Below are 110,376 nucleotides of genomic sequence, written 5' to 3' on the forward strand. Positions count from 1 at the left end.
TCTGCCGAACAGGCCCAGGCCCCAGCCGTAGAAGATGAAGGTCATCAGCACCGTGGTGCCCAGATAGTTGCTGAACGCGGCGCGACCGGCGGCAGCGACCCGGCCGATCAGCGCGTGTTCCTTGTGCCGGACGATGATCCACAGCAGCGCCGCAGCCCATCCGACGGTCAGCGCCACACGGAAGGGGAAGGAAAACGTGAAGAAGGCGCCGAAGGTGATCATCGTGTCATAGCCCGAGGCGATCACCCAGGCGGCCAGCGCGACCATCGGCGGCAGGCCGATGGCGAACGCGCGGATGGCGACCTTGGCATAGATCGCCGGCGCCCACAGTCCCAGGATGAACCCGCTTTTAAGCATCGCCATGCCCAGCAGCATCATGCCCAAGGTGTCGAGCGTGAACAGCAGCAGCGCGTTGGTCAGCGAAGATGGAAAGGTCGACAGATTGTCGGCGAAGATCGTGGGCCATCCGCTCCTGTAGAGCGCAAGATCTTTGGCGATCTCGTCCGACCCCGGTTTGCCGAAGCTGGCCAGCATCTTACGCGTGTTCTCGATCGTCTCGGCATCGGCGCCGGGCGCCAGTCCCGCGATCGATTGCCACCAGCTTCCCCCCAGCACCAGCCCGGTGATCACCAAGTACAACGAGAACAGGATGATCGCCCAGCGCACCAGCTGCTTGATGTCCTTGTGGATGAAGAACAGCGCCAGCGTGCCGCAGATCGCATAGGGCACCAAAATGTCGCCCCACCACAGGACGATATAATGCGCCGCGCCGATAACGAACAGCCACGCCATCCGGTTGAGGTGCACCGATGGCGCGTTCTGCCCCGATGCTTGCGCGCGCTGGATCACCAGCAGCATGCTTGCGCCGAACAATACGCTGAACAGCCCGCGCATCTTGCCGTCGAACAGCACGAAATTGGTCGCCCAGACGCCGATGTTGAGCGGATCGGTGCCGCCCCATGCGGATGGATTGATATACGCCGCGCCGGGCATGGCAAAGCCCGTGATGTTGAGCAGCAATATGCCCATCACGGCAAAGCCGCGCATCGCATCGAGCGAGAGGTGTCTGTCGGTTGTGGTCATCGGTCGGGCCCCCGGCTTGGCTCCTGACCGTTCGGTCGGAGTGCCTGGCCCATCGACAGCACAGACTTTGACGGATTGCCAGAGGGAATGGATCAAGGCAGCGGGGGAGTCTGCCAACCACGCCGCAACAGCGGATTGACAAACGGACCAGTCGGTTTAATCTTTGCACCAGACCGACCGGTCGCGTGGCCGGTGCGCCAATCAGCGGAGCAGAACGATGACCCAGCCTGATTACTCGGATGCCAGGATGGAAAACGGCCTGCGCAGCGCCTCGCAATCGTCCGGATTCAACCGATGGAGTGGCATGCGTCTGATCGCTGCTGGCGGTGGCCAGGTCTGCCTTGAGCTCGATGTCCGCGAGGATCAGACCCAGCACCACGGCTTCGTGCACGGCGGAATCATCGGCGCTTTGGCCGATACCGCGTGCAGCTGGGCCGCAGCGACGGTGGCGGGCGACGTCGTCACCGCGAGCTACACGCTGCAGTTTCACGCGCCTGCGACCACCAAGTTGCTGCGCGTCCACGCGGCGGTGATCAAGCAGGGCAAGCGTAATGTGTCGGTGGAAGCGCAGGTATTGGCCGTCGACGATGCTGGCGGCGAGCGCCGCGTCGCCACTGCGCTGGCGCTGATCGCCGTGGTCGCCGCATCATGAGCGCCCCCAATGCGGCAACAGCCTGCTTGACGCCGCCCCCATGGCCGCTAGACTGAACGGTCTATGATGCTTTTTGTTTCCAATGATGGCGTGGCGCGTGCCGCGACCGCAGGCGCCGCCACACAGGACGCGAGCGTTCACCCGACGCGGCTGCGGCTGCTGCAGGTCGCCACGCGCTTGTTCCAGCAGCGCGGCTATCATGCGGTCGGTCTGGCCGAGATCCTGGCGCTCGCCGAAGCGCCCAAGGGCTCGCTTTACCACCATTTCCCCGGCGGCAAGCCCGAGCTGGCTGAAGCGTGCATCACCCGGATCGCAGCCAGCACGCTGAGCGCGCTCGACGAAGCATCGGGTTCGGGCGCTGATATCATTGGGTTTTTACGCCAACTCGGCGCAGAATCCTGTGCCTGGCTCGAGCGCACCGACTGGCGCGACGGGTCGCTGCTGGCGGTGATCGGGCAGGAGCAGGGCGGCGGCGACACCGCGCTCGCCGATGCGGTGCGCATCGCCTATCAGCGCATCGAAATGCGGCTGGCCAAATGGCTGATGCTCGAAGGCGTGGCGGTCGCCCGCGCGCGCGACATCGCTGCGACCATCATCGCCGCGCACGAAGGCGCGATGCTGCTGGCGCGGTGTAGGCGGGATACCGCGCCGGTTACGCTGACCACCGACATGCTGTGCGCGATGGTGGATCGCGGCTGAGCGCGCCTGGCAAGACCGACCGGTTCAGGCCTAGACCGCCCGGTCCAATCTGCGCCTGCGCGCCCGATGAAACGGCCCGGCGGGAACAAATGGCCGGCGAGACGCTTGCAGCCCTGGGCGATTGATGCACAATGCGGTTCGATCGCCAGCAACCCGAGGATGCCGTCTTGACCCAGTCCCCACCTGAAGCACGGCCTGTCACCCGCGCGATGCGCGCCAGCGATTTCCACCCGCATATCCTCGAGATTTTCGATGGTTACGTGCATGGCAAGCTCAGCAAACGCGAGTTTATCCGGCAAGCGGGGCGGTATGCAGCGGCAGGCGTCACCGGGCTGATGATCTATAACCAATTGCGCCCCGATTACGCGCTGGCGCAGCAGGTGGCGCCCGACGATCCGGCCATCGAGACCATGCGGGTGGAATATCCCAGCCCCGAGGGCCATGGGACCGTGCGCGGCCTGATGGCGCGGCCCAAGGCCGCGAAGGGCAAACTGCCCGCCGTTCTGGTGGTGCACGAAAACCGCGGGCTCAATCCCTACATCGAGGATGTCGTGCGGCGGCTCGCAAAATCGGGCTATCTGGCGCTTGGACCGGACGGTCTAACGTCGCTGGGCGGCTATCCCGGCAGCGATGACGAGGGCCGCACGATGCAGGCCTCGCTCGATCCGGCCAAGCTGATGGAGGATTTCTTCGCCGGCTTCGAATACCTGCGTGATCATGACGGCGCGACCGGCAAGGTCGGCGTCACCGGCTTCTGCTATGGCGGCGGCGTGTGCCACGCGCTGGCAGTGGCCTATCCCGATCTGGCTGCCGCAGCGCCGTTTTACGGGCGCCAGGCGAAGCCCGAGGAGGTGCCATCGATCAAGGCGCCGTTGCTGATCCACTTCGCCGAGAACGATGAGCGGGTCAATGCGACCTGGCCGGCGACCGAGGCTGCGCTCAAGGCGAACAACAAGGAATATCAGGCGCATTTCTATCCCGGCACCAGCCACGGCTTCCACAACGACACCACGCCGCGCTACGACGAGGCGGCGGCAAAGCTGGCATGGGACCGGACCCTGGCGCTGTTCGACAGGACTTTGCGCGCCTAGACCAATCGGTTTAACGGTGCGTTGCGCCGGAATTCGCATGCTGCTGGACATCTGAGCGCAACGCTGGGACAATCTGTCACATTGCCGTGTTAGGTTGGCAGGCCTAAATCCCGGCAATCTTCGCGGGGGCGGGCATTCCGTACTGGAAGCCCGGCCGTCCCCCGCCGCAGCGGTTCGCGAAAGGTCGCATGGCATGTTCGACGGTTTTGATGCGTTGATGCTGGCACGCATCCAGTTTGCCTTCACGGTGAGCTTTCACTTCATCTTCCCCGCATTTTCGATCGGTCTGGCGAGCTATCTCGCCGTGCTGGAAGGGCTGTGGCTCAAGACCAACGACAACACCTATCTCGATCTGTTCAAATACTGGCGCAAGATCTTCGCGATCGCCTTTGCCATGGGCGTCGTCTCGGGGATCGTGATGTCGTATCAGTTCGGCACCAACTGGTCGGTCTATTCGGATCGCACCGGACCGATCCTCGGGCCCCTGATGGCCTATGAAGTGCTGACCGCGTTTTTCCTCGAAGCGGGCTTCCTGGGCGTCATGCTGTTCGGCATGGACAAGGTGGGCCGCAAGCTGCACTTCACCGCCACCTTGATGGTCGCGCTCGGCACCTTCATTTCTGCGTTCTGGATCCTCAGCGTCAACAGCTGGATGCAGACGCCGACCGGCTATGAGATCGCGGCCAATGGCCAGTTCGTCCCCGCCGGCAGCTGGCTCGATATCATCTTCAACCCCAGCTTCCCCTATCGCCTGGTCCACACCGTGATGGCGGCGTATCTGACGACCGCGTTCGTCGTGGGCGCGGTCGGCGCCTATCACCTGCTCAAGAACAAGACCGACATGCGCGCGCGGCGGATGTTCTCGATGGCGATGTGGATGGCGGCGCTGGTCGCACCGTTGCAGATTTTTGCAGGCGACATGCACGGGCTCAACACGCTTGAGCACCAGCCCGCCAAGGTGATGGCGATGGAAGGCCATTACGACAGCCACCCCGATGGCGCGCCTTTGATCCTGTTCGGCATCCCCAATAGCGCGGAAAAGCGCGTGGATTATTCCATCGAAATTCCAAAGGCTTCCTCGCTGATCTTGAAGCATGATCTCAACGCGCCGCTGGCCGGACTTGATACCATTCCTGAAGATCAGCAGCCGCCGGTGGGCGTGGTGTTCTGGTCGTTCCGGATCATGGTCGGGATCGGGTTTGCGATGCTCGGCATCGGGCTGTTCAGCCTGCTGGCGCGGGTGCGCGGACGGCTGTTCGACTGGCCGTGGCTGCACCGCGCAGCGATCGTGATGGGCCCATCGGGCTTCGTCGCGGTGATCGCCGGTTGGGTGACGACCGAGGTCGGCCGCCAGCCTTACACCGTCTATGGCCTGCTCACGACGGCAGAGAGTGTCTCGCCGCTGGCAGCGCCTGCGGTGGGTGCGTCGCTGCTCGCCTTCGTCGTCACCTATTTCATCATGTTCGGCGCTGGTACGCTGTACATCCTCAAGCTGATGAGCAAGCCCGCCACCGGGCACGAGGAAGCCGCCGCCTCCGGACCGCTGCGCACCGCAGGGATCACCCCGGCATCGGCGGACAGTTCGCGGCGCGGACAGAGCGCCACCATGCTGGAGGAGGGCGCATGAGCATCGACCTGACGATCGTCTGGGCGTTCATCATCGCCTTTGCCGTGTTCGCTTATGTTGTGATGGACGGCTTCGACTTAGGGATTGGCATCATCTTCCCGGCGCTGGGGCGCGGGGCCGAGCGTGACAAGGCGATGAACTCGGTCGCGCCGGTGTGGGACGGCAACGAGACCTGGCTGGTGCTGGGCGGGGGCGGGCTGTTCGCCGCTTTCCCGCTGGCCTATGCGATAATCCTTCCTGCGATCTATCCGCCGATCATCGCGATGCTGCTGGGGCTGGTGCTGCGCGGCGTGGCGTTCGAGGGGCGCTGGCGCGATCCCAACCACCAGCCGTTCTGGGATTTCGCGTTCACCGCAGGCTCGCTCGTCGCCGCGTTCGCGCAAGGGGTGACGCTGGGCGCGCTGCTGCAGGGGGTCGAGGTCGATGGCCGCGCCTATGCAGGCGGCTGGCTCGACTGGTTGAGCCTGTATTCGGTGCTCACCGGCATCGGCACCGTCATCGGCTATGGCCTGCTGGGATCGACCTGGCTGATCATGAAGACCGAAGGCCCGGTGCAGGACCATGCCTATCGCATGAGCTGGAAACTGTTTCCCGCAACCCTGCTCGCGCTGGGTGCGGTCAGCCTTTACACACCGTTCCTGGACGCCGGCTATTTCGCGCGCTGGTTCACCTTTCCCAACGTGCTGTTTTCGGCGCAGGTGCCGGTGCTGGTCGCGGTGATCAGCTTCGCGCTGCTGCGCGGGTTGCAGAAGCGCAAGAACTACGCGCCGTTCCTGCTGACGCTGGCGCTGTTCCTGCTCGGCATGATCGGGCTGGGGATCAGCATGTTCCCGTATGTCGTGCCCGACGAGGTGACGATCTGGGATGCGGCCACCCACCCCAGCAGCCAGATGTTCATGCTGGTTGGCACGCTGTTCATCGTGCCGCTGATCATCGGCTATACCGGCTGGGCGTACTGGGTGTTCCGCGGCAAGGTCGGCGATGAGGGCTATCATTGATGGCGCTGGATGACCCCGACCGTGGCGATGCGCGCCCCCTGACGCAGAAGATCGGCTGGATGGTGGCGATCTGGCTGATGTCGGTCGGCGTCATCGGCGTTGTCGCCTATGCCATCCGCTGGTGGATCCACGCCTGACGCGGATCAGCCCTTGGCCATGGCGGGGGCCAGCTCCAGCAGCGCCTTCGCCAGCGCATCGACATCGACCATCGTGTTGCACAACGCAGGCGTGACCCGGACGCAGCTGCCCTGGGCAACCCCGCCGCGCTGGACGGTGAAGATGCCGTGCCGGTCGAGCAGGGCCTGGGCCATGGCGCGATTGTCCGCGTCGCTGAGGCAACCGCGGACCCTGAACGATGTTATGGCGCCGTGCATGCGCGCGTCGTCGGGTGTCAGCACGGAGACATCCGGGTGGCCGCGCAGCTGCCCCACCCACCGGTCGCGCAAGGCCCGCAGCCGGCCTTCCCGCGCTCTACCACCGATCGCCGCCTGAAAATCCAGGGCTGCGGGCAGGGTCAACAGCGCAGCCATATCGACCGTTCCGGTGTGCACCCGCGCGCGGATGCTGCCGGTGTCGGAGACGTCCTCGGCGATGTCCGTATCGATCGCGTCGAGCCGCCCGGCGCGGATGTACATCGCGCCAACGCCCAGCGGCGCGCCGATCCACTTGTGGAGATTGAATCCGATGAAATCCGCGCCGAGATCGCGCAGCCGGTAATCGACCTGGCCCAGGCTGTGCGCGGCATCGAGGATGACGTCGATGCCCCGCGCCCGCGCCATGTCGGCGATGGCGCGAACCGGCAGCATCAGGCCGGTGCGGTGGCTGATATGCGTCAGCAGCACAAACTTCAGGTCGGGATGCGCGCCGAACGCCGCTTCATAGGCCGCCAGCACGGTATCGTGCGTTGCAGGCTCGGGCAGGTCGATCTTCACCACGCGCGCGCCGCGCAGCCGCGCCGCGTTGACCAGGCTGAGCTGCATGCTGTCATAATCGAGATCGGCGTACAGCACGGCGCTGCCGGGTCCGATGCGGTTGTACCCGCCGATCAGCGCCTTGAGCGCTTCGGTGGCGTTGCGCGTGAACACGATCTCGGTCGCGTCCACACCCAGTTGAGCGGCCAGCCGGTGCTGCGCGGCCATCAGGTCGCGGCCCATGCCCCGGCGGGCGTAAAAGCTGGTGTCGCGGTTTACCCGGGCCACCTGCTGCTGATAGTGCTCAAGCACCGGGCGCGCCATCATCCCCCAATTGCCGTTTTCCAGCTGGATGACCGCGTCGGTGACATCGTAGTGCGCGGCGATGCGCGCCCAATAGGCCTCGTCATCGGCAGCGGCGGCGGGGGCAAAGTCGCCCGCCGCATGCGCCACCGACGGGGCAAGGGGCGCAGCAGCGATGGCCGCTGCGCCCGTCATCAAGGTTCTGCGATTGATGGTCATGCCGCTTTATGCGTCAGAACTGCACGCCCAGGCGAACATAATATTGGCCGCCATCGGTATCGTACGGTGCGTTACGCGAATAGATCAGACCGCGCACCGCCTGGTTGGTGGCCTCGTCGGGATAGGTGTTGAAGATGTTCTCCGCGCCGATCTTGACCGAAAGGTTCTCGGTGAACTGATAGCCCGCCGACAGATCGAACAGCACGATCGATCCGAAGCGCTGGAAGATGTCTCCGGTGGCATTGCCGCTCGAGTCGGTCCACGCCCCGTAATAGCGGCCGTTGGCGGTCACGGTGAAGCCTGCGATGGCATAGCCGATCGACCCGGTGGCGTTATGCTGCGGCAGGCGTTCCTCGAACAGGCGGCGCTGGGTGTCATTGCCGATCGTGACGCTGGTGCCGTTGGTCACCTTGGTCTGGTTGTAGTTGTAGGCCAGCCGCGCATTGAGCGTACCGTCGCCCAAAGCCGAAGAGTACGCGAGCACGACATCGACACCGCGCGTGCGGGTATCGAAATCGTTGGTGAAATAGCTGATCGAGGTGAACTGCAACGGGTTGGGCACGCCGGCGGGAACCGCAAAGGCATTCGACTGGCCAAACCGGTCGCGCACATCGATCTGATACGCATCGATGCTCGCCGACAGCCCGAAGTCGGACTGGAAGGTCAGCCCGGCGGTGAAGGTTTCGGACTTTTCGGGCTGCAGGGGCTGGGCACCCAGCGCGATGGCTACCGGATCACTGGTCGACAGCCGGCCGCGGGTGAAGATCTGAAGCGTCTGCGTGTCGAGGCCCTGCGATGTGTTGGAGGTGTTCGACTGGCCCGGGGTCGGCGCGCGGAAACCGGTCGAATAGGCACCGCGGATCGCAAGACCCTGGAGCGGCTCGAAACGTGCCGAGAGCTTGTAGTTCACGGTGTCGCCGAAGTTGGAGAAATCTTCGTACCGCGCCGCCACGCCCAGCGTCAGCGGTTCTGCCGGGCGCCATTCCAGATCGAGATAGCCGGCATAGCTTTCCTGTCCGAACGATCCTGCCTGGTTGGGGGCAAAGCCCGGGAAGCCATTGGAATTGGGGGCGAGCCCCGCCACAGCGCCGGGGCCGACCGCATAGGATGCAGGATCGCCTGCGGTGACGGCATAGGTCTCTTCGCGGCGCTCGCCGCCAAAGGCGATGTTGATCGGTTCGAACGCGCCGACATCCAGCCGGTAGACGAAATCGGCGTTGAGGTTGAATTCGCGCTGTTCGAGCCGCCCGAGATAAAAGCTGGTCGGGCTGTTCGGGCCGAGCGAGGCATTGAGCGATTCGCTCATCAGATAATCGATCCGGCTGCGGCCCGACGATGCGCTGATGTCATAGGTGAACACGGCGCTGCGGTCGGCGCTGCGCAGCCCGGCGACAGCCTGCAGATCCTCGAACTCGGTGCCGAAGCGCGGCGTGAAGCCGGCGGGGTAGACCTGCGAGAAATTGAAGCCGGGGAACACCGCCGTGTTGGCGTAGACATTGGCGGTGCCGACGGGGTTGCGCCAGTTGAAATCGGTGACGCCGTCGCCGCCGCTGGCGGTGCCGAAGGCGTAGATTTCGAGGCCCTCGGTGAGCGCATAGCGCATGTTGATCGCGCCGCGCATGACACGCGATTCGGGCTGGCCCCAGCGTTGCACCGGGTTGGGGATCACCAGATCGGGGCGGGCGGCCTGCAGCGCGATGGCATCGGGGCGCTGGCGGGTGCGCGAGGTCGCCGCGTTCTTGCTGTATTCGCCCGAAAACACGATGCTGCCCCGGTCACCGAGCGCCAGGCCACCCTGCAGGGCGCCCTGATAATTGTCGCCATCGCCTTCATAATATTGCGAGAACTGGGCGGCAGCCTCCATGCCGGGCTGGTCGTCGAGGATGATGTTGATCACGCCTGCGATCGCGTCCGACCCATATTGCGCCGATGCGCCATCGCGCAGCACCTCGATCCGCTTGATCGCGATCGTCGGAATGGTGTTGAGATCGGGCGCCTGCGCGCCGCGGCCGCCGAGCAGCGCCGAACGGTGATAGCGCTTGCCGTTGACCAGCACCAGCGTGTGGTCGGGCGACAGGCTGCGCAGGCTGGCCGGGCGGACGAACGCCTGGCCATCGGCAGCGGGCAGCCGCTGGACGTTGAACGAGGGCAGCAGCCGGGCCAGCGTGTCCGACAGGTCTTCGGAGATGACATTGTCGATCCCCTCGGACGACAGCACATCGACGGGGGCCATCGTGTCGAACTGGGTGCGGGTGGCGTCACGGGTGCCGGTGACAATGATCAGGTCTGACGACGCGGCATCCGCGGCCGGCGCAGCATCGGCGGCCTCGACGGTCTGCACCGCCTCGCTGGCGTGCGCAGCGGCAGGATAAAGCATAGCGAATTGCAGCGCGACCACTGCGCACCCTGGAAATTTCGACATTGAATGAACCCCGTGAAAACTGCCATTGTTTGGCTGCAGCGGCGGTTAGGGTCGGGTGGCGTCGTCCTGATGACCCAATTGTATACTATTGATGACAATTGGATTGCGGTTCTGTCACAGTGCCGACGGCGCTGGATTCGACGCGCAAGGCGGCGCTAACTTTCTGCCCGAGGATATGATAGGATCGGGCATGCCCGACCTTTCCGGATCGCACGACGAGGTATCCGCACCGCCTGTAGCCGCATCACCGGTGCTGGCGCAGGACACCGTGGCCGTCCGCGGCTTTCGCCTGATCGAGCATGTGCTGCTGATCCTGGTGGCGCTGATGACGCTGGGGGCGGCGGGGATCGAGATCGCGAACATCGTCGCGGCGCGGACGATCAGCCTCGCTGATATCCTGTTGATGTTCCTGTACACCGAGGTGATCGGCATGATCGCGGTGTTCTATACCGGGCGCGGATCGCCATTCGTCTATCCGATCTTCATCGCGATCACCGCGCTGGCGCGGCTTATCGTGCTGCAGGGCAAGGACATGGCACCCGACAAGATCCTGTTCGAGGCCGGAGCGATCCTGCTGCTGGCGATCGCGGCGGTGGTGCTGACGCGGGCGGGCAGGGGTTGATGGTGTTGGGCTTGACCCGCAGCGCTGCGCTGGCATGAAGGCCCCAAGCGCTCACCCAACAAGGCAAGCCTCAGCACATGACCACCGACAAGCACTATATCAGCGCCAACAGCCTGCTCGAGGACAGCTATCGGCTGGCGATGCAGGTGATCGACAGCGGCTACAAGCCCACCCACATCGTCGGCATCTGGCGCGGCGGCGCGCCGGTGGGCATTGCGGTGCAGGAACTGATGGAATATCACGGCATCAACGCCGACCACATCGCCATCCGTACCGCGAGCTATTACGGCATCGACCAGCAGAGCAAGGACGTGCGCGTCTATGCTTTGGGCTATCTGATCGACACGCTGAGCCCCGAGGACCGGTTGCTGGTGGTCGATGACGTGTTCGACAGCGGCCGCTCGATCCGCGCGTTCATCCACGAACTTGCCGCCAAGTGCCGCTACAACATGCCGCACGACTGGCGGATCGCCACGGTGTACTACAAGCCCTCGCGCAACCTGACCGACCTGACCCCCGATTATTGCGTCCACGAGACCGAGCAGTGGCTGGTCTTTCCGCACGAGATTTCAGGCCTGACGGTCGAGGAAATCCGCGCGCACAAGCCGGGCGCGAGCATCATCCTGGGGGAGTGAGGGGCTGTTCCTCCTTCGTCATTCCCGCGAACGCGGGAATCCCGCTACTGCGCCAAGGTTGACCAAAAAGCGGGACCCCCGCGTGCGCGGGGGTGACGGTTTAAGTGCTTAGCCAATTGCGCCGAGGCCACCCGCTTGCCATAACGCTGCCATGACACCCGACCAGCGCACCGCGTATATCGACCGCCTGCCCAAGGCAGAGCTTCACCTCCACATCGAAGGGTCGCTCGAGCCCGAAATGCTGTTTGCGCTGGCACAGCGCAACAAGGTCGAAATCCCGTTCGCAAGTGTCGAGGATATTCGGAAAGCCTATAATTTCAGTAATTTGCAGGATTTCCTTGATATTTATTATCAAGGCATGGGCGTGCTGCTCAAGACGCAGGATTTCTACGATCTGACCTGGGCGTACCTAGAGCGCGCGCATGCCGACCATGTCCGCCATGTCGAGATCTTCTTCGATCCGCAGGGCCATACCGAACGCGGGGTGGCGTTTGCGGATGTGATCACGGGGATCAGCGACGCGCTCGCCGATGGCGAAAAGCAGTGGGGAATCACGTCGCGGCTGATCCTGTGCTTCCTGCGGCATCTCGACGAGGCCGCGGCCGCCGCGACGCTCGACGAGGCGCTGCCGTATCTCGATAGGATCGCAGGCGTCGGGCTCGATTCCTCCGAGAACGGTCATCCGCCATCGAAGTTCACCAACGTCTTCGCGCGGGCGAAGTCGCTGGGACTCAAGCTGGTCGCGCATGCGGGCGAGGAGGGGCCGCCCGCATACGTTCACGAGGCGCTCGACGTGCTGCACGTCGACCGGATCGACCATGGCAACCGCGCGCTGGAAGACAGCGCGCTGGTGACGCGGCTGGCGGGTGAGGGGATGACGCTGACCGTCTGTCCGCTCTCCAACCTCAAGCTGTGCGTGATCGGCGACATCGCCGACAGCCCGGTGAAGCAAATGCTCGATTCAGGGCTCAAGGCGACGGTAAACTCGGACGATCCGGCATATTTCGGCGGCTATGTGAACGCCAATTATCATGCGATCGCAGATGCGCTCAACCTCAGCCGCGAGCAATTGCGCACGCTGGCGCGCAACAGCTTCACCGGTTCCTTTCTGCCGCCCGACCAGGTCGCGCATCTGCTGGCCGAAGTCGACCAGTATGACGCGCAGTTCGCCGCCTGATCGGGCCGAACGGCTTTAGCGTTCGCTGAGGTAATAGCGCTCGACTTCGGCGAGCTGGTCGTCGAGTTCGTAGACGATCGGCTGGCCGGTGGGGATTTCAAGGCTCGTGATCGCATCGTCGGCGATGCCCGAGAGGTGCTTGACCAAAGCGCGCAGCGAGTTGCCGTGCGCCGAGATGATCACGCGCTTGCCCGCCTTGAGTTCGGGCGCGATGCGGCTTTCCCAATAAGGCAGCACGCGGTCGATGGTGTCTTTCAGGCTTTCGCTGTTGGGGATGGCGATGCCCTCATAGCGACGGTCCTTCGACAGATCGAATTCGGAACCCGCCTCCATCGGCGGCGGCGGAATGTCGAAGCTGCGGCGCCAGATGTGCACCTGCTCGTCGCCATGCTTGGCCGCGGTCTGCGCCTTGTCGAGTCCGGTCAGGCCGCCATAATGGCGCTCGTTGAGCTGCCAGTTCTTCTCGACCGGCAGCCACAGCCGGGTCATTTCCTCGAGCGCCAGGTTGAGCGTCTTGATCGCCCGGGTCTGAAGCGAGGTGAAGGCGATGTCGAAATCGAGCCCCTTGTCGCGCATCAACCGGCCCGCCGCGCGCGCTTCCTCGGCGCCTTTCTCGGTCACATCGACGTCCCACCAGCCGGTGAACCGGTTTTCCAGATTCCATTGCGACTGGCCGTGGCGGATGAGGACGAGTTGCGGCATCGGGGCGTCTCCTGTGGTGGTCAGGAGCGCCAACTAGCGGTCTTCGACCTTCGAGAAAACCCGTTTTCCTTGTCGTCATTCCCGCGAACGCGGGAATCCCGCTTTTGCGCCGCAGTCCAGAAGGAAGCGGGACCCCCGCTTTCGCGGGGGTGACGGGGGAGATGGGTGGGCTCCTACAGCTTCTCGAAGCGCACCTTCAGCCCGTCCTTGGGCTGCGGGATCGGCCATGCCTGCCAGGCGGGGTTGTAGCCCGGCTCGATAACGATGCGGTGCTGGCTGAGGACATGGTGCAGCAGCACCTTGATCTGCATATAGGCAAAGTGCAGCCCCAGGCACATATGCGCGCCGCCGCCGAACGGCACCCAGGCGTATTTGTGCCGGGCGCGGGTCGCTTCGGGGGTGAAGCGCATGGGATCGAACTTGCTTGGCTCGGGCCAATGCTCTGCCTGCTTGTGGGTATAGGCCGCGCTGATGCTGACCGGGGTGCCGGCAGGGATGCGGTATCCGCCGAATTCGAAATCCTTGAGCGCGCGGCGCGGGGTCGAGGGCACCGGCGGGATCAGCCGCAGCGCTTCCTTGAACGCCATCTCGGTCAGCTCAAGGTTGGGCAGCGCATCATAGGGCATCGGGCTACCTGCGGGCGCATGTTCGAGCAGTTCGGCGCGGATCTTGTCCTGCCATTCGCGGTTCTTGGCGAGCAGCCAGATCAGCGAGCTGGCCGACGAGGTGATCGTGTCGTGCGCTGCCATCATCAGGAAGTTCATGTGATCGACCACCTCATCGGTGGTGAGCAGGCTGCCATCGTCGCGGGTGGCACGGCAGAACTGGCTGAACATGTCGGGCCCCTGCTGCTCGCGCCGCTTCTGCACCTCGGGCGTGAAGTAATCGACCAGGAATTTGCGGCCTGCCACGCCCTTGCCCATTTTGGTGAAGGGAAGCGGGCGGCGGACCACGCCGATCGAGGCCTGCACCATGTCGACGAACGCGGTGTTGATCTTGTCGGCTTCCGGGCCCCAGGGAATGCCGAGAAAAGAAGTTGCCGCAAGATCGAGCGTCAACTTTTTGATTTCACTGTAGAAAGTGATGTCCTTGTTGGACCATTCGAGCACGCGGGCACCGATACCCTCGTTGAGCGCTTCGGCATAATGCCGCATCGGCCCCGGCTTGAACGCAATCGACAGCGCGCGGCGATCGGCGCGGTGATGGTCGAAGTCCATCAGCATCAATCCGCGCGGGAACAGCAGGTTGAGCACCGGCCCCCAGCCTTGCTCGGACGAGAACACCTTGTCGCGGTCGAACAGCACAAGTTCGTTGGCATCGGCGCCGAACAGCGCCACCTGCCGCCGTCCGAAAGCATGGGTGCGATAGACCGGGCCATATTTGGCGCGCATTTCGTTGCCGAACTTTTCGGGATCGGCGAGCATCTTGAGCGTCACCCCCAGCACCGGCAAACCATCCTCACCAGGAATGTGATCGAGCGCGTGATCGCCCGGCAACCGGGTCCAGTGCGGGTTGCCGCTGTCACGCTGAATGGTGTGATCGGGGAACATTTCGCGCTGAGGGGCGTGTGTGTGGGGAGCAAGCACGGTAGCCATGGGGAATCCTCTGCGCTGGTTTGAACAGTGTTTAATCGCTCCATTAAATACCAATTGACATCAATGTTAGCAAGCACTCTCTGTCGTACGATCCTCATTCATCGTTAATTCAACTTGGGGTTTGTATGAACAGATTATCGGGGCTCCGCTCCGCCGGCCCGCCGCGCCAGGACTTGCGGCGAGACAGGAAACCATGGCTTTGACCCGATTTTCATTCCTTCAGAACCACGGCCGCAAGGCTGTCCGCATCGCCGCCATCGCACTGGGCGCCGTGTCCTTGTCCGCCTGCGCTTATGGCGGCGGCAGTTATGGCGGCTATGGCGGTGTCGGCATCGGTGTGGGCGGCGGCGGCTTTGCCGGCGGCTATGACCCTTATTGCGATGGCTATGCGGCGTGGGACAGCTTCTACGGCTGCGACGCAGGCCTCGGCTTTGGCCAGATCGGCTTTGGCGGCGGCTATTACGACAACTTCTATTATCCCGGATACGGCACGTGGATCTATGATCGCCCGGGCGGGCGGCGCTTTGCGATGCAGGACCGCCAGCGGCAGTATTGGGGGCAGCAGCGTTGGCAGTACCAGCAGCAGCGGCGCGCCAACCGTCAGGACTTCGGTCGGGACCGGCGTAATGATCGCCGCGATATCCGGCAGGACCGGCGCGATCCGTCGCAGGATCGTCGCGACTGGCGGCAGGAACGGCGCGACGGCACCAACCCGGTGCCGCGCACCCGCCAGGGCGAACGCGAGCGGATGCGCGGCGCGACCCCCGAGGATCGCCAGCAGCAGATCCAGCGCTGGCAGCAGCGCCAGCAGGGACAGGTCGGCCAGCCCGGCGTCCAGCAGCGCGAGGGACGGCGCAACTGGCAGCGTGGTCAGACCCAGAGCGATGGCGCAGGTGCCGGCAACCCGGGTCTTCAGCGTCCGCAAGCGCGCCCGCCTTCTCCGCAGGCGCAGCCGAACGCTGCTCCGCCGCGCGCCGAGCGTCAGGCGCGGCCTCAGCGGCAGGAGCGCATCGAGCGTGCACCACGGGTGGCACCGGGCGGCACCAATCGCGATGGCTCGCGCCGTCAGGACGTGCGGCCCGACTGATAAGCAGGCGCTGGCCTGACATCGGCCCTGCCCAAGGGCCAAAGATGACGCATCAGGGGCGGTTCACGGGGCGCGGATCCATCAGCGGCCCTTGTGACCCGCCCCAAATGCCCTATCATTAAGGGCATGGTACAATTTTCGCTTCTCGACCAGTCGGTGCGCTTCGCCGATGTCCCTGCCGCTACCGCGCTTGTCGGCACGCTCGAGGCTGCCGAACTGGCCGATCGGCTGGGCTACCACCGGTTGTGGGTGTCCGAGCATCACGCGAGCCGCTTCCTGTGCGGCAGCGCGCCGGAAATCCTGATCGCCGCGATGGGCGCGCGCACCTCGCGCATCCGGCTGGGGTCGGGCGGGGTGATGCTGCCGCACTACAGCGCCTACAAGGTCGCCGAACAGTTTGCGGTGCTGAGCAACCTTTACCCCGACAGGATCGATCTGGGAGTCGGCCGCGCGCCGGGCGGCGAGATGCGCGTCGCAGCGGCGCTGTCTGCCCCGCACCCGCCTTCGTTCCGCGAGTTCCCGCAGCAGGTCGCCGATCTGGTGGGATACATGACCGGCGGTCTCAACGATCCGCGGCTCAGCCCCGAGCCAGCGGGCGAGGTGCCGGTGTGGATCCTGGGCACCAGTCCGGACAGCGCGATCCTGGCCGCGCAACTGGGATTGCCCTATGCGCTGGCGCTGTTCATCAACCCGCAGGCGACACCGGGGCTGACCGAGCTTTACCGCCACAATTTCCGCCCCAGCGCGACGCTCGACAAGCCGTACGTGATGCTGGCGACCACCGCCTTTGCCTGTGACGATGCCGACCAGGCCGAGCTGCTGCGCAAGAACTACTTCCTCAATATCGCCCGGCTGCTCGGCGGCGGGCTGGAGCCTGCGGTGTCGCCTGAAGCGAGCCGGGACATGGGCTTTACCGAGCGTGAGGCGATGATCGTCGGCGCGCAGGCGCGGATCGCCGCGTTCGGCACGCCCGATGTTGTGCGCGACAAGGTCGAGGCTTTGGTCGAGGCGTTCGGCGCCGACGAGGTGATGATCTCGTGCAACGCCTATCACCACCACGATCGGATGCGCGCGATCGAGCTGTTCGCGCGCAGCTTCGACATGGCAAAGGCGGCCTGAACGACATGGGTTTTCACACACCGGCGTTTTGCGTGGCCGAGACGCTGCCGTTCATCGATGGCGAGGCGATCGTCATCGACAAGCCTGCGGGGCTTCCCGTCTCGCAGCCGCGCAAGGGCGGACGCAGCCTCGACGATTACCTCACCCATCTGCGCTTCGGCTTCCAGCGGTTGCCGTTGGCGGTGCACCGGCTCGATCAGGATACATCGGGCTGCCTGCTGCTCGCGCGCCATGCCAAGGCGCACAAGCGCTATGGCGCGGCATTCGAGGCTGGGACGGTAGAGAAGATCTATCTCGGCATCGTCGAGGGCGACATCAAGGACGATCACGGCACCATCGACATAGCGCTGGGCAAGACCAGCACTGCCGAAGCCGGCTGGCGGATCGTCCCCGATGCGGGCGGCAAGCGCGCGGTGACGCACTGGAGGCGGATCGCCACGGTCGCCGGACGGTCGCTGATCGAGTTTCGGCCCGAGACCGGGCGCACCCACCAGATCCGCGTGCACGCGCTGCACGGCCTGGGCCAGCCGCTGCTCGGCGATCCGTTCTATGGCAAAAGCTATTCCTCCGGGCTGATGCTGCATGCCGCAGGGCTGACGCTGCCGCGCGGCGACAAGCCGCCGATCATTGCTACGGCATCGATGCCCAAGCGCTTTGTCGACCTGGGGTTCGGCGTGCAGGAACCCGCTGTAGCCGATGCGCTGGGCGAGGCGCCGGTCGATGAGTGACATCGCGATCCCCGACCATGCCATTGTGTCCGAGCGGTTCATCACCGCCTCCGGCCCCGGCGGGCAGAACGTCAACAAGGTGGCAACCGCGGTCCAGCTGCATGTCAACATCTATGCTCTAGGGTTGCCACCATTGGTCTATAACCGGTTGAAATCCTTAGCCGGAAGCAAGATAAACCAGGAAGGCGAGCTGGTCATCCTGGCGCGCAACCACCGCACCCAGGAGGCAAACCGCAAGCTCGCGCGCGAACGCGTGGTTGCGATGCTGGCCGCGGCCTATGATCTGCCCGCCACGCGCGCGCGCTCGCGGCTCAACCGCGTCGGCAAGACCGAGCGGCTGGCAGGCAAGAAGAACAGGGCGACGGTAAAGAAGAACCGGGGCCGCGTCGCTTTCGACTGATATCACATACTGAGAACATTGCCATGTACAGCTTTGAAATCGATCCAAATACTCCCAAGCCGCAATTGTATGACGACCTGCACGGTGCAGCACTCGCGCTGGTCGATGGCGAGGCTGATGGCATCGCCAATATGGCCAATGTCGCAGCCTTGCTCGGCCAGTTTCTGCCAGGGCTCAACTGGGCGGGCTTCTATCGCATGGTCGATGGCGAGCTGGTGCTCGGCCCGTTCGTCGGCAAGCCGGCCTGCATCCGCATCGCATTGGGCAGCGGGGTGTGCGGTACTGCAGCGGCAAGCGGCGAGACGCAATTGGTCGACGATGTCCACGCCTTTCCCGGCCATATCGCCTGCGATGCCGCCAGCCAGTCCGAACTGGTGGTGCCGGTGATCCATGAGGGGCAGGTGACGCATGTCATCGATCTCGACAGCCCGCATCTTGCCCGGTTCGATGCCGACGATCGCGCCGGGGTCGAGCGGCTGGCAAGCATGCTCGCCGGACGAATCTGAAGCGGCGCATCCCCCACAGGCGCGATGCCCCATATTGAAACACCGGCGCGTGCATGCCCCGGTTTTACATTGCTGCGATGGCGCAATTTCCCCGCCAATGGTAACAATCGCTTAACCAAGCCGGAAGGGCGAAGGGCCGTCTGTATCGCCCAGCCTCAAGGCCTGCCCGATTGCCCAAGGGGAGTTAACCATGAAGAGCCGCGCTTTTGCTTATCTGCGCCACGCCGCCGTTGTCGCCAGCGTGGGTGGCGCGCTGGTGTCGGCCTTGCCGACCCAGGCCGCCGACTCGGGGCTGACCCGTGCCAAGCCGAGCAGGATCGAGCTCAATGCCAGCAGCGCGCTCAATCCCGGTCCTGTGGTGCGCCCGGCCTATGGCGTCCGCTTTCCTGTTGGCGCACCGGCCTATGTCCGCCCGTTCCGCGGCTTCCTGTTGCCGCGGGTGTGGGTGGTGCCGACCTATTACATCGCCAACTGGCAGCGCTTCGGGCTGGCGCGTCCGGCGCAGGGCTTTGGCTGGTCGCGATATTATGACGATGCGGTGCTGACCGACCGCAACGGCCGGGTGTATGACAGCGTGCAGGGGGTGAACTGGTCCGCTGCGCAGGCCGGCCCCGCGATGCAGGCCGGACAGGCGGTCGTCACCCAGGCCTATTCGCCCGATTACGATCCGTACAATTACGATGGCGATCTGCTGCTGGGCAATGACGATGTGGTGCACGGCACGCATTGGGCGCGGACGGCGGCCGATCCCGCACCGACGGTCGAATATGATCACCGCTATGACGACAGCTATGCCTCCGCGCCGCCGCCGCCTGCCGTGTCGGCGCCGTATGACCGCGACTATGACGCTGCCTTCCTCGACGCCTGCCGCCGCGACAGCGGTCTGGGCGGCGCGGCGATCGGCGGCGCGGTGGGCGGGCTTGCCGGCAACCGCATCGCCGGGCGCGGCAACCGCACCGGCGGCACGTTGATCGGCGCGGGCGTCGGCGCGGTCGCAGGCATGGTCATCGACAAGGCCGAGGACCGCGAGCGCTGCAAGCAGCTGCTCGCACGCGAGACGCAGGGCGGTTACGGAACCAGCTATGCCCCGCCGCCTTCGCCTTACGCCCCGTCTTACGCCCAGCCTTCACCTTATGCGCCGCCGGCTCCTGGTTATGCAGGCGATTATGACCCCGCCTTCCTCGAAGCTTGCCGCCGCGACAGCGGTCTGGGCGGCGCGGCGATCGGCGGCGCGGTGGGCGGGCTTGCCGGCAACCGCATCGCCGGGCGCGGCAACCGCACCGGCGGCACGCTGATCGGCGCGGGCGTCGGCGCGGTCGCAGGGATGGTGATCGACAAGGCCGAGGACCGCGAGCGCTGCAACCGGCTGCTCGCCCAGCAAGGGGCCGGCTATCCGCCGCCCGCTGGCCAGCATGGCGGTTATCCGCCCCCGCCGCCGGGCTATTATTATTACTACCCGCCGCCGATCGTGACCACGGTGACGATCACTCCAGGCTGCAATTGCGTCGAGGAAGTGGTGACCAGCCACGCCGCGCCACTGCGGCATCGCCCCAGGGCGCAACACGGCAAGAACGTTCGGGTCTATCGCAACTAGGGGCTGCTAGCGGCTGGCCGGCGTGTCGACATAGCCGGTCAGCCCCCAGGGATCATAAGGTCCGAGCACCAATTGCTCGAACGTCCCCAGACCCTGTTCGCCCGCGCTGGTGGTGACCCGGCAGAGAATCTGCACGTGCAGGTTGTCCATCGTCGGTGCCATCGGGTCGAGCGCGGCGAGATCTATCGTGTCGCGTTCGACCACCAGCGCCCCGTGATAGCGGCCATGGCCCCATTTGGGGCAGGTATAGCCCAGCCCGCGCATCTGGAAGCGCTGCACCGGCGCGAAGGTCACGCTGAGCGGTCCGGCATCGGTCTGGATCGTCAGCGTCCCGCCCGAGGGCCAGCGGGTGCCGGGCTCGAGCTGCGTTTCGAGCCGCGCTGCGGGCGTCTCGTGGAACCCGTCATGCCCCGCGCCATCGGGTGCCACCACCGCGCGGGTGTTCCACGCCGATCCCGACCGGTGCGCATTGAGGTGGAAGAACAGGCTGCGGCTGGGCAGATTGATCGGGGTCCATTGCCAGAAGAAAGCCGGTTGCGCGCTGCCGGCATGCGGCTGTGCATCGGGGGCGCCGATCGGGCGCACGCCCCAGCTGCGGTCGCGGGTGCCCGCGCAGCCCGGCGCCAGTTCGATCCGCTCACCATCGATCTCGATCCAGCCGCTATAGTGCCCGTTCTGGGTCATGCGGGTATAGTCCATGAAGGTGCGTGGCCCGTTGCGGAAGGTGAAACGCGGCTCCTCGATCGGAAAGGCGCGGCCGGTGAAGGTGATGTCGGCCCGGATGCCCTCGCCATCCACCAGGATGCGCAGTGCCTTGAGCGGCTCGATCACCTCGATGCGGATCGGCCCCACGGCCATCTCCATCCGCTCCATCTGCAGCTCGCGCGAGGCGTGAAGAGCGTGCTGCAACCCATTGCGAATGCATGAAAAGCTGGCGTCCGCGATATCGAGGTGGGGGTACACGCCAAAGGCCAGCGCGAAGAAGCCGGTGCCATCGGGGTTGTAGCCGTTGAAGAAATAGCGGTCGTAGAAATTGCGGTCGGTGCCGGCATAGGCGATCGGCTCGGCGGTCTGGTGCAAGGGGTAATCATCGCCTCGGGTCAGCATGTCATGGTCTCCGCTTGAGGGCCGGCATGGCGCAGCAGCGCGCCGATGCTGTCATGGTCGAGCGCCAGGCTGCACGCGCCGCGCGCCATCGACAGGAAGTTGGCATCGCCGCGTTCGGTGCGCTCGACAAAGGCGGCGCTGAACACCGCGGTCGACAGACCCGATAGCGCGCCGATGCGGTAATCGTCCCAGATCGCGCTGCGGCTTCGTAACACGCCGTGGCGGGTCATCTCGGCGCAATACAGATCGATCAGTTCGTCTTCGTGCGCGCGGCGCAGTTCGGTGCCGACGCCGGTGCCGAGGAAATAGCCAAGATCGTTGGTGCCTGCACCGGTGACGCAGGTCTGCCAGTCGACCACCGCCAGAGGCTCTGCACCGCCGCGAATGTCGAACAGCATGTTGTCGAGCCGGAAGTCGCCATGGGTGAGACAGCGGGTGCCGGGCTGCCAGCCGAACCATTGCGGCGCAGCGTCCGCCAGTGCTTCGCAGATGGCAAGGTATTCGGGCTCGATCCGGCCTGCATAACGCTCGCGGAATACAGCCTGCGCGCCGGGATAGGCCTGGATGATCCAGTCGCGCGCCGCCGGGTCGGGCAGCAGCCAGTCCTCGTCCAGCACGGTCAGATTGTCGGTCGATGCGTGCAGCGATGCCGCCTGGCATACCGCCAGCCGCGCCTCGCCCAGCGTGCAGGAGGCGAGTTGGTCGCCGGCGCGCGCCGGGCCCAGATCCTCGAACAGCAGGACGAAGTCGCTGCCCGTCGGATCGATCAGCGCGGCGTAGACCTTTGGCACCCGCATCGCGACCAGCGGCGCGACGCGGGCATAGAAGTTGACCTCGCGCAGATAGAGCCGGAAATGCGCTGCGGTTGAGCGGCTGGTGGAATCGCGCGAGGGCAGCTTGGCCGCGATCGATGCCGGGGCGCCGGGCGCAGGGCGATCATAGTCCAGCGCGATCCGCACGGTATCGCCGACCTGGCCGGTGCCGATCGACGTGCAGGACATCGCGGCGATCCGCGCGCCGCCGAGCACGCCGGCCTTGTCGAGCTGCGCCTGCAGCCAGTTCGGGGTGATATCTTCCGCCCGCGTCGGAAACGCCTCCATGCCAATCCTCCCCGCCGGTTCTGGCCCGGTCGATAGTTTAATCGTATGATTAAAGCACCATGCAAGGATTGCAATCGCTCAGTTGGGCAGGGGGGGGCGTGCGCCCGATCATGCGAGCTCGCTGGCGAGCCTTGCCTGCAGGCCCAGCACCGCCGGGCGCAGCGCGCGCTCCTCGACAAAGCCGAGCCGCTCGGCCTCAAGCGATTTTTCCAGGCGGACCAGCCGGCCGAGCAGGTGCTGCGTTTCGTGCACCAGCCGCTGCGCATCCTGCGGCAGCCGCGCGACGACGAACGGATCGCTGGCGGTGCATTTGCCCAGCGCCCGGCTGCGGCTGTGCAGCTGGTGCGCCGACAGCTCGCCGGCGAAGAACGCCTTCTGGTTGAGCAGCCAGGCGATCGAATGCATCAGCCGGGTGGTGACGCGAAGCGATTCGCACGACATGTCGAGGCGGATGTCGTCATGCGGCGACAGACCCTGGTCGGCCGGGTCCTGTTCGAAATACGATCGCGCCTCGTCGGCCAGCAGCATCGCCTCGACATACAGCGACTCGATCAGCTTGACGGTAAAGGGAAATTGCTGGTTTGACATGCGCCATCCTTGCCAAAGTCGGGGGGTGCTGCCCAGCCACAACCTATGGTTAAGCCGCAAATTACCGGCTTTGTGTCAACGCGGAACAGTTGGCGTGATGCCGTCGATCGGCCCGGTCAGGCAATGATGTCGGGGATCAGATAGTCTTCGAGCATGGCAATCTGGTCGCGCAGCAGCAGCTTGCGCTTCTTCAGCCGGGCAAGCTGCAGCATGTCGGCGGTGCCGCCGTTGCTCAGCGAGCCGATGGCGTGATCCAGATCGCGGTGTTCGATGCGCAGCAGGGCCAGCTTATGCCGGACTTCTTCCTCAGTCACGCGCGACGCCTTTCCAGACCGGGGCCGGGCCGTGACCTCGGCCCGCGATTGCTTTTGCGCAGGCCGCACGCCTGCCGATTGTCGCGGTTATGGAATGTTTCGCCGCATTGCAAGCGCACCTGTGCATAACACCAAAGACAGCCCATAAATTTTATGTTTAGATCGCTGTCCCACGATGAGAAGGGCAAACGAGTCGAAGGAGACATAGATGTTGCAAGACAGTCATACGCAAGCCCTCATGGCCAAGCATGCCGGTATTGAACGGATGATCCACGACGAAGAAAGCAGGCCCGCGCCCGACGCCGCGCGGATCGCCAAGCTCAAGAAGCAGAAACTGCGCATCAAGGAAGAGATCAGCCTGCATTGACCAGGTGACCTGAGCTTCCGCGGACCGGGCAAACCCCCCGGCCGCAAATCCCAGCCCGGCGCGTCTGACGAGGGGTCAGACCGCGCGCCGGGCGACGGGGAGGGCAGGGGAAGGGGCCGGACCCTAAAGCGTTAGTCGAGCACCAGTGCGGTATCGACAACCTCAACGTCATGCATCTGGTGGAGATACGCTTCGTAATACCCCTTGTGCGACGCGCCGACGATGGTCAGCAAACGCATGCCCGGATTAAGACCGATCACGTCGCGCATGTTCGCCACCATCCGCAGATTGCGCGTTTCCCAATAACCGACATATTTCCGCCCGAAGCCTTGAGGTGATGGCTCTGCCAAGGCTGCGCCGAAATCCGACTGATAGACAAGCATGGGCGCATCGGGGGCGTTATAGGCGCGATAGAGGTTGAGCAGGCCATCGGGCTGCTCCAGCCTTGCGTTGAGCTGCTCGCTTTGCGCTTGCCGTTGCCGCGTCGCTGGATTGTCCCATGCGCCCATGATCGCTTCTTCGTTTGCCTTGAGCATGGCAGGGTCGGTTGGCTCGGGCGAATCCGCCGTATGATCGTCGACGCTCCACAGCCGCTCAAGCCCCAGCCGTGCGGCCAGCGCGGCGGCAATCAGCTGGGTCTCGTTTTGCCTCGTGCGCCACTGTTCAAGATACGCGGCGAGGCCGTCATCGAGACCATCGCCTGCCTGCCGTTCGGCTGGCGCCAGCCGCAGATTGCACCAGAGCCGATCCGGGCTCTCCTGCGGCAAGAAAGACCGCTGCAAGCCTGCGGCGCTGCGCGGATGATGGCGATTTGGGCCAGTCCGCCAGCAGCCGTTCCGCCTCGGCATTGGCCTGCGGGACGTCAAGACCTGTGGCCTTGGCGGCCTGGGCGGGGTCAAAGCAATAGGTCTTCACCGTATCTGCATAGCGCGAAGGATAGCGGCGCAGGCTGTCGCATTGCAGGCCGGAAAGATCTTCGGTTGCGATCGCCGTGGGTTTCCACGCTGCCAGGCGATCGAGCAGCGGATCGAGCATCGCGGGGGTGAACGCATCGGGCAGTCCGGACAGATGCGGCGTGCCGAGCACCATCACCTCGTTTGGCTTGGCAGCTGACGGACCTTTCAGATTTTCCGGACGGAATGGCGGCTGATAGCTCTGCGCGAACACGGCGGAGCAGCCCATCGCCAGTCCCGCCAATATCACCGCGATTCGCGCGGGATCCGGAAACCGTCGGGTACGCTTAAAGATCATACGGCCTGTATCCTTTAACTGTATTGCCGTATTGATACGCTAAGCTGATGCGATGTCCAACCTCTTTGACCTTTTGGTCCCCCCAAACCGGGGGCAAGCGCCGATAGCTTACCACACAAGTGCGTGCTAGACCTGCCTGCATGTCGGAAGCCCAGATCAACGCCACCCTTGCCGCCCGCAATATCCTGACCCGTCTGCACGACGTTATGGCCGCGCGCACCAACGCGCAGGCCAAGCTCAACCAGGTGGTCGATATCATCGGCGATTCGCTCAACAGCGAGGTGTGCTCGATCTATCTGCTGCGCGAGGGCGTGCTCGAATTGTTCGCGACACGCGGGCTCAATCAGGAGGCGGTGCACGTCACCAAGCTGGCCTTGGGGCAGGGGCTTACGGGCACGATCGCCAAGAATGTCGAGACGCTGAACCTCGCCGAGGCGACTGCGCACCCCGACTTCCAGTACCGGCCCGAAACCGGCGAGGAGAAATTCCACAGCTTTGCCGGCGTGCCGATCGTTCGCATGGAGCGCGCGATCGGGGTGCTGTGCATCCAGCATGTCGAGCCGCGGCGCTATCTCGAGGTCGAGATCGAGGCGATGCAGACGGTGGCGATGGTGCTGTCCGAGTTGATCGCCAATGCCGAGATGGTCGATGGCCATGGCAATATCGACAACCCGGCCGAGCTCACCCATTCGCACAGCGAGATCGGCTTTCCGCTGGTCGCGGGGCTGGCGAGCGGCAAGGCGGTGTTCCACCAGCCGCGGATCACGATCGAGCATGTCGTCGCAGAGGATGTCGAGGCCGAGCGCCAGCGGGTCTATTCCGCCTTCATCAAGATGCGCGAGCAGATCGACAAGATGTCGAACCAGGCCGAGTTCGGCACCGGCGGCGAGCATGACGAGGTGCTCGAGACCTACAAGATGTTCGCCTATGACGAAGGCTGGTCGCGGCGGATCAACGAGGCGATCGACAGCGGCCTGACCGCCGAAGCCGCGATCGAGCGCGTCCAGCAGCGCACCCGGATGCGGATGCGGCAGATCGACGATCCGCTGCTCGCCGACCGGATGCACGATCTGGAGGACCTGTCGAACCGGCTGCTGCGCATCGTCTCGGGCCAGATCGGCACGGCAGCGCAAATGGGCCTGCGGCAGGACACGATCCTGATCGCGCGCAACCTGGGCCCGGCCGAACTGCTCGAATACGACCGGCGGCGGCTCAAGGGGGTGATCCTTGAGGAAGGATCGCTGACCGCGCACGTGACGATCGTCGCGCGTGCGATGGGCATCCCGGTGATCGGCCGGATGCGCAACATCCGCCACCAGGTGCGGCAGGACGACCATCTGCTGATCGACACCAACGAGAATTCGGTGCTGATCCGCCCCGCGCCGCAGGTGATCGAGGCGTTCGAGGCCAAATACCTGCGCAGCCGCGAGAAGCAGGCGGTGTATGCCGCGCTGCGCGATGTCGAGCCGGTCAGCAAGGATGGCACCCGGATCGGCGTACTGATCAACGCAGGGCTGCGCGATGACATCGCCCATCTGTCGGTCTCGGGCGCGGATGGCGTGGGCCTGTTCCGCACCGAATTCCAGTTCCTGGTCTCGGCGACATTGCCGCAGCGCGAGCGGCAGCTGCGGCTGTACCGCGATGTGCTCGACGCGGCGGGCGAAAAGCCGGTGATCTTCCGCACGCTCGATATCGGCGGCGACAAGTCGCTGCCTTACCTGCGCGAAGACGGCCCCGGCGAGGAGAACCCCGCGATGGGCTGGCGCGCGTTGCGGCTGGCGCTCGAGCGCGACGGGCTGCTCAAGGTGCAGGCGCGCGCGCTGATCGAGGCGGCGGCGGGGCGGACGCTCAATGTCATGTTCCCGATGGTCGCAGAACCCTGGGAGTTCGATGCCGCGCGGCAGGTGTTCGAGGACCAGCTCGCTTTCCTTCGGGCACGCAAGAAGATGCTGCCCGAGCGTATCCGCTATGGCGCGATGCTCGAGGTGCCGGCGCTCGCCGAGACGCTCGATATCCTGGGGCCCAAGCTCGATTTCCTGTCGATCGGCACCAACGACCTCACCCAGTTCCTGCTCGCGGCCGACCGCGCGCACCCCAAATTGGCGCAGCGCTATGACTGGATATCGACCGCGATCCTGCGCTTCCTGCGGCGGGTGGTGCGCGATGTCGCGCCCTACAACATCGACGTCACCGTCTGCGGCGAGATGGGCGGGCGGCAACTCGAGGCGCTGGCGCTGCTTGGCATCGGCATGCGGCGTCTGTCGATCACCCCGGCGGCGGTCGGTCCGATCAAGGCGATGGTGCGCTCGCTCGACATAGCGGCGGCCAGCGCCAAGATGGAAGAGATGCTTACCCATCCGCCTGCCGACATGCGCGGCGAGCTGCTCGCCTGGGCAAGGGCCAACGGCGTCGAGCTGGGCTGATCGGCCGCTGCTGCGGGGCCGCACGGATGGCGCCGGCCTGGCGCGATCACTGCCTCCAAAAGCCCAAAAACATTGACTCTCACGGCCATTCATTGTTTCTGCGCATTGAGGCAAACACAACCGGGTAAACCCGGGTCGGGAGCGCACACGTGTCGAGCACGGCAGATGAAGCACTAGGCCAGCCATCGGCAGATGGTGGGGAAACCGGGGACGTGCCTGCGCCCGCCCATGTCGGGCAGCGGCTGCGCGACGCCCGCGTCGCAGCCGGACTTTCGCTGGAAAACATCGCGTCGCGCACGCGCATTCCGGTGCGCCACCTCGAGGCGATCGAGGCATCGAATTTCGACAGCCTGCCCGGGCGCACCTATGCGATCGGCTTCGGCCGCGCTTATGCCCGTGCGGTCAATCTGCCCGAGGAGGACGTGGCGCAGTCCATTCGCGATACGCTGGGCGGCGCGTCCGGGGCAGCTGCGCGCGATGCCACCCGGTTCGATCTCGACGAACCCAGCAAGGTGCCGTCGGCGCGGATCGCGTGGCTCGCTGCGGCGGTCGGCGCGGTCATCCTGATCGCCGGCTTCGGGATCTGGCGCACCTATTTCTTTCCCGCAGCCAATGTCGAGGAGCTGGCACAGGCAGCCGATGCGGCTTCCGATGCGCCGCCGGCGGCCAAGCCCGACGTAAAACCCACGCCCGCTGCGACCGCTGCTGCCGCCGTCGATCCCAATGCGGAGGTCGTATTCACCGCCACCGAGAACAACATCTGGATCAAGTTCTACGATGGCGAAGGCAAGCAGCTGATGCAGAAGCAGATGGCGCTTGGCGAGCAGTATGCGGTGCCCGGCGATGCGGTAAACCCGCAGGTGTGGACCGGACGGCCCGATGCCTTCGAGATCACCGTCGGCGGGCGCACGGTCCCGCCGCTCGGTACCTCCGAGGTCGCGGTCAAGGACGTTCCGGTGACCGCTGCGGCGCTGATGGCGCGTCCTGCCGATCCGGTGCTGCAATCCAACGGGGCTGCGTCGAACGACAACCAGGCGGGCTGATCGCCGCCCCGCTGCTTGGGCCGGATGCGGTCAAGCCCAGTCGCCTTCAAACCCAGTTCACCTTAAACCCAGTCAACTTGCGTTAAGTGACGTCGTGACATCAAATTTCTGACCGCCCGGCTTTGACGAAAGCTGCGGGGGCCGTATAGATTCATCTGCGAACCACCCTTCGATCTGGAGCCCGCCATGTCCACCCGCCGCCATTCCCTGTCTCGCTTGCGTCCGGTCAGTCTGTCGGCGCGGTTGCTCGCAGGAACCCTGATCGCCACGTTCATCGCCTCGGCCAGCCCTGCCGCCGCGCAGGCGGCCTCGCTCGAGCCGCGGGTCAAGAAGCTCGAATCGGAGATGAAGGCCGTGCAGCGCAAGGTGTTCCCGGGTGCATCGGACCGGTTCTTCGAGCCTGAGATTTCCGCGCCGACGGCAGCGCCCAACACCACCGGGGTCAGCGCCAGCGCGCCGATCACCGATCTGCTGCAGCGGGTCGACACGCTCGAGAACCAGATCACCCGGCTCACCGCCCAGACCGAAGAGAACGGGTTCAAGCTGGGCCAGCTGGAAAAGCGGCTGACGCTGATCGAGGAGAAGGCCGCCGCCGCTGCTGCCGCCGCCGTAGCCCCGGCGCCGACCGGCACCACCGGCGCGCCGGGAGCAGGGGTAGGGGCACCCCCTGCGCGTGTTACGCCTGCTGCAGGTGCCGCCACCACAGGTGCTGCGGCTGCCGCTCCCAGCGCCGAGCGGGTCGCAGCGGTCTCCGCGATCGAAAAGCCGCAGACCGCCGACGCCGGGGAAGATGCGTATCTGTACGGCTATCGGCTGTGGGAAGCCAAGTTCCTTCCCGAGGCGCAGGCGCAATTGCGTTTCGCGCTCGACAAGCACCCCAAGCACAAACGCTCGAGCTATACCCGCAACCTGCTGGGCCGGGCCTATCTCGATGACGGCAAGCCCAGCGCCGCCGCCAAGATGTTCGCCGAGAATTACGAGAAGGAACCCAAGGGCGACCGCGCGCCCGAGAGCCTGTATTACCTTGGCGATGCGCTGATCAAGCTGAACGAGAAGCCCAAGGCGTGCATCGCCTTTGCCGAACTGGCCGAGGTGTACCCCGATGTTGCCGCCGGGCGCCTGTCCGACCGGCTGGCAGCCGGGCGCCGCAGTGCCGGATGCAAATAACGACCGGTTGACGCAGGTCGCCGGCGCCCTCGCGGCGCTGACCGGTGCCGGCGATGCTGCGCTGCTGCTCGGCGTGTCGGGTGGCCCCGACAGCATGGCGATGCTCGACCTGATCGCGCACTGCTGGACCGGGCCAGTGTCTGCCGCGACGGTCGATCATGGCCTGCGTCCCGAAAGCGCCGACGAAGCCGCGATGGTGGCGCGCTATTGCGCGAAGTTGGGCGTGGCCCACGCCACCCTCCGCCCCGATGCGCCGATCACCGGCAGCGTGCAGTCTGCGGCGCGCGCGGTCCGCTATTGCCTGCTCGAGCGCGAGGCGGAGCGCTGCGGCGCGGATTTCATCGTCACCGCGCACCACGCCGACGACCAGTTCGAAACGATGCTGATGCGGCTCGCGCGGGGCAGCGGGGTCGATGGCCTGGCCGCCGTCCGGGCGCGCAACGGACGGGTGATCCGGCCGCTGCTGAGGCTGCGCAAGACCGATCTTGAGCGCCATTGCGCCGATCACGCCATCCCGTTCGTGCGCGACCCCAGCAACGCCAATGCCGATTTCGACCGGGTGCGGATGCGCGCCGCGCTGGCGACGTTCGATGCGGTGGATCCGCTGCAGGCGGTACGCTCGGCCGCAGCGCTCGCCGATGCGGTCGATGCGCTCGACTGGATCACCGCGCGCGAAGCCGCGACCGCCGTCCGGCTCGAGCGCGATGGTGCGACGCTCACCTGCCACGATTACCCCGCCGCGTTGCTGCGAAGGCTGGTGCTGCGCTGCCTCGATCACGTCCAGCCGGGGATTGCACCGCGTGGGCAGGCGCTGGGCCGGGTGATCATTGCGCTGCAGGCGGGCGGGCAGACGATGATCGGCGATGTCCTGTGCACCGGCGGTACCACGTGGCGCTTCGTGCGTGCCCCGGCAAGGCGGCCAGACCGAAGCGCGGCGCGCGCGACCGAATAATTGGCAAACGCGCTGAACGACCGGCAGATTATATTGTCATTCAGGATTAGTGGCCTATCTTGATCGTAGTTTATATCCGCAAAGGCACTGTGATGAACGACGATCAGGATCCCAACGCCAACCAGAACGGCTGGATGAAGAACATGCTCATCTGGGCAGGCGTCATCATCGGGCTGCTGGTGGTCGTATCGCTCATCGATACGCGCGGCAGCACCGATCGCGGCAGCGCGATCAGCTATTCCACGTTCCGTGACCGGGTGTCCGATGGGCAGGTCAAGAACGTCATGATCTCGCCCGATCGCATCACCGGCACCTATATCAACGACGAGACGTTCTCCGCCGTGCGCGTCGAGAACGACCCCACGCTGATCCCGCTTCTCGAAGAAAAAGGCATTGATTACAGCGGCAAGGCTGAAGAACAGCCGAGCTTGCTGATGTACATCCTGCTCCAGTCGCTGCCGTTCATCCTGATCATCGCCATCGCGTTCTTCGTGCTGCGACAGGTGCAGAAGGGTGGCGGAGCCAGCGGTGCGATGGGCTTTGGCAAGTCGAAGGCCAAGCTGCTCACCGAGAAGTCGGGCAAGGTGACGTTCCAGGACGTCGCCGGCATCGATGAGGCGCGCGAGGAGCTTCAGGAGATCGTCGAGTTCCTGCGTGACCCCAGCAAGTTTGCGCGACTCGGCGGGCAGATCCCCAAGGGCGCGCTGCTGGTCGGCTCGCCCGGTACCGGCAAGACCTTGCTGGCTCGCGCCATCGCAGGTGAAGCCGGCGTGCCGTTCTTCACCATCTCGGGTTCGGACTTCGTCGAAATGTTCGTCGGCGTCGGCGCCAGCCGCGTGCGCGACATGTTCGAGCAGGCCAAGAAGAACGCGCCGTGCATCGTGTTCATCGACGAAATCGATGCGGTCGGCCGTCATCGTGGCTCGGGCCTCGGCAATTCGAACGACGAGCGCGAGCAGACGCTGAACCAGCTGCTGGTCGAGATGGACGGCTTCGAGGCCAATGAGGGCATCATCATCATCGCGGCGACCAACCGTCCCGATGTGCTCGACCCTGCGCTGCTGCGTCCGGGCCGTTTCGATCGCCAGGTCGTGGTGCCGGTTCCCGATATCGAGGGCCGCGAGAAGATTCTGCAGGTGCACATGAAGAAGGTGCCGCTGGCACCCGACGTCAACGCCCGCACGATCGCGCGCGGCACCCCCGGCTTCTCCGGCGCGGACCTTGCCAACCTCGTCAACGAGGCGGCTCTGCTCGCCGCGCGGCGCGGCAAGCGTCTGGTCGCGATGAGCGAGTTCGAGGCCGCCAAGGACAAGGTCATGATGGGCGCCGAGCGCAAGTCGATGGTCATGACCGACGACGAGAAGAAGATGACCGCCTATCACGAAGCCGGTCACGCGATCGTCGCGGTGCACGAAGAGGCATCCGACCCGATCCACAAGGCCACCATCATCCCGCGCGGCCGCGCTCTGGGCATGGTGATGCGCCTGCCCGAGCGTGACGTGTACAGCTATCACCGCGACAAGATGTACGCCAACCTGGCGGTCTCGATGGGTGGCCGCGTCGCCGAGGAAGTGGTGTTCGGTTACGACAAGGTGTCTTCGGGCGCCAGCGGCGACATCCAGTATGCCACCAAGCTGGCGCGCGACATGGTCACCAAATGGGGCATGTCCGACGAGCTTGGCCCGCTGCAATACGAAGAACAGTCCGAAGGCTATCTGGGCTATGGCCAGAACCAGCGGATGATGATGTCGGACGACACCGCACGCAAGATCGATGCGGAAATCCGCAAGATCGTCGATCAGGGCTATGACCGCGCCAAGGAGGTGCTGTCCGAGCATGTCGACCAGCTGCACACGCTGGCGCAAGCGCTGCTCGAGTTCGAAACCCTGAGCGGCGACGAGATCCAGCAGATCATCGCCACCGGCAAGCTCGATCGGCCCGACGGCAAGTCGATCAAGCCCGACGTCGCTCCGGGAATCGGTGCGGTGATCCCGCGCGCGGGCAAGCGCAAGGGTCCGTTCCACGATCCCAAGCCACAAGGCGCCTGAGCGCTCCAGGCTTCGATGTGTTGATTACGAAGATGCTCGCTCCGGCGCTGCTGGCCACCCAGGCCGCAGCGCCGGTTGCCGTTCCGGGGGAGCCGGCAGTGGCTGTCCCCGAGACCCCCGTGCCCGAGACCGTGGCCGAGTTTCTGGCGCAGGCCGATGCCTTGCTGGCCGAAGGTGGGGATGGGGCCAAGGCGCTGCCTAAGGCCGATGCCGTCCGGATCGCGATCCAGCAGGCGGCGATGGCCTATCGTGCTAGCCTGGCCGAGACCGCGCAGCGCCGCGCGCCGCCCACCAGCTGCCCTCCGCCCTCGGGCCAGGCCTCGCTCTCGCTAGGCGACATTACCGATGATTTCCGGGCCTTCCCGCCAGCCAACCAGTCGATGCCGCTGGCAACGGCCTTTGCGCTGGTGATGACGCTGCGCTTCCCGTGCGCAGGGGTACGCCCATAACGTCATGCGCGGTTCATCTTGCTGTGTTACACGCGCGGTACAGCAGGTGGGGAGTGAGATCATGAATTGGACAATCCGGTCGGCGGCGCTGGCCGCGACAGCCTTCCTCTCGGTGGCGGCGACCTCCGAGATGACGGCGGGACAGTTTCTCTCGGCGATGAACAAGGCAGAAAGCCTGGGGCCGGCAGCCTTGATGTCGTCCGATGTGCGCGCGCTGCGCGCCGAGAGCGACCGGGTGCTGACGATGTACCGCGCCGATATCGCGCAGCAGGCCAAGTCCGGCGGCCCGCGCCACAGCTGCCCGCCACCCCAGGGCCAGGGCAAGATGAAGGGCGAGGAGCTCAAGACCTACCTCACGCAATTGCCCGCAGCCAAGCAGAAGCAGCCGTTCCGCACCGCGCTCTATGATTTCATGAAGCAGAAATTCCCCTGCAAATAGGGATAAGGTGCGCGGGCGGATTCAGGGCGTTCGTCTAACCTTGCACGTACGTCCCTCGACTTCGCTCGGGACAGACGGAGTGGTGTAAGCGACACTGCATGGGCCCGGCTCGTAAAACTCGCGCGAAGCGTCCCGCGAGGTCATCCCCACCTCCCGTGTTCCCGAGCGAAGTCGAGGGACGTTGTGTAAAGCTGGCCCCAAAATCGTTCTCCCCGCCGCCAAACAGAGGCAGCCGTTCCGCACCGCGCTGTATGATTTCATGAAGCAGAAATTCCCCTGTAAGCAGGGGCGTATAGACAGGTTCGCATCGTCATTCCCGCGAACGCGGGAATCCCGCTTTCTTCTTTTATAGCCGCAGAAGCGGGACCCCCGCGTTCGCGGGGGTGACGAAGAAGGTGGGCAGCCAGTGCCGTCCCACACACACGAAAAAGGCCGCGATCCCCTTGGGGGCGCGGCCTTTTCGTAAACTTGCAATCGCCTCGAAGGATCAGCCCTCGAAGTCGCTGCCCATGTTGGTGGTGCGGGCAGGGGCCGATGCGGTGAGGCGCAGCGCTTCTGCCGAGAGGCTCAGCGAGCCGATTTCATCGGGCATGTCGTCGTCGTCGACCTGGACCTTCTGCAGCGAGACGATCAGGCCTTCCTTGAGCTCGGCGGGGAACACGGTTTCGTCGGCGATTTCGCGCAACGCCACGACGGGGTTCTTGTCGCGATCGCGATCGATGGTCAGTTCGGCACCGCCGCTGATTTCGCGCGCACGCTGGGCAGCGAGCAGAACGAGATCAAACCGGTTGGTGACCTTGTCGATGCAATCTTCAACGGTAACGCGCGCCATGAACGGGCTCCAGACTCTGTCAGATTATCAGGGAAAGGCGGGCCTTAGCGGCTGACCGCCGCAAAGTCAATGATGGGTGCGTTCGGGCGCATCCGCCGCCGCAGCCTTCCAGCCCCAGAACAGGTGGCAGGGCAGCACGTTCCAGAATTCATAGCCCCGGTCGATCCGATCGAAATAGGGGCGAATCAGCTGGCTGGTGAAAGTGTTGAACTGATAGACCAGAAAGGCGCCGCCGGGTTTGAGTGCGCTGTGGGTCGCCTTGGCGATGTCGTCGGCGACGGTGCCGGGCAGCGTCGAAAGCGGCAGGCCGGACAGGACGTAATCGGCGTGGTCGAAACCATGGCTGGCAATGATCTCGCAGACATCGGCAGCCGATCCGTGCACCGCGATAAAGCGGCTGTCGGGAATGGTCTTGCGCAGATAACGGATGAAATCCGGGTTGGTGTCGATCGCGATGAAGGTCGCGTTGCGCGGCAGCTTGTCGAGCACCGGCCGGCAGAACGTGCCGACGCCCGGGCCGTATTCGACGAACAGCTTGACGTCCTGCCACTGCACCGGCGCCAGCATCTTGGCGATCGTCCGGTCGGAGGACGGGACGATCGAGCCAACCATCACCGGGTGCTTGATGAAACCCCTGGCGAAAACTCCCCAGGCCCCGAACAGCCGCTCAGCGCGCGCCTTGATCCGCCGCCGCAAGGGCAGCTGGGCCAGGTCGTTGGATTGCATGGAAAACCTCTCAGATTACCTGTCAACAGGGTGTCACAATTGCAGATTGAGGCACGCAAAGCAATCATCTGCCCGCAGCCCACAGCAACACTTTGCAACGTGCAGAAGCAGCGCGTAGAGCATTTGCCATGTCTGCGTCCACCGATTCCCGCATCCATGCGACCGATGCCATCGCGGTGATCTTCGCTGCGCACAAGAGCGGGCACGATGCGCAAGGCTATGCCGTGGCAGCATCGGCGATGGATGCACTTGCCGCGCAGCAGCCGGGATATCTGGGCATGGACCATGCCGGCAGCGCCGATGGCTTCGGCATCACGGTGAGCTATTGGGCCGATGATGCCAGCGCCAAGGCATGGCGCGACAACCCCGAGCACCGCGCCGCGCGCGAGGCTGGCCGCGACCGCTGGTACGCGCATTACACGCTCCACGTCGCCCGGATCGAACGGGGCTATGCCTGGCCATGAGCGACATGCCCGCGCGGACGGAAAGCATCGACATCGGCCAGAAATTGCCCACCGATCGCATGGCGTTGCTGTTCATGGTGATGCTGGTGACCGCTGCCGGCAACACCGCGATGCAATCGGTGATGCCGGCGATCGGCACCCGGCTGGGCGTCGCCGATGTGTGGGTCAGCCTGGCCTATAGCTGGTCGGCGCTGCTGTGGATGATCTTCGCGCCGCGCTGGGCGCGCCTTTCCGATCGGCGCGGGCGCAAGGCGTTGATGAACCTGGGGCTGCTGGGATTCATCTCGTCGTTCGCGTTTTGCGGTCTGACCCTGATGGCGGGGCTATATGGCTATCTTTCGGGCCTGTGGACGATGCTGATCTTTGCGGCTTTCCGCAGCCTTTATGGCGGGCTGGGGTCGGCGGGACCGCCTGCGGTGCAGGCCTATGTCGCTGCCCGCACCAGCCGCCAGGAGCGGACCCAGTCGCTGTCGATGATCTCGTCGTCGTTCGGTCTGGGGACGGTGATCGGTCCCGCATTGGCGCCGCTGATCATCCTGCCGTTTCTGGGTCTGCCCAGCCCGTTCTTCGTCTTCGCAGCCTTCGGCCTGCTGGTGCTGGTCACGCTGAAATGGCGGCTGCCCGACGATGCCCCGAGCTATTCCGTGCGCGGGCGCCTGACGTCCGAACCGATGAGCTCGGGCGCGGCCGGCGAAGTCTACGATGCCGACGAGCATGACGAAGCCGATGCAAAGCCCGCAGGCAGCACCGAGCAGCGGCTGTCGTGGCGCGACGCGCGGCTGCGGCCATGGCTGATCACCGGGGTCGTCGGCGGCCACGCCAACGCGATGATCCTGGGGTTGATCGGCTTCATGCTGCTCGACAGGCTTGATCTGCGCGCGACGCCGGAGCTGGCTGCCGGGCCGACCGGGCTGGTGCTGATGGCAGGCGCCTTTGCAACCTTGCTCGCGCAATGGGGGCTGATCCCGTATCTTAAGATGGGGCCGCGCAACTCGACGCTGTGGGGCATGGCGCTGGCTGCGGTCGGCTGCACCATGGTGGCGTTCTCCGCCAGCATCAATGCGATCGCTCTGGGCTTTGCGATCGCGTCGCTGGGCTTTGGGCTGTTCCGTCCCGGCTTTACCGCAGGCGCATCCCTGGCGGTGACCCGCGCCGAACAGGGGCAGGTGGCGGGCATCGTCGCGTCGATCAACGGCTCGGCCTATATCGTCGCGCCTGCCATCGGGGTGGCGCTGTACAATGTCGCGCCGCTCGAATCGTTCGCGATCATCATCGCATTGTGCCTGTTCGTGCTGGTCTGGGGGCGCAAGGCGCTGCAGCGCGACGAGGTGCTCGTCCGCTAAGTTAGAGCCCGCGCCACACCTTCAGGGGTGTATCGCCGCGCGGTTGGCGGACATAAGCGGGGCAGGCGCGCGGGCGATAATCGCGGCCCAGGCAGATCCGCACCTCCTGCAGCCAGCCGCGCGCATTGCTGCGGACGGTGACGGCATCTGTCGGCATGCCGGGATTGATCCGTGCGATCTCGCGCCTGAGCATCCCGTGGGTCAGCGCGGCGCGCGACAGGCGTTCCATTTCGGGCAGTTGTATTGCGCGGTAAACCTTTGTCGCCGTGCGGAAATAGCTTTCCGGGTCACGCGCCATGCAGGCACCGTGCTTGTCCCATTGATGCGCGATCAGCCGCTGCGAGGGCATGGCGCACAGCGTCTTGCGCACCACCGAGGGGGGCACTTGAACCGGCGTGCGCGCGCAGTATTGCGGGTAGGCGGCCGTCCCCTCCTCGGGCCACAGACCGTGCAGCACGAAGCCGAACTCGCCGAAGTTGCGGCTGCATTGCAGCGCTTCGCCGGGTCGGTCCTCGCGGCCCTTGCAGTGTTCGGGCGACCAGCTGAGCGCGAGGGTGTAGCCGGTGACCGGGGTGACGCGGCGAACATCGTCACGGCCACGCTTTGGCGGCGCTACCGGCCCGAGCCGCTCGGGCATGCGGCATTGATACGCCTGGCCCAGCGCGGGGGCCGATCCCAGGGTGGCCAGCGCCGCGAGCAGGGCGAGCCAGCGCATTCAGAGCGCGGTGAAATCGAGCCCGATATCGGCCGCTGGCGCCGATTGCGTCAACCGCCCGACCGAGATGTAGTCGACCCCGGTCTCGGCGATCGCGCGGATCGTCTCTAGCGTGACGCCGCCCGATGCCTCGCACGGCACGCGTCCACCGACCAGCGTCACCGCGCCGCGCAGCGTGGCAGGCGCCATGTTGTCGAGCAGCAGATGGGTCGCGCCTGCGGCCAGCGCGGGTTCGATTTGTTCGACAAGATCGACCTCGACGATGATCCGCTCGATCCCGGCAGCGACCGCACGGCGCACCGCCTCGCCGATGTCGCCTGCGACCGCGACATGGTTGTCCTTGATCATCGCTGCATCCCATAGCCCCATCCGGTGGTTCTGCGCGCCGCCCATCCGGGTCGCGTATTTCTCGAGCAGCCTGAGGCCAGGGATGGTCTTGCGGGTGTCGAGCAGCACCGCGCCGGTGCCTGCGATGGCATCGACATAGGTGCGCGTCAGGCTGGCGATGCCGCTCAAATGCTGCACGGTGTTGAGCGCCGATCGCTCTGCGGTCAGCAACGCGCGCGCCTTGCCCGAGACGCGGAGCAAATCGGTACCGCCTGCAACCTGCGCGCCTTCCTCGACCAGTAGCGTGACCTCGCACTCGGGATCGAGCGCGCGGAAGAATGCCTCGGCGATCGGCAGGCCTGCTGCGACCATCGCGTGCCGCGCGTCCATCACGCCGGCAAAGTGCGCATCGGCCGGGATCACCGCAAGCGAGGTGACGTCGATGGCATCGGGGCCGAGATCTTCTGCGAGAGTCGCCGCCACGAACTGTCGCAAATCGAAGCCGTTGATCGAAAAGGCCATTTCAACTCATCCCGTGGCTGTTAGTCGCGACCTGCGACCCTTGATCCCGGAACCGCGAGGGCTGACGGAACGTTGGTCGCGCGGCCTGTCGAGGGCGCAATAGGGCAAGCATTGGACCGCGGCTAGAATGAAGTTGATCTCCCAAGCGGCGCCGACGGGTTCGTCGGGAGGCGGATGGATGCACGGGGCGCTGCACGCGGCCGCGCTGTTCTGTGTCTCGACCTTCGCGCTCTCGTCGTTCCGCGCCTCGCTCAACCCCGAAAATGTGTTCGATCTGCTCGATCCCAAGCGGATCGTGCTGATCCTGGCGGGCACGGCGGTGTTCTGGCTGGCCATTCGCCGTGCCGACCGGCTCCGGCCTGATATGCCCGGGCTGCGCCGGATGCTGATGGTTGCGCTGCCGGGCGTTGCGGTGCTGTTCGTCATCGCGGCGGGGTGGGATCTGCTGGTGGCGCACCGCACCGAGAATTTGGTGGCGCGCAACCTGCGCTGGATCCTGCTGTGGAGCGGCTATCTCGGCACCGGCATCGCCGCCTGGCTGGCGGTCCAGTACAGCGCTGCGCTGGCCCAGGCGCAAGCCGGCAAGCCCGACGACGCCACCGGTGCGCAAGACATCGACGATGGCTTCTGGGTCAAGACCGGCAGGCAAACCGTCCGGATCACGCATGATGCGGTCGAGTGGATCGAGGCCGAGGGCAATTATGCGCGCATCCATGCGCGCGATTCGGCGCATGGTCTGGTGCGGATGACGCTGGCCGCGATCGAGGCGGGGCTCGATCATTCTGACTTCATCCGCATCCACAGATCAGCGCTGTGCCGGCGCTCGGCGATCCGCGGCTATCGGCGCAAGCCCAGTGGTGCGATGCTGGTCCTGCTCGCCAGCGGAGACGAGGCTCCATTGGGCCGCCATTATGCAAAAGCCGTTATGGAACAATCGCGTAGTGGTCTGGTCCTGGGTCAAAACGACACCGAAGATACCGTAACACGCGCGCGCGCAAATACGCAGCAGGGCTGACGTTCGTCACAAATGGACGATGTTCGCGTCAACCACCTTGGGCTGGATGATAATCGTTCGCACATGCCGATGATGCAAAACGTCATCGAACGGCCCAAACCCATGGCGCACGAAATTTCCCAGGAAAATGCGCTGTCGCGGGCGGCTTTATGGATCATCGACGCGCTGGCGCTCGAACTGGCGGCCGAGCCTGCAAAGGATCGCAAGGCGCTGGTCGAGGCGCTGCGCCGCCGCGCGGGCTATGAGCAGGCGGACGCCCTGTGGCCCGACGCGCACGAAGCCTTGCAAGCCGAGCTGGTCGCACGGCTTGCCGGCAGGCTGGCGCGGGACTGATCAGCCCCGCCCCCGGGTGTGCCGCCGGGGGGGCGGGGGATTCACCCCCCCCGCGCCAGCCGCCATTCTTAAAACTGTTATTCGGTGATGCGGTGCTCGCCCTTGACCCAGCGCACGGTGCCGCTGGAAGAGCGCATCACCACGGTTTCGGTGGTCATCACGCCATCACGACGACGCTTGACGCCTTCGAGCAGCGATCCGTCGGTGACGCCGGTGGCGGCGAAAATGCAGTCGCCCTTGGCCAGATCGGTAAGGTCGTAGATCGCGTTCAAGTCTTCGATGCCCCATTTGCGCGCGCGTGCACGCTCGTCGTCGTTGCGGAACAGCAGCCGGCCCTTGAACTGGCCGCCGACGCAGCGCAGCGCGGCAGCCGCCAGCACGCCCTCGGGCGCGCCGCCTGAACCCATATACAGGTCGATCGTGGTTTCGGGGTTGGTGGTGGCGATCACGCCGGCCACATCGCCATCGGGGATCAGCATGATGCCGCAACCGATGCCGCGCAGTTCCTCGATCATTTCGGCATGGCGCGGGCGGTCGAGCACGCACACGATGATGTCCGAAGGCTTGACGCCCTTGGCGGCGGCGAGCGCCTCGACGTTTTCGGTGGGCGACTTGTTGAGGTCGATCACGCCATCGGGATAGCCCGGGCCGACCGCGATCTTGTCCATATAGACGTCGGGCGCGTTGAGCAGGCAGCCGTTTTCGGCGATCGCCAGCACGGCCAGCGCGTTGGGACCGGCCTTGGCGGTGATCGTGGTGCCTTCGAGCGGATCGAGCGCGATGTCGATGCGCGGCGCGCCTTCATTGCCCAGGCCGACCTTCTCGCCGATGTACAGCATCGGCGCTTCGTCGCGCTCGCCTTCGCCGATGACGACGGTTCCGTCGATATCCAGCCCGTTGAGCGCCGCGCGCATCGCTTCGACAGCGGCAGCGTCGGCGGCCTTTTCGTCACCCCGGCCGATCAGCTTGGATGCCGCGATCGCTGCTGCCTCGGTCACCCGGACCATCTCGAGCACCAGGACGCGGTCAAGCTGCGGAGTTTCTGCAGGCGGCGTTGCTTTGGGGCTTGCGCTGGACATGGCTGACGGGTCATCCTTCTGTTGTGGGGCACCGGTCGCGTTCCAGGCTAGGTGCATTGCGCCCGGTCCATAAGGGAGCATTATTGCATTGTCGAGAATGGACGTGCGGCGTTGGCCGTTGTCTGCTGCCCTGGCCGCGCTGGCGCTGTGCGCGATAGCGCCCGGCGCGCATGCGCAGGAGACGCAGGATGATACGCGTCTGCCCGAACCCGAGAAGGCGCAAGCCGACCCCGTCGAGGCGAAGGTCAAGCAGCTGATTCGCAAGGCCGACGAATGGACCGGCAAGGAGGAGCGCGCCAAGCGCTGCCAGCCGGGCGCTGCGGGGCAGGATATCGTCGTGTGCGGCGAGACCGATCCGAGCGCGAAGTTCCGTGTGCCGCCCGATACCGAAGGCAGGCTCGCCACCGGCGGACCACCGCCCGCGCCCGATGTGGCGGGCGACGGCATCTTCAAGGGCAAGGCGACTTTCAGCGGCTGCATGATCCCGCCCTGTCCGCCGCCGCCTGCCTATTTCATCGATTTTTCCAAACTGCCCGAGGTGGACGAGGAATATCTGAGGAAGGCGCGCGAGGCCGAAGCCGCCGAACGGCTGCGCGAGTCGACGGTCGGCGGCAGCGGGGAGCCGAAATGACGACGATACCGGTGATCGAGACCGAACGGCTGCGGCTGCGCGCACCGGTGATCGGTGACTTCGAGGCCTATGCGCGGATGTGGGCGGACGAACGCGTCACCGCGTATATCGGCGGAAGCCCCCGCACCCGCAACGAAAGCTGGACGCGGTTCATCGGCATGCACGGGCTGTGGGCGCTCACCGGCTATGGCTATTGGCTGTTCGCCGACCGGCAGAGCGATGCGTTGGTAGGCGTCGGCGGGCTCGCCAATTTCGAGCGCGGGATCGCCGCGCTTGAGGGATTTCCCGAAGCGGGCTGGGCAATCGCGCCGGATTATTGGGGGCGCGGGCTGGTCAGCGAGGCGATGGACGCGGTGATGGCATGGGCCGACCAGGCGCTGGGCGCGCCCGAGATCCGCTGCATTATCGATCCGGGGCACGGCGCTTCGGAGCACGTCGCGGGCAAGCTGGGGTTCGCGAAGATCGGCGAGGCCTGGATGGAGCCCAAGGCGGTCAATGTTTACGCGCGACGGTAGCGCGTACGTCCCTCGACTTCGCTCGGGACAGGCGGGGGAGGGGGGCACGGGGATTGCGGCGGATCGCAATATTTTCTTGAAGGTCAGTTACCCCCGTCCCGTGTTCCCGAGCGAAGTCGAGGGACGTTGCGCAACCCCTCAGTGCGCCTTCCCCGGCAGCGCCTTTAGCGCGAACGCGATGATGCTGCCCAGGATGAAGCCGACGATGCCTGCGCACAACGCGCCGACCAGCCATTCGACCAGACCGCTGACGGCAGGCACCGCAGCGCCCGCAGCGACCGCGATATCGTGGATCAGATGCTCCGGCCCGGCGATGCCGAACACCGCAAGGCCGTGGATGATGATCTGCCCGCCGACCCAGATCATCGCGGCGGTGCCGATGATCGCCAGCGCCGACATCACCACCGGCATCGCCTTGACCAGCCCCCGGCCAAAGGTCTGGACCCCGGCGGATTGTTTCTGCGCCAGGTGCAGGCCGATGTCGTCCATCTTCACGATCAGCGCGACCGCGCCATAGACGCCGATGGTGATCACCAGCCCGACCACTGCCAGCACTGCGGCCTGGATGCCGATCGGCCGGGTGGCGACTTCGGACAGCGCGATCGCCATGATCTCCGCCGACAGGATCAGGTCGGTGCGCACCGCGCTGCTGACCCGCTGGTTTTCGAGCGCGAACATGTCCTGCACCTGGGCCACAACTTCCGTGACATCCTGCTGATGGCTCAGCTTGTGTATCACTTTCTCTGCGCCCTCGAAGCACAGGTACAGCCCGCCCAGCATCAGGATCGGCGTGATCGCCCAGGGCAGGAACGCGCTGAGCAGCAGCCCGATCGGCAGCAGGATGATGAACTTGTTGAACAGCGACCCCTTGGCGATCCGCCAGATCACCGGCAGCTCGCGCTCGGGCTTGAAGTCGGTGACATATTGCGGGGTGACCGCTGCGTCATCGACGACCACGCCTGCCGCCTTTGCGCCGGCCTTGGCGGACGCAGCGCCGACATCGTCGAGCGACACCGCCGCAAGCCGCGTCAGGGCCGCGACATCGTCGAGCAGGGCGGCGAGACCGGATGGCATGGGGGTCAGTCTCCCAGGATGTGGATGACGAGCGGATCGGCGTGCAGGCTGGCAGAACCCTTGAGGCCCGATATGGTTGCCGCGACCGCGCTTTCGGGGCCTTCGTGGGTGACCATCGCGACCAATACGCTGCCATTGGGGCTGCGGCCCTTCTGGATCAGGCTTTCGATCGACACCCCGGCATCGCGCATCGCGGCGGTAAGCTCGGCGAGCACGCCGGGGCGGTCGGCGACCTCGAAGCGCAGATAGCATTTGCCGACGCGGTGCCCGGTTTGCGCGCGGCCTACTTGATCGAGCTCGCGTACCGGCATCGAGAAGGCGGGGCCGATCTCGCCGCGCGCAATGTCGATCAGGTCGGCGACGACCGCGCTTGCGGTCGGGCCATCGCCTGCACCAGCGCCCTGGAACAGCAGCCGGCCTGAGAAATTGCCCTCGGCCACCACCGCGTTGGTCGATCCGTCGACATGCGCCAGCGGGTGGTGCATCGGCACCAGATAGGGGTGGACGCGCTGGAACAGCCGCGGATCGCCATCGCTGTCGTCGAGTTCGGCCATACCGATCAGCCGGATGCGATAGCCCAGCGCATCGGCCTGCGCGATATCGGCCGAGAGGATCTTGCGGATGCCGCTGCGCTCGATCCCGTCGAAATCGAGCTGGGTGCCGAAAGCGAGCGCGGCGAGGATCGAGAGCTTGTGTGCGGCGTCGACGCCATCGATGTCGAAGCTGGGGTCGGCCTCGGCAAAGCCGCGCGCCTGCGCTTCGGCGAGCACGTCGGCAAAGTCCTGGCCAGTCTTTTCCATCGCCGAAAGGATGAAATTGCAGGTGCCGTTGAGGATGCCATACACCCGCTCGAGCCGGTTGGCCGCTGCGCCCTCGCGCAGGCCCTTGATGACGGGTATGCCGCCTGCGACCGCCGCTTCGTATTTGAACGCGAGGCCAGCGGTTTCGGCGCGTTGGGCAAGGTCGAGGCCATGATGCGCGACCATCGCCTTGTTGGCGGTGACGAACGCCTTGCCGCCGGCGATGCTTTCCTTGGCCAGCGTCAGCGCCGGGCCATCGGCGCCGCCGATCAGCTCGACGACGACATCGATATCGGGCCGGGTGGCGAACTCGCCCATGTCGTCGACCCATTCATAGCGCGACAGATCGACGCCGCGGTCCTTGGAGCGGTCGCGCGCGGTGATCGCGGCAACGCGGATCGGCTTGCCCGCGCGCCGCGCGATCAGCGCCGCGTTCTCTTCCAGCAACCGGATCACGCCCGCGCCGACTGTGCCAAGCCCGACCAGCGCGATGTTCAGCGTTTCACCCATGCAACGTTCCCCAGCGATAGTTCAACCGCGCTGTCATTAACGGCTGGCGCGGCAAAGGGAAGAGGGGCCAAAGGAAAGAAAGCTGTCCGGGTTGTGACCATTCGCAGCTGGCTCTATAGGCGCTGGCGTTAGCGGGGGCGCGCGAAAGGTCTGCATCCATGTCATCTCCTCACATTCTCATCCTCGCCGGCAAGCGCGACGGCAAGCTCGATCCGCTGGCCGAGGCTGCAGGCGTGACGCACAAGTGCAACGTGCCGATCCAGGGCAAGCCGCTGCTGCAATGGGTGATCGAAGGCGTGAAGGACGGCTGGGCGGATGCGCCGATCTGGGTGTCGATCCACGATCCTGCGGTGATCGCCGACGTTCCGGGCGTCGCCGAGCTGACCGCAGCGGGGCGCCTGCATATGAGCGTGTCGCGCGACGGCATCGTCGAGAGCATCGAGGCGGTGATCGAGGAGGCCGGCAAGCAGGGCACCGACCCGTTCCCGATGCTGATCACCACCGGCGACAACGTGCTGGTGACCGCCGAGGAAATCCGCGCCATCCATGATTTCGGCATGCGCGAAGGCGCAGGGGCGGTGATCGCGATCGCCGAGAAATCCTCGATCCTCGCCGAGCATCCCGAGGCGCAGCGGCGGTTCTACGAGTTCAAGGACATGGCGATATCGAACTGCAACGCCTATTGGCTGCGCGATGCCGCCTCGTTCCGTGCGGCCGAGGCGTTTCGCGGTGGCGGCCAGTTCATCAAGACCAAGGGCCGGATCGCGCAAGCCTTCGGCATCCTCAACCTCATCCGCTTTCGGATGGGCTGGTCGACCGTCGATGGCGCGATGGCGGCAATCTCGCGCCGCTTCAAGGTCAAGATCCGCGCGTTCCTGCTGACCGAAGGCGCCTATGCGGTCGATGTCGACAACGAGCGCACCTACAAGATCGCCGAGATGCTGCTCGCCAAGCGCAAGCTGGGCTGAGCGCTGCTAAAGTCCTCCCCCTTGATGGGGGAGGGTTGGGTGGGGGTGATCTCTCCGGATCATGCCGCAGCCTGATCGTCGAACCCTTGCGCCCAGCCGCACCGTCACCCCCACCGCTGCGACATAGGCAGCAAGCTGCCAAGTCTCCGCTGCCTCCCCCATCAAGGGGGAGGGGGTAATTGGCGCAGCATTAAACTGTTGGAAGCGAAACCCTCAGTCCTTGCCCGCGCGCAGGCTCGTCCCCGCGCGTTCACCGCGCAGCGACTCCCACCAGCTGACAGGATTCCAGCCGGTGCTGCCGTCGAGCGAGAAGGTGACGATTTCCGCACGCCCGCCGATGTTCTCGAGCGGCACTGCGCCGCCCAGGCCCAGTTCCTCGCGGCTGGCGCGGCTGTCGGCGCTGCGGTCGCGGTTGTCGCCCATCAGGAAGATATGGCCTTCGGGCACAGTATAAGGCCCGTAATTGTCGAGCGGATAATCGGGACCCAGATCGATCGTGTTGTACGACACGCCATTGGGCAGCGTCTCGCGGATGATCGGCAGCTCGCAATAATATTTGCCGTCGGCGCCGCGCATCTTGAGCATCGGGAAATCGCTGGCGTTGCACGGCGAGTTGATATCCACCGGCAGCAGCAGGTTGGGCTGCACCGCGCGCGGCACTTCCTCGCCGTTGAGGATCACCCGGCCCGAGCGCACCTCTATGGTGTCGCCGGGGCGGCCGATGACGCGCTTGATGTAGTCGGCGCTGGCGCCCTCGGGCGTGGCGATGACGATGTCGCCATATTCGGGGGTCGATCCCATGATCCGCCCCTTCATCGGCGGCAGCAGATGGAACGACACCGACACCCACGACCAGCCATAGGGATATTTGCTGACCACCAGCCGGTCGCCGACCAGCAGGTTGGGCATCATCGACATGGTGGGGATGTAGAACGGCTTGGCGACCAGCGAGTGGAACGCCAGCACCGCGAGCAGCAGCAGGAACAGCCCGCGAATCTCCTCGAACCAGTTGATCGGCTTGGGCTCGTCGTGCGCCGGAGTGCGGCGGAGGGTGTCCGGCTCGATTGCGGCGTCGGAAGCTTCGGGTGCCATGGTGCTGTCTTTCGGGTCCGGGCGAGGCGGGGGAGTGTCAGTCAATGGGCCGCGCCTCAATGATCACGAATGCCTGCGCCCATGGATGATCGTCGGTGAGCGTCAGATGAATAAAGGCGCTATGGCCCGCGGGAATCATGCTGTCCAGCCGCGCCTTCGCGCCTCCGGTGAGTTTCAGGGTCGGCGCGCCCGACGGGGCATTGACGACGCCGATGTCCTTCATGAACACCCCCGCCTTGAACCCGGTTCCCACCGCCTTGGAAAACGCTTCCTTGGCGGCAAACCGTTTGGCGAGCGTGCCCGCCTTGGTGAAGGGGCGCCGCGCGGCCTTGGCCTGCTCCAGATCGGTGAACACGCGTTGCTCGAACCGCGCGCCGAAGCGATCGAGCGACTTCTGGATCCGCTCGATGTTGCACAGGTCAGAGCCCAGCCCGATGATCATAAAGCCCTCTCCCCTTCAGGGGAGAGGGTTGGGAGAGGGGCAGGCACCCACGTTAGCGGATTTCGCCTCTCCCTTCGCCGCTGCGCGGCTCTTCCCTCTCCCCTGAAGGGGAAAGGGCTTTTGGGGGCGCCAGTCTGCGTCGTCCCGAAGCTCACCGCGCCTCGTCCATCAACTGCCGCATGCGGCGGATGCTGGCTTCGAGACCATCGAAGATCGCCTCGCCGATCAGGTAATGGCCGATGTTGAGCTCGGCGAGCTGGGGAATCGCCGCGATCGGCTGGACGTTGTCGAAGGTCAGGCCATGGCCGGCGTGCGGTTCGATGCCGTTCTTGGTGGCAAGCGCGGCGGCATCGGCGATGCGTTTGAGCTCGACTTCGATCCCGGCGCTGTCGTTGTCCAGCCACAGATGCGCATAGCGCCCGGTGTGCAATTCGACCACCGGCGCACCGAGCCGCATCGCGGCATCGATCTGGCGCGCGTCGGGCTCGATGAACAGGCTGACGCGGATCCCGGCGTCGGTCAGGCGCTGGACGATCGGGGTCAGCGTGTTGTGCAAGCCCGCAGCATCGAGCCCGCCCTCGGTGGTGCGCTCCTCGCGCTTTTCGGGCACGATGCACGCGGCGTGGGGCTTGTGGCGCAATGCGATCGCCAGCATCTCGTCGGTCGCGGCCATCTCCAGATTGATCGGCAGCGTGGCGCCCGCCATGATCGCGTCGAGATCGCTGTCGCGGATGTGCCGCCGGTCCTCGCGCAGATGCACCGTGATGCCGTCGCCGCCCGCCGCTTGCACGATCCGCACCGCGCGCATCGGATCGGGATGATCGCCGCCGCGCGCGTTGCGGATGGTCGCGACATGATCGATGTTGACGCCCAGGCGCAGGTGCCGGGTCATGCCGGAAGCGGGTCCTTGCGGCTTCCCGGTTTGGTCGCAGGGGTCGCGGCGAGGTCTGCGGGCAGGGCGTCGGCGGGGTAGCTCGGGAAATTGAGCGAGATCAGCGGGAAGAACGGAACGCCCAGCGAAACCTCGCCCGCCGAGCGGTCGACCAATGCGCCCGCCGCGATGACATCGCCGCCCGCAGCATTGACCGCCATAATCGCCTCGCGCGACGACAATCCGGTGGTGACGACGTCTTCCATCAGCAGCACCTTCTGCCCGGGCTTGATCGCAAAGCCGCGGCGCAGTTCGAAGGTGCCGGTGGGGCGCTCGACGAACATCGCCTCGACGCCCAGCGCGCGGCCCATTTCATGGCCGATTATAAGGCCGCCCATCGCGGGGGAAATGACCAGTTCGATCTGGCTGCGGACATCGCGCGGCATCCGGCTGGCGAGCGCGCTGGCGAGCCGCGAGGCGCGCATCGGGTCCATCAGAACGCGCGCGCATTGCAGGTAATGCGCGCTGTGCAGACCCGACGACAGAATGAAATGCCCCTCGAGCAACGCCTGACAGGCGCGGAACTCGGCCAGAATCTCTTCGTCCTGCATGGTATTTAGCCTTTTACGTAGCGTCGCTGCATCCATTGGGCGGCGGCATGCGCTGGAACACAAAAAATATCCCTAGATTGGCTTGAGACTGGCGGCAAGCCTGCGTATAGGCACGGCTAGCTATGACGCAAACACGGCAGTGATCCGGCGCTACGGGACGTGGACGGATGCCCTGCCCATACAGGGACATTCTACGAATGGCGTTCGCATCTTGGACGAAATCTATCGGTTTCGCAGCCCTTGTTCTCGTTACCGCGCCGCTTGCGCTGGCCCAGACGCCGCCGGCTCCGCCGGTCACGGCTCCGGCTCCCAGCACGCAGGTTGCGCCTGACGCTGCAACGGCTGCCGAAGCCGCTCCGGCCGACGCTGCCGCTGCCGGTGGGCTCGATTCGAGCTACACCCCGATGGCACCGACTCCGGGCAAAGGCATGCCGGTCGACAAGGGCATCGACTTCCAGGACCAGTATTCGGAACTCGGCGAATATGCCTATTGGCTCGACACCATCGTGCTGCTGCCGATCATCGTCGCGATCTGCTTGCTCGTTCTGGGCCTGCTGATGTGGGTGATGTTCCGCTATCGCGCTGCCGCCAATCCCAATCCTTCGCGGGTCACGCACAACACCACGATCGAAGTGATCTGGACTTTGGTCCCGGTTCTGATCCTGGTCGGCATCGCGGTTCCTTCGATCGACCTGCTCGCCAAGCAATACAAACCCGCGCCGGAATCGGCGGTGACCGTCAAGGTGACCGGATACCAGTGGTACTGGGGCTATACCTATCCCGACAACGGCGACTTCGAAGTCATCTCGAACATGCTGAGCGAGGAAGACGCGATCAAGAGCGGCGAGCCGCACCAGCTGGCCGTCGACAACCGCATGGTCGTTCCCGCCGGCGAGCCGATCCGCATCATCACCACCGCATCGGACGTGATCCACAGCTTCGCGGTGCCCTCGCTCTGGTTCAAGATGGACTCGGTTCCGGGTCGCTCGAACGAGAAGATGCTGATCATCAAGGAGCCGGGCGTGTATTACGGTCAGTGCTCCGAACTGTGCGGCGCGCGCCACGCGTTCATGCCGATCGCGATCGAGGCTCTGCCGCGTGACCGGTTCGACGCATGGGTCCGTTCGCAGGGCGGCACCGTTGCCAGCGATCAAGTCGCCGCCGCCGATCCCGCCGCTGCCACAGCTCCAGCAGTTTCGGCAGCCGCCACCACCACTCCCGCAGCAGAAGGCGCAGGCACTGCCGCCGCCGCTCCTGCAGCCGCTCAGTAAGGACAGGGCAACCCCATGACCACGATTGCAGCCAACCCGGCCGATCTGCATGACCACGATCATGCGCATGACGACCACAAACCCGCGTTCTTCCAGCGCTGGTTCATGTCGACCAACCACAAGGACATCGGTACGCTGTACCTGATCTTCGCGATCGTCGCGGGGATCATCGGCGGTGCCATTTCCGGCCTGATGCGGATGGAGCTCGCCGAACCCGGCGTGCAGTATCTGCAGGGCTGGGCCAGCATGATGCAGGGCAGCGAAGCCACCCTCGATCAGGCGTACCACATGTGGAACGTGCTCATCACCGCGCACGGCCTGATCATGGTGTTCTTCATGGTCATGCCCGCGATGGTCGGCGGTTTCGGCAACTGGTTCGTTCCGATCATGATCGGCGCGCCCGACATGGCCTTCCCGCGGATGAACAACATCTCGTTCTGGCTGCTGATCCCCGCGTTCGCGCTGCTGCTCGGCTCGACCTTCGTTCCGGGCGGTTCTGGCCTGGGTGCCGGCACCGGCTGGACGGTCTACGCGCCGCTTTCGACCAGCGGCTCGGTTGGCCCGGCAGTCGATCTCGCCATCCTGTCGCTGCACCTTGCCGGTGCTTCGTCGATCCTGGGTGCGATCAACTTCATCACCACCATCTTCAACATGCGCGCTCCGGGCATGACGCTCAACAAGATGCCGCTGTTCGTGTGGTCGATGCTCGTCACCGCGTTCCTGCTGCTGCTGGCACTGCCGGTTCTGGCCGCTGCCATCACCATGCTGCTGACCGACCGCAACTTCGGTTCGGCCTTCTTCAACGCCGCTGGCGGTGGTGATCCTGTCCTGTACCAGCACCTGTTCTGGTTCTTCGGCCACCCCGAAGTGTACATCATGATCTTGCCCGGTTTCGGCATGATCAGCCACATCATCGCAACCTTCTCCAAGAAGCCCGTGTTCGGCTATCTCGGCATGGCCTATGCCATGGTCGCCATCGGCGTCGTCGGCTTCGTGGTGTGGGCGCACCACATGTTCACCGTCGGTCTGTCGGTCAACATGAAGATGTACTTCACCGCAGCGACCATGGTGATCGCGGTGCCCACGGGCATCAAGATCTTCTCATGGATCGCCACGATGTGGGGCGGTTCGCTGACCTTCAAGACCCCGATGGTCTGGGCACTCGGCTTCATCTTCATGTTCACCGTCGGTGGCGTGACCGGTGTCGTGCTCGCCAATGGCGGTGTCGATGACAACCTGCACGACACGTACTACGTGGTCGCGCACTTCCACTACGTGCTCTCGCTGGGTGCGGTGTTCTCGATCTTTGCGGGCTTCTATTACTGGTTCCCCAAGATGAGCGGCCGTCATTACAACGAGCTGCTGGGTCACCTGCACTTCTGGGTGTTCTTCGTCGGCGTGAACATCCTGTTCTTCCCGATGCACTTCCTGGGCCGTCAGGGCATGCCGCGCCGCTATCCCGATTATCCCGAGGCATTCGCCTATTGGAACGAGATCGCGTCGATCGGTTACGCCATCATGGCGGCAGGCATGGTGATCTTCTTCATCAACATCGCCTATGCGCTGGTTGCCGGACGCCGTGCCGAAGGCAACTACTGGGGCGAGGGTGCCACGACGCTGGAGTGGACGCTGTCCAGCCCGCCGCCGTTCCACCAGTTCGAAACGCTGCCCGTCATCAAGTAAGCCGGGCCCGGATCGGGCAACTGAATGGGCCGGTAAGGGGTTTTTCCTGAACCGGCCCGCAGCCCCTCCCGGATAGGGAGGGGTTTGCCATTTGGGTATTGAGTGACATGATCGAAGCCGCACAGCAGATGGATCGCCAGCCGGGCAGCCTGCCCGCGCCTCATGGCGCGCTGATGCCCGCGCACTGGCGCGATTTCTGGGCGTTGACCAAACCCGGCGTCATCCGCCTGGTGGTCTTCACCGGACTGTGCGGCCTGCTCGCCGCGCCTGGCAATATTCATCCGGTGATCGGCTTTGTCGCGATCCTGTGCATCGCGATGGGCGCAGGCGGTGCTGCCGCGCTCAACCAGTATTACGAATCCGATCTCGATGCGCTGATGAAGCGCACCGCCAAGCGCCCGATTCCCGCCGGCCGCATGGACCGCGACGCGGCGCTGCAGTTCGGCCTGGCGCTGTCGGGCTTTTCGGTGTGCATCATGGGGCTGGCGGTCAACTGGCTGTCGGCTGCCATCCTGGCGTTCTCGATCTTCTATTACGCCGTGATCTACACGATCTGGCTCAAGCCCAACACCGCGCAGAACATCGTGATCGGCGGCGGCGCAGGCGCGTTCCCGCCGGTGATCGGCTGGGCTGCGGTGACCGGCGACGTCACGATGCTGCCGATCCTGTTGTTCTCGCTGATCTTCTTCTGGACCCCGCCGCATTTCTGGGCGCTCGCGCTGTTCGTGAAGATGGATTATGCGCGCGTCGGCATCCCGATGATGCCCAATGTCGCAGGCGAGAAATCGACCCGCCATCAGGTCTTCGGCTATTCGCTGGTGCTGCTGGCGACGGCGCTCGCGCCATTCGCGCTGGGGCTCACCGGCTGGACCTATGGCATCGCCGCGCTGGTGCTGACCGGCATCTTCGTGGTGCTGGCAGCGCGCGTCGGCTTCCGCGTCGCGGGTGAAGGCGATGCTCTCAAACCCGAAAAACAGCTGTTCGCCTATTCGATCGTGTATCTGTTCATGGTGTTCACCGCTCTGGTCATCGACCGTGCCGTGGTTCCGGTGATCGCGGCATGAGCGATCGGCCCACCAGCACGCCCCCGGCGCCCGATTTCAACGATCCCGAGGTGCTCGCCCAGTTGCGCGCGCGCCAGCGCAGCCGCGCGCTGTTCATGGCCGGTATCCTGATCGGGCTGTGCGCCTTGTTCTATATCATCACCATCGTGAAGATCGGAGTGTGGGGATGAACGCTGCGACCCTGTCTCCCGAAGTTTCCCGCCGCAACCGCAAGGCTGCGCTGATCGCATTGTGCTTTGCGGTCGGCATGCTCGGCATGGGCTATGCTGCGGTTCCGCTGTACCGCATCTTCTGCGAGGCGACCGGCTTTGGCGGCACCACGATGAAAGTAAGCGAGCAGACGGCGGCGGGAATTGCGGTCACCGACAAGCAGATCGTCGTGCGGTTCGATTCGAACGTGTCGTCGGCGCTGCCATGGCGGTTCAAGCCCGAGAATCCGACCGAGAAAATCACCATCGGGGCGCGCGACATGGCGGCCTTTACGGCGGAGAACCTGTCGAGCAAGCCGGTGACCGGCACCGCGACGTTCAACGTCACTCCGGTGCAAGCCGGGCGCTATTTCGCCAAGGTCCAGTGCTTCTGCTTTACCGAGCAGACGCTGGCTCCAGGCGAGAAAGTGCGGATGCCGGTGATCTATTACGTGGACCCCGCGATCCTTACCGATCCGGAGACCAAGGATATCGAAGAGATAACCCTCAGCTACACCTTTTACCCGCTGGACCAGGCGAATAAGGGCAGTTAAGGGCTTAGTTTGAAGACGCTTTAGGGACGACAGGGACCAGAACCGATGGCCGGAACAAAGAACCACGATTATCACATTCTGCCGCCGAGCATCATTCCGTTTGCGGGATCGATGTCGGCGTTGCTCATGGCTGTGGGCGCGATCCTGTGGATGCATGGCATGGATTCGATGGGCATAGTTTTCTATGCCGGCGTCGCTGCCGTTGCGGCCACTTTCTATTTCTGGTGGGCACAGGTCATCAAGGAAGCGCATGCCGGCGATCACACCCCGGTGGTGCAGCTTCACCTGCGCTACGGGATGATCCTGTTCATCGCATCGGAAGTGATGTTCTTCGTTGGCTGGTTCTGGGCATGGTTCGATTTCTCGCTGTTCCCTTCGACCGCAGACGTCATCGGCGGAACCTGGCCTCCGCAGGGCGTCGAAGTGCTCAACGCCTTCGAACTGCCTTTGCTCAACACGCTGATCCTGCTGTGCTCGGGCACCACCGTCACCTGGGCACACCACTCGCTGATCAACGGTGACCGCGATGGCCTGATCAAGGGTCTGTGGCTCACGATCATCCTGGGCATCGTGTTCAGCTGCGTGCAGGCCTATGAATATTCGGTCGCGCCGTTCCCGTTCAAGGACCTGAACTATGGTTCAGCGTTCTACATGGCGACCGGTTTCCACGGCTTCCACGTGCTGGTCGGCACGATCTTCCTGATCGTCTGCCTGGTGCGCGCCTATAAGGGTCACTTCACCCCCAAGCAGCATTTCGGCTTCGAGGCAGCTGCCTGGTACTGGCACTTCGTCGATGTCGTGTGGCTGTTCCTCTTCCTCGTGATTTATGTCTGGGGCGGCTGGGGTGCGGTCACGCATTGATCTTTACCCAATGAACCGGTGCGGGCATCGTGGATGATCCGCACCTTGAAAAAGGGCAGTCTGGTCTCGTCCAGGCTGCCCTTTTCGGCGAATGCCCCGCGTGCGGCGCGCGCACCCTGTTTGACGGCTGGGTGCGCTTTGCTCCGCGCTGCCGCGCCTGCGGGCATGATTTTGCCAGCTACAATGTCGGTGATGGCCCTGCAGCTTTCCTGATCCTGGTCATCGGCGCGATCGTGTGCGCCTTGGCGCTGGTGCTGCAGGTGCAGGCCAGCCCTCCGTTCTGGGTGCACATCCTGCTCTGGGTACCGATCACCAGCGCACTCGTGCTGCTGTCGCTCAGGGTTTCCAAGGCAGCGATGCTGATCCACGAAGCGCGCGCCGAAGTGCGTGAAGGCCGCATTGCGGACCACGACGAGAAGGACGAGCGATGAAGCGCCTGCCATTCTGGCCGACCGTGGTTGTCGGCATCGCCATCGGCGTGATGATCGCGCTCGGGGTCTGGCAGCTCCAGCGCATGGCGTGGAAGGAGGCGCTGCTCTCAGAATACGCCACCGCGTCCGATCGCCCGGCGATCGCATGGCCGGCGGTGCCCAATGCCGAGGTGCTTCCCTTGTATCGCAAATCGTCGGTCAACTGCCTGTCGGTCGCGGGCTGGCGCGCATCGAGCGGGCGCAATGCGCGCGGACAGGCGGGCTGGGTGCATATCGCCTCCTGCGCGACCGGCGCCGAGGGTCCGGGCGCACAGGTGGTCGCGGGCTGGTCGCTCCGCCCGGACGATCCCGTCTGGGAAGGCGGGCAGGTCAGCGGCGTCATCGCGCCCGATAGCGCGCACCTGATCCGGCTCATCGCAGCGCCCCCTGTCGCAGGGCTCGAAGCGGTGCAGCCGCCATCGCCCGAGGACATTCCCAACAATCATTGGGCCTATGCGATACAATGGTTTTTATTCGCGGGGCTGGCTGCCGTTATATATGGTCTGGCAGTCGCACGGCGGACGCAAACATTATCGTCCCGGTGATGCCACGAGGAGAGAGCATGCAGGGCGGACATTATTACGGCTTCCACAGGGTAACCCATTCGGACCTGCCGATGCTCGAGGCGTGGCTGGAAACGCCCGAGGTGCAGAAGTGGTGGGGCGACCCAGCCCATGAGCTCGCGTTGATCGAAGAGGACATGGACAATCCCGATATGGTGCAGCTGATCGGGATGCTCGATGGCCACCCGATCGCCTATATCCAGCATTTCGAGGTGCACGCCTGGCCGCAGAAGCATCTGCAGGATCTGCCGCAAGGGGCACGGGCGGTCGATTGCTTCATCGGCGTTCCTTCGCTGATCGGCAAGGGCCATGGCGCCAAGCTGCTGGCGATGCTCGCCAAGCAGCTTGCAGCGCAGGGCGTGCGGGTGCTGTGCATCGATCCCGATCCCGACAACCAGCGCGCGCGCAGCGCCTATGTCCGCGCCGGCTTTGTCGAACATGGCCAGATCGACACCCCGGAGGGTCCGGCGGTGCTGATGTTCTTCGAGAACCAGGAAGACTGACGCACCCATTGCCAGCGGAAGGCAGGCCCGCTAACGGGCCTTTCCATGGATTATATCAGCACCAGAGGGAAAGCAGCTGCGCTCGATTTCGAGGGCGTGACGCTGGCGGGCTTGGCAAGCGATGGCGGGCTGTACGTCCCGCGCAGCTGGCCGAAGTTCACGACAAGCGAAATCGCCGCGATGGCGGGGCTGTCGTACGTCGATCTCGCGGTCAAGATCATGGCGCCTTATGTGCAAGGCAGCCTGACCGAGCAGGAGCTGCATGGTCTTTGCGAGGCGGCGTACGGGCGATTTTCGCACAAGGCGATCACCCCTCTGGCGCAGCTTGATGAGAGCAACTGGCTGCTCGAACTGTTCCACGGGCCGACGCTGGCGTTCAAGGATGTCGCGCTGCAGTTGCTCGGGCATCTGTTCGAGCGCTTCCTGAGCAACCGCGACACGCACCTGACGATCGTCGGTGCGACCTCGGGCGATACCGGTTCGGCGGCGATCGATGCGGTCGCGGGGCGCGAGAAGGTCGACATCTTCATGCTCCACCCCGATGGCCGGGTGTCCGATGTCCAGCGGCGGCAGATGACCACGGTGCTTGCGCCCAACGTCCACAACATCGCGATCGATGGCAGCTTCGATGATGCGCAGGCGATGGTGAAGCGGATGTTCGGTGATCCCGATTTCGCGGGCAAGTTCACGCTGTCGGCGGTCAACTCGATCAACTGGGCTCGGCTGATGGCGCAGATCGTCTATTATTTCGCCGCCGCGCTGCAGCTGGGCGCGCCGCACCGTCCGGTCGCGTTCTCGGTGCCCACCGGCAATTTCGGCGATGTGTTCGCAGGCTATGTCGCATCGCAGATGGGCCTGCCGATCGCCAGGCTGGTGGTCGCGACCAACGTCAACGACATCCTCCACCGCGCGCTGAGCGCGGGCGATTATTCGGCAGGCAGCGTCACCCCCACCGCCGCGCCGTCGATGGACATCCAGGTCAGCTCCAATTTCGAGCGGCTGCTGTTCGATCTCGAAGGCCGCGATGGCGCGCTGACCGCGGCGCGGATGCAGGGCTTTGAAACGAGCAAGGCGATGCAGCTCACCTCTGCGATGCGCGAAGGGGCAGGCGCCATTTTCGCCAGCGCCAGTGTCGATCCGGAAGAGATGGGCATCGCGATGCGCCGCGCGTGGGACGATGCGGGCCAAGTGCTCGACCCGCACACCGCAATCGGCCTTGGCGCCGCGCACCGGATGCAGGAATCAGGCCTGCTCGATCGCGCGATCCCGTGCGTCACGCTGGCGACCGCACACCCTTCCAAGTTCCGCGATGCGGTCGAGCGCGCCACCGGTTTGCGTCCGCGGCTGCCGGCGCGCGTCGGCGACCTGTTCGAGCGCGCCGAGAAATTCGACAAGCTGGCGGGCGACTACACCACCGTGCGCGACTACATCGCCGCGCGCGCCGTTCCCGCCCGGGGCTGACGTTCGCAGATGGCCGTCCTCGATCCGCAACCGGTGCTGCTGATCGGCGAACCGCGCGAGGATTACACGCTGATCGACAGCGGCGGCGGGCGCAAGTTCGAGGCCTATGGCCCGTACCGCTTCGTCCGTCCCGAGCCACAGGCGATGTGGCCGACGACGCTGCCCGACTGGGACGCCGATGGCGCGTTCATCCCCGGATCGGACGAGGATGGCGGCGGCAAGTGGCAGCTTGAGCCCAACGTGCCGCGCGATGGCTGGCCCTTGGCGTGGGAAGAGGTGCGGCTGACCGCGCTCAACACGCCGTTCCGGCATCTGGGTTTCTTTCCCGATATGGACCCGGTGTGGCGCTGGCTGCGCGGGCAGATCGGCGCGCATCAGGGCGAGGGGGCGGCGCGCGCGCTCAACCTGTTCGGCTATACCGGGGTCGGCACGCTGGCGATGGCGGCTGCGGGCGCCGAGCTGACCCATGTCGATGCCTCGAAGAAATCGGTCGCCGCAGCAAGGGTCAATGCCGCTTTGTCGGGCATGGAAGACCTTCCGATCCGCTGGCTGGTCGATGACTGCGTCAAGTTCGCCGCGCGCGAGGTGCGCCGGGGCAAGCGTTATGATGCGATCCTGCTCGATCCGCCCAAGTTCGGTCGCGGACCCGAGGGCGAGGTGTGGAAGCTCGAGGAGCATCTGCCCGGTCTGATCGCCGATTGCCGCAGGCTGCTCGATGAGCGCTCGCGCTGCCTGTTCCTGACGGTCTACGCGGTGCGGATGTCGGCGCTGGCGCTGGGCGAATTGCTCGCGGCGCATTTTGCGGACCTGCCGGGCACGATCGAGGTCGGCGAACTGGCGGTGCGCGAGCAATCGGGCGGGCGACTGTTGCCGACGGCGATCTTTGCGCGCTGGTCCAACGTGGGGTCGAACCCGGGATCCAACGGTTGAACGCTTGCGTTGCCCCGCGCAATTTGCGAACGCGCGGGATCGTCATTCCCGCGAACGCGGGAATCCCGCTTTTGCGCCGCGGTTACAAAGTTTAGCGGGACCCCCGCGTTCGCGGGGGTGACGAGCAATAGATATTATAGAACAGGCCACCCATTTTGACCGACACCACCCCTGACAGCCTGATCCTCGAGATCGCCGATTTCGACGTCAACGTGCTAACCGGAATCTATTCGGAAGAGACCAAGCTGCCCCAGCCGCTGCGCTTCACCATCCAGGCCGAGATGCTGGCGCAGTACCATTATGCGCCCGATACGCCGCTGTCGGCATCCAAGAACTATATGGACTTGAAGCACGCCGCGTCGACCGCGTTGCCGCAGGGCGTGCACTTCACGCTGATCGAGGCGGTCGCCGATCATGTCATCGAGACATTGTTCCTGCAGGACCCGCGCATCCGCAGGCTGACGGTGAAGATCATCAAGCTGGCGATCGCCGAGCATAACGAGTCGATCGGCATCACCTTGTCCCGGACCCGCAGATGAGTCCGCAAGCGGACACGTCGCGCCTTGCGCTCGTCACCGGCGGATGCCGCCGGGTCGGCGCTGCCATCGCCGCCGAACTGGCGCGCGCCGGGTGGACGCTGGCGCTGCACGGGCACTCCGATGCGGTTCCCGATGCCGAACTGGCGGACACGCTGGCGGCGTGCGATACCCAATGGCACGGCTTCGTCGCCGATCTGGCGCTGCCCGATGCGCCTGCCGCGCTGATCGCGCGGGTGGTGGCGCATTTCGGCCGCGCACCCGATCTGCTGGTCAACAATGCATCGATGTTCGACTATGACGATCTGGCGAGCATGACCCCGCAGATGCTGGGCGATCATTTCGCGGTCAACACCTTCGCGCCGGTCTTGCTGGCGCGCGATCTGGTCGCGGCAGCAGGGGAGGGTGCACAGCCCGCCATCGTCCAGATCATCGACCAGCGGGTGCGCAACCCCAATGGCGACCAGTTGTCTTACACGCTGTCCAAGCAGGCGCTGGCCGAATCGATCCGCACGCTGGCCCGTGCATTCGGCGCGAGGGCGCGGGTCAACGGCGTGGCACCTGGTCTGACACTGGCGACCAGTGACTTCGACGACGCGCAAATGGCACGGCTGGCCGCACGCATGCCACTTGGCCGGTTGTCAGACCCGCAAGACATTGCACGTGCGGTGCGCTACCTTGCCGATGCGCCCGCGACGACGGGCCAGTTGCTTTTCGTCGATGGCGGTGGCCATATGTTGAGCCTTGAGCGGGATTTCGTTTTCCTCGACAAGCAGGACCCGGCCTGAACCTTAAGCCTTGAACCCCATTGGCCCGATGATTTGGAGATTACCATGCGTTCACCAGCCGTAGCCGCCCTGATGGGCATGACCCTCGCCGTCGCGGCCTGTGGCAGCCAGGATGGCGGGGGCGATCCCGTCAAGCGGATCGATCCCGAGAGCCTGGAAGTCGCCGAAGCCACCGCCGATGGCGAGCCTGCGGCGATCCTGCGGGTCGACGAGGTGGTGCTGCGCAACCCCGATCTGTCGACGCTCGCGCGCGCGATCAAGGCAGCTGATCTTGGCGCGGAGCTGGGGGCCGATACGCCGATGACGCTGTTTGCGCCCGACAACGGGGCGTTCGACAAATTGGGCGTCGATGCGCTGGCAGAATTGCTGCTGCCCGCCAACAAGGCGCGGTTGGCGACGGTGCTCAAATATCACGTGATTCCCGGACGGCTGACCGCAGCCGACCTGCGCAAGCGGATCGGCGACAATGGCGGCAGCATCGAGATCGTGACGATACAGGGCGAAAAGCTCAACGCCTCTGTCGAGCTCGACCAGATCCGGCTGGCCGATGCCAGCGGCAACGTCGGCTCGATCGCGCTGCCCGATCTGGCGGCGAGCAACGGCATCGTCCACGGCATCGATCAGGTGCTGGGCCCGCAGCTTTGAGGCTGCAAACTTCAGCCTGATTTGAGCCTCTGTCGTCATTCCCGCGAACGCGGGAATCCCGCTATTCCGCTCCCATTTGTGCAGAAGCGGGACCCCCGCGTGCGCGGGGGTGACGAAGATGCGTTACCTGAGGCGAACGCTCAATCCCCCGCCAGCGCGGCGTTGGCGGCGCGCAGCTTGCGGTCGAGCGCGCTGTTGATCTGGCGCTCGATCACCGTGCGCACTTCGGGGTGAAGGTCGAGATACTGGCGCAGCTTGGGCGCGGAAACGCACCAGAAGCGGCTGTCCGTGCTCAGCCGGACCGTTCCGGTCGCCGGCTGGCCGCTGAGTGCTGTCGCATCTCCGATCAGGTCGCCGCCGGTCACCGCGCCGACGGGATGACCGTGCAGCGTGATCTCGGCGGCGCCGTCGTGCAGATAGAACAGGTGGCTGATCGCTTCGCCCTCGTTGATCAGGATCTCGCCGCTGCGGCCTGTGATCCAGTTGCCCTGGTCCATCAGGTGGCGGGCACTGGCGCGCGTCATCTCACCTAGGAAGCTCGTCCGCAGCGCCTCTTCCTCGGAGGAAAAGCGCGAATTGCGCTCGGCCATCAGATAGCGGAACAGCATCGACGCGCCGATGACCAGCAACACGAAGAACCAGAAGGCGAGGCCCAGATCGTTGGCAAAGCCGAGCGCAAAGCCAAGCCCGGCAAGCGATGACAGCACGATGCCGACTCGCATCCACGGCATCGGCGGAGCGATCAGCGCAATCGCCAGGATCAGGAAGGCCAGATGGCCGAGCCAGGCACCGTCAGCAATACCAAGTCCAAGCGGCATGTCGTCAACTCCCCCAACCCGCGCCAAGCATGCCAAATGTGCTGCGCTGCGGCAAGCATGCCATGGCCGATCGGCGCGCACGACGCACAGCATATATTGCGGCCTGGATCGAAGGATTGCCTTGAAAGTGGCAGGCTAACCGGCGATAAGGTATTCCAAGAGAAGACTAAGGGGTCGCATCGTTAGTCTATCGGGGGCCGGTTCTGCTTGGGGCCGGGGGAAAAGCGACGATGCACATTGTTGGGCACATTTCAGGGCTCTGGGCGCTATCACGCGCCCGTAACATTCGGACTGCGGTGGCAGTTTTCGGAATCCTCGCGCTTGCCCTCGGCGCTTTCTTCATCGCCAGCCTTGCCGGTGCCGAGAGGCTCGAGGCCCAGGCTGCACGCGCGGCATCGGGCACCCATATGGGTGTCGGCAGCTGCGCCGGATCGACCTGCCATGGCCGCAACGAGGCCGATGGCGAGGTCGTCCGCCAGGACGAGCTTTGGCGCTGGCAGGAGGAATCGACGCCCGGCGGCGCGCATGCGCGCGCCTATCGCGTGCTGGGCGAGCCGCGCAGCCTGGCGATCGGCAAGAAATTGGGCATCGGCGATCCGCGCTCGGCCGCGATGTGCCTGGGGTGCCACTCGACACCCGCCGCCGCCAAGGGGCCGCGCTATCAGGTGAGCGACGGGGTGAGCTGCGAGGCGTGCCATGGCGCCGCATCGGGCTGGCTCGCCAGCCACTATGCCACCGGCACCAGCCACAGCCGCAACGTCGCGCAGGGCATGGTGCCGCTGGAAAATGCGCAGGCGCGCGCCGGGGTGTGCCTCGACTGCCATCTGGGCAGCGATGCGCCCGGACAGTTCGTCAACCACCGGATCATGGCGGCGGGGCATCCGCGGATCTCGTTCGAGGTCGACCTGTTCTCGACGCTGACCCAGCACCATGACGAAGACGCCGATTACCGCCAGCGCAAGGGCAAGACCAACTCGATGCGGATGTGGGCGGTGGGCCAGGCGATCGCGCTCGAGCGCTCGCTGAGCCTGTTCGGCAAGCCGGGGCTCGGCACCGAGGGCATGTTCCCCGAATTCTATTTCTTCGACTGCCACAGCTGCCACCGCCGGATCTATGACGAAGAGGATGCGCGTCCGGCAAAGCTTGGCAACCCCGGGCGTCCGATCCCCTCGGGCATGCCGCCGTACAATGACGAGAACATGATCATGCTCTCGGCAGCGGTGCGGATCGCAGCGCCAGACCTTGCCTCGCAATACGAGCAGAACGCGCGCGGCTTCCACGCCGCGATGGCGCAAGGGCGCGGGCCGGCGGTGGAGGCCGCCAACCGGCTGCGGCAGACCGCGATGACGCTCGCCGACCGCTTCAGCCGCAGCGATTTCACCCGCGCGCAGACCTTTGCGATCATGGAATCGATCGCCAGCGAAGCGATATCCCCGCGCTTTACCGATTACGAAGGCTCGGTGCAGGCGGTGATGGCGGTCGATACGCTGCTGAGCGGTCTGGTGACCCAGGGGCAGGTCTCGCCAGGATCGGCGACATCGCTGCGCGCCCAGATCAACCAGGCCTATGCCGCCGTGGCCGAGCCCAATTCCTACAAGCCGCTGGAATTCCGCCGGGCGCTGGGCGGGGCCGTGCGCACCATCCGGTCGCTGCAATAGTCCAGGTGGCAGGGAGATGATCACTATGGGACGTTTTGGCGGGATCAATTCGGTGACGTTGGGCCGGGTCGCATGCTGGCGGAGTGAGGCTGCATGATGCGCATTGGCAAGATGGCGACGTCGCTCGCCGCGATGGCGCTGGTGCTGACCTCGTGCGGCGGGGGCAACAGCAGCGGCACCACGCCCGCGCCGAGCCCGACACCGACGCCCAATCCCAGCCCGCCGCCCGCAGGCGGCAACTACACCGCACCCGCGCAGGAATCATTGAGCGTCGCCGAGGTGCAGACGATCATCGCGCAGGCGGTGGGCGAGGCGCAGCGGCGCAACCTGCCATCGGTGATCGCGGTGGTCGACCGTGTCGGCAACGTGCTCGGCGTGTTCCGGATGAACGGCGCGCGCGCGCAGGCGCGGACCAGCGCGATGACCGAGGCAGGGCTTAACAATCCGTTCGTCGATGCGCAGGGGCTCGATGTCCCCGCCGAGATGGCGGCGATCTCCAAGGCGGTGACCGGCGCGTATCTGTCGAGCGGCGGCAACGCGTTTTCCAGCCGCACCGCCAGCCAGATCGTCCAGCAGCATTTCCCGCCCGCACCTTCCACCCGCGGGCTTGAGAGCGGTCCGCTGTTCGGCGTGCAGTTCAGCCAGCTGCCGTGTTCGGACCTCAACGCGCGGTTCCAGTCAGGCGGCGGCAGCGCAGCGCTGATCGGGCCCAAGCGCGCACCTTTGGGCCTGGCCGCCGATCCCGGCGGGCTGCCGCTGTACAAGAACGGCGTGGTCGTGGGCGGCATCGGGGTGATGGGCGATGGCGATTACGGCTTCGATTCCAATATCCTCGATCGCGATATCGACCCCGAAGAAGCGATTGCCTTTGCCGGAACCCAAGGGTTCGCCGCTGCCGAGGCGATCCGCGCAGACCGTATCACCGTGGACGGCACGACCCTGCGGTTCAGCGATATCATCGCCAGCGACATCAGTCCGGTCACCGGCAATTTCGCCGCGATCAACGGCAGTGCCGGCAGCGTGATCGCGGTGCGGGGCTACAGCGCCGCTGGAATCATCGCCGGCACGCCCTACGGCACCGAGGCATCGGGCATCCGCGCGGCGCGGGCGGCAGAGTTCAACAATACCGATGCGTTCATCCTCACCGATGGCGCGGGCAATCCGCGCTTTCCGATCCGCGGCGGGACCGACGGTGTCAGCGTGTCGCAGCCGCTGACCGCAGCCGAGGTCCGCGCGATCCTCGAAGAGGCGTTCACCGTGATGACCCGCGCGCGCGGGCAGATCCGCCGCCCGCTCGACAGCCGGATGCAGGCATCAATCTCGGTCGTCGACACGCATGGCGAGGTGCTCGGCATCGTCCGTTCGCCCGATGCACCGATCTTCGGGATCGACGTGGCGCTGCAGAAGGCGCGCACCGCGATGTTCTTCTCGAGCGCGCAGGCAGCATCCAACCTGATGTCGGCCGGCGGCGGCGTTGCGCCGTTCGTCGCGGCGATGCGGACGTTCCTGGGCGACCCCAATGCGCTGACCGGCACCGTCGCTTATGGCAACCGCAGCGTCGGCAATCTGGCACGACCCTATTTCCCCGATGGCGAGCTCGGCCGCCCGCCCGGACCGCTCTCGCGCCCAATCGAGGATTTCAATCCGTTCGCGGTCGGCCTGCAGGTGCAGCTGGTGGCGGGCAACATCGTCCAGCATTCGCAGTTCGTCTCGGGCGCTTCGCCCACCGATACCGCGCAGCGCTGCACCGCCTTGCCCGATACGGTGCAGGGCCAGAACCGGCTGGAGAACGGCATCCAGATCTTCCCCGGCGCGGTTCCGATCTATCGTGGCAACACGATGATCGGCGGCATCGGGGTTTCGGGCGATGGCATCGATCAGGACGACATGATCAGCTTTCTGGGGCTGAACAATGGCGGCGCGCGGGTCGGCACCGTGGGCAACGCGCCCAAGGAGATGCGCGCCGACCGGGTGGTGGTGAACCTGGGCAACGCGCAGGTGCGCCTGCGCTATGTCAGCTGCCCGTTCGCGCCGTTCCTCGACACCAACACCCAGAACGTCTGCGAGGGTCTGTAAATGGCCGCATCGCTCGTCGCCTTGATCCCGATTTTGGCATTTGCCGGGACTGGCGCCGGGCATGGCACCGGTGCGCCGGACACGGCTGCGGGTCCGTACGCCGGATCGGTGCAGCAGACCGCGACCGTGGCGCTGGCGATGGCGGAGATGGGACGCAATCAGGCGCTGGCGCGCATTGCGCCTGCTGCCGAGGTCAAGGCCACGTCATCCGCCCGCCACAAGACGCGGGCGATCGCGCCGGCCCCCTATCGGATCAGCTCGCCGCTGCAGCTGTCCGATGGCGCGGCCCCTGCCTGGGCTATGGGCGACGAGGCGCTGTTGCTGACCGCCGAACAGGAGCTGCCTGCAGCTGGAGCGGCCCCGCCGCCACCCCCAGCCGCGCCTCCAGCCGCGCCTCCAGCCGCGCCCGAAGCCGGCGATCCCGATACCATTGACGCCGACGGCGCGCTGATCGACGACCGCCGCCGTCCGGGCGTGGGAAAGCAGCTGCCCGACCGGGTGACTCAGGACAATCTCGGCGCGGTGCGCGCGCCTGCGCCCGAGGCCTTCCCGACCGACGAGTTTCCGGTGCCCGATCGCTGGCGCATCGTCACATCGCTGTGCCCCACAAAGGGCGGCGATCAGTCGATCTACGGGCTCTATCCCAATCTTTCGAACGTTTGCCGCTCGAAGCTCGATCCCTATCACCAGAACGTGCTCAAGGGTGACCGGCCGCTGCCCGAAGGCAAGCGCCCCGGCTTCCTCAAGGGGGACGACTGGTTCTTCGTCGCCAACGTGATCTCGGACACCGTGGTCGAGCCGCGCAGCTTCCCGACCCCGGTGGGCGTGCAGACGACCGCACGGCCCGACAGCCTCGACGTGTTCGGGCGTGCGGATTCGCTGGTGCTGGCGCAGACGGTGATTGCAGGCGTCGCGCTGATCAAGGGCGAGACCACCTACAAGCCGCCCGCGATCGAATATCGGCTGACGCTGGCGGCGCAGGTCAACCATGTCGATGTCAACGAACGCCGCATCCTGTTCGTCGAGCCTTCCAAGCCGACGCAGCGCACCGACCATTTCGTCGGCATCCAGGAAGCGTTCATCGACTATCACCTCGGCCAGTACGATACCTCGCGCTATGATTTCATCTCGCTGCGCGCAGGCATCCAGCCGATGCAGGCCGATTTCCGCGGCTTCCTGTTCCAGGACAACCAGCTTGGCATCCGGCTGTTCGGCAACCGCGACAACAACCGCTTCCAGTTCAACCTCGGCGCGTTCTGGCGGCTGGAGAAGGATACCAATTCGGGCCTCAACAGCGTGGTCGATACGCCGCGCGACGACTGGGTGTTCTTCGCCAACGCCTATCGCCAGGATTTCCCGATCGTCGGGCTGACCAGCCAGGTTTCGGTCACCTACAACATGAACCGCGAAGGCGGCCGCGAATTCAAGATCGACGACAACGGTTTTCCGGTGCGCCCGGCGCTGCTCGGCGACCTGCGCAGCCGCGAATATGACGTGGTGTATCTGGGCTATGCGGTCGATGGCCGGATCGGCCGGATCAACATCACGGGCCAGGCCTATGGTGCGTTCGGCGAGGACCGCAACAGCTTCTTCACCAGCCGCAAGGCCGATATCCGCTCCTATTTCGGCGCGGCAGAGCTGAGCTACGACTATGACTGGGCGCGCTTTCGGCTGCAGGGTCTGTTCGCCAGCGGCGACGGCAACCCGTACAACGATACCGAGGCCGGGTTCGATGCGATCTTCGAGAACCCGATCTTTGCCGGCGCCGACACCAGCTACTGGATCCGTCAGGTCATCCCGTTTGCAGGCGGTGGCCGCGCGGTCGGGGTGAACGGCCGCAACGGCATTCTCAATTCGCTGCGCTCGTCCAAGGAACAGGGCCAGTCGAACTTCAACAACCCCGGCACCGTGCTGCTGGGTGCAGGCGCGGATTTCGATCTCAGCGCGACCACCCGGCTGTCGGCCAACGTCAACCATCTGTGGTTCCACAAGACCGACACGATCGAGGCGCTGCGTCAGGAGGGCACGGTGCCCAGCTCGATCGGCCTCGATGCCTCGGCGGCGCTGATCTGGCGGCCCCACGCCAACCAGAATCTCGTCTTCCGTCTTTCGGGCGCGGTGTTCGATCCATCCAAGGGTTTCCGCGATCTGTTCACCCAATCGGGCAAGTCAGACCTCTTTTATTCGGTGCTGTTCAATGCAATTCTGGCGTACTGACCGGGCGCGCGGAAACGCGCTGACTTTCAATTGGGGGGCCTTCAATGGGGGGGCCTTCAACTGGAAGCTGTTGCTGGCGAGCCTGCTGCTCGTCACCTTCGCTGCGCTGCCCGCTGATCAGCTGCTCGCCTCGGGCAAGGAGAAGGCGCAGAAGGTCAAGTACGTCTTCACCCTGCCCGCGCCTGCGAACCAGGAATGGCCCGAGGCCGATGCCAAGAGCGCAGGCTGCCAGAGCTGCCACACCGCGAGCGATCACAAGACCATGCACGCATCGCCCGCCGTCGTGCTGGGCTGCACCGATTGCCATGGCGGCGATGCCACCATCATGGGCGACAACGCCTGGGGCCGCGACAGCCTGCCTTATCAGGACGCGCTGATTAAGAGCCATGTGCTGCCCAAATATCCGGTGGCGTGGAACTGGCCGTCATCGGCCAACCCGCAGCGCTCGTACGCGCTGCTCGCCAAGGAGGCGCCCGAGTTCATCCGCTTCGTCAACCCGTCCGATTACCGCGTGGTGCGCGAATCGTGCGGCGCGTGCCATATCGAGATCATCGAGGCGTCCGAACGCTCGCTGATGGCGACAGGCGCGATGCTGTGGGGCGGGGCTGCGTACAATAACGGCATCGTGCCGTTCAAGAACTACATCTTCGGCGAAAGCTTCACCCGCGACGGCAAGCCCGCGATGATCAAGTCTGCCGCGACCGAGCCCGGCCAGGCGCACGGCACGGTGACCGATGCGGAAAAGGCGCGCGGCGCGCTGCCGGTGATGTACCCGCTGCCGACCTGGCACATCCTGCCGCCGGGCGACATCTTCCGCGTGTTCGAGCGCGGCGGACGCAACATCAACTCGCAGTTCCCCGAAATCGGCCTGCCGAACGTGGGCGGCATCATCCAGCGGCTCGAGGAGCCCGGCCGGCCCGATCTCAAGCAGTCGAACCGTGGCCCCGGCACCGGGCTGCGCGTTGCGGTGCCGGTGATCAACATCCACAAGACCCGGCTCAACGATCCGTTCCTGTGGCAGATGGGCACCAACGACCAGCCGGGCGATTATCGCGCATCGGGCTGCGCGGCGTGCCATGTCGTCTATGCCAACGACCGCGAGCCGCGGCATAGCCTGATCTATGCCAAATACGGCCGCGACGGGCAGACGATCACCGACGACCCGACGATCAACACGCTGACCGAGGGTCAGAAGCGTCCGGGCCGCTATGGCGACTATGACGCTGCCGAGCATCATGATGATCGTGGCAGTGGGCACGGCAGTGGTCACGGCGGTGATCATGGCACGACGCTGGCCGAAGGTGCCAGCGAGCACGGCGCTTCTCATGGCGACGGCGCGGCCCACACCAAAAAGGCTGCGTTCAAGGAAAAGGGCCACCCGCTCAAGCACGCCTTCACCCGCGCGATCCCGACCGCGCAGTGCATGAATTGCCACATGCACCAGCCCAACATCTTCCTGAACAGCTATCTCGGCTACACGATGTGGGATTATGAATCCGATGCGCCGCTGATGTGGCCCGGGCCCGAAAACCGCGCGCCGAAGCCCGAGGGCATGTCCGAGGAAGAGTATCAACGGGTCTACAAGCAGCAGCATTATCCGACATCGAAGGAAATGCGCGCGACGCTCGACCGCAACCCCGAGGGTGCGGCGACGCGCGGCCTGTGGTCGGACATCGAGTTCGTGCGCAACGTCTATGATCTCAACACCGAGGCTAGGGACACGCAGTTCGCCGATTATCACGGCCATGGCTGGAATTTCCGCGCGATCCTGAAGCGCGACCGCAAGGGCAATCTGCTCGATGCCGAGGGCAACATGGCGACCTGGGGCACCGACACCGCCAATATGGTTTCGCCCGACGATCCCGAGAAGTTCCGCAAGGCGGGCGAGGGCAAGTTCGTCCCCGTCGGCACCAATCCGGGCAAATCGGTCCACATGATGGACATCCATGCCGAGCTTGGCATGCAGTGCGTCGATTGCCACTTCAGCCAGGATGGCCACGGCAACGGTCTGATCTATGGCGAGGTCGCCAATGCGGTCGAGATCAGCTGCAAGGATTGCCACGGCACGCCCGATGCGTACCCGACATTGTTCACCTCGAACCTCGCCGCGCGGCCCAAGGGCAACAACCTCGCGCTGATCCGCAACCCCGATGGCCAGCGCCGGTTCGAATGGATGAAGGATGCGACCGGCAAGCGCGTCCTCCTACAGCGCTCGGTGCTCGACCCCGAGCTGTCGTGGCAGGTCAGCCTGGTCAAGGATGCGGTCGATCCCGCCAGCGCCGATTTCAACCCCAAGGCCGCGCGCTCGAAACTGATGGCCAAGCAGGGCGCGGACACCGGCAAGTACAGCTTCGGGCCGTCCGTCGCCAAGGCCGACCGCGCGCACGATACCGAGGAGATGGCGTGCTTCACCTGCCATCTGAGCTGGACGACATCGTGCGGTGGCTGCCATCTGCCGATCGAGGCCAACTGGAAGGCCAAGGTCCACAAATACGAGGAAGACGAGACGCGCAACTACGCGACCTACAACCCGCAGGTCGCGCGCGACGAGATGTTCCAGATCGGTCGCCACCAGACCAGCAAGGGCAACATCATAGCCCCGATCCGCTCGACCTCGGCGCTGATCCTGTCGTCGACCAACATCAACCGCGAGCGCATCTATGTGCAGCAGCCGCCGATCTCGGCGCCCGGCTTCTCATCCCAGGCGTTCGCGCCGCACTTCCCGCACACCGTGCGCAAGACCGAGACCAAGCAGTGCTCGGACTGCCACCTGAGCGAAGCCAACGACAACAATGCGGTGATGTCGCAATTGCTGCTGCTCGGCACCAACTTCGTCAACTTTGTGGGGTTGAACAGCTGGTTCGGGCTCGAAGGCGGCTTCGAGGCGGTGCGTGTCACCGAATGGGACGAACCGCAGGCGGTGATCGGATCGTATCTGCACCGCTACGCCTATCCGGATTACTACAAACTGCATGTCGAGCAGAACGGGCGCGAGCTCAGGAACTGGACGCGCGGCGCGAACTTCGACGCCAAGCTTTCGGGCGAAACCACCGGGCGCGAGGAGTTCGCCAATGTCGTGCAGGGCACCGCTGGCCGGGTGAACTGCCTGCAGAACCGCGGCGAGTACATGTTCGTTGCGGAAGGCAAGGGCGGTTTCCGCGCCTACGACATCGCCTCGATCGGCAACAAGGGCTTTTCCGAACGGATCATCCGCGCGCCGTTCTCGTCGCTGGGGCATGACACGCACGTGAAGACCACCAATGCGACCTGCATGGCGATCGCCACCACCCAGCCGATCGCGCCGACCCGCAACACGCCCGAAATGCGCGAGGCCAACCAGGAACAGGCGTTCCGCGCGGTCTATCACTACGCCTTCGTCACCGACAGCGTCGAAGGGCTGATCGCGGTCAATATCGACACGCTGGCCGATGGCGAGTTCCGCAACAACTTCTTCAAGCGGACGCTGACCTGGAACCCGGACAATGTGCTGAAAGGTGCGCGCCACATCACGCTGGCGGGCGACTTTGCCTATATCACCGCCGATGCCGGACTCGTCGTGGTCCGGCTGGCCGATCCGCCGCCCGCGAATGCGCCGCGCGATTTCGATCATAGCAAGCTCAACCCGCAACTGATGGCGGTGCTGCCGCTCAACGATGCACGCGCGAGCGCGGTACAGTTCCGCTATCTGTGGGTGACCGATGCAGAAGGGATCAAGCTGTTCGACATCACCCGGCTCGAAGCGCCCGTTGCGGTTCCATCGGGCACGGTGCGGCTCGCCGATGCGCGCAAGCTCTATCTCGCGCGGACCTTCGCCTATGTCGCGGCCAAGCAGGACGGGCTGGTGATCATCGATATGACCAACCCTGAGGCGCCGCGCGAGTACATGCGCTACAACGCCGGTGGCCAGCTCACCGATGCGGAGGACGTGATCGTCGGATCGACCAACGCGACATTATTTGCCTATGTCGCCGATGGTCGCAACGGGATGAAGGTGCTGCAGCTGACATCGCCATCGAGCCAGCCCAATTTCTACGGCTTCTCACCCGATCCAAGGCCCGATCTGATCGCCTGGACCAGAACGCCGACCCCGGCGATCGCGGTGGCCAAGGGACTCGATCGCGATCGCGGGGTCGATGAATCGGGCGGGCAGATGGCGATCTTCGGACGGCTGGGCTCGCGGCCGTTCACCCGGTCTGAAATGGAAAAGCTGTTTCTCAACGCGAGCGGCAAGCCCTACAAGGTCAGCGATACCGTTACGATGGCCGACTGGCTCGGCCCGCACCCGGCAATGCTGGCGGCCAAAGGGAATTAGGCTGGGGCGGTAAGGGCGCGGCGGTTCAGTCCGCCTCGACCGTCAGCGCCTCGATGATCAGCGTCACTGCGGGGGTGCCCTCATCGCGGCGGTGGGTTTCGGCAACGGCGATGTCGGCGACCAGATGGCCAGCCATCGTGAACTCATGCTCGGGTAGGATGCGGGTGAGCCAGTGCGCGGTGGTCACCGCCTGCCCGCCCTCGAACCGCAGCCGTATCACATGGCGCATTCCGGTGAACGTCGCGCTCGCCCAGGTGGTGCCGCGATGCTCCTCGAGCGCGGCATCGCCCCTGGCCAGCGACAGCACCGCGCGGATCAGCGCGGTGGCGGGGTCGTGGCGGATTTTCTGCTGGATCATGCCTGCTCCTGGCGATAGATGTTCATGAAATGTTCCACCCGCTGCCTGAGCGCCTCGCGCGGTTCACGGCCGTTGCGCAGGTCGTCGACCAGACGCGGGTCGCCTGCTGCCATCCGACCGAAGCGGGTGCGCGCCATCCCGGTTTCGCGCAGGAAGATTTCGATAAGGCGCAGCAGCGGCATTGTGCATTCTCCTTTCGGCCTGCGGGGCAGGGCCCAATCACGGTAGGATTATTCCTATAGGTGATTCGCATGGTGTAGGAAATATCCTTGAAGCGGAAATTTCCTGTGCTATATATCCGTTATGGAGACAGACGACGTTCGCCAGACACTGGAGGCGCTGATCGCGGCGCGCGGGCTGAGCTTTGCCGGCGTGTCGCAGCTGCTCGGCAAGAACCCGTCCTACGTCCAGCAGTTTCTCCGCCGGGGCAGCCCCAAACGTCTCGACGAGCGCGACCGGCGGCTGCTGGCGCAATTCTTCGGCGTGTCCGAACAGCAGCTTGGCGCACCCGCAGACACCGCACCGCCGCCGCCGCGTCGTATCCCGGGGCCACACCACCAAACGTCGCAGCGGCACACCCCGCAACGATCATCCAGCGCACGCGGCCTGCCATCGCGGATGCGGCTGATCCCGCGCCTGGCCGTCGGCGCATCGGCGGGGGCAGGGGCCTTGCCCGATCACGAAGCCCCGCTCGCCGAGATCGCGTTCGACGAGGCCTGGCTGCGGCGGCTTGGCGCTGGATCGGACGCGGTGACGATGATCCAGGTCGAGGGCGATTCGATGGCGCCGACGCTCAGCGATGGTGACGACATCCTCGTGGCGATGCCGACCGACGGCCCGGCGCGTCGCCGCGATGGCATCCACGTGCTGCGCATGGACGACGCGCTGATCGTCAAACGGCTGGCGTTCCGGCCCGATGGGCGGTTGTCGGTGACGTCGGACAACACGCTCTACCCGAGCTACCCGGATGTCGCACCGGACAGCGTGCATGTCGTGGGGCGAGTCATTTGGGCGGGACGCCGGGTGTGAAATCCGGTGAATGTCACAGTTCTGTCATGGTGAATGTCTAGCTACCGGCCGCGTGGGGGCCTGACACATCAATGATCGAGCCAATTGCCCATGTTCAAGACCTCCATAGCCCTTCTTTGCGCCGCGCTCGCAGGAGCCCCCGCGCTGGCCTCGTCCACGTCCACTTCGGCGCCGGTGATTCCCGAGCCGCTGGTGTTCGATATGGTCCGGTCGCTGGGCGCCGAAAAGGGCGAGCTGGAAGCCAACGTTCTCGCCCTGGCGCCGCTGTCGGGGCAGCCTCACGTGATTTCCTGGGCCCCGGAAGTCGAATATGCCTTTGCGCGCGGCCATGCGATCGAGTTCGAACTGCCGTTTGAAAACGGCAGCCTCGCCGAATTCAAGCTGGGCCTGCAGGGGACGTTCGGAACGCTCAACAACGGCCGGGCGATCCATGGCTGGCAGTATCTGGGCGTCTATGACCGGCACGACAATCGCGTTTACAACACGCTGCTCTACATCATCGGGCAACGGTTCGACGAGCGCTGGAGCGCCTTGTCGACGATCGGCTTCGGCGAGATCAGCCCGGGGTTTTCGAGCGACAAGGATGCGCTGCTGATCAACCATTCGACCTTTTACGACGTCAATGAGCGCTCGGTCGCCGGGGTGGAGATGAACGTGCGCAGCGGCGGCAAGCGCTCGCTGCGGGTGACGCCGCAATGGCACCAGAAGCTCAGCCCCCACACCAGTCTGCAATTCGGGCTCGGCGTGCACAAGGCACGCTTCGACGTTGCCCGGCCCGAGGCCGCCGCGCGGCTGATCAAGGAGTTTTGAAGCACGGGGGGCCGGAGAGCGGCCATGCTGTGGCTTGCACACCCCCGCCATCCTTGCCACATAGCCTTGCATGACCGACGCCCCCACCAACCCCGCACAGCCACCCCTTCGCGCCGCGATCATTCCGGTGACGCCGCTGCAGCAGAACTGCACGTTGATGTGGTGCACCGAGACGATGAAGGGGGCGTTGGTCGATCCGGGTGGGGATCTGCACAAGCTCAAGGATGCGGTGGCGCAGACAGGCGTCACGCTGGAAAAGCTGCTGGTGACGCACGGCCATATCGACCATTGCGGCGAGGCCGGCACGCTGGCCAAGGAGCTTGGCCTCACGATCGAAGGCCCGCACGAGGAGGACCGCTTCTGGATTTCGCGGCTCGACGATGATGGCCGCAATTACGGGATCGCGGGCGCAGTGTTCGAGCCCGACCGCTGGCTCGAGGATGGCGACACCGTCACCGTCGGCAATCTGGTGCTCGATGTCATCCACTGCCCGGGGCACACGCCGGGGCACATCGTCTTCCACCACGCGCCGTCGAAGCTGGCGATCGTCGGCGACGTGATCTTCCAGGGATCGATCGGCCGCACCGATTTTCCGCGCGGCAACCACCAGGACCTGATCGATTCGATCACCCAGAAGCTCTGGCCGCTGGGCAACGAGACGGTGTTCGTTCCGGGGCACGGACCGACGAGCAATTTCGGCTTCGAACGGCAGAGGAACGGGTTCGTTGCCGATCACCTGCTGGCTTGAGGTATTCGCGCTGCTAAAAGGCCCTCCCCCTCGATGGGGGAGGGTTGGGTGGGGGTGATCTCTCCGGATTGCAGAGGCTCAAGAGGCCGCGCAGTCAGCATCCCGCCGCACCATCACCCTCACCGCTGCGACTAGGTGGCAAAGCCACCAAGTCTCGCTGCCTCTCCCATCAAGGGAGAGGCCAATCAAGGAGCCTCTCCCATCAAGGGAGAGGCGAAGATCTAAGCGGGAGGGGAGAAGATCAAGCCACCGGCAGCACGCTCGCGACGTACACCGCATAGCCCGACAGGCCGAGCAGGGTCAGCATCGTCACGATGATGCCGAGTGTCCGGCCGATCTGGAGCGTGCCGCCGTCCATGCCCAGGCCATGCGCGATGCGGCCCAGCATGTACACCACGCCAACCACCCACATCCATTGCGCGGCATAGCCAGAGGCTTCGAGGCCCGCGATCAGGATCAGGACGAACGGGGTGAACTCGACGAAATTGGAGTGTGCGCGCATGCGGCGGATGACGAACTCGTTGCCGCCGTCGCCCACGCTCACCTTCTGGCTGTTGCGCACCTGGCCGATACGGATGGCGAGCCAGATGTTGATCAATCCGGCGGCGGCGGCCATGGTCAGTGTCAGCGGCAGGCTCATGCAAGTTTTCCCTCAGGTGCGAAGCCGCTTGAAGCAGCGGCGAATTCTGACGCGGACCTAGCGTGACAATGCTTGCAACGCACGAGATTTTCGCTATAGCCCCGCCTTCGCACGCGAATGGGCTTTGTTGCTCCACCGGCGGGTTGTGCATAGCGCATCCGCTGCGGAAAACATGGCATTATCGCATTGATAGACAAGCAATTAAGGTAAGCAGATCCTGCCATGGCTGTTCCTAAAAGAAAAACCTCACCCTCCAAGCGCGGCATGCGCCGCAGCCACGATTCGCTGACCGTCGATGCGTTCAGCGAATGCTCGAACTGTGGTGAACTGAAGCGTCCGCACCATGTCTGCGTCGCGTGTGGCCATTACAACGGCCGCGAGGTGCTTGCAGTCGCCTGATCCAGATCAGACGGCCATTGCACTTTTTCAGGGGGATTAACCGGTGCCAATGAAGCCGCGGATCGCGATTGATGCGATGGGCGGTGATGAAGGCGTGCGTGTCATGCTGGCTGGCGCTGCCGAGGCGCGCCACCGCCATGACCGGTTCACCTTCTTGCTGGTCGGCGACGAGACGCAGATCAAGGCGGGGCTGGACAAGCACCCCAATCTGCGCGCCGCGTCCGAAGTCCTGCACACCGATGAAGTCGTTCGCGGCGAGGACAAGCCCAGCCAGGCGCTGCGCAAGTCCAAGAACTCGTCGATGGGGCTTGCCATCCAGGCGGTCAAATCGGGCGAGGCTGGCGCTGCGGTCAGCGCAGGGAACACCGGCGCGCTGATGGCGATGGCAAAGCTGGCGCTGCGCACGATGCCGGGGATCGACCGGCCCGCGCTCGCCGCATTGCTGCCCACGCTCGAAGACACCGATCTGGTGATGCTCGACCTTGGCGCCAACACCGAATGCGACGCGCGCAACCTGGTGCAGTTCGCGGTGATGGGCGCTGTCTACTCGCAGATCATCTTCGGCTTCGACAAGCCGCGCACCCGGTTGCTCAACATCGGCACCGAAGAATCGAAGGGCACCGAGGCGCTGCGCGATGCCGCTGCAGCATTGCGGGCTGCCACCGACCTGCCGATGGATTTCCAGGGCTTTACCGAAGCCGACAAATTGTCGCGCGGCGATGTCGATGTCGTCGTGACCGATGGGTTTTCGGGCAACATCGCATTGAAGTCGCTCGAGGGCACCGCGCGCTTCGTTACCGACCTGCTCAAGCGCAGCTTCCAGTCCTCGCTCCGCTCCAAGATCGGTTTCCTGATCTCGCGCCCGGCGACCGACCTGCTGCGACACCATCTCGATCCCAACAACCACAATGGCGCGGTTTTCCTCGGTCTCAACGGCGTGGTCATCAAGAGCCATGGTTCGGCGAGCGTCAAGGGCGTCGCCAACGCGGTCGAGGTCGCCGCGCGGCTGGTCGAGGACAACATCACCCAGCGGATCGGCGATGTGCTCAAGGACTTCGACACCAGCGCGATTGCCAGCAACAGCACCAACGGATTGGGCGAATCACCCAAATGACGGATCACACCCCGGCCAAACGCAGTGTCATCCTGGGCACCGGATCGTGCCTGCCTGCGCGCTGCGTGTCCAATGCCGAACTGGCCAAGACCGTCGACACCAGCGACGAGTGGATCACCGAACGCACGGGCATCAAGTTCCGCTATCTTGCCGGACCCGACGAGACGACATCGACGCTGGCGATCGGGGCGGCCCGCGCTGCGCTCGACGCTGCCGGACTGCAGGGCTCTGACATCGACCTGATCGTGCTGGCCACGGCGACGCCCGATCACACCTTCCCCGCCACCGCGACCAAGGTCCAGGCGGCGATCGGCATGGTGGGCGGTATCGCGTTCGATGTCGCAGCGGTGTGTTCGGGCTTTCTCTATGCGCTGAGCGTCGCCGACAGCATGCTGCGCACCGGCATGGCACGCCGCGCGCTGGTGATCGGCGCGGAAACCTTCAGCCGCATTCTCGACTGGGAAGACCGCGGCACCTGCGTGCTGTTCGGCGATGGCGCGGGCGCGGTGGTGCTGGGGCTGGAAACCGCCGCCGAGGGCGATGCGGCCCCGCGCGGCATCCTGGCGACGCAACTCCATTCCGATGGCCGCCACCATGATCTGCTCTATGTCGATGGCGGACCGTCAACCACCGGCACGGTCGGCAAGGTGCGGATGCGCGGGCGCGAGGTGTTCCGCCACGCGGTCGTCAATCTGGCCGAGGTGATGGAGCAGGTGATGGTGCCATTGGGCCTGACCAGCGCCGATGTCGACTGGGTGGTGCCGCACCAGGCCAACGCCCGCATTCTCGATGCGACCGCGCGCAAGCTGGGTCTGCCGCCGGAAAAGGTCGTGGTGACGGTGGACCGGCACGCCAACACGTCGGCGGCATCAGTGCCGTTGGCGCTGGACACCGCCGTGCGCGATGGACGGATCAAGCGCGGCGATCTTCTGGTGCTGGAAGCGATGGGCGGCGGGCTCACCTGGGGCGCGGCGGTCGTTCGATATTAACATCGCGAACATTTTTGCCCCAATTGCTTCAAATTGCATCACTTTCAAGATCGGCTGGTTTGCCATGCATCGTAAAGTAGGTTAATCTTCAAAGCTCTTGAGGGTGAGGGAGACTGCCACATGCGATCCGTTGGAACTTTGACGCGCGCTGACCTGGCAGATACCATCAACAACCAGATCGGACTGTCGCGTGCGGATGCCGCGCAGATGGTGGAATCGGTGCTCGACCACATGGCCGATGCGCTCGAGCGCGGCGAGAACGTCAAGATTTCGGGCTTCGGCACGTTCCTGCTGCGCGACAAGGGCGAACGTGTCGGTCGCAACCCCAAGACCGGGGTCGAGGTTCCGATCACCCCCCGCCGCGTCCTGACCTTTCGTGCCAGCCAGATCATGAAAGAACGGATCATGGCCGGTGATTGATGCGTTACGTCTGTATGATGCCTTTCAAACCCCTCGCAGCGCGCTGACCCATGGCTGATACTCCGACCGGCTCACCCTCCGGCAAGGCCGATGGCGCGATGCGCACGATCGGTGAGGTTTCCGCCGAACTCGGCGTAAAGCCCCATATCCTGCGCTATTGGGAGGCGCAGTTCGATGTGCTCAAGCCGTTGAAGCGCGCGGGCGGGCGGCGTTACTATCGACCGCAGGATGTCGCGATGCTGCGCCGGATCGATCAGTTGCTCAACAAAGAGGGCTTTACCGTGCGCGGCGCCCGCCAGCTCCTTGGGGCGCAGACGCCGGATGCGGCGGTCGGGCAAGAAGCGCCATCTGCCGCGCCGACTTCATCTGCCGTCGATCACGCCGCATTGCGTGCGATCCGCGACAAGCTCGCTGCTGCGCTCGCGGCGGCCTGAGCCGGACGTCACCTCAGCGGTTTGCGTAGGATCCAGTCGGTGAACGGCACGTCGCCGGTCATGAACTGCTGCTGCCCGACCTTCTCGAAGCCGAACCGCGCATAGAAGCGCTGTGCATCGAGGTTGTTGGTGTAGACGCACAGATACAAGGACGGTGCGCCGCGTGCGCGCGCCTCGGCAATCACCGCTTCCATCAGCCTGCGCCCCATGCCTGCACTCTGCCAGCCGGGCAGCGTGTAGATACGCTTGAGTTCGAGCGCGCCGCCATCGGGCGGGATGTCGATTTCGGGCGGGCACAGCATCGCATAGCCGAGCGGCGCGCCCAGCGGGGTTTCGATCAGCCAGAAGGCGTAATCGGGCCTGGCCAGCCAGTCGGCGTAACGCTGCGGCCCGTGTTCGTGCGCGCAGTGATCGACCAGCGCCTGGCCGGGGTGGTCCGAGGCGAAAGCGGTGAGGAAGGTCGCCGCGCCCAGCAAGGCGAGCTTCGGCGCGTCCTCGGGTACGGCCCGCCGCAGGATCGTTTCAACCGTCATCCGCGCTCGATCAGTCGTCGTCGACCGGGCCGAGGTCAGGGTCCAGATCGCGCGGACGGGTGACCTCGACGAGCCTTGCCGAGCGGTTGTCCAGATCGGCCCAGCGATCAATCGCGATCTCCATCACCGCGATCGCGGCAGTGGGGAACTTCTCCTCGACGACATCGCGCAGCGGGCTCGACCCATCGTCTGCGACCAGATCGAACACCAGATCCTCGAGCCCCGGATTGTGGCCGACCATCAGCACATGCGCGGCGGTATCGGGAACGCTGCGCAGCACGTCGATCAGCGTGACCGACGAGGCGAGATAGATGCGCCGGTCCCAATCGGGGTTCAGCCTATGGCCGAACGCGGTTTCGAAATGATCGATCGTCTCGGTGACGCGCACGGCAGGCGAGGCGACGACGGCGTCGAACACCATCTTCTTTTCCGCGGCATAATAACCCATCGCCTTGGCGCCCTTGAGACCGCGCGCGTTCAACGGGCGGTCGAAATCGCGCAAGCTTCGGTCGAGCCAGTCGGATTTGGCATGCCGCAGCAAGGTCAGCTTTTTCATCGCACCTCTCCCCCGGATCCCGTCACGGGATCGATTCGCGCGCCTGGCAATGCGTCCGCAGAAACGCCAGATCGCACCGCTTGTAAAGCGTCGGCAAGCGTACACCTGCGCACCGGGGTTCCGGGCGGGAATGCGCTGAGCAGCCGCGAGGGGAAGGCCGACGACAGCATCACGAACCGCCCGCGATCGTCGGCGCGGCGGATCAGCCTGCCGAACGCCTGTGCCAGACGGGCGCGGATGATCATGTCGTCATATTTGGTGCCGCCACCTGCGGCGCGGCGCGCGCGATGCAGAATGCTCGGCTTGGGCCAGGGCACGCCCTCCATGACCACCAGCCGCAGCGAATGACCGGGCACATCGACACCATCGCGCAAGGAATCGGTGCCGAGCAGCGAGGCGCGGGGATCGTCGCGGAAGATATCGACGAGCGTGCCGGTTTCCATCGGGTCGACGTGCTGCGCATACAGCGGCAGCCCCGATTGCGCGAGCCGGTCGGCGATACGCCCGTGGACGCTGCGCAGCCGCCGGATCGCGGTAAACAGCCCGAGCGCGCCGCCGCCCGCTGCCTCGATCAGCCGCCCGTACGCGCCCGCGAGCCCCGCCATGTCGCCGCGCTTGACGTCGGTGACGATCAGCACCTCTGCCTGGCGCGCGTAATCGAACGGGCTGCGCGCGGCGAACATCTCTGGCGGCTTTTCCAGATGCACCGCGCCTGTGCGGGTGAGGGCAGGGGCCCAGTCCTCGCCCGCCTTGAGCGTGGCTGATGTGACCAATACCCCGTGCGAGGGCTTGATCACCGCTTCGGCGAGCGGCTTGCCCGGATCGAGCCAGCGCCGGTGCAGCCCCATGTCGTATTCGCGACCCTCGAAGCGGTCGAGCGCCAGCCAGTCGACGAAATCGGGATCGGCAGGCCCGCCGATCCGTCCGAGCAAGGACGCCCAGGCGGCGAGCAGGTCGATCCGCCAGCCGAGCGACGCCAATGCGCCCTCGATCCGCGCGCGCGCCGGGCCATCGAGCCAGTCGGGCCCGTCCTCGATCAGCGCCTCGAGTCGTTTGCCGAGCGCCACCATTGGATTGTGCAAGGCATCGATCGCGCGCGCGGCATCGCTGGCGGCGGCGATCAGCGGCCCGTCGAGTTCGGCAAGCTCGGTCTCGAGGCCATAGCCCGCGTCCTCGCCGCCGCTTTCGTCGCGCGCATAGACTGTGCCACGGATCGCGGCGAGCAACTGTTCGATCTCGCCCGAGGCCGCGCCCTCGCGGATGCGCGCCAGCCAGCCTTCGCCGGGCAGCGCCTCGGCGGCGATCCGCGCCGCCTCGATCGCGCGGCCGCCGAGTTCGTCGTACGAGGCGACGTCGGACAGCCGCGCGGCAAGCCCGCGCCGGCGTCCGCGCGATTTGCCCTCCGGCCCCATCACCCAGCGGCGCATCTCGACGGTTTCCTGGCCGGTCAGCGCGACCGCGAACATCGAGTCGGCGGCATCGTGCAGGTGATGGCCTTCGTCGAAGATGATCCGCGTCGGGCGGCCCTGCTGTTCACGCGCGCGCGCCGCGTTGACCATCACCAGCGCGTGGTTGGCGATGACGAGGTCGGCGTTCTGGCTTGAGCGGGTGGCGTGCTCGATGAAGCATTTGCGATAGTGCGGACAGCCGGCATAGACGCACTCGCCGCGCCGGTCGGTCAGTGCAGTGACCCCCGCACGGCGGAACAGCGTGATCAGCCAGCCGGGCAGATCGCCGCCGATCATGTCGCCATCGCGGCTGTACGCAGCCCAGCGCGCCACGAGTTGCGCCAGCACCGCCGCGCGGCCCTGGAAACCGCCCTGCAGCGCGTCTTCGAGGTTGAGCAGGCACAGGTAATTCTCGCGGCCCTTGCGGATGACGACACTTTTGCGGAAACTGGCCTCGTTGCCGTAGATCCGCTCGGTCTCGCGCGACAGCTGGCGTTGCAGCGCCTTGGTGTAGGTCGATATCCACACCGTGCCGCCGGTTGCCTGCGACCAGAGAGACGCCGGCGCGAGATAACCCAGGGTCTTGCCGATGCCGGTGCCGGCTTCTGCCAGCAGCATGTGCGGCTCGGATTTGCGCTCGCGCGGGGCGAAGATGTGCGTCGCGGTGCGCGCGAACCGGCGCTGGCCTTCGCGGCGTTCGGCGCCGGTGCCGGTCAGCGCCTCGAGCTGCGCTTCGACTGCGTCTTCGCTCAAGCTCACCTGCCGGGGCTGCGGGCGGGGCGGCTGCTCTTCCCATTCGGGCAGGCGGCTGAACAGCCAGCGTTCGGCTTTCTCGGGCATTTTCAGATGCCGGGACGCGGCACCTGCCCAAGGCCAGCGCAGCTTGGCGAGCGCTTGAAGCGAGGACCACGCGCCTTCGCGCTGCGGCCAGGCGGGGTCCTCGAGTGTCGCGAACAGCGCCGATGCGGCGGCGTGGAGCAGGCCAGGGATGGCGGAGTCGGGGATGTCTGAAGCCCTCTCCCCTTCAGGGGAGAGGGTTGGGAGAGGGGGATGCAACTCCAGGGTTGGCGACGGGGGGGGGGGGGGCGCGCGCGCCCCGCCCCGCCGCGCGGCGGGGTCGGGGGGGGGGGGGGGGTGGGGGGGATGCAACTCCAGGGTTGGCGACTCCCCCTCTCCCCAACCCTCTCCCCTGAAGGGGAGAGGGAGCTTTAACGCCCGTGCCAGCCCCATCGGCGTCGGCACCATGAACTGCGCGGGATGCACGAACGCGAACAGCTCGAGCAGGTCGAGCCCCGAGAGCTCTGGATAGCCCAGCCGCTGCGCCACCAAGGGCGCGTTGAGCATGATCAGCGGGGTCTCGGCCGCGCGGCCGATCGCCTCGCCCTTCGAGATGCGCGTTGCAGGCTTGCCGGGAGCAGCGAACCAGATCGCGCTATGGCTTGCATGCAGGGCTGGAAAGTTTAGGGAAGCGGACATTACGCCCCTTATGGCGGCATCGGAACGAAAAGGAAACAAGAGGTGAGCGCGTATCGCGATGCAGCACTGCGGTCCAAGGCATGGCCATTCGAGGAAGCGCGCAAGCTGATCAAGCGCTATCGCGACGGCAAGCCCGAGAGCCAGGGCCCGGTGCTGTTCGAGACCGGCTATGGTCCTTCGGGCCTGCCGCATATCGGCACGTTCCAGGAGGTGTTCCGCACCACGCTCGTTCGCCGCGCTTACGAGACGCTGACAGGTGGCGCGCCGACGCGGCTGGTGGCGTTCAGCGACGACATGGACGGGCTGCGCAAGGTCCCCGACAACGTGCCCAACCCCGAGATGCTGCGCGCGCACCTCGGCAAGCCGCTCACCGAAATCCCCGATCCGTTCGGCAAGTTCGAAAGCTTTGCGCACCACAACAACGCGATGCTGCGCGCGTTTCTCGACCAGTTCGGGTTCGACTACGAGTTCGTCTCGTCGACCGAGCGCTATCGCGGCGGGCATTTTGACGACGCCTTGCGCGGGGTGCTGCGCAACTATCAGGCGATCCTCGACATCATGCTGCCGACCTTGCGGGCCGAGCGCGCCGCGACCTATTCGCCGGTGATGCCGATCAGTGCCAAGTCGGGCGTGGTGCTGCAGGTGCCGGTCGAGGTGGTCGATGCCGAAGCCGGGATCGTGCGCTTTGTCGATGAGGGCGAGACCATCGAGCAATCGATCCTGGGCGGGGCTGCCAAGCTGCAGTGGAAGGTCGACTGGGCGATGCGCTGGGTCGCCCTCGGCGTTGACTATGAAATGTACGGCAAGGACCTGACCGACAGCGGCGTGCAATCGGGCAAGATTGCGCGCGTGCTCGGCGGACAGAAGCCCGAGGGCATGATCTACGAGATGTTCCTCGACGAAAAGGGCGAGAAGATCTCCAAGTCCAAGGGCAACGGCCTGTCGATCGACGAGTGGCTGCGCTATGGCAGCGAGAACAGCCTGGCGTTCTATATCTATCGCGAGCCCAAGGCGGCCAAGCAGCTCAGCCTTGCGGTGGTGCCGCGCGCGGTCGACGAATACTTCCAGTTCCGCGACAGCTGGCACAATCAGGATGCCGACAAGCGCCTGGGCAATCCTGCGCACCACATCCATGCAGGCGAGGTGCCCGAAGGCAGCCCACCGGTCAGCTTTGGCCTGCTGCTCAATGTCGTCAGCCTGCCGGGGATGGACGACAAGGACCTCGTCTGGGGCTTCGTCCAGAAGTACGCGCCGGGCGTGTCGCCGCAAACGCATCCCGAGCTCGACAGCCTGATCGACAACGCGGTGAACTATGGCCGCGATTTCGTCGCGCCGACGCTCAAGCGCCGCGCGCCGGCGGGAGCGGAGGTCGATGCGCTCAAGACGCTCGATGCCGAGCTTGCCGCGCTGCCCGAAGACGCCACCGCCGAGGACATCCAGAACATCGTCTATGCCATCGGCAAGGACGAGGCGTACGGCTTCGGCAACTTGCGCGACTGGTTCAAGGCGCTGTACGAGACGCTGCTGGGCTCCGAGCAGGGACCGCGGATGGGCAGCTTCATCGCGCTGTACGGCATCGCCAACACCCGCAAGCTGATCGCGCAGGCACTGGATCCGGTTGCATAGGGGGGCACGACATGAAGGCGATGATTGCGGGCACGGCGCTGGCCGCGCTGGCCACAGGGTCCTTGGCACAGGCCCAATTCCCGGCCCAGCCGGAGACCGGATCGCTGGCCCAGCCGCCATTTGCCGGACCCAACCGACCGGTAATGCTCAAGGTCGATGACGGTCTGGACCCGTGCGCCCTGGGGGTCATCACGGGGGCTGGCGAAGGGGCGGTGATGGTGTTTCCCGCCGTTGATTCCTCGCCGGACGCCATCGACTTTCTCTCCGATGGCGAGCAGGTGTGGGTGTGCGACAGCGATGACGCCAGCGAGACGCTGGGCATCGTCTATAGCCGCGACCCCGATGTCGATTGCGGTGTCGGCTCGCCGGTGAGCGCAGACAAGCTTTACACCGGCCCGTGCAAAACCGGCTGGATCAGCGCCCGATGGGTGAAGGTCATCGCCGGATGACCGTCATCGCCGCGCGCCTCTATCGCGATGGCGAGCGGGTGCGCGATATCGATCTGACCCAGCCGCTGCCCGCGCTCGAAGACCCGGCGGAGCTGTTGTGGATCGGCCTGCACGAACCGACCGCAGCCGAGCTGATGCCGATCCAGTCGCAACTGGGGTTGCATCCGCTCGCGGTGGAAGACGCGCTCGACCGGCGACACCTGCCCAAGATCGAGCCTTATGGCGAGCATCTGTTTGCGGTTGCGCGCACCGTCCATCTCGACGAGAGCGACAGCAACACCGCGATCACCTATGGCAATACCGCGATCTTCATGGGTCGGCAGTTCATCGTCACGGTGCGGCATGGCTCGCTGCGCGACCACAGCCCGGTGCGCAAGCAGCTTGAGGCGACGCCACGCCTGCTCAAGCGCGGATCGGATTTCGTGCTGCACGCGATCCTCGATTTCATCGTCGATGGCTATCTGCATGTCATCGATACGCTGGAAGACCGCGTGCTATCGATGGAAGACCGCGCGCTCGACGCGTTTCTCGACCGGGAGGAAACCGCGCAGCTGTTCTCGCTGCGGCGCGACCTGTTCCGGTTGCAGCGGGTGCTCAGCCCGATGCAGGATGTCGCCAATCGCTGCATGCATCTGGAGCTGCCGCAGATCGATACCGACGTTCATCCCTATTTCCGCGACCTGCACGACCATGTCCGCCGCGCCGATTACCGCGTCGCGGGGCTGCGCGACACGCTGACATCGGTGATCGAGACCAGCGGCCTGCTCGAGCAGCAACGCCAGGGCGCGATCACCCGCCAGCTGGCGGCGTGGGCGGCGATCCTGGCGGTGCCGACGGCGATCGCAGGCATCTACGGGATGAACTTCGACATCATGCCTGAACTGCGTTGGCGTTATGGCTATTTCGCCGTCGTCGGCGTGATGGCGATGATCTGCCTGTTGCTCTACATCCGCTTCAAACGGGCCAAATGGCTTTAGCGCGCGACCGGCAACCGGGCGCAGGGAACGCGGCGGGGGCATGATCCGTAGGGGTTGCATACCCCCAAAAACGGAGAACCCCCATGTCGCTTCCCGATCTTACCGGTCGCAATATCTGCATCCTGGCCACCCATGGCTTCGAGCAGTCCGAACTGATCAAGCCGCGCGATGCGCTGCGCGATGCCGGAGCCACCGTCCATGTCGTCTCGCCCGAAAGCGGAGAAATCCGCGGCTGGCAGGGCGATGACTGGGGCGAGAGCGTCTCGGTCGATGCGCCGCTCGATGGCGCGAAGGCGGCCGATTACGACGCGCTCGTGCTTCCCGGCGGGCAGATCAACCCCGACCTGCTGCGCGCCGATGAGACCGCTATGGCGCTGATCAAGGATTTCGCCGACGCCGGCAAGCCGATCGCCGCGGTCTGCCATGCGCCGTGGCTGCTGATCGAGGCAGGCCTTGCCAAGGGCAAGACGATGACCTGCTACACCTCGATCCGCACCGACCTCAAGAACGCCGGTGCCAATGTCGTCGATCAGGAGGTCGCGATCGACGGCAACCTGATCACCAGCCGCAATCCCGACGATCTGCCCGCGTTCAATGCGGCGATCGCGATGGCGGTCAAGTCCGCTGCCGACGCGAAGGCCGAAACCGTCTGATCACTGCGTGGGTGCGGCAGGTGAGGGACTGATCACCTGCCGCATGACATCTGCATAGCCTCGCGCGATCGTCATGCGGCCCGCATGGCCGCCCTCGATCAGCATCCGGTGCGCGCGCGGCAAGTTGTAGCACGGCACCCCCATGAACAGATGGTGCTCGCTGTGGAAGTTCACCCAATATGGCGCCACCGTCGCGCGTTCCAGCAGGTTCGCATAGGTCGTGCGCGCATGGGTGAACGGATCCTCGCTGCCCGTCGCGGTGCAGGCGTGTTCGGCGATGTTGCGGATGCGCAGGTACAGCTGGAAAGTGGTCGCCAGCGCGATCAGCCAGACCAGATACGGCAGCGCGCCGAGCCCGCTCGCGAATGACAGCGCCAGCAACACGATCTGCGCGGCAAAGAACCGCAGCATGACCTTGCCGACGAACAAATTCTGTTCTTTCGCGCCGGGCCCGAAGCCCTTCAACGCCATCATCACCTGCGCGCTGCGCTGCTTGAAGAAGGTCTGCCCGGTGAGGTCACGAAACACTTTGCGCAGCATGCTGGCGCGGGTGGTGGGGAACGGCGCGGACAGCGAAAGATCGGGGTCTTCGGCCTGCTGCGTATAGCGATGATGCGTCAGGTGATAGGTGCGATAGGCGTGCATGTCGGTGCCCATCGGCACACCGGTGATCCACTGGCCGACCCAGTTGTTGATCCGCCGATCGGGATGCATCAGGCCGTGCGCCGCCTCGTGCATCAGGATGGCGAGGCCCAGCTGCCGTCCGCCGATCAGGATGATCGCGATGATCCATGCCCACCACGTGCCGAGATACGCTGCCCCCCAAGCAAGCGCGAAGATCATCGCCCAGCCATGCGCAACCAGCGCGAGTCCTTTCCAGCGCGACACGGTGGTGAGCTCGCGAAACGTGTCGCGACCGAATATCTGCGAAGGGTTGGCGGCCTTGACCAGCGCCATGGGCATACTCCCCTGATGCGTTCTCGCTTTACGTTCGCGTCAGTTTAACAGGGTTGCCGACGACGCGCAAACCGGACCTGTCATCGTCACCCCCGGGTGGATATCCCGTCACCCCCGCGCACGCGGGGGTCCCGCTTCTGCGCGACGGCGGAGCTGTAGCGGGATTCCCGCGTTCGCGGGAATGACGGGACTCGATTGAATATTGGGCACAAAGTCGCGATGGTTCCGGTCATGGAACGCCATCCGCTCACGCCTCATCCCGACTTCCCGCCGCCTGCCGGTGTCGCTGTCTCTGTGGCATGGACGATGCCAGAACCCGATCACCTGACGATCGAATACCACGTCGCCGACCCAGACGGACGCATCCTCTGGCCTGCGCCCACAGTCGGACGCACCGACAACCTTTGGCAACACACCTGTTTCGAGGCATTTGTCGCTCCCATGGGTAGTTCGACCTATGCGGAATTCAACTGTTCCCCATCAGGCGGCTGGGCGGCTTATGCGTTTGATGGCTATCGCACTGGCATGCGCGATGTCGATCTGGCCGCCGCCATGTCGATCCGTCGATCCGAACCGGGTGTGCAGATAGCCACGCTGGACGTGATCGGGCTGGACGAATGGGTCGTCGGCGCCGCGCCGTGGAAACTGGCAGTCACCGCCGTCATCGAGGCGAAGGACGGTGCTAAGAGCTTCTGGTCGCTCGCGCACCCACCGGGCAAGCCCGATTTTCACCACGCGGATTGTTTTGCGGCGCGGCTGGGCTAAACAGCGCGCACCATTTTCCAGCGAGGTCCCAATGCTCTTCGGTATCGATCGTCTTCTGGCAGAGCCCGATCTGCGCAAGCCCTTAGCCGGCAAGCGCGTTGCACTGGTCGCGCACCCTGCATCGTTGACCGCCACCCTGACGCACGCGCTCGATGCACTCGCCGCGCTCGAGGATATCCGCCTGACCGCCGCGTTCGGGCCGCAGCACGGTCTGCGCGGCGACAAGCAGGACAATATGGTCGAAAGCCCGGACTTTACCGATCCGGTCCACGGCATCCCGGTGTTCAGCCTTTATGGTGAGGTGCGCCGCCCGACGGGGCAGATGATGGGCACCTTCGATGTCGTGCTGATCGACCTGCAGGACCTGGGCTGCCGCATCTACACCTTCGTCACGACCTTGCTCTACATGCTCGAGGCGGCGGCGCGCGAAGGCAAGTCGGTCTGGGTGCTCGATCGCCCCAACCCCGCAGGACGTCCGGTCGAGGGGCTGACATTGCGCGAGGGCTGGGAGAGCTTCGTCGGCGCTGGCCCGATGCCGATGCGCCACGGGCTGACGCTGGGCGAGATGGGCCACTGGTTCATCCAGCACTACGGCCTCGACGTCGATTACCGCGTGATCGAGATGCAGGGCTGGCAGCCCGATGCCGCGCCGGGCTTCGGCTGGCCCGAGAGCCGCATCTGGATTAACCCCAGCCCCAATGCCCCCAACGTCAACATGGCGCGCGCCTATGCGGGCACGGTGATGCTCGAAGGCACGACATTGAGCGAGGGCAGGGGCACGACCCGCCCGCTCGAGATCTTCGGCGCGCCCGACATCGACGCACGCGCGGTCATCGCAAAGATGCACGAAATTGCGCCGCACTGGCTCGCGGGCTGCGCCTTGCGCGAAATCTGGTTCGAGCCGACCTTCCACAAGCATGTCGGCAAGCTGTGCCACGGCGTCCACATCCACGCCGAAGGCGCGTGCTACGACCACGCGCGCTTCCGCCCCTGGCGCGTCCAGGCGCTCGCCTTCAAGGCGATCCGCAGCCTGTATCCCGACTACCCCTTGTGGCGCGACTTCCCTTACGAATACGAGCTCGGCAAGCTCGCGATCGACGTGATCAACGGCGGACCGGCCTTGCGCGAGTGGGTGGATGATGCAGCCGCGGTGCCAGACGATCTCGATGCGCTGACCGCGCCGGACGAGGCGGCCTGGGGTGCGGTGCGGGCGGTGCACCTGTATTAGGCCTTCGTGCGCGCTTGCGCGGCATCGCCAGCTTTATCGCCGCAGAGTGGTCAGGCCCATCTTCGCGGGCAAGGCTCGATCTGCCGATCTGCCGTAGCAGCGCACCGAGAAGCATCCCGTTTGACGCTGAGCCGCCCCAGGGAGCGGTACGGAGGGGGCAGGCGTTGTCAATAATCGGCAAAAGCCTTGCAGCCGACAGGAACGTGTTGCTGCACCCCGCCGTATATGCGCGGTAACCTTGCCGCATCGGTTCCTGAATGCGGCCCCCTGCGCGACGACCCCATGGGTCAGCGCCCCCCAGCACAAAGGACATGTCATGCTGTACGTCGATATTCCAACGCGGTCTGAACTCGACCGGCTGATCGCGGCCCGGTCCGACGCTTCGGTCAGTCTCTATCTGCAGACGACGGCCGAAACCCAGAACATCGATCAGGCGCGCATTCAGGTGGGCAACCTGCTCAAGGAGGCGGTCACGCAACTTGAGGCGGTCGGCGTTCAAAAGCGGATCATCGAAGCGATCGAAGACCAAGTCCACGATCTGCAGGATGATGATGACTTCTGGAAGTTCCAGGCCAATTCACTGGCTATCCTCGTCACGCCCGAAACCCTGCGCAGCTTCAGGCTGCCGACCCATTTGCAGGACATGGTGCAGGTTTCCGACCGGTTTCATCTCAAGCCCATCTTGCGCGCCGTCGGCGTGGGCCAGCACGCGTTCGTGCTGGCGCTGGAGGAAAACGCCGTGCGCCTTGTCGAGGTCACGGGCGAACTGCCGGCAGAAGAGGTCCGGGTACCCGACATGCCCAAGGACGCCGCCAGCTTTGCCGGCACCGCCAATGTCAATTCGCGCAGCTATGCCCAGCGCAAGGGCGGCGGCGAAGGGCAAAAGGTGCTGCTGCGCGCCTATGCGCGGCGGATCGATGCCACCTTGCGCTCTGTGCTGAACGGTCGGCACGAGCCGCTGATCCTGGCGGCGACCGAGCCGATGAACGCGATGTTCCGCTCGGTGTGCAGCTATGGCCACCTGGCCGAGCAGGGCATCGCCACCAGCCCTGCGCGCATGACGCCGGGCGAACTGGCCGAGGCCGCGCGGCCGATACTGGACGGCATCCACGCCGCTCTGCTGGCCGATGTGCGCGAGACGTTCAGCGCGCGTGAAAATGACGGCCGTGCAACCACCCAGGTCGCCCGCGCCGCGCGCGCGGCCACGTTCGGTGCGGTGGAAACACTGCTGATCGATATGGATGAAGTCGTCCCCGGTTCGATCGACGAGACCACCGGCGAGATCACCTTCGACGACGCCGCCAGCGCCGCCAGCTATGGTGTGGTCGATGAAATCGCCGCGCGCGTGCTCAAGTCGGGCGGACAGGTGCTTGCGGTGCGCCGCGAAGACATCCCCAACGGCGACAGCCTCGCGGCGATATTGCGTTACGCGATCTAAACGCTCGCTCCCCCTGAGCTGCTGGCTTTTGAGCAGCAGCACAGGGGCGCGGAGCACTGGCTGGCAGCGGCTTTCGCCCCTGTCCGCGCCGACCCGACCGCGCTGACGGTTGGATCGGCCCCGGGCCTGGGCTGGCCGAACCTAGAAATCGAAGCGCAGCGAGCCCGAGATCGTGCGGCCGTTGATCGCGCGGGCAAAGCCGATGCCGTTGGCCGGGACGCTTGCCTGGTTGACCTCGAAAATGCCCAGCTTGTTGAACACGTTGTTGGCATTCAGCGTCACGGTGCCGCCCTTGAACACCTTGATCTGCGTGAACAGATCGACCGTGGTGAAGCCGGGCATCACCAGCAGGTTGGAATCCTGCGCAAAGCTCTTGGTCATGCCGACGATGCTGGCCCCCAGCACCGCAGCGCCCAGATCGACCTGTGGGGTGGCGGTAAACGTCCAGTCGGGCTGGTGCCGTGGTTCCTTGCCGGTCAGCGAAGCGTCGAGCAGATCCTTGGTGATCTTGGCCTTGGTGTAGGTCGCGCCGAGCATGAGGCTGAACGGGCCGCGATGGACCCCGCCTTCGAGCTCGACTCCGGTGGCGCGATAGCTGCGGTCGGTGCGGGTGGCAGCGCCATTGAGTACGTTGTGATCGGCCGCAGTCACCCGGAACGCGGTGGCGTTGAAGGTGATGCCGTTCTGGCGGTATTTCACCCCGCCTTCGAGCTGCTTGACGACGTCCTGCTTGTCGCGGGTGCTGCGGACGCTGCCGTCGTTGTTGTCGATCAGCGGCGTGAACAGGATCTTGTCGGCATTGGCGCGCGCGCCCTTGCTGTACCGCCCGAACAGCGAGAATGGCTCGGAGACGCGGTAGTTGATCCCGCCCGAATAGCTCAGATAGCCGTAGTTGTAGTTGACCTGGCCGGGCTGGGTGAAGGGCAGCACCGCGACGCGGGTCTCGGCGCGGGTGATGATGCCATCGTCGTTCATGTCCCGCGTGATCAGGCCGTTGCTGCCGTTGTTCAGATCCGCGCCGACCAGCGAACCGCGCACGCGGCCGGTGTCATAGCGCACGCTGCCGCCGATCGCGATCTTGCCGAAATGATAGTTGATCGAACCATAAGGCGCGAACACCTTGTAATCGACGTCGAACGCGCGGCGGAACAGGCTGCTGCTGCGGCCGAAGGCGAAATAGCCGTTCAGGGTCTGCGGCACGCCTGCGGCGCTGGTGATGTCGACCATCGCGGTCCCGGCGTTGCCGTTGGCGTCGATGTTCATCGCGGTGTGCAGCCAGGTCGTGTGCAGATCCTGCGTCGCAAGATAGGCGCCGACCGTGGTGGTCAGCTTGCCGCCGGGAAGCTCCCACACCCTTGAGGCGCGCAGATCGTTGGTGAAGTTGTCGAGCGAGCGGGCCCGGACGAACGACACGAAATACAGCGACAGCAGGCCGTTGCCGTTGATCATATCGGTGGGCAGGATCGGCTGGCCCGCAAGCGGTCCGCTGGCATAGCGCGCGGTCGACCCTGCGCCACCCTGGCCTGCGGCAAAGGCCGAAACCGTGTTGGCGGTGTTGGGAAAGGCGCGGCTGAAATCGCCGCCATTGGCGGCATAGCGCATCTTTTCGGTGATCGTCCATCCGGCGACATCGAACTGCGCCTCGAGCCCGACGGACTTCGACACCGCGCTCTGGCCGGTGGCGATCGGGAAGGCGGCGAGCTGGTTGTTCTCGTCCAGCGTCACCACCGGGCCGAGCGATGGCGACAGCACCGAATCGCGGCGCAGGTCGAAGCCGGCAAAGTTGCGGTATTGCGGATCCTCATTGGTGCCGGTGATGTTGACGAAATACGGCGCGAACGTCGGCGAGCGGTCGTCGAGATACTTGAGATACAGGCGAACATAGCCGTTCTCGAACTCGCGCGTGATGTTGGCCTTGATCTGGCCGCCGCGCCATCCGTCGAACCCGACGCGGCGCGGACCTTCGCCCGAGCGGTAGAATCCGCCCATGTGGAACCGTGTATTCTCGCCCAGCCGTGCTCCGTAAGCGAAATCGACGCGCTTTTCGTCATAGTTGATCCCGGTCGTCAGCTGGATCGATCCGCCCTCCACATCGCCGGTGCGCGAGAGGATGTTGATCAGACCGCCGGGCGAGTTCGAGGCGAAGGTCGAGGCGGAACCGCCACGGATCGTTTCGATCTGCGCGATGTTGAAATCGTTGCGCAGATAGACATCGGTGCCGACGTTGAACAGGTCGCCGAATTCGAGCAGCGGCAGGCCATCTTCCTGGAACTGCATGTATTTCGAACCACCCGCGGCCAGCGGCAGCCCGCGCACGGTGTAGTTGTTGTTGCCCTCGCCGATGCCCGATTCGACCCGCAGCCCCGCCATGGTGCGCAGGATATCGCCGATCGACCGGCTGCCCAGCTTGCGGACGTCCTCGCCGCGCAGCGAGCTGGTCGAGGTGGCGCTGTCCAGCCGGTCGCGGCCCTTGGCCATCCCGGTGGAGAACACTTCTTCGGCCGGGCCAGCGCGCTTGTCTTCGGGCTGGGCCTCGGCGGCTTCGGCTTCAGACGCTGACACTGCGGCGGCATCGGTCGCGCTGGTGGCGGCCGCTTCGGCAAACGCAGGCGTGGCAAGGGCGAGATAAGATGTCGCTAAAAGAAGTGCGGCCTTGGGCATGGTCAGTGGTCCTCTTTCGTGGCCGACTATCCAGTTGCCGACCTTCTCATCGTAAAGCAGACCTAATTATATTGGGCTCGGCGGGCAGACGGCCGCAGAGCACCCGAATTTCTGTGGCGATGTTGGTAAGTGGTTCTTGGACCAACGAAAAAGATTGCCGAAAAAATGGTCGGGGGTCGAACAATTGGCAGGGATCGCAAGTCTTGCGGGTGCCCGGCGACCCTGCAAAGCGGCCCTGTCCGGTGACCCTGCAAGGCGGCGCGGCGATCACCGGGCGGGTGACATAGGTTAAAGCTGCCACCTCGCCCGCGCATAGACTGCAGCGACTGTCGGCTGTTCTATCGCTTGCGCGGGGGGGCACCCGGCGTAACTGTCAGGAGAACGTGCGATGCCCGCCAAATCGAAAGCCCAGCAAAAGGCCGCCGGAGCCGCCTTGTCCGCCAAACGCGGCGAAACCCAGATGAAGGACCTCAAGGGCGCATCCAAGGAGATGGCCAAATCGATGAGCGAGGACCAGCTCGAGGACTTCGCGAGCACAAAGCGCAAGGAGCTTCCGGAGCGGAAGGGCTGAGGATGCCAGTCCCCCGTCTGTATTGACAATGTAGATACGTCTTCACATATTGTGTGCATGGCCCAGCCCCGCACATCTGATCAAACAAGCTCGCCTGAACCTGTTGCGCCCTCGACCAAGGGCAGCATCAACCTGCGGATCGAGACGCAGACGCGGCAGTTGATCGACCAAGCGGCAGCTGTTCTGGGCAAGACGCGGACCGAGTTCATGGTCGAAAGCGCGCGGATGCTGGCGATCGACACTTTGCTCGACCAGCGGTTGTTCGCGCTCGATACCGACAACCATGACGCCTTCATCGACGCGCTCGACAATCCGCCACCGCCCGGGCCGAAGTTCAAGGCGTTGCTGGCGCGCACGCCCGCATGGGAGCGGTGACACCCAAGGGCCCACGCCTGTCTGCCCCGGTGCCGCTGGGTGCCGAGCATGACGTCTCCGGCTTCGATTGCGGCGAACCCGCGCTCAACGATTGGCTGAAACACCGCGCACGCAAGAACGAAGGCCGCTTCTCACGCACCTATGTCGTGTGCGATGGGGCTAAAGTCGCCGCCTATGTCTGCATCTCTGCCGGATCGGTCGAGCGCGCCGCCGCCCCCGGCAAAGTCCGCCGCAACGCGCCCGATGGAGTGCCGGTATCGGTGATCGGACGGCTTGCGGTGGCGAAGGACTATGCAGGGCAGGGGCTGGGCGCCGACCTGCTCGCCGATGCGCTCCGCCGCATCGCGATCGCCGCGCAAAGCATCGTAATCGGCGCGGTGCTGGTGCAGGCGAAGGACGACAGCGCCCGGCGCTTCTATTTGGCGTGCGCAGAGTTCATCGAGTTTCCGGGCGACAGCCGGACGCTGTTTCTGCCGATTGAGACAGTGGTGGCGGGGGTTGGCGGTGGTTAACGGTTGCCGACCTTCAATCCCCTCACTCTGACTGAACACGGCTGTAACTTAAAGTTGACATTCTCGACATCCTGTGCATTATAAGTTACATGTTGCAGGTCCGCCGCACTGCCCAGTTTATCGACTGGCTCGTGAATTTGCGGGATGTTGCAGCGCGGGCGCGGATCGCCAAACGGATCGACCGTGTTGCGACCGGCAATTTTGGCGATACCAAATCAGTCGGAGACGGAGTGAGCGAGTTGCGTTTCACCTTCGGGCCGGGATACCGGGTCTATTACACCCGGCAAGGCGATGTTGTGGTGATCCTGCTATGCGGCGGCGACAAGGGCTCGCAGGGCCGGGATATAGAGCAGGCAAAGGCATTGGCGCGCACTATTGGCGCACAGGAGATTGAGTGATGGCCATTGAAACCAAGGTCTGGGACGCAGCCGAGGTGCTGAACACTCCTGCGGACATCGCCGCATATCTCGACGCGTATCTTGAGGACGGAACCCCCGAAGAGCTGCTGCAGGCGCTGAGCACCATAGCACGCTCGCACGGCATGTCGGCGCTGGCCCGCGAAACCGGGATCAGCCGCGAAGCGCTCTACCGCGCGTTCAGCGACAACGGCAACCCGACACTTGATACGCTGCTGCGGGTGATGAAGGCGTTCGGGGTAAGGCTGGCGGTGGCGGCCTGATAGAGTTGGCGTATACCCCTCGACAAAAAGAGAAAACCCATGAGTAATATTCTGGAGGTTCTTGTTAATAAATGGCGAGGGATCGTAACTTACACACCATTGGTGGTTGGTTTGATCCTGCTATTCTATTTGCGTGACCAAGGCAGTATCGAAGGAAATAGCGTTTTGTCCATTGCCCTGCTGCTGATGGCGTGTTCCTGTCTTGTTTACTCGGTGCTTCCAGGGGCGGGCCAAATATCATCAGAGCAAGAACTTACGCTCAACCAGCTGAAAATCCGATACAGTCCGTGGATGGGCCGCGTGGGCAATGCAGCAATCGGACTAATACTAATTGCGGCCTCGGTAACGCTTTTCATCACTTGATCCGCAGGAGCCCTAGCCGCCCCTGCATTGGGTCCCGGTGAAACAGATTCTCGTTGAGGTCAGGCAGCCGTAGAACGAATGGGGCAACCACCAAGCCTATGCCGACTCGGTTTACCTCAATCAATTACGCGTCGATCCGACGTTCATCGGGCACGGACGAACCCCTCAGATGCTCTCTTGGCGACCACATCAAGTGGCGATAGCGCATGCTGGAAAGCAGATTGTAGACCAGACAGAAGGCGTCCGGGCCTACTGATCCAGAAACGACCGCATCTTCCGCGACCGTGACGGATGCTTCAGCTTCCGCAGCGCCTTGGCCTCGATCTGGCGGATACGTTCGCGGGTCACGCTGAACTGCTGGCCCACTTCCTCAAGCGTATGATCGGTGTTCATGCCGATGCCGAAGCGCATGCGCAGGACGCGTTCTTCGCGCGGGGTCAGCGAGGCCAGCACCCGCGTCACCGTCTCCTTGAGGTTCGCCTGGATCGCAGCGTCGACCGGGATGATCGCGTTCTTGTCCTCGATGAAATCGCCCAGGTGGCTGTCTTCCTCGTCGCCGATCGGCGTTTCGAGGCTGATCGGTTCCTTGGCGATCTTCATCACCTTGCGGACCTTTTCGAGCGGCATCGACAGGCGCTCGGCCATCTCTTCGGGTGTCGGTTCGCGGCCCTGTTCGTGGAGGAACTGGCGGCTGGTGCGGACCAGCTTGTTGATCGTCTCGATCATGTGCACCGGGATGCGGATCGTGCGCGCCTGATCGGCGATGCTGCGGGTGATCGCCTGCCGGATCCACCAGGTCGCATAGGTGCTGAACTTGTAGCCGCGGCGATACTCGAACTTGTCCACCGCCTTCATCAGGCCGATATTGCCTTCCTGGATGAGATCGAGGAACTGCAGCCCGCGGTTGGTGTATTTCTTGGCAATCGAGATCACGAGGCGCAGGTTGGCTTCGACCATTTCCTTCTTGGCGATACGCGCCTCGCGCTCGCCCTTCTGCACCATGTTGACGATGCGGCGGAATTCGCCCAGCGACATTCCGGTGGCAGCCGCGATGTCCGAGATTTCCGCGCGGATGCGGTCGACCGCGCCAGCTTCGTTGCTGACGAAGGCGGCCCATTTCTTGTCGATTCCCGCCATCGTCTCAAGCCAAGCCTCGTCCATCTCGTGGCCGACATAGCGGTCGAGGAAGTCCTTGCGGGGAACCTTGTGGCGCTCGGCCAGGCGCAGCATCTGGCCGCCCAGGGCGGTCAGGCGGCGGTTGAAGGCATAAAGCTGATCGACCAGATATTCGATCTTGTTGGCATGGAACTGGACCGATTCGACCTCGGCGGTCAGCTCTTCGCGCAGCTTGTGATAGCTCTTTTCCTTGGAACCAGGGAAATCGTCGCCGATGCTCAGCGCATTGAGGCGGTCGCGCTGGATCTTCTCGAACTTGCGGAACAGCGAGGTGATCAGCGCGAACTTCTCGAGCGCGGCGGGCTTGAGCTGCGCTTCCATCTGCGCGAGGGAGAGGGTGTTGTCCTCTTCCTCGTCGTCGTCGGGGCGGCGCGTGCGGCGCTCGGTCAGATCGTCCTCGTCGTCGTTGGTCTCGGCGACCTCCTCGACTTCTTCTTCTTCCTTGAAACTGGGGCCTGCGGTCTTCTCGGAGATCTCGCCATCGTCGTCGCTGTCCTCGGACAGGCTTTCGGGCGCGGGCTCCTTCGACAGCATCGCGTCGAGATCGAGGATCTCGCGCAGCTGCATTTCGCCGTCGTTGAGCGCGGTGGACCATTCGATGATCGCGTGGAAGGTGATCGGGCTTTCGCACAGACCCAGGATCATCGTGTCGCGGCCGGCCTCGATGCGCTTGGCGATGGCGATTTCGCCCTCGCGGCTGAGCAGCTCGACCGCGCCCATCTCGCGCAGGTACATCCGCACCGGATCATCGGTGCGGTCCATCGTCTCCTTCTTCTTTTCAGGAGAGATGTTGAGCTGTTCGGACCCATCGTCGGGGGTGTCTTCGTCGGCGGCGGGCTGTTCCTCGCCGGCTTCCTCGTCGTTCTCGACGATGTTGACGCCCATTTCGGAGATCGCGGACATCACATCCTCGATCTGCTCGGAGGACATCTGGTCCTGCGGCAGCGCTTCGTTCAGTTCGTCATAGGTAATGTATCCGCGCTTCTTGGCGCGCGACAGCAGCTTCTTGACCGAGGCTTCGTTCAGATCGATCAGCGGTGCATCGGTGGTGTCGGCTTTGCTGTCTTTCGGTGCCTTGCTTGCCAATTTAGTAATTCCTGTCACCTGCATCGCTGCGGCCCACCAGGGGACTGCGGCGATAATTTTACGTCATACCGCGCCGCGATTGGCCGGTAAAAAATTGTTGCGTTCGATGCCCAGCGGGCTCTTCCCGTTCATGTCCGCACCCAGTGTTGGCGATGATACCGCCGGTTATGCACTGCGTTCGGTCAATTCTATCAGGCGCTGGTCGAACTGCTGCTTTCTTGCCCTTAGCCGTTGCTGCTCCAAAAACAATCCATCACCCGAATCATTTTCCGCCAGATCGTTTTCGAACCTTCGTGTCACGTCGCTTAACGCCGCGACCAGCCGGGGGCGGGTGGTCATCACTTCGATCGCTTCGGCAAAGTCTTCCGCGATGCGGATTTCGCGCGCTTCGTCCGCATTTTCCTGCACCGTGGTGCAGAACGAAAATGGCGGCCTGCCACCCGATTTCAGCCGGTCGATCGTCTGAGCCATACCCTTGGCATTCAATATGGTCATAAGCCGTGCGGTATCAAGACTTTCCCCCGCGTCCGCCGGGTGAGCCGAGTGCGCATGCGCTGCGTCAAGCATTGCGCCGAGCAGCTCCGCCCAGCCGTCGGCGAGCGCGACGAACTCGCTCAGGCTCTCCGAATGCCGCTGCAGCAGCTGAGGGCGGCAGAGCAGCCCGTGCAGCACCCCGCGCAGGATCAGGTCGCTCATCGGCTGGCGGCTGAACTCGCGCAGTTCGGCGCTGGGCGGCACGGGCTCGTCGCGGCGCTGCCAGCCCTTTGCGCCTTTCTGGCGGGGGCTGAATCCCGGGGAGGGTGCAGACGGCTGGCGCGCGCCGAAGAACATGTCCGAAAAGCGCTGGCCGATCTCGCGGCGGTACAGCGCCTTGATGTCACCATCGGCAATCGTGTCGGCATGCGCGTTCAGCCGCGCCTTCAGCCCCGCGCGCGCCTCGGGGCTGGTCAGCGGGGCTGCGGCGAGCTCGTGCGTCCACAGATGGTCGAGCAGACCGGTGGCGCGCTCGATGCACGCGGTGAATGCGGCGGGGCCGGCGGCGCGTACCAGATCGTCCGGGTCCTGGCCCGCGGGCAACGAGACGAAGCCGAGCGACAGGCCGGGCTTGAGCAACGGCAGCGCGCGCGACGCTGCGCGCATCGCCGCCTTCTGGCCTGCGCTGTCGCCATCGAAGCACAAAAGCGGCCGGTCGACCATCTTCCACAATCGCTCGATCTGGTGTTCGGTGAGCGCGGTGCCCAAAGGCGCGACGCATTCGCCAAAGCCTGCCTGGGCGAGCGCGATCACGTCCATATAGCCTTCGACCACCACCACGCGGCCGGTCTGGCGCGATGCGGGCGCGGCGATGTGCAAGTTGTAGAGCGTGCGACCCTTGTCGAACAACGGCGTGTCGGGGGAGTTCAGATATTTGGGCTCGCCCTGGCCGAGGATGCGCCCGCCGAACGCGATCACCCGCCCGCGCGGATCGCGGATCGGGATCATGATGCGGCCCCGGAAGCGGTCGTACGGCGGCTTGTCGTCGATCTTGATCAGCAGCCCCGCCTCGATCAGCAGGTCCTCGTCGATCGAGGCGAGCGCGGACTTGATGCCGGCGCGGCTGTCGGGTGCAAAGCCGATGCCGAAGCGTTGGATCGTCTCTGCGGTCAGCCCGCGCGCCTTCAGGTACGCGCGCGCCTGCTCGCCGGCGGCGCTGTGCAGCTGCGCGACAAACCAGTCCTGCGCCGCCTGGCAGACATCGTGCAGCGACGCGCGCTCCTCGGCTTGGCGGGCGGCGTGTGGGTCGGGCGCGGGCACGCTCATCCCGGCCTCGGAGGCGAGCTCCTTGACCGCATCCATGAACCCCAGCCCCTGGTGATCGGTCAAAAACCGGATCGCATCGCCATGCGCCCCGCAACCGAAGCAGTGATAAAAGCCCTTGTCGTCGTTGATCGTGAAGCTGGGGGTCTTCTCGTTGTGGAACGGGCAGCACGCCTTGAACTCGCGCCCTGCGCGCTGGACCTTCACATGCCGCCCGATCAGGGTCGACAGCGTGATGCGCGAGCGCAGTTCGTCCAGCCATTGCGGGGTGAGGGTCATGGCGTTCTGTCCTGACGGTATCTTGCGTCCAGCACTCCACCCCCGCCTGTCCCGAGCGAAGTCGAGGGACGCTCTGGAACCCGACCGTCTTGATACACTTCAGATGTCGAGGGACGTTCGTGAGGTGGTCGCGCATAAAAACTGACCATGTCCCAATCCCCGTTGATCAGCCCGATCTTTTTGGCGCGTGACCAGGACTTGATTTGCTTTTCGACCTCCAAGGCATTGTCCCGCGTCTGATACCAATCACTCCATACCAGTTCCACCGGCCTTCTGCGCGAGGTAAAATCGCAGAACCCGCCAAATTGGTGCTCACCCATCCGCCGTTCGAGATGATCGGTGTGCCCGGTGTAGAACTTTCCGTCTGCGCATTTCAGGATGTAGACCCAGAACGCCATGACTTTGAACTCGATGGTTGGGAGGACGTCCCTCGACTTCGCTCGGGATAGGCGGGGAGGGGTGAGCGGGATGAGCGGTCTTTAAGCCCCCGCCAAGGCCTCCTTCACCCAGCCGCTGGCCTTGCTCATGTCGATCTCGGAGGCGTGGCGCGCCTTCACCTCGGCCATGACCTTGCCCATATCCTTGAGGCTCGACGCTCCGGTTTCGGCGACCACGGCGGCGATGGCGGCCTTTGCGGCGGCCTCGTCGAGCTGGGCGGGGAGGAATTCCTCGATGATTGCGACTTCCGACGCCTCCTGCGCGGCGAGTTCGGCGCGGCCGCCCTGTTCGTACATCGCAATCGATTCGCGGCGCTGCTTGATCATCTTCTGCAGCACCTCGGTGACCATCGCATCGTCGTCGATCGTGGCGGCTGAGGTGCGCAGCTCGATATCGCGGTCCTTGATCTTGGCGAGGATCAGGCGGACCGCCGCGGTGCGGGGCTTGTCGCCCCCCTTCATTGCCGCAACCTGCGCAGCCTTAAGCGAATCGCGAATCATGCGAACGCATCCTTTCCCGGTGAATTTTGGAACAAGCGACCAACCTAGCGGGAATAAAATGTTTTTCATAGATTGACCGTGCAAGCCCGCTAAGCCTAGTGACCCGCCAATTTGGCCGCTTTTAGGCAGGGGGCGAGAACGGGATCCTGGCAATGCTTTGACCCCGCCCGAACCTGCAATAGTCTGCGGCCCGGCCCATTTGCGACTCAACGCAACACAAGGAAAACGATCCATGGCGCACGCCACCACCTCCGCTCAGCCCCAAGGCGCGACCGGGTTGCTGCTTCTGGCCGATGGCACGGCGATCTGGGGCAGGGGCTTTGGTGCGTCGGGCGCCAAAGCGGGCGAGGTCTGCTTCAACACGTCGATCACCGGCTATCAGGAAATCCTGACCGACCCGAGCTATGCCGGGCAGATCATCACCTTCACCTTCCCGCACATCGGCAATGTCGGCGCGAACCCCGAGGATATCGAAGCCGACGTCCCCCAGGCGCTGGGTTGCATCGTGCGCGAGGATGTCACCAACCCGAGCAGCTTTCGCTCCGCCCAGCATTTCAGCGAGTGGCTCGCCGCCAACGGCCAGATCGGCATCTCCGGCGTCGATACTCGCGCGCTCACCCGCCGCATCCGCGAGGCCGGCGCCCCCAACGCGGTGATCGCGCATGCCCCCGATGGCGTGTTCGACATGGACGCGCTGCTCGCGCAGGCCAGGAACTGGGCCGGGCTCGAGGGCATGGACCTGGCGCGCGAGGTCACCGGTGCGGATACGCGCGAATGGCAGGGTGGCGTGTGGACCTTGGGGCAGGGGTACGATGCCCCAACCCCGTCTGTCCCGAGCGAAGTCGAGGGACGTGGTGAAACGGTTGCGGAAGGTCCCTCGACTGCGCTCGGGATAGGCGGGAGTGGGGAGCAAAACGCCTCTGCGCGGCCCCACGTCGTCGCGATCGACTACGGCGCCAAGCACAACATCTTCCGCTCGCTGGTCAAGGCCGGTGCGCGCGTGACCATCGTGCCCGCGCAGACCCCAATCGAGGCGATCAACGCGCTCCAGCCCGATGGCGTGTTCCTCTCCAATGGCCCGGGTGACCCTGCAGCCACCGGCGTCTATGCAGTCCCGGTGATCAAGGACCTGCTCGACCGCGACGTGCCGATCTTCGGCATCTGCCTGGGCCACCAGTTGCTCGGCCTGGCCGCAGGCGCGCGCACGATCAAGATGCACCAGGGCCATCGCGGCGCCAACCATCCGGTCAAGCGGCTCGAAACCGGCGTGGTCGAGATCACCAGCATGAACCACGGCTTTGCGGTCGATGCGGCGACCTTGCCCGCCAATGTCGTGGAAACCCACGTGTCATTGTTCGACGGCACCAACTGCGGCATCGCCTTCACCGACAAGAATGCGTTCGGCGTGCAGTATCACCCCGAGGCGTCGCCCGGCCCGCAGGACAGTTTCTATCTGTTCGAGAAATTTGTGAGTGGGTTGACGACGTGACATCCGCTGATCGGCCATTATCTGCATTTGACGTCCAGATACTTCTGGCACTGCGAGATGTTGCCGCAAGCTATCCTAAGTCCAGTTTAGAATGGTCTAGTCTACAAGACGAAGGATGGGTCACAAGTGCGCAGGTACGAGAAGAGCTGGGGTCAAAAAGTCTGGAAACGCGTCAAGCGCTGAAGCACTTAGCTGTAGAGGGAACGCTAAGCGAGATGTTCGACCGAGGCATCCAGATGTTTCGCTTGTCGGGAAAAGGTGAGCGAGCATTAGCAGCAATGCAAAGCATGGACCGCGATTTGAACTCTAGCGCTGGGAACGTTGAAAGCCGAACCTGGACAGGTACGATAAGTCCTATTCAGGCCTATCAAGTGCTGCAGGTGGTTAGTGAATTTGAAGATGTTGCTGAGTCCATAACAGATAATATGAATCGCGCTCAAATCATGGGCTTAATTTCTGCTATCAAGATACTAATAGAGCTTCCTGAGCCGCCTCGGGAGGGCATAATACAGCTAATTAGAGATCCGGCTTTCGCAAATATCGTCCAGATCGGTACGTTTCTTGCAGCCGTTATCGCTGCAATAAATTAAATGACATTACTGGGTGTATATCTAAATTTTTTAAAATCGTGATAGTATTGTTAAAGCTATCAAATTGAAGTTAGCAGGTAAATAGCATGAGCATGAAACTCCCCAAGGTCGATCCTGTTCGCATGGAGCAGGAGTGGGCAGCCGATCAGGACGTGCTGCGCAATCTGGCCGCCAATGGTGACCGGGCGCAGGTCAAGCGGCAGGTCGATGTGAGCTTTCGCGGGTCTGAGGAGAACCTGCGGCGCCTTTCGGAAGCCGCGAGCACCTTCGGGCTGGTCGAACTCGACCGCGAGGAGGATGCCGAGGGCGGCGAGCCGTATCTGTTCTTCGAGCGGTTCCAGGCGGTCGATGCGCAGTCGATCAAGGACCTGACCCGCATCTGCCTGCAGATCGAGATGATGTTCGATGTCGAATATGACGGCTGGGGCTGCGAGGCCCAGTCGGGCACGGTGCATTGATGGCGCAGACGACTGCCTTTCATTGCCGTGGTTTGGGTGTCTCGTCGTTTATGGCGATCACGCCGTCCACGGATCGATCAACAGAACACCGGTCCACTCAAAATCACGAATGTTTCTCGTGGCAACTGGACAGTCATGCGCTAGCGCTTGCGCGGCGAGTTGCAGATCGAGGAGCTTCGTCTCCTGCTTTTCCAGCTTTCGCTGCGCGATCAACCTGCCGAACACATGGGCGGCAGCGGAATCGAATGGCAGCGTCCGCTCGGCATACAAAATCTCAAGGTCCGCAAGCCAAGCTTCAAGTGCATCGCGCTTGTGCGATGCACTTGGATTTTCAAGTCCGGCGCGTATCTCTGCAATTACAATTACCGACAGCCAGGTGTCGGCCATTCGCTCCGTCATCCAGTGCACGATATCGCGATTGCCATCCGGCTTTCGCAGAACGCTCCAGACATTGGTATCGAGCAGGATCACAGGTCAGGAAACTCGAAATCCTCTGCTTCGCGCTCGGGAATAACCAACTCGACACCGTCCGCCATCTTGACCAGGTGTTCGATGGCCTCTTTGGGGGACAAAGAGCGAAGCCAAGCCGCGCGATCGTTTGGGGGCAAATAGGTTCGTTCCAGCAAAGCACGCAACTCTGCCTCCATCGATCGACCGTTCCGTGCAGCTTCAAGACGGACTGCAGATTTGATCGAGTCATCGATACTGCGGATCGTCAAACTGCCCATAGCAGTACTCCAATGATTGCAATGCAATCAATGTATTCAATGAAAGCATAATTCACAATGCCCAAACGCACTGACATTTCGTCGATCCTGATCATCGGCGCCGGACCCATCGTCATCGGCCAGGCATGCGAGTTCGATTATTCGGGCACGCAGGCGTGCAAGGCGCTGAAGGAAGAGGGCTACCGGATCGTCCTGGTCAACTCCAACCCGGCCACGATCATGACCGATCCCGAAATGGCCGATGCGACCTATGTCGAGCCGATCACGCCCGAGATCGTCGCCAAGATCATCGCCAAGGAACGCGCCGAGCGGCCCGATGACAAGCTTGTCGTGCTGCCGACGATGGGCGGGCAGACCGCGCTCAACACCGCGCTGGCGCTCGATGCCGATGGCACGCTGGCGAAGTATGACGTCGAACTGATCGGTGCGAAAGCCGAGGCGATCGACAAGGCCGAGGACCGGCAGAAGTTCCGCGAGGCGATGGACAAGATCGGGCTGGAATCGGCGCGGTCAGGGATTGCCCACACCGTCGAGGAAGCGCTCGCGGTGCTCGAGCGCACCGGCCTGCCCTCGATCATCCGGCCCAGCTTCACCATGGGCGGCACCGGCGGCGGCATCGCCTACAACCGCGACGAGTTCGTCCAGATCGTCACCGGCGGGCTCGATGCCTCGCCGACCACCGAGGTGCTGATAGAGGAATCTCTGCTCGGCTGGAAAGAGTACGAGATGGAGGTTGTCCGCGACAAAAACGACAACGCCATCATCATCTGCTCGATCGAGAACGTCGATCCGATGGGTGTCCACACCGGCGACAGCATCACCGTGGCGCCTGCGCTGACGCTCACCGACAAGGAATATCAGATCATGCGCTCGGCCAGCATTGCGGTGCTGCGCGAGATCGGCGTCGAGACGGGCGGGTCGAACGTCCAGTTCGCGGTCAATCCCAAGGACGGCCGGCTGATCGTCATCGAGATGAACCCGCGCGTGTCGCGCTCGTCGGCGCTGGCATCGAAGGCGACGGGCTTCCCGATCGCCAAGGTCGCGGCCAAGCTGGCGGTGGGCTACACGCTCGACGAGATCACCAACGACATCACCGGCGCGACGCCCGCCAGCTTCGAGCCGACGATCGACTATGTCGTCACCAAGATCCCCCGGTTCGCGTTCGAGAAGTTCAAGGGCGCAAGCCCCTTGCTCGGCACCGCGATGAAATCGGTGGGCGAGGTGATGGCGATCGGCCGCAACTTCCAGGAATCGGTGCAGAAGGCATTGCGCGGGCTGGAGACGGGCCTTTCCGGCTTCAACTTCGTCGATCATCTGGTCGGCGCGCCACACGACGATATCATCGCCGAGCTCAGCCAGGCGACCCCCGACCGGCTGCTGGTCGCGGCGCAGGCGTTGCGCGAAGGCATGACCGTCGAGCAGGTCCATGCGGTCGCCAAATACGATCCGTGGTTCCTGGAGCAGATCAAGCAGATCGTCGATGCCGAAGCAGAGGTGCTGGCCGATGGCCTGCCGCGCGATGCCGTCGGTATGCGGCGGCTCAAGTCGATGGGCTTTTCCGACAAGCGCCTCGCCTATCTGGCGCTGAAGTCTGCGCATCTGCGGCCGGGCATGGGCTATGCGCTCCAGCGCGGATCGGGAATGGTGCGCGATGCCGTGGTGGCGATGACCGGCGGCGTCACCGAGGACGAGGTGCGCGCGCTGCGCCACAAGCTCGGCGTGCGTCCGGTTTTCAAGCGGATCGATACCTGCGCGGCCGAGTTCGAGGCGAAGACGCCGTATATGTATTCGACCTATGAAGCGCCGACGTTTGGCGAACCCGAATGCGAGAGCCAGCCGACCGGCCGGCGCAAGATCGTGATCCTGGGCGGCGGGCCCAACCGCATCGGCCAGGGTATCGAGTTCGATTACTGCTGCTGCCACGCGTGCTTCGCGCTGGGCGATGCTGGCTTCGAGACGATCATGATCAACTGCAACCCGGAAACGGTGAGTACCGATTACGATACCTCGGACCGGCTGTATTTCGAGCCGCTGACCGCCGAGGACGTGCTCGAGATCCTCGATGTCGAACGCTCCAACGGCGAATTGGTCGGCGTGATCGTCCAGTTCGGCGGGCAGACCCCGCTCAAGCTGGCACAGGCGCTCGAGGATGCCGGCATCCCGATCCTGGGCACCTCGCCCGATGCGATCGACCTGGCCGAGGACCGCGAGCGCTTCGCCAAGCTCGTCGACAAGCTCGGGCTCAAGCAGCCGATGAACGGCATCGCGCGCAGCCGCGAAGAGGCGATCGCGGTCGCTGCCCGCATCGGCTATCCGGTGCTGATCCGACCGTCCTATGTGCTGGGCGGACGCGCGATGGAGATCGTCGACGGCCAGGCGCAGCTCGAATCGTATATCGCCACCGCAGTGCAGGTGTCGGGTGACAGTCCGGTGCTGATCGACCAGTATCTGCGCGATGCGATCGAGGTCGATGTCGATGCGATCTGCGATGGGCAGCAAGTCGCGATCGCAGGGATCATGCAGCATATCGAGGAGGCTGGGGTCCATTCGGGCGACAGCGCCTGCTCGCTCCCGCCCTACAGCCTCTCGGATGACCTGATCGCCGAGATGGAGCGCCAGACCCGCGCTTTGGCCGAGGGCCTCAAGGTTCGCGGGCTGATGAACATCCAGTTCGCGGTCAAGGAAGGCCAGGTCTATCTGATCGAGGTCAACCCACGCGCCAGCCGCACCGTGCCGTTCGTCGCCAAGGCGATCGGCCAGCCGGTGGCCAAGTACGCCGCACGCGTCATGGCGGGCGAGATGCTGGCCGATCTGCCGGTGATCGACCGCAACATCGCCCATATGGCGGTCAAGGAGGCGGTGTTCCCCTGGGCACGCTTTGCCGGTGTCGATCCGGTGCTGAGCCCCGAGATGAAGTCGACCGGCGAGGTGATGGGGATCGACAAGGACTTCGCCACCGCGTTTGCCAAGGCGCAGATCGGTGCAGGCCTGACGCTGCCGACCAAGGGCACGGTGTTCATCTCGGTCAAGGAAAACGACAAGCCGGTGATCCTCGAAGCCGCGCGCGGGCTGATCGCGCTGGGCATGGACATCGTCGCTACCGGGGGCACGGCGCGCTATCTTGGCGATAACGGGGTAGCTGTGACCGAGGTCAACAAGGTGGCACAAGGGCGGCCGCATATCGTCGATCGGATCAAGGACAATGAAATCGCGCTGATCTTCAACACCACCGAGGGCTGGCAGAGCCTCAAGGACTCGCAATCGATCCGTGCCAGCGCGCTCGCCGGCAAGATCCCGTATTTCACCACGGCGGCGGCAAGCGTCGCTGCGGTGCGGGCAATGGCGTCGCTGGCCAAGAGCAGCCTTGAAGTAAAGCCGCTTCAGGCTTATTATATACGGCCTGACGCTTGAGCCCCCCGACAAGTCGTTGATCTGTTACGGTCCTGCTTCAGGGCCGCAACAGGTCGTTTGTTTCGGGCGATGGAACAGGTTCAGCCAGATAAGAAGGGATATGCCGAATGGCAACCGTCGATAAGCTGCCGATGCTGGCAGAAGGATACGAGAAGCTCTCGCGCGAGCTGAAACTGCTCAAGGAAGAGCGCCCGCTGATCGTCGAGGCGATCGAGGAAGCGCGCGCGCATGGCGATCTTTCCGAGAACGCCGAGTACCACGCGGCCAAGGAGCGCCAGGGCCAGGTCGAGGCGACGATCGGCGATCTGGAAGGCAAGTTGAGCCGCGCGCAGATCATCGATCCGACGACGCTTTCGGGCAACAAGGTCGTGTTCGGCGCGACCGTGACGCTGCTCGACGAAGACGACAAGCCGGTCAAGTACCAGATCGTCGGCGAAGCCGAGGCCGATGCGCGCAAGGGCAAGATCAGCTATTCCAGCCCGCTGGGCCGTGCGCTGATCGGACGCCTGCTCGACGACGAAGTCGAGGTCAGCGTGCCTTCGGGCGACAAGTTCTACGTCGTGTCGAAGATCGAGTTCATCTAAAACATGCCCAATCTGCCGCGCGGCGTGGCGACCAACGCGCTGGTGATCGCCAATGTGCTGGTCTGGCTGGTCGGCTTCGTGACGGGCTGGACCGAGCGCTTTCAGGTCGAAGGCGGCTTCTGGTCGGCACGTCTGTCAGACGCGCTGCACGGCCACGCCAGCGCGCTGCCTGCCGATTATCCATGGGCGGTGCCGGTATGGCTGACCCCGGTCACCTCGGCGTTTCTCCATGCCGGGTTGTTTCACCTCGCGATGAACATGCTCGTGCTGGTGGTTGTCGGGCGGATGCTCGAAGCGGCGCTGGGTACGGAACGTTTTATCCTGCTCTACGCCGCCGGGATCATCGGTGCAGCCGCAGTGCATTATGCGATCGACCCCATGGCGACCGTCCCGGTGGTCGGCGCAAGCGGGGCGATTTCCGCGCTGCTCGCCGCCTATTTCCTGCTGTTCTCACGCCGCAAGCCGCAAGCCTTCGGTCCCGTGCCGGGGCTCGTGGTGCACATCGTGTGGCTGGCGGCCGCATGGACCGGGATCAACCTGCTCAGCCAGCTGGCCTTTGCCGGAACCGCGCTGGGCATCGCCATCTGGGCGCATATTGGCGGGTTTATCGCCGGGCTGGTGCTGGCAGTGCCGCTGGCGCAAAGCCACCGCCCGCGCCGCCCGCGTCACGACCTGCCGTAAGCCGTTTTGGCCTTAATCAGGCCTGATCCTGGGTTTCGGGATCGAGCAGACGGTGCAGATGCACGATCACATAACGCATTTCGGCATCATCGACGGTCCGCTGGGCATTGCTCCGCCACGCTTCTTCGGCGCTGGCATAATCGGGATAGACGCCGACAAGGTCCATCTTGTCGAGTTCGCAATAATCCAGGGTACGCGGATCGCTGACGCGTCCGCCCATGACGAGATGAAGTTTGCTCATTGAAGTGTGCGTCCCATGACCGATGACCGAAATGCCAAACGGCATCCTCTCCCCGCCGGGGTCGTTGCGACCGCCGTGCGTTGAGCGCCCCATAGTGGCAATCGAAACGATTTTCCAGCCCTGTTGCCCGTGCCGGCCGACCAAAGTCAGGTCAGGGCAGGCTGCTTTCAGTTCTTGAAGCGTCGGCGTAGCGACGTCATCGCCTTCTCGGCAGAGGCGCGGGCGTGCTCTGCAAGCGGCGCACCTTTTTCCACAATCGGTTTGCGTGCCAGGAATATTCCGCCGATCAATCCGGCGATGGCCAGCTTGCCGCGATGCGCCCAGGCCGCTGCCCCTGCCTCATCTGCAGCGCCGCCGATCTTGTCCGCCGTGGTCTGGACCACCTCGTCGCGCAGGTTGACCGGATTGAACCGTTCCTTGGCCCGGGCCAGGGCCTTTTCCCACTGGCTGCGTGCGGCAAGGCGCCGCGCCGAGACTTCTGCGAGGCTGGGCTCGGGCACTTCGACGACAGCATCGTCAGCGGCTTCGGGGCCGTGCAGGGGATCGCTCACGCAGTGCCTCCCGCCGCAGCCAGCGAAGCATCGGCTTCGGGCTCGCTTGCGAACAATGCGCTGATCTTGCTGACGCGACCTGCAGCCAGCCACAGGCATAGGCCAGCGAGCACCAGTGCGCCGACGACGGTCGCCGCCATCGCGCCCCAGGCGCCAAGCACCGGGATCAACGCGATCATCGTCCCGACGACAAGCGCGATCAGGGCGCAGCCGATCAGGATCAGGCCGACAACCGCAAGCAGCGCCATCGTGCGCACCTGACGGCCTGCCGCGGCAATCCTCGCCTTTTGGAAGCCGATTTCGGCATCGATCATCTCGCGGCCGTCGGCATAAAGGCCGCGCAGCTGGTCGATCATGCCGGGCTTGGGCTCGGCCTGGTCACCGGGCGCCGCACCGACGGCAGGATCAGGCCCCACAAAAGGATCTTCGCCTGCGATCGGCGCGGGGTTTGGTACTTGGGTCATGTTTGCATTTCAGACAGTCAGTGTGCCGTTCAGCGCTTCTTGCCGAACACCGAGCCGAAGATCCTGGTGAGCACAAGCCCTGCAACAGCCGCGATCCCCAGCGCCGCAGCGGGTTTGGTGCGCACGAACTCGCGGGTTTCTTCGGCAATCTCGTCAACCGGCTTCGCGCGCAGCCGCTCGGCAGCGTCGCTGACCGATTGCGCTGCGGTGCGGGCATAGTCGCCATATTTGGGGCCGACATTGTCGTCGATGGCACCGGCGCTATCGCTGATGATCCGGGCGAGGCCCAGAACCGCATCACTCGCCTTGTCCTTGACGTCTCCTGCGACATCGCGCGCCTTGTCGGTCACGCTGTCGGGTATCATCGCGCCGACCTTGGCGGCAGCGGCGCCCAGCGCGCTCGGCTCGGCCGGAGTGTCGGCCACGGCAAGGGCAGTGCCGGTGTTGGCGGCAGGATCAGTGGCGGCAGGCGCGCTTGCCACCGTGGAGGCAGCGGCGGTTCCAGCAGCGGGCGATGCAGCGCCGCCGGTGTCCTGCTTGGATGCACTGGTCGTTCCGCCAGCGGACGCAGCTGCCTTCTTGGCACGCGGCTTCTTCGCGGGGGTTGCGGCGTTGCCGTCGATCTGGTTACCATTTTCGGACATATATTCCTCCTCAAGCAATGCAGCAGACGCATAAGACGGTGCCACGGTTCCGCCGACCCACATACTAATCCGGCAGTTCCGCCCGTGTGGCACTATTCTGGCTTGTCCCTGCACATTATCAAGCGATTTCGCTTTTGCGCCACCCTGGCTGGCGGGGAGGTCCGG

The 110,376-nt window shown here is 64.7% G+C and carries 116 protein-coding genes (1 of these 116 cut by a window edge); 75 read left to right on the forward strand and 41 right to left on the reverse strand.

All coding sequences use genetic code 11. From position 1 onward, the window contains the following. On the reverse strand, positions 1–1,083 hold the 5' portion of the coding sequence (locus tag ACK4R0_RS07310) for a DUF418 domain-containing protein (RefSeq protein WP_409672429.1). It extends 156 nt beyond the left edge of the window; only the first 1,083 of its 1,239 coding nucleotides appear in the window; its start codon is at positions 1,081–1,083; the stop codon falls past the left edge of the window. A gap of 217 nt (positions 1,084–1,300) precedes the next feature. Here ACK4R0_RS07310 and ACK4R0_RS07315 point away from each other — a divergent pair, with 217 nt between their 5' ends. From ACK4R0_RS07315 to ACK4R0_RS07340, 6 genes are all read left to right on the forward strand, one after another. After that, positions 1,301–1,735, forward strand: a complete 435-nt coding sequence (locus ACK4R0_RS07315; RefSeq protein ID WP_409672432.1) for a PaaI family thioesterase — start codon at positions 1,301–1,303, stop codon at positions 1,733–1,735. 63 nt (positions 1,736–1,798) lie between these two features. After that, entirely contained in the window at positions 1,799–2,434 is a 636-nt protein-coding gene (locus ACK4R0_RS07320; RefSeq protein WP_409672435.1) for a TetR/AcrR family transcriptional regulator, read from the forward strand. A 167-nt stretch (positions 2,435–2,601) separates the two neighbouring features. Continuing rightward, the gene (yghX, locus tag ACK4R0_RS07325) at positions 2,602–3,525 is read left to right on the forward strand and encodes a YghX family hydrolase (RefSeq protein WP_409672438.1); all 924 of its coding nucleotides are present in this window, start codon (positions 2,602–2,604) and stop codon (positions 3,523–3,525) included. A gap of 193 nt (positions 3,526–3,718) precedes the next feature. After that, entirely contained in the window at positions 3,719–5,152 is a 1,434-nt protein-coding gene (locus ACK4R0_RS07330) for a cytochrome ubiquinol oxidase subunit I (protein WP_409672441.1), read from the forward strand. After that, positions 5,149–6,150, forward strand: coding sequence for a cytochrome d ubiquinol oxidase subunit II (gene cydB / locus ACK4R0_RS07335; RefSeq protein WP_409672444.1), 1,002 nt, complete (start codon positions 5,149–5,151; stop codon positions 6,148–6,150). The genes ACK4R0_RS07330 and cydB overlap by 4 nt, the downstream gene beginning before the upstream one ends. After that, a complete protein-coding gene (locus ACK4R0_RS07340) occupies positions 6,150–6,287 on the forward strand; it encodes a DUF2474 domain-containing protein (RefSeq protein ID WP_409672447.1) in 138 nt (45 codons plus the stop codon). Before cydB ends, ACK4R0_RS07340 begins: the two co-directional genes overlap by 1 nt. 6 nt (positions 6,288–6,293) lie before the next feature. On the opposite strand, the gene ACK4R0_RS07345 is transcribed toward ACK4R0_RS07340, so the two are convergent. Both ACK4R0_RS07345 and ACK4R0_RS07350 read right to left on the reverse strand, forming a co-directional pair. After that, positions 6,294–7,583 (reverse strand): aminotransferase class V-fold PLP-dependent enzyme, encoded by a 1,290-nt coding sequence (locus tag ACK4R0_RS07345; RefSeq protein ID WP_409672450.1) that lies wholly within the window; start codon positions 7,581–7,583, stop codon positions 6,294–6,296. Between the two features lie 13 nt (positions 7,584–7,596). Beyond that, positions 7,597–9,960, reverse strand: a complete 2,364-nt coding sequence (locus tag ACK4R0_RS07350) for a TonB-dependent receptor plug domain-containing protein (RefSeq protein ID WP_409672453.1) — start codon at positions 9,958–9,960, stop codon at positions 7,597–7,599. Positions 9,961–10,195: 235 nt separating this feature from the next. Between ACK4R0_RS07350 and ACK4R0_RS07355 the strand changes: the two genes are divergently transcribed. The 3 genes from ACK4R0_RS07355 to ACK4R0_RS07365 all read left to right on the forward strand — a co-directional run bounded on the left by ACK4R0_RS07355 (position 10,196) and on the right by ACK4R0_RS07365 (position 12,439). Next, positions 10,196–10,627, forward strand: a complete 432-nt coding sequence (locus tag ACK4R0_RS07355) for a phosphate-starvation-inducible protein PsiE (protein WP_409672456.1) — start codon at positions 10,196–10,198, stop codon at positions 10,625–10,627. Positions 10,628–10,704: 77 nt separating this feature from the next. Further along, positions 10,705–11,262 (forward strand): phosphoribosyltransferase, encoded by a 558-nt coding sequence (locus ACK4R0_RS07360; protein ID WP_409672459.1) that lies wholly within the window; start codon positions 10,705–10,707, stop codon positions 11,260–11,262. Positions 11,263–11,413: 151 nt separating this feature from the next. Further along, on the forward strand, positions 11,414–12,439 hold the full coding sequence (locus ACK4R0_RS07365) for an adenosine deaminase (protein ID WP_409672462.1): 1,026 nt from the start codon (positions 11,414–11,416) through the stop codon (positions 12,437–12,439). Positions 12,440–12,454: 15 nt separating this feature from the next. Here ACK4R0_RS07365 and gpmA read toward each other — a convergent pair whose 3' ends face one another. Both gpmA and ACK4R0_RS07375 read right to left on the reverse strand, forming a co-directional pair. Beyond that, on the reverse strand, positions 12,455–13,141 hold the full coding sequence (gpmA, locus tag ACK4R0_RS07370; protein ID WP_409672465.1) for a 2,3-diphosphoglycerate-dependent phosphoglycerate mutase: 687 nt from the start codon (positions 13,139–13,141) through the stop codon (positions 12,455–12,457). A 173-nt stretch (positions 13,142–13,314) separates the two neighbouring features. Beyond that, the gene (locus tag ACK4R0_RS07375; protein ID WP_409672468.1) at positions 13,315–14,736 is read right to left on the reverse strand and encodes a cytochrome P450; all 1,422 of its coding nucleotides are present in this window, start codon (positions 14,734–14,736) and stop codon (positions 13,315–13,317) included. Positions 14,737–14,935: 199 nt separating this feature from the next. On the opposite strand from ACK4R0_RS07375, the gene ACK4R0_RS07380 reads away from it, so the two are divergent. The 6 genes from ACK4R0_RS07380 to ACK4R0_RS07405 all read left to right on the forward strand — a co-directional run bounded on the left by ACK4R0_RS07380 (position 14,936) and on the right by ACK4R0_RS07405 (position 20,170). Next, positions 14,936–15,823 carry a hypothetical protein gene (locus ACK4R0_RS07380; protein ID WP_409672471.1) on the forward strand — a complete coding sequence of 296 codons (888 nt, stop codon included), beginning with the start codon at positions 14,936–14,938 and terminating at the stop codon, positions 15,821–15,823. Between the two features lie 126 nt (positions 15,824–15,949). After that, a complete protein-coding gene (locus ACK4R0_RS07385; protein ID WP_409672474.1) occupies positions 15,950–16,942 on the forward strand; it encodes an LLM class flavin-dependent oxidoreductase in 993 nt (330 codons plus the stop codon). Between the two features lie 5 nt (positions 16,943–16,947). Beyond that, on the forward strand, positions 16,948–17,670 hold the full coding sequence (locus tag ACK4R0_RS07390) for an RluA family pseudouridine synthase (RefSeq protein ID WP_409672477.1): 723 nt from the start codon (positions 16,948–16,950) through the stop codon (positions 17,668–17,670). Next, on the forward strand, positions 17,663–18,070 hold the full coding sequence (arfB, locus tag ACK4R0_RS07395; protein WP_409672480.1) for an alternative ribosome rescue aminoacyl-tRNA hydrolase ArfB: 408 nt from the start codon (positions 17,663–17,665) through the stop codon (positions 18,068–18,070). Before ACK4R0_RS07390 ends, arfB begins: the two co-directional genes overlap by 8 nt. A gap of 23 nt (positions 18,071–18,093) precedes the next feature. Then, positions 18,094–18,576: a GAF domain-containing protein gene (locus ACK4R0_RS07400; RefSeq protein ID WP_409672483.1), complete on the forward strand. Its 483-nt coding sequence runs from the start codon at positions 18,094–18,096 to the stop codon at positions 18,574–18,576. 190 nt (positions 18,577–18,766) lie between these two features. After that, on the forward strand, positions 18,767–20,170 hold the full coding sequence (locus ACK4R0_RS07405) for an RcnB family protein (RefSeq protein WP_409672486.1): 1,404 nt from the start codon (positions 18,767–18,769) through the stop codon (positions 20,168–20,170). 6 nt (positions 20,171–20,176) lie between these two features. On the opposite strand, the gene ACK4R0_RS07410 is transcribed toward ACK4R0_RS07405, so the two are convergent. The 4 genes from ACK4R0_RS07410 to ACK4R0_RS07425 form a co-directional block, all read right to left on the reverse strand. After that, positions 20,177–21,277: a hypothetical protein gene (locus tag ACK4R0_RS07410; protein WP_409672489.1), complete on the reverse strand. Its 1,101-nt coding sequence runs from the start codon at positions 21,275–21,277 to the stop codon at positions 20,177–20,179. Further along, positions 21,271–22,377, reverse strand: a complete 1,107-nt coding sequence (locus ACK4R0_RS07415; RefSeq protein ID WP_409672492.1) for a phosphotransferase — start codon at positions 22,375–22,377, stop codon at positions 21,271–21,273. Before ACK4R0_RS07415 ends, ACK4R0_RS07410 begins: the two co-directional genes overlap by 7 nt. Before the next feature lie 108 nt (positions 22,378–22,485). Then, positions 22,486–22,965, reverse strand: a complete 480-nt coding sequence (locus ACK4R0_RS07420) for a DUF1465 family protein (RefSeq protein ID WP_409672495.1) — start codon at positions 22,963–22,965, stop codon at positions 22,486–22,488. A 116-nt stretch (positions 22,966–23,081) separates the two neighbouring features. Further along, a complete protein-coding gene (locus tag ACK4R0_RS07425) occupies positions 23,082–23,279 on the reverse strand; it encodes a YdcH family protein (RefSeq protein WP_409672498.1) in 198 nt (65 codons plus the stop codon). Positions 23,280–23,517: 238 nt separating this feature from the next. Here ACK4R0_RS07425 and ACK4R0_RS07430 point away from each other — a divergent pair, with 238 nt between their 5' ends. Further along, entirely contained in the window at positions 23,518–23,646 is a 129-nt protein-coding gene (locus ACK4R0_RS07430) for a YdcH family protein (RefSeq protein ID WP_409672501.1), read from the forward strand. Between the two features lie 131 nt (positions 23,647–23,777). Here the strand turns inward: ACK4R0_RS07430 and ACK4R0_RS07435 are convergent, their stop codons facing one another. After that, positions 23,778–24,428, reverse strand: a complete 651-nt coding sequence (locus ACK4R0_RS07435; protein WP_409672504.1) for a DUF5694 domain-containing protein — start codon at positions 24,426–24,428, stop codon at positions 23,778–23,780. Further along, positions 24,331–24,897, reverse strand: a complete 567-nt coding sequence (locus tag ACK4R0_RS07440) for a hypothetical protein (protein ID WP_409672507.1) — start codon at positions 24,895–24,897, stop codon at positions 24,331–24,333. The genes ACK4R0_RS07435 and ACK4R0_RS07440 overlap by 98 nt, the downstream gene beginning before the upstream one ends. A gap of 140 nt (positions 24,898–25,037) precedes the next feature. Here ACK4R0_RS07440 and ptsP point away from each other — a divergent pair, with 140 nt between their 5' ends. From ptsP to ACK4R0_RS07475, 7 genes are all read left to right on the forward strand, one after another. Further along, complete coding sequence (gene ptsP, locus ACK4R0_RS07445; RefSeq protein ID WP_409672510.1) at positions 25,038–27,320, forward strand: phosphoenolpyruvate--protein phosphotransferase; 2,283 nt, start codon at positions 25,038–25,040, stop codon at positions 27,318–27,320. Positions 27,321–27,469: 149 nt separating this feature from the next. Beyond that, a complete protein-coding gene (locus ACK4R0_RS07450; protein ID WP_409672512.1) occupies positions 27,470–28,363 on the forward strand; it encodes a helix-turn-helix domain-containing protein in 894 nt (297 codons plus the stop codon). A gap of 186 nt (positions 28,364–28,549) precedes the next feature. Beyond that, positions 28,550–29,530, forward strand: coding sequence for a tetratricopeptide repeat protein (locus ACK4R0_RS07455; protein ID WP_409672515.1), 981 nt, complete (start codon positions 28,550–28,552; stop codon positions 29,528–29,530). Next, positions 29,466–30,482 (forward strand): tRNA lysidine(34) synthetase TilS, encoded by a 1,017-nt coding sequence (tilS, locus tag ACK4R0_RS07460; protein WP_409672518.1) that lies wholly within the window; start codon positions 29,466–29,468, stop codon positions 30,480–30,482. The genes ACK4R0_RS07455 and tilS overlap by 65 nt, the downstream gene beginning before the upstream one ends. A gap of 92 nt (positions 30,483–30,574) precedes the next feature. Then, a complete protein-coding gene (gene ftsH, locus ACK4R0_RS07465) occupies positions 30,575–32,530 on the forward strand; it encodes an ATP-dependent zinc metalloprotease FtsH (protein ID WP_409672521.1) in 1,956 nt (651 codons plus the stop codon). Positions 32,531–32,547: 17 nt separating this feature from the next. Then, a complete protein-coding gene (locus ACK4R0_RS07470; RefSeq protein WP_409672524.1) occupies positions 32,548–32,979 on the forward strand; it encodes a hypothetical protein in 432 nt (143 codons plus the stop codon). A gap of 61 nt (positions 32,980–33,040) precedes the next feature. After that, complete coding sequence (locus tag ACK4R0_RS07475) at positions 33,041–33,418, forward strand: hypothetical protein (protein WP_409672527.1); 378 nt, start codon at positions 33,041–33,043, stop codon at positions 33,416–33,418. A gap of 487 nt (positions 33,419–33,905) precedes the next feature. On the opposite strand, the gene rpoZ is transcribed toward ACK4R0_RS07475, so the two are convergent. Beyond that, positions 33,906–34,250, reverse strand: coding sequence for a DNA-directed RNA polymerase subunit omega (gene rpoZ / locus ACK4R0_RS07480; RefSeq protein ID WP_409672530.1), 345 nt, complete (start codon positions 34,248–34,250; stop codon positions 33,906–33,908). A 66-nt stretch (positions 34,251–34,316) separates the two neighbouring features. Then, positions 34,317–34,976 carry a class I SAM-dependent methyltransferase gene (locus tag ACK4R0_RS07485; protein WP_409672533.1) on the reverse strand — a complete coding sequence of 220 codons (660 nt, stop codon included), beginning with the start codon at positions 34,974–34,976 and terminating at the stop codon, positions 34,317–34,319. Between the two features lie 128 nt (positions 34,977–35,104). Here ACK4R0_RS07485 and ACK4R0_RS07490 point away from each other — a divergent pair, with 128 nt between their 5' ends. Beyond that, on the forward strand, positions 35,105–35,440 hold the full coding sequence (locus ACK4R0_RS07490) for an antibiotic biosynthesis monooxygenase family protein (RefSeq protein WP_409672536.1): 336 nt from the start codon (positions 35,105–35,107) through the stop codon (positions 35,438–35,440). Further along, entirely contained in the window at positions 35,437–36,783 is a 1,347-nt protein-coding gene (locus ACK4R0_RS07495; protein WP_409672538.1) for an MFS transporter, read from the forward strand. The genes ACK4R0_RS07490 and ACK4R0_RS07495 overlap by 4 nt, the downstream gene beginning before the upstream one ends. A gap of 1 nt (position 36,784) precedes the next feature. Here the strand turns inward: ACK4R0_RS07495 and ACK4R0_RS07500 are convergent, their stop codons facing one another. Both ACK4R0_RS07500 and nadC read right to left on the reverse strand, forming a co-directional pair. After that, positions 36,785–37,498, reverse strand: coding sequence for a ribonuclease T2 family protein (locus tag ACK4R0_RS07500; RefSeq protein WP_409672541.1), 714 nt, complete (start codon positions 37,496–37,498; stop codon positions 36,785–36,787). Further along, the gene (gene nadC, locus ACK4R0_RS07505) at positions 37,499–38,347 is read right to left on the reverse strand and encodes a carboxylating nicotinate-nucleotide diphosphorylase (protein WP_409672544.1); all 849 of its coding nucleotides are present in this window, start codon (positions 38,345–38,347) and stop codon (positions 37,499–37,501) included. Positions 38,348–38,525: 178 nt separating this feature from the next. Here nadC and ACK4R0_RS07510 point away from each other — a divergent pair, with 178 nt between their 5' ends. Next, positions 38,526–39,362, forward strand: a complete 837-nt coding sequence (locus ACK4R0_RS07510) for a LytR/AlgR family response regulator transcription factor (RefSeq protein ID WP_409672547.1) — start codon at positions 38,526–38,528, stop codon at positions 39,360–39,362. Positions 39,363–39,425: 63 nt separating this feature from the next. After that, positions 39,426–39,695 (forward strand): hypothetical protein, encoded by a 270-nt coding sequence (locus ACK4R0_RS07515; protein WP_409672550.1) that lies wholly within the window; start codon positions 39,426–39,428, stop codon positions 39,693–39,695. A 77-nt stretch (positions 39,696–39,772) separates the two neighbouring features. Here ACK4R0_RS07515 and glpX read toward each other — a convergent pair whose 3' ends face one another. Then, positions 39,773–40,774, reverse strand: a complete 1,002-nt coding sequence (glpX, locus tag ACK4R0_RS07520; RefSeq protein ID WP_409672553.1) for a class II fructose-bisphosphatase — start codon at positions 40,772–40,774, stop codon at positions 39,773–39,775. Positions 40,775–40,892: 118 nt separating this feature from the next. On the opposite strand from glpX, the gene ACK4R0_RS07525 reads away from it, so the two are divergent. Next, a complete protein-coding gene (locus ACK4R0_RS07525) occupies positions 40,893–41,405 on the forward strand; it encodes a hypothetical protein (protein ID WP_409672556.1) in 513 nt (170 codons plus the stop codon). Beyond that, complete coding sequence (locus ACK4R0_RS07530) at positions 41,402–41,920, forward strand: GNAT family N-acetyltransferase (RefSeq protein WP_409672559.1); 519 nt, start codon at positions 41,402–41,404, stop codon at positions 41,918–41,920. Before ACK4R0_RS07525 ends, ACK4R0_RS07530 begins: the two co-directional genes overlap by 4 nt. A 138-nt stretch (positions 41,921–42,058) precedes the next feature. Here the strand turns inward: ACK4R0_RS07530 and ACK4R0_RS07535 are convergent, their stop codons facing one another. Further along, complete coding sequence (locus tag ACK4R0_RS07535; protein WP_409672561.1) at positions 42,059–42,994, reverse strand: DUF808 domain-containing protein; 936 nt, start codon at positions 42,992–42,994, stop codon at positions 42,059–42,061. Between the two features lie 5 nt (positions 42,995–42,999). Then, a complete protein-coding gene (locus ACK4R0_RS07540) occupies positions 43,000–44,304 on the reverse strand; it encodes a homoserine dehydrogenase (RefSeq protein WP_409672564.1) in 1,305 nt (434 codons plus the stop codon). Positions 44,305–44,462: 158 nt separating this feature from the next. On the opposite strand from ACK4R0_RS07540, the gene ACK4R0_RS07545 reads away from it, so the two are divergent. After that, positions 44,463–45,272 (forward strand): spore coat biosynthesis protein F, encoded by an 810-nt coding sequence (locus tag ACK4R0_RS07545; RefSeq protein WP_409672567.1) that lies wholly within the window; start codon positions 44,463–44,465, stop codon positions 45,270–45,272. Between the two features lie 213 nt (positions 45,273–45,485). Here the strand turns inward: ACK4R0_RS07545 and lepB are convergent, their stop codons facing one another. From lepB to pyrE, 4 genes are all read right to left on the reverse strand, one after another. Further along, entirely contained in the window at positions 45,486–46,364 is an 879-nt protein-coding gene (gene lepB, locus ACK4R0_RS07550) for a signal peptidase I (protein ID WP_409672570.1), read from the reverse strand. Between the two features lie 37 nt (positions 46,365–46,401). After that, on the reverse strand, positions 46,402–46,806 hold the full coding sequence (gene acpS, locus ACK4R0_RS07555) for a holo-ACP synthase (protein WP_409672573.1): 405 nt from the start codon (positions 46,804–46,806) through the stop codon (positions 46,402–46,404). A gap of 151 nt (positions 46,807–46,957) precedes the next feature. After that, the gene (locus ACK4R0_RS07560) at positions 46,958–47,698 is read right to left on the reverse strand and encodes a pyridoxine 5'-phosphate synthase (protein ID WP_409672576.1); all 741 of its coding nucleotides are present in this window, start codon (positions 47,696–47,698) and stop codon (positions 46,958–46,960) included. Further along, the gene (gene pyrE, locus ACK4R0_RS07565) at positions 47,695–48,288 is read right to left on the reverse strand and encodes an orotate phosphoribosyltransferase (protein ID WP_409672579.1); all 594 of its coding nucleotides are present in this window, start codon (positions 48,286–48,288) and stop codon (positions 47,695–47,697) included. Before pyrE ends, ACK4R0_RS07560 begins: the two co-directional genes overlap by 4 nt. Before the next feature lie 197 nt (positions 48,289–48,485). On the opposite strand from pyrE, the gene coxB reads away from it, so the two are divergent. The 14 genes from coxB (at position 48,486) to ACK4R0_RS07635 (ending at position 59,805) form a co-directional block, all read left to right on the forward strand. Then, positions 48,486–49,559: a cytochrome c oxidase subunit II gene (gene coxB, locus ACK4R0_RS07570; RefSeq protein ID WP_409672582.1), complete on the forward strand. Its 1,074-nt coding sequence runs from the start codon at positions 48,486–48,488 to the stop codon at positions 49,557–49,559. Positions 49,560–49,574: 15 nt separating this feature from the next. Next, positions 49,575–51,242 carry a cytochrome c oxidase subunit I gene (ctaD, locus tag ACK4R0_RS07575; protein ID WP_409672585.1) on the forward strand — a complete coding sequence of 556 codons (1,668 nt, stop codon included), beginning with the start codon at positions 49,575–49,577 and terminating at the stop codon, positions 51,240–51,242. Between the two features lie 128 nt (positions 51,243–51,370). Continuing rightward, positions 51,371–52,306 carry a heme o synthase gene (locus ACK4R0_RS07580; protein WP_409672809.1) on the forward strand — a complete coding sequence of 312 codons (936 nt, stop codon included), beginning with the start codon at positions 51,371–51,373 and terminating at the stop codon, positions 52,304–52,306. Further along, positions 52,303–52,476: a hypothetical protein gene (locus ACK4R0_RS07585; protein ID WP_409672587.1), complete on the forward strand. Its 174-nt coding sequence runs from the start codon at positions 52,303–52,305 to the stop codon at positions 52,474–52,476. The genes ACK4R0_RS07580 and ACK4R0_RS07585 overlap by 4 nt, the downstream gene beginning before the upstream one ends. After that, the gene (locus tag ACK4R0_RS07590) at positions 52,473–53,048 is read left to right on the forward strand and encodes a cytochrome c oxidase assembly protein (RefSeq protein ID WP_409672590.1); all 576 of its coding nucleotides are present in this window, start codon (positions 52,473–52,475) and stop codon (positions 53,046–53,048) included. Before ACK4R0_RS07585 ends, ACK4R0_RS07590 begins: the two co-directional genes overlap by 4 nt. Before the next feature lie 45 nt (positions 53,049–53,093). Next, positions 53,094–53,909: a cytochrome c oxidase subunit 3 gene (locus tag ACK4R0_RS07595; RefSeq protein WP_409672593.1), complete on the forward strand. Its 816-nt coding sequence runs from the start codon at positions 53,094–53,096 to the stop codon at positions 53,907–53,909. A 29-nt stretch (positions 53,910–53,938) separates the two neighbouring features. Continuing rightward, complete coding sequence (locus ACK4R0_RS07600) at positions 53,939–54,340, forward strand: DUF983 domain-containing protein (RefSeq protein WP_409672596.1); 402 nt, start codon at positions 53,939–53,941, stop codon at positions 54,338–54,340. Then, positions 54,337–54,924 (forward strand): SURF1 family protein, encoded by a 588-nt coding sequence (locus ACK4R0_RS07605; RefSeq protein ID WP_409672599.1) that lies wholly within the window; start codon positions 54,337–54,339, stop codon positions 54,922–54,924. Before ACK4R0_RS07600 ends, ACK4R0_RS07605 begins: the two co-directional genes overlap by 4 nt. 17 nt (positions 54,925–54,941) lie before the next feature. Beyond that, positions 54,942–55,445: a GNAT family N-acetyltransferase gene (locus ACK4R0_RS07610; RefSeq protein WP_409672602.1), complete on the forward strand. Its 504-nt coding sequence runs from the start codon at positions 54,942–54,944 to the stop codon at positions 55,443–55,445. 45 nt (positions 55,446–55,490) lie between these two features. Continuing rightward, entirely contained in the window at positions 55,491–56,906 is a 1,416-nt protein-coding gene (gene thrC / locus ACK4R0_RS07615; protein ID WP_409672605.1) for a threonine synthase, read from the forward strand. Positions 56,907–56,915: 9 nt separating this feature from the next. Next, entirely contained in the window at positions 56,916–57,836 is a 921-nt protein-coding gene (locus ACK4R0_RS07620; protein WP_409672608.1) for a class I SAM-dependent methyltransferase, read from the forward strand. Positions 57,837–57,991: 155 nt separating this feature from the next. Next, positions 57,992–58,375: a dihydroneopterin aldolase gene (locus tag ACK4R0_RS07625; RefSeq protein ID WP_409672610.1), complete on the forward strand. Its 384-nt coding sequence runs from the start codon at positions 57,992–57,994 to the stop codon at positions 58,373–58,375. Then, positions 58,372–59,160: an SDR family oxidoreductase gene (locus ACK4R0_RS07630; protein ID WP_409672613.1), complete on the forward strand. Its 789-nt coding sequence runs from the start codon at positions 58,372–58,374 to the stop codon at positions 59,158–59,160. Before ACK4R0_RS07625 ends, ACK4R0_RS07630 begins: the two co-directional genes overlap by 4 nt. A 45-nt stretch (positions 59,161–59,205) precedes the next feature. After that, the gene (locus ACK4R0_RS07635) at positions 59,206–59,805 is read left to right on the forward strand and encodes a fasciclin domain-containing protein (RefSeq protein WP_409672616.1); all 600 of its coding nucleotides are present in this window, start codon (positions 59,206–59,208) and stop codon (positions 59,803–59,805) included. A 140-nt stretch (positions 59,806–59,945) separates the two neighbouring features. Here ACK4R0_RS07635 and ACK4R0_RS07640 read toward each other — a convergent pair whose 3' ends face one another. Continuing rightward, the gene (locus tag ACK4R0_RS07640) at positions 59,946–60,623 is read right to left on the reverse strand and encodes a Crp/Fnr family transcriptional regulator (RefSeq protein WP_409672619.1); all 678 of its coding nucleotides are present in this window, start codon (positions 60,621–60,623) and stop codon (positions 59,946–59,948) included. Positions 60,624–60,919: 296 nt separating this feature from the next. On the opposite strand from ACK4R0_RS07640, the gene ACK4R0_RS07645 reads away from it, so the two are divergent. The 4 genes from ACK4R0_RS07645 to ACK4R0_RS07660 all read left to right on the forward strand — a co-directional run bounded on the left by ACK4R0_RS07645 (position 60,920) and on the right by ACK4R0_RS07660 (position 70,886). Then, complete coding sequence (locus ACK4R0_RS07645) at positions 60,920–62,281, forward strand: multiheme c-type cytochrome (RefSeq protein ID WP_409672621.1); 1,362 nt, start codon at positions 60,920–60,922, stop codon at positions 62,279–62,281. A gap of 96 nt (positions 62,282–62,377) precedes the next feature. Continuing rightward, positions 62,378–64,357, forward strand: a complete 1,980-nt coding sequence (locus ACK4R0_RS07650; RefSeq protein ID WP_409672811.1) for a heme-binding protein — start codon at positions 62,378–62,380, stop codon at positions 64,355–64,357. A 300-nt stretch (positions 64,358–64,657) separates the two neighbouring features. Then, a complete protein-coding gene (locus ACK4R0_RS07655) occupies positions 64,658–66,574 on the forward strand; it encodes a hypothetical protein (protein WP_409672814.1) in 1,917 nt (638 codons plus the stop codon). Between the two features lie 73 nt (positions 66,575–66,647). Continuing rightward, the gene (locus ACK4R0_RS07660; protein ID WP_409672817.1) at positions 66,648–70,886 is read left to right on the forward strand and encodes a hypothetical protein; all 4,239 of its coding nucleotides are present in this window, start codon (positions 66,648–66,650) and stop codon (positions 70,884–70,886) included. Positions 70,887–70,911: 25 nt separating this feature from the next. Here ACK4R0_RS07660 and ACK4R0_RS07665 read toward each other — a convergent pair whose 3' ends face one another. Together ACK4R0_RS07665 and ACK4R0_RS07670 are read right to left on the reverse strand one after the other, a co-directional pair. Continuing rightward, positions 70,912–71,244, reverse strand: a complete 333-nt coding sequence (locus ACK4R0_RS07665; protein ID WP_409672624.1) for a hypothetical protein — start codon at positions 71,242–71,244, stop codon at positions 70,912–70,914. After that, positions 71,241–71,426, reverse strand: a complete 186-nt coding sequence (locus ACK4R0_RS07670) for a hypothetical protein (RefSeq protein WP_188513645.1) — start codon at positions 71,424–71,426, stop codon at positions 71,241–71,243. The genes ACK4R0_RS07665 and ACK4R0_RS07670 overlap by 4 nt, the downstream gene beginning before the upstream one ends. A 121-nt stretch (positions 71,427–71,547) precedes the next feature. Here ACK4R0_RS07670 and ACK4R0_RS07675 point away from each other — a divergent pair, with 121 nt between their 5' ends. The 3 genes from ACK4R0_RS07675 to ACK4R0_RS07685 all read left to right on the forward strand — a co-directional run bounded on the left by ACK4R0_RS07675 (position 71,548) and on the right by ACK4R0_RS07685 (position 73,831). Beyond that, positions 71,548–72,273, forward strand: coding sequence for a helix-turn-helix transcriptional regulator (locus tag ACK4R0_RS07675; RefSeq protein WP_409672627.1), 726 nt, complete (start codon positions 71,548–71,550; stop codon positions 72,271–72,273). Between the two features lie 90 nt (positions 72,274–72,363). After that, positions 72,364–73,083 carry a hypothetical protein gene (locus ACK4R0_RS07680; RefSeq protein ID WP_409672630.1) on the forward strand — a complete coding sequence of 240 codons (720 nt, stop codon included), beginning with the start codon at positions 72,364–72,366 and terminating at the stop codon, positions 73,081–73,083. Positions 73,084–73,153: 70 nt separating this feature from the next. Continuing rightward, positions 73,154–73,831 carry an MBL fold metallo-hydrolase gene (locus ACK4R0_RS07685; protein WP_409672633.1) on the forward strand — a complete coding sequence of 226 codons (678 nt, stop codon included), beginning with the start codon at positions 73,154–73,156 and terminating at the stop codon, positions 73,829–73,831. 241 nt (positions 73,832–74,072) lie between these two features. Here ACK4R0_RS07685 and ACK4R0_RS07690 read toward each other — a convergent pair whose 3' ends face one another. Continuing rightward, positions 74,073–74,471, reverse strand: coding sequence for an MAPEG family protein (locus ACK4R0_RS07690; protein ID WP_409672636.1), 399 nt, complete (start codon positions 74,469–74,471; stop codon positions 74,073–74,075). Between the two features lie 222 nt (positions 74,472–74,693). On the opposite strand from ACK4R0_RS07690, the gene rpmF reads away from it, so the two are divergent. From rpmF to ACK4R0_RS07715, 5 genes are all read left to right on the forward strand, one after another. Next, a complete protein-coding gene (rpmF, locus tag ACK4R0_RS07695) occupies positions 74,694–74,870 on the forward strand; it encodes a 50S ribosomal protein L32 (RefSeq protein WP_188513650.1) in 177 nt (58 codons plus the stop codon). A 49-nt stretch (positions 74,871–74,919) separates the two neighbouring features. After that, positions 74,920–75,984: a phosphate acyltransferase PlsX gene (gene plsX / locus ACK4R0_RS07700; protein ID WP_409672640.1), complete on the forward strand. Its 1,065-nt coding sequence runs from the start codon at positions 74,920–74,922 to the stop codon at positions 75,982–75,984. Then, complete coding sequence (locus ACK4R0_RS07705) at positions 75,981–76,973, forward strand: beta-ketoacyl-ACP synthase III (protein WP_409672643.1); 993 nt, start codon at positions 75,981–75,983, stop codon at positions 76,971–76,973. The genes plsX and ACK4R0_RS07705 overlap by 4 nt, the downstream gene beginning before the upstream one ends. 120 nt (positions 76,974–77,093) lie before the next feature. Then, on the forward strand, positions 77,094–77,393 hold the full coding sequence (locus tag ACK4R0_RS07710; RefSeq protein WP_409672646.1) for an integration host factor subunit alpha: 300 nt from the start codon (positions 77,094–77,096) through the stop codon (positions 77,391–77,393). 50 nt (positions 77,394–77,443) lie between these two features. Further along, positions 77,444–77,827: a MerR family transcriptional regulator gene (locus ACK4R0_RS07715; protein WP_409672649.1), complete on the forward strand. Its 384-nt coding sequence runs from the start codon at positions 77,444–77,446 to the stop codon at positions 77,825–77,827. An 8-nt stretch (positions 77,828–77,835) separates the two neighbouring features. Here ACK4R0_RS07715 and ACK4R0_RS07720 read toward each other — a convergent pair whose 3' ends face one another. The 3 genes from ACK4R0_RS07720 to ACK4R0_RS07730 are packed head-to-tail and all read right to left on the reverse strand — an operon-like array spanning position 77,836 to position 81,840. Continuing rightward, positions 77,836–78,360 carry an N-acetyltransferase family protein gene (locus ACK4R0_RS07720; RefSeq protein ID WP_409672651.1) on the reverse strand — a complete coding sequence of 175 codons (525 nt, stop codon included), beginning with the start codon at positions 78,358–78,360 and terminating at the stop codon, positions 77,836–77,838. A 10-nt stretch (positions 78,361–78,370) separates the two neighbouring features. After that, positions 78,371–78,916 carry a SixA phosphatase family protein gene (locus ACK4R0_RS07725; protein WP_409672654.1) on the reverse strand — a complete coding sequence of 182 codons (546 nt, stop codon included), beginning with the start codon at positions 78,914–78,916 and terminating at the stop codon, positions 78,371–78,373. Further along, complete coding sequence (locus ACK4R0_RS07730; protein ID WP_409672657.1) at positions 78,913–81,840, reverse strand: ATP-dependent DNA helicase; 2,928 nt, start codon at positions 81,838–81,840, stop codon at positions 78,913–78,915. The genes ACK4R0_RS07725 and ACK4R0_RS07730 overlap by 4 nt, the downstream gene beginning before the upstream one ends. A 42-nt stretch (positions 81,841–81,882) precedes the next feature. On the opposite strand from ACK4R0_RS07730, the gene ACK4R0_RS07735 reads away from it, so the two are divergent. From ACK4R0_RS07735 to ACK4R0_RS07750, 4 genes are all read left to right on the forward strand, one after another. Then, entirely contained in the window at positions 81,883–83,466 is a 1,584-nt protein-coding gene (locus ACK4R0_RS07735) for a lysine--tRNA ligase (protein WP_409672660.1), read from the forward strand. Between the two features lie 11 nt (positions 83,467–83,477). After that, the gene (locus ACK4R0_RS07740) at positions 83,478–83,915 is read left to right on the forward strand and encodes a hypothetical protein (RefSeq protein WP_409672662.1); all 438 of its coding nucleotides are present in this window, start codon (positions 83,478–83,480) and stop codon (positions 83,913–83,915) included. Next, the gene (locus ACK4R0_RS07745; protein ID WP_409672820.1) at positions 83,912–84,892 is read left to right on the forward strand and encodes a magnesium and cobalt transport protein CorA; all 981 of its coding nucleotides are present in this window, start codon (positions 83,912–83,914) and stop codon (positions 84,890–84,892) included. Before ACK4R0_RS07740 ends, ACK4R0_RS07745 begins: the two co-directional genes overlap by 4 nt. Positions 84,893–84,975: 83 nt before the next feature. Next, on the forward strand, positions 84,976–85,545 hold the full coding sequence (locus ACK4R0_RS07750; RefSeq protein ID WP_409672665.1) for a type 1 glutamine amidotransferase domain-containing protein: 570 nt from the start codon (positions 84,976–84,978) through the stop codon (positions 85,543–85,545). Here the strand turns inward: ACK4R0_RS07750 and ACK4R0_RS07755 are convergent, their stop codons facing one another. Next, on the reverse strand, positions 85,546–86,502 hold the full coding sequence (locus ACK4R0_RS07755; protein ID WP_409672668.1) for a fatty acid desaturase family protein: 957 nt from the start codon (positions 86,500–86,502) through the stop codon (positions 85,546–85,548). A 231-nt stretch (positions 86,503–86,733) separates the two neighbouring features. On the opposite strand from ACK4R0_RS07755, the gene ACK4R0_RS07760 reads away from it, so the two are divergent. From ACK4R0_RS07760 to ACK4R0_RS07770, 3 genes are all read left to right on the forward strand, one after another. Beyond that, complete coding sequence (locus ACK4R0_RS07760) at positions 86,734–87,267, forward strand: DOMON-like domain-containing protein (protein ID WP_409672671.1); 534 nt, start codon at positions 86,734–86,736, stop codon at positions 87,265–87,267. Positions 87,268–87,298: 31 nt separating this feature from the next. After that, the gene (locus ACK4R0_RS07765; protein WP_409672674.1) at positions 87,299–88,495 is read left to right on the forward strand and encodes an exo-beta-N-acetylmuramidase NamZ domain-containing protein; all 1,197 of its coding nucleotides are present in this window, start codon (positions 87,299–87,301) and stop codon (positions 88,493–88,495) included. Between the two features lie 316 nt (positions 88,496–88,811). Next, positions 88,812–89,933, forward strand: a complete 1,122-nt coding sequence (locus tag ACK4R0_RS07770; protein WP_409672677.1) for a hypothetical protein — start codon at positions 88,812–88,814, stop codon at positions 89,931–89,933. 141 nt (positions 89,934–90,074) lie between these two features. On the opposite strand, the gene ACK4R0_RS07775 is transcribed toward ACK4R0_RS07770, so the two are convergent. Next, the gene (locus tag ACK4R0_RS07775; RefSeq protein ID WP_409672680.1) at positions 90,075–92,594 is read right to left on the reverse strand and encodes a TonB-dependent receptor domain-containing protein; all 2,520 of its coding nucleotides are present in this window, start codon (positions 92,592–92,594) and stop codon (positions 90,075–90,077) included. A gap of 388 nt (positions 92,595–92,982) precedes the next feature. Between ACK4R0_RS07775 and ACK4R0_RS07780 the strand changes: the two genes are divergently transcribed. The 6 genes from ACK4R0_RS07780 (at position 92,983) to ACK4R0_RS07805 (ending at position 95,094) form a co-directional block, all read left to right on the forward strand. Beyond that, positions 92,983–93,165, forward strand: coding sequence for a DUF3008 family protein (locus ACK4R0_RS07780; RefSeq protein WP_409672683.1), 183 nt, complete (start codon positions 92,983–92,985; stop codon positions 93,163–93,165). 57 nt (positions 93,166–93,222) lie between these two features. Then, the gene (locus ACK4R0_RS07785; protein ID WP_409672686.1) at positions 93,223–93,540 is read left to right on the forward strand and encodes a DUF1778 domain-containing protein; all 318 of its coding nucleotides are present in this window, start codon (positions 93,223–93,225) and stop codon (positions 93,538–93,540) included. Next, on the forward strand, positions 93,528–94,052 hold the full coding sequence (locus ACK4R0_RS07790; RefSeq protein WP_409672689.1) for a GNAT family N-acetyltransferase: 525 nt from the start codon (positions 93,528–93,530) through the stop codon (positions 94,050–94,052). Before ACK4R0_RS07785 ends, ACK4R0_RS07790 begins: the two co-directional genes overlap by 13 nt. An 89-nt stretch (positions 94,053–94,141) precedes the next feature. After that, positions 94,142–94,450 (forward strand): type II toxin-antitoxin system RelE/ParE family toxin, encoded by a 309-nt coding sequence (locus tag ACK4R0_RS07795; protein WP_409672692.1) that lies wholly within the window; start codon positions 94,142–94,144, stop codon positions 94,448–94,450. Further along, entirely contained in the window at positions 94,450–94,731 is a 282-nt protein-coding gene (locus tag ACK4R0_RS07800) for an addiction module antidote protein (protein WP_409672694.1), read from the forward strand. Before ACK4R0_RS07795 ends, ACK4R0_RS07800 begins: the two co-directional genes overlap by 1 nt. Before the next feature lie 39 nt (positions 94,732–94,770). Further along, positions 94,771–95,094, forward strand: coding sequence for a hypothetical protein (locus tag ACK4R0_RS07805; protein WP_409672697.1), 324 nt, complete (start codon positions 94,771–94,773; stop codon positions 95,092–95,094). 249 nt (positions 95,095–95,343) lie between these two features. On the opposite strand, the gene rpoD is transcribed toward ACK4R0_RS07805, so the two are convergent. The 4 genes from rpoD to ACK4R0_RS07825 all read right to left on the reverse strand — a co-directional run bounded on the left by rpoD (position 95,344) and on the right by ACK4R0_RS07825 (position 100,370). Then, positions 95,344–97,380 carry an RNA polymerase sigma factor RpoD gene (gene rpoD, locus ACK4R0_RS07810; protein ID WP_409672700.1) on the reverse strand — a complete coding sequence of 679 codons (2,037 nt, stop codon included), beginning with the start codon at positions 97,378–97,380 and terminating at the stop codon, positions 95,344–95,346. A 141-nt stretch (positions 97,381–97,521) separates the two neighbouring features. Then, positions 97,522–99,432: a DNA primase gene (gene dnaG, locus ACK4R0_RS07815; RefSeq protein ID WP_409672703.1), complete on the reverse strand. Its 1,911-nt coding sequence runs from the start codon at positions 99,430–99,432 to the stop codon at positions 97,522–97,524. Beyond that, a complete protein-coding gene (locus tag ACK4R0_RS07820) occupies positions 99,429–99,830 on the reverse strand; it encodes a GIY-YIG nuclease family protein (protein WP_409672706.1) in 402 nt (133 codons plus the stop codon). Before ACK4R0_RS07820 ends, dnaG begins: the two co-directional genes overlap by 4 nt. A gap of 81 nt (positions 99,831–99,911) precedes the next feature. Then, positions 99,912–100,370, reverse strand: a complete 459-nt coding sequence (locus tag ACK4R0_RS07825) for a GatB/YqeY domain-containing protein (protein WP_409672709.1) — start codon at positions 100,368–100,370, stop codon at positions 99,912–99,914. Positions 100,371–100,602: 232 nt separating this feature from the next. Between ACK4R0_RS07825 and carA the strand changes: the two genes are divergently transcribed. The 3 genes from carA to ACK4R0_RS07840 all read left to right on the forward strand — a co-directional run bounded on the left by carA (position 100,603) and on the right by ACK4R0_RS07840 (position 102,907). Beyond that, positions 100,603–101,859 (forward strand): glutamine-hydrolyzing carbamoyl-phosphate synthase small subunit, encoded by a 1,257-nt coding sequence (gene carA, locus ACK4R0_RS07830; protein WP_409672712.1) that lies wholly within the window; start codon positions 100,603–100,605, stop codon positions 101,857–101,859. Next, positions 101,856–102,449, forward strand: a complete 594-nt coding sequence (locus tag ACK4R0_RS07835; RefSeq protein WP_409672715.1) for a hypothetical protein — start codon at positions 101,856–101,858, stop codon at positions 102,447–102,449. Before carA ends, ACK4R0_RS07835 begins: the two co-directional genes overlap by 4 nt. An 86-nt stretch (positions 102,450–102,535) precedes the next feature. After that, a complete protein-coding gene (locus tag ACK4R0_RS07840; protein ID WP_409672718.1) occupies positions 102,536–102,907 on the forward strand; it encodes a ribonuclease E inhibitor RraB in 372 nt (123 codons plus the stop codon). A 57-nt stretch (positions 102,908–102,964) separates the two neighbouring features. Here ACK4R0_RS07840 and ACK4R0_RS07845 read toward each other — a convergent pair whose 3' ends face one another. Together ACK4R0_RS07845 and ACK4R0_RS07850 are read right to left on the reverse strand one after the other, a co-directional pair. After that, positions 102,965–103,378, reverse strand: a complete 414-nt coding sequence (locus ACK4R0_RS07845; protein WP_409672721.1) for a PIN domain-containing protein — start codon at positions 103,376–103,378, stop codon at positions 102,965–102,967. Next, positions 103,375–103,635, reverse strand: coding sequence for a FitA-like ribbon-helix-helix domain-containing protein (locus ACK4R0_RS07850; RefSeq protein ID WP_409672724.1), 261 nt, complete (start codon positions 103,633–103,635; stop codon positions 103,375–103,377). Before ACK4R0_RS07850 ends, ACK4R0_RS07845 begins: the two co-directional genes overlap by 4 nt. Positions 103,636–103,692: 57 nt before the next feature. Here ACK4R0_RS07850 and carB point away from each other — a divergent pair, with 57 nt between their 5' ends. From carB to ACK4R0_RS07865, 3 genes are all read left to right on the forward strand, one after another. After that, positions 103,693–107,046, forward strand: a complete 3,354-nt coding sequence (gene carB / locus ACK4R0_RS07855) for a carbamoyl-phosphate synthase large subunit (protein ID WP_409672727.1) — start codon at positions 103,693–103,695, stop codon at positions 107,044–107,046. A gap of 107 nt (positions 107,047–107,153) precedes the next feature. After that, the gene (gene greA, locus ACK4R0_RS07860) at positions 107,154–107,630 is read left to right on the forward strand and encodes a transcription elongation factor GreA (RefSeq protein WP_409672730.1); all 477 of its coding nucleotides are present in this window, start codon (positions 107,154–107,156) and stop codon (positions 107,628–107,630) included. 3 nt (positions 107,631–107,633) lie between these two features. Next, positions 107,634–108,311, forward strand: coding sequence for a rhomboid family intramembrane serine protease (locus ACK4R0_RS07865; RefSeq protein WP_409672733.1), 678 nt, complete (start codon positions 107,634–107,636; stop codon positions 108,309–108,311). A 16-nt stretch (positions 108,312–108,327) separates the two neighbouring features. Here the strand turns inward: ACK4R0_RS07865 and ACK4R0_RS07870 are convergent, their stop codons facing one another. The 4 genes from ACK4R0_RS07870 to ACK4R0_RS07885 all read right to left on the reverse strand — a co-directional run bounded on the left by ACK4R0_RS07870 (position 108,328) and on the right by ACK4R0_RS07885 (position 110,211). Further along, complete coding sequence (locus ACK4R0_RS07870; RefSeq protein WP_409672736.1) at positions 108,328–108,552, reverse strand: DUF4170 domain-containing protein; 225 nt, start codon at positions 108,550–108,552, stop codon at positions 108,328–108,330. Positions 108,553–108,719: 167 nt separating this feature from the next. Next, a complete protein-coding gene (locus ACK4R0_RS07875; protein WP_409672738.1) occupies positions 108,720–109,103 on the reverse strand; it encodes a hypothetical protein in 384 nt (127 codons plus the stop codon). Beyond that, the gene (locus ACK4R0_RS07880; protein ID WP_409672741.1) at positions 109,100–109,567 is read right to left on the reverse strand and encodes a phage holin family protein; all 468 of its coding nucleotides are present in this window, start codon (positions 109,565–109,567) and stop codon (positions 109,100–109,102) included. The genes ACK4R0_RS07875 and ACK4R0_RS07880 overlap by 4 nt, the downstream gene beginning before the upstream one ends. Before the next feature lie 29 nt (positions 109,568–109,596). Then, entirely contained in the window at positions 109,597–110,211 is a 615-nt protein-coding gene (locus tag ACK4R0_RS07885; protein WP_409672744.1) for a hypothetical protein, read from the reverse strand. Between the last annotated feature and the right edge of the window lie 165 nt (positions 110,212–110,376).

It is taken from the genome of Blastomonas sp. (assembly GCF_046294995.1).
Taxonomy (GTDB): domain Bacteria; phylum Pseudomonadota; class Alphaproteobacteria; order Sphingomonadales; family Sphingomonadaceae; genus Blastomonas.

Excerpts from the sequence above, each read along its gene's own strand:
- ACK4R0_RS07315 (WP_409672432.1), top strand. The coding sequence starts at position 1,301 with ATGACCCAGCCTGATTACTCGGATGCCAGGATGGAAAACGGCCTGCGC.
- ACK4R0_RS07320 (WP_409672435.1), top strand. The coding sequence starts at position 1,799 with ATGATGCTTTTTGTTTCCAATGATGGCGTGGCGCGTGCCGCGACCGCA.
- ACK4R0_RS07330 (WP_409672441.1), top strand. The coding sequence starts at position 3,719 with ATGTTCGACGGTTTTGATGCGTTGATGCTGGCACGCATCCAGTTTGCC.
- cydB (WP_409672444.1), top strand. The coding sequence starts at position 5,149 with ATGAGCATCGACCTGACGATCGTCTGGGCGTTCATCATCGCCTTTGCC.
- ACK4R0_RS07340 (WP_409672447.1), top strand. The coding sequence starts at position 6,150 with ATGGCGCTGGATGACCCCGACCGTGGCGATGCGCGCCCCCTGACGCAG.
- ACK4R0_RS07345 (WP_409672450.1), bottom strand. The coding sequence starts at position 7,583 with ATGACCATCAATCGCAGAACCTTGATGACGGGCGCAGCGGCCATCGCT.
- ACK4R0_RS07350 (WP_409672453.1), bottom strand. The coding sequence starts at position 9,960 with ATGCTTTATCCTGCCGCTGCGCACGCCAGCGAGGCGGTGCAGACCGTC.
- ACK4R0_RS07355 (WP_409672456.1), top strand. The coding sequence starts at position 10,196 with ATGCCCGACCTTTCCGGATCGCACGACGAGGTATCCGCACCGCCTGTA.
- ACK4R0_RS07360 (WP_409672459.1), top strand. The coding sequence starts at position 10,705 with ATGACCACCGACAAGCACTATATCAGCGCCAACAGCCTGCTCGAGGAC.
- ACK4R0_RS07365 (WP_409672462.1), top strand. The coding sequence starts at position 11,414 with ATGACACCCGACCAGCGCACCGCGTATATCGACCGCCTGCCCAAGGCA.
- gpmA (WP_409672465.1), bottom strand. The coding sequence starts at position 13,141 with ATGCCGCAACTCGTCCTCATCCGCCACGGCCAGTCGCAATGGAATCTG.
- ACK4R0_RS07375 (WP_409672468.1), bottom strand. The coding sequence starts at position 14,736 with ATGGCTACCGTGCTTGCTCCCCACACACACGCCCCTCAGCGCGAAATG.
- ACK4R0_RS07385 (WP_409672474.1), top strand. The coding sequence starts at position 15,950 with ATGGTACAATTTTCGCTTCTCGACCAGTCGGTGCGCTTCGCCGATGTC.
- ACK4R0_RS07390 (WP_409672477.1), top strand. The coding sequence starts at position 16,948 with ATGGGTTTTCACACACCGGCGTTTTGCGTGGCCGAGACGCTGCCGTTC.
- arfB (WP_409672480.1), top strand. The coding sequence starts at position 17,663 with ATGAGTGACATCGCGATCCCCGACCATGCCATTGTGTCCGAGCGGTTC.
- ACK4R0_RS07400 (WP_409672483.1), top strand. The coding sequence starts at position 18,094 with ATGTACAGCTTTGAAATCGATCCAAATACTCCCAAGCCGCAATTGTAT.
- ACK4R0_RS07405 (WP_409672486.1), top strand. The coding sequence starts at position 18,767 with ATGAAGAGCCGCGCTTTTGCTTATCTGCGCCACGCCGCCGTTGTCGCC.
- ACK4R0_RS07410 (WP_409672489.1), bottom strand. The coding sequence starts at position 21,277 with ATGCTGACCCGAGGCGATGATTACCCCTTGCACCAGACCGCCGAGCCG.
- ACK4R0_RS07415 (WP_409672492.1), bottom strand. The coding sequence starts at position 22,377 with ATGGAGGCGTTTCCGACGCGGGCGGAAGATATCACCCCGAACTGGCTG.
- ACK4R0_RS07420 (WP_409672495.1), bottom strand. The coding sequence starts at position 22,965 with ATGTCAAACCAGCAATTTCCCTTTACCGTCAAGCTGATCGAGTCGCTG.
- ACK4R0_RS07430 (WP_409672501.1), top strand. The coding sequence starts at position 23,518 with ATGGCCAAGCATGCCGGTATTGAACGGATGATCCACGACGAAGAAAGC.
- ACK4R0_RS07440 (WP_409672507.1), bottom strand. The coding sequence starts at position 24,897 with ATGATCTTTAAGCGTACCCGACGGTTTCCGGATCCCGCGCGAATCGCG.
- ptsP (WP_409672510.1), top strand. The coding sequence starts at position 25,038 with ATGTCGGAAGCCCAGATCAACGCCACCCTTGCCGCCCGCAATATCCTG.
- ACK4R0_RS07455 (WP_409672515.1), top strand. The coding sequence starts at position 28,550 with ATGTCCACCCGCCGCCATTCCCTGTCTCGCTTGCGTCCGGTCAGTCTG.
- tilS (WP_409672518.1), top strand. The coding sequence starts at position 29,466 with ATGTTGCCGCCGGGCGCCTGTCCGACCGGCTGGCAGCCGGGCGCCGCA.
- ftsH (WP_409672521.1), top strand. The coding sequence starts at position 30,575 with ATGAACGACGATCAGGATCCCAACGCCAACCAGAACGGCTGGATGAAG.
- ACK4R0_RS07475 (WP_409672527.1), top strand. The coding sequence starts at position 33,041 with ATGAATTGGACAATCCGGTCGGCGGCGCTGGCCGCGACAGCCTTCCTC.
- rpoZ (WP_409672530.1), bottom strand. The coding sequence starts at position 34,250 with ATGGCGCGCGTTACCGTTGAAGATTGCATCGACAAGGTCACCAACCGG.
- ACK4R0_RS07485 (WP_409672533.1), bottom strand. The coding sequence starts at position 34,976 with ATGCAATCCAACGACCTGGCCCAGCTGCCCTTGCGGCGGCGGATCAAG.
- ACK4R0_RS07490 (WP_409672536.1), top strand. The coding sequence starts at position 35,105 with ATGTCTGCGTCCACCGATTCCCGCATCCATGCGACCGATGCCATCGCG.
- ACK4R0_RS07495 (WP_409672538.1), top strand. The coding sequence starts at position 35,437 with ATGAGCGACATGCCCGCGCGGACGGAAAGCATCGACATCGGCCAGAAA.
- ACK4R0_RS07500 (WP_409672541.1), bottom strand. The coding sequence starts at position 37,498 with ATGCGCTGGCTCGCCCTGCTCGCGGCGCTGGCCACCCTGGGATCGGCC.
- nadC (WP_409672544.1), bottom strand. The coding sequence starts at position 38,347 with ATGGCCTTTTCGATCAACGGCTTCGATTTGCGACAGTTCGTGGCGGCG.
- ACK4R0_RS07510 (WP_409672547.1), top strand. The coding sequence starts at position 38,526 with ATGCACGGGGCGCTGCACGCGGCCGCGCTGTTCTGTGTCTCGACCTTC.
- ACK4R0_RS07515 (WP_409672550.1), top strand. The coding sequence starts at position 39,426 with ATGCCGATGATGCAAAACGTCATCGAACGGCCCAAACCCATGGCGCAC.
- glpX (WP_409672553.1), bottom strand. The coding sequence starts at position 40,774 with ATGTCCAGCGCAAGCCCCAAAGCAACGCCGCCTGCAGAAACTCCGCAG.
- ACK4R0_RS07530 (WP_409672559.1), top strand. The coding sequence starts at position 41,402 with ATGACGACGATACCGGTGATCGAGACCGAACGGCTGCGGCTGCGCGCA.
- ACK4R0_RS07535 (WP_409672561.1), bottom strand. The coding sequence starts at position 42,994 with ATGCCATCCGGTCTCGCCGCCCTGCTCGACGATGTCGCGGCCCTGACG.
- ACK4R0_RS07540 (WP_409672564.1), bottom strand. The coding sequence starts at position 44,304 with ATGGGTGAAACGCTGAACATCGCGCTGGTCGGGCTTGGCACAGTCGGC.
- ACK4R0_RS07545 (WP_409672567.1), top strand. The coding sequence starts at position 44,463 with ATGTCATCTCCTCACATTCTCATCCTCGCCGGCAAGCGCGACGGCAAG.
- lepB (WP_409672570.1), bottom strand. The coding sequence starts at position 46,364 with ATGGCACCCGAAGCTTCCGACGCCGCAATCGAGCCGGACACCCTCCGC.
- acpS (WP_409672573.1), bottom strand. The coding sequence starts at position 46,806 with ATGATCATCGGGCTGGGCTCTGACCTGTGCAACATCGAGCGGATCCAG.
- ACK4R0_RS07560 (WP_409672576.1), bottom strand. The coding sequence starts at position 47,698 with ATGACCCGGCACCTGCGCCTGGGCGTCAACATCGATCATGTCGCGACC.
- pyrE (WP_409672579.1), bottom strand. The coding sequence starts at position 48,288 with ATGCAGGACGAAGAGATTCTGGCCGAGTTCCGCGCCTGTCAGGCGTTG.
- coxB (WP_409672582.1), top strand. The coding sequence starts at position 48,486 with ATGGCGTTCGCATCTTGGACGAAATCTATCGGTTTCGCAGCCCTTGTT.
- ctaD (WP_409672585.1), top strand. The coding sequence starts at position 49,575 with ATGACCACGATTGCAGCCAACCCGGCCGATCTGCATGACCACGATCAT.
- ACK4R0_RS07580 (WP_409672809.1), top strand. The coding sequence starts at position 51,371 with ATGGATCGCCAGCCGGGCAGCCTGCCCGCGCCTCATGGCGCGCTGATG.
- ACK4R0_RS07585 (WP_409672587.1), top strand. The coding sequence starts at position 52,303 with ATGAGCGATCGGCCCACCAGCACGCCCCCGGCGCCCGATTTCAACGAT.
- ACK4R0_RS07590 (WP_409672590.1), top strand. The coding sequence starts at position 52,473 with ATGAACGCTGCGACCCTGTCTCCCGAAGTTTCCCGCCGCAACCGCAAG.
- ACK4R0_RS07595 (WP_409672593.1), top strand. The coding sequence starts at position 53,094 with ATGGCCGGAACAAAGAACCACGATTATCACATTCTGCCGCCGAGCATC.
- ACK4R0_RS07605 (WP_409672599.1), top strand. The coding sequence starts at position 54,337 with ATGAAGCGCCTGCCATTCTGGCCGACCGTGGTTGTCGGCATCGCCATC.
- ACK4R0_RS07610 (WP_409672602.1), top strand. The coding sequence starts at position 54,942 with ATGCAGGGCGGACATTATTACGGCTTCCACAGGGTAACCCATTCGGAC.
- thrC (WP_409672605.1), top strand. The coding sequence starts at position 55,491 with ATGGATTATATCAGCACCAGAGGGAAAGCAGCTGCGCTCGATTTCGAG.
- ACK4R0_RS07620 (WP_409672608.1), top strand. The coding sequence starts at position 56,916 with ATGGCCGTCCTCGATCCGCAACCGGTGCTGCTGATCGGCGAACCGCGC.
- ACK4R0_RS07630 (WP_409672613.1), top strand. The coding sequence starts at position 58,372 with ATGAGTCCGCAAGCGGACACGTCGCGCCTTGCGCTCGTCACCGGCGGA.
- ACK4R0_RS07635 (WP_409672616.1), top strand. The coding sequence starts at position 59,206 with ATGCGTTCACCAGCCGTAGCCGCCCTGATGGGCATGACCCTCGCCGTC.
- ACK4R0_RS07640 (WP_409672619.1), bottom strand. The coding sequence starts at position 60,623 with ATGCCGCTTGGACTTGGTATTGCTGACGGTGCCTGGCTCGGCCATCTG.
- ACK4R0_RS07650 (WP_409672811.1), top strand. The coding sequence starts at position 62,378 with ATGCGCATTGGCAAGATGGCGACGTCGCTCGCCGCGATGGCGCTGGTG.
- ACK4R0_RS07655 (WP_409672814.1), top strand. The coding sequence starts at position 64,658 with ATGGGCGACGAGGCGCTGTTGCTGACCGCCGAACAGGAGCTGCCTGCA.
- ACK4R0_RS07665 (WP_409672624.1), bottom strand. The coding sequence starts at position 71,244 with ATGATCCAGCAGAAAATCCGCCACGACCCCGCCACCGCGCTGATCCGC.
- ACK4R0_RS07670 (WP_188513645.1), bottom strand. The coding sequence starts at position 71,426 with ATGCCGCTGCTGCGCCTTATCGAAATCTTCCTGCGCGAAACCGGGATG.
- ACK4R0_RS07675 (WP_409672627.1), top strand. The coding sequence starts at position 71,548 with ATGGAGACAGACGACGTTCGCCAGACACTGGAGGCGCTGATCGCGGCG.
- ACK4R0_RS07680 (WP_409672630.1), top strand. The coding sequence starts at position 72,364 with ATGTTCAAGACCTCCATAGCCCTTCTTTGCGCCGCGCTCGCAGGAGCC.
- ACK4R0_RS07685 (WP_409672633.1), top strand. The coding sequence starts at position 73,154 with ATGACCGACGCCCCCACCAACCCCGCACAGCCACCCCTTCGCGCCGCG.
- ACK4R0_RS07690 (WP_409672636.1), bottom strand. The coding sequence starts at position 74,471 with ATGAGCCTGCCGCTGACACTGACCATGGCCGCCGCCGCCGGATTGATC.
- rpmF (WP_188513650.1), top strand. The coding sequence starts at position 74,694 with ATGGCTGTTCCTAAAAGAAAAACCTCACCCTCCAAGCGCGGCATGCGC.
- plsX (WP_409672640.1), top strand. The coding sequence starts at position 74,920 with ATGAAGCCGCGGATCGCGATTGATGCGATGGGCGGTGATGAAGGCGTG.
- ACK4R0_RS07705 (WP_409672643.1), top strand. The coding sequence starts at position 75,981 with ATGACGGATCACACCCCGGCCAAACGCAGTGTCATCCTGGGCACCGGA.
- ACK4R0_RS07710 (WP_409672646.1), top strand. The coding sequence starts at position 77,094 with ATGCGATCCGTTGGAACTTTGACGCGCGCTGACCTGGCAGATACCATC.
- ACK4R0_RS07715 (WP_409672649.1), top strand. The coding sequence starts at position 77,444 with ATGGCTGATACTCCGACCGGCTCACCCTCCGGCAAGGCCGATGGCGCG.
- ACK4R0_RS07720 (WP_409672651.1), bottom strand. The coding sequence starts at position 78,360 with ATGACGGTTGAAACGATCCTGCGGCGGGCCGTACCCGAGGACGCGCCG.
- ACK4R0_RS07725 (WP_409672654.1), bottom strand. The coding sequence starts at position 78,916 with ATGAAAAAGCTGACCTTGCTGCGGCATGCCAAATCCGACTGGCTCGAC.
- ACK4R0_RS07730 (WP_409672657.1), bottom strand. The coding sequence starts at position 81,840 with ATGTCCGCTTCCCTAAACTTTCCAGCCCTGCATGCAAGCCATAGCGCG.
- ACK4R0_RS07740 (WP_409672662.1), top strand. The coding sequence starts at position 83,478 with ATGAAGGCGATGATTGCGGGCACGGCGCTGGCCGCGCTGGCCACAGGG.
- ACK4R0_RS07745 (WP_409672820.1), top strand. The coding sequence starts at position 83,912 with ATGACCGTCATCGCCGCGCGCCTCTATCGCGATGGCGAGCGGGTGCGC.
- ACK4R0_RS07750 (WP_409672665.1), top strand. The coding sequence starts at position 84,976 with ATGTCGCTTCCCGATCTTACCGGTCGCAATATCTGCATCCTGGCCACC.
- ACK4R0_RS07755 (WP_409672668.1), bottom strand. The coding sequence starts at position 86,502 with ATGGCGCTGGTCAAGGCCGCCAACCCTTCGCAGATATTCGGTCGCGAC.
- ACK4R0_RS07760 (WP_409672671.1), top strand. The coding sequence starts at position 86,734 with ATGGAACGCCATCCGCTCACGCCTCATCCCGACTTCCCGCCGCCTGCC.
- ACK4R0_RS07765 (WP_409672674.1), top strand. The coding sequence starts at position 87,299 with ATGCTCTTCGGTATCGATCGTCTTCTGGCAGAGCCCGATCTGCGCAAG.
- ACK4R0_RS07770 (WP_409672677.1), top strand. The coding sequence starts at position 88,812 with ATGCTGTACGTCGATATTCCAACGCGGTCTGAACTCGACCGGCTGATC.
- ACK4R0_RS07775 (WP_409672680.1), bottom strand. The coding sequence starts at position 92,594 with ATGCCCAAGGCCGCACTTCTTTTAGCGACATCTTATCTCGCCCTTGCC.
- ACK4R0_RS07780 (WP_409672683.1), top strand. The coding sequence starts at position 92,983 with ATGCCCGCCAAATCGAAAGCCCAGCAAAAGGCCGCCGGAGCCGCCTTG.
- ACK4R0_RS07785 (WP_409672686.1), top strand. The coding sequence starts at position 93,223 with ATGGCCCAGCCCCGCACATCTGATCAAACAAGCTCGCCTGAACCTGTT.
- ACK4R0_RS07790 (WP_409672689.1), top strand. The coding sequence starts at position 93,528 with ATGGGAGCGGTGACACCCAAGGGCCCACGCCTGTCTGCCCCGGTGCCG.
- ACK4R0_RS07795 (WP_409672692.1), top strand. The coding sequence starts at position 94,142 with ATGTTGCAGGTCCGCCGCACTGCCCAGTTTATCGACTGGCTCGTGAAT.
- ACK4R0_RS07800 (WP_409672694.1), top strand. The coding sequence starts at position 94,450 with ATGGCCATTGAAACCAAGGTCTGGGACGCAGCCGAGGTGCTGAACACT.
- ACK4R0_RS07805 (WP_409672697.1), top strand. The coding sequence starts at position 94,771 with ATGAGTAATATTCTGGAGGTTCTTGTTAATAAATGGCGAGGGATCGTA.
- rpoD (WP_409672700.1), bottom strand. The coding sequence starts at position 97,380 with ATGCAGGTGACAGGAATTACTAAATTGGCAAGCAAGGCACCGAAAGAC.
- dnaG (WP_409672703.1), bottom strand. The coding sequence starts at position 99,432 with ATGACCCTCACCCCGCAATGGCTGGACGAACTGCGCTCGCGCATCACG.
- ACK4R0_RS07820 (WP_409672706.1), bottom strand. The coding sequence starts at position 99,830 with ATGGCGTTCTGGGTCTACATCCTGAAATGCGCAGACGGAAAGTTCTAC.
- ACK4R0_RS07825 (WP_409672709.1), bottom strand. The coding sequence starts at position 100,370 with ATGATTCGCGATTCGCTTAAGGCTGCGCAGGTTGCGGCAATGAAGGGG.
- carA (WP_409672712.1), top strand. The coding sequence starts at position 100,603 with ATGGCGCACGCCACCACCTCCGCTCAGCCCCAAGGCGCGACCGGGTTG.
- ACK4R0_RS07840 (WP_409672718.1), top strand. The coding sequence starts at position 102,536 with ATGAGCATGAAACTCCCCAAGGTCGATCCTGTTCGCATGGAGCAGGAG.
- ACK4R0_RS07850 (WP_409672724.1), bottom strand. The coding sequence starts at position 103,635 with ATGGGCAGTTTGACGATCCGCAGTATCGATGACTCGATCAAATCTGCA.
- carB (WP_409672727.1), top strand. The coding sequence starts at position 103,693 with ATGCCCAAACGCACTGACATTTCGTCGATCCTGATCATCGGCGCCGGA.
- greA (WP_409672730.1), top strand. The coding sequence starts at position 107,154 with ATGGCAACCGTCGATAAGCTGCCGATGCTGGCAGAAGGATACGAGAAG.
- ACK4R0_RS07865 (WP_409672733.1), top strand. The coding sequence starts at position 107,634 with ATGCCCAATCTGCCGCGCGGCGTGGCGACCAACGCGCTGGTGATCGCC.
- ACK4R0_RS07870 (WP_409672736.1), bottom strand. The coding sequence starts at position 108,552 with ATGAGCAAACTTCATCTCGTCATGGGCGGACGCGTCAGCGATCCGCGT.
- ACK4R0_RS07880 (WP_409672741.1), bottom strand. The coding sequence starts at position 109,567 with ATGACCCAAGTACCAAACCCCGCGCCGATCGCAGGCGAAGATCCTTTT.
- ACK4R0_RS07885 (WP_409672744.1), bottom strand. The coding sequence starts at position 110,211 with ATGTCCGAAAATGGTAACCAGATCGACGGCAACGCCGCAACCCCCGCG.